Origin of the sequence: Veillonella montpellierensis DSM 17217, from assembly GCF_000426745.1 — a bacterium.
In the GTDB taxonomy this organism is placed as follows: domain Bacteria; phylum Bacillota; class Negativicutes; order Veillonellales; family Veillonellaceae; genus Veillonella; species Veillonella montpellierensis.
In genome coordinates this window covers 1-115,343 of the sequence record NZ_AUFY01000006.1, presented here as the reverse complement: position 1 = coordinate 115,343, position 115,343 = coordinate 1, and the positions used below count along the sequence as shown (strand labels likewise).

120 protein-coding genes, 2 pseudogenes and 1 riboswitch (1 of these 123 running past the window's edge) are annotated in these 115,343 nt (G+C 34.8%); of the genes and pseudogenes, 82 read left to right on the top strand and 40 right to left on the bottom strand.

Translation table 11 applies throughout. The annotated features are described in order from the left end of the window. The 30 genes from K357_RS08665 to K357_RS0102845 all read left to right on the top strand — a co-directional run. On the top strand, positions 1-1,228 hold the 3' portion of the coding sequence (locus tag K357_RS08665; protein WP_038113499.1) for a hypothetical protein. 170 nt of this gene lie to the left of the window's left edge; the window shows 1,228 of its 1,398 coding nt (coding positions 171-1,398); the start codon falls outside the window, past its left edge; its stop codon occupies positions 1,226-1,228. 106 nt (positions 1,229-1,334) lie between these two features. Next, positions 1,335-1,613 (top strand): YdbC family protein, encoded by a 279-nt coding sequence (locus K357_RS0102990; protein ID WP_028257393.1) that lies wholly within the window; start codon positions 1,335-1,337, stop codon positions 1,611-1,613. Between the two features lie 107 nt (positions 1,614-1,720). Further along, positions 1,721-1,918: a 50S ribosomal protein L31 gene (rpmE, locus tag K357_RS0102985; RefSeq protein ID WP_028257392.1), complete on the top strand. Its 198-nt coding sequence runs from the start codon at positions 1,721-1,723 to the stop codon at positions 1,916-1,918. A gap of 94 nt (positions 1,919-2,012) precedes the next feature. Then, a complete protein-coding gene (locus K357_RS0102980) occupies positions 2,013-2,888 on the top strand; it encodes a DUF1385 domain-containing protein (protein ID WP_038113498.1) in 876 nt (291 codons plus the stop codon). A gap of 20 nt (positions 2,889-2,908) precedes the next feature. Next, a complete protein-coding gene (gene prfA / locus K357_RS0102975) occupies positions 2,909-3,994 on the top strand; it encodes a peptide chain release factor 1 (RefSeq protein ID WP_051212035.1) in 1,086 nt (361 codons plus the stop codon). Then, a complete protein-coding gene (gene prmC / locus K357_RS0102970) occupies positions 3,987-4,850 on the top strand; it encodes a peptide chain release factor N(5)-glutamine methyltransferase (RefSeq protein WP_028257389.1) in 864 nt (287 codons plus the stop codon). The genes prfA and prmC overlap by 8 nt, the downstream gene beginning before the upstream one ends. A gap of 101 nt (positions 4,851-4,951) precedes the next feature. After that, complete coding sequence (locus K357_RS0102965) at positions 4,952-5,998, top strand: L-threonylcarbamoyladenylate synthase (protein ID WP_028257388.1); 1,047 nt, start codon at positions 4,952-4,954, stop codon at positions 5,996-5,998. A 219-nt stretch (positions 5,999-6,217) separates the two neighbouring features. Further along, positions 6,218-6,664: an arsenate reductase/protein-tyrosine-phosphatase family protein gene (locus tag K357_RS08660; protein ID WP_051212031.1), complete on the top strand. Its 447-nt coding sequence runs from the start codon at positions 6,218-6,220 to the stop codon at positions 6,662-6,664. A gap of 28 nt (positions 6,665-6,692) precedes the next feature. Beyond that, positions 6,693-7,139 carry a ribose 5-phosphate isomerase B gene (gene rpiB, locus K357_RS0102955; protein WP_028257387.1) on the top strand — a complete coding sequence of 149 codons (447 nt, stop codon included), beginning with the start codon at positions 6,693-6,695 and terminating at the stop codon, positions 7,137-7,139. 131 nt (positions 7,140-7,270) lie between these two features. After that, the gene (gene glyA, locus K357_RS0102950) at positions 7,271-8,503 is read left to right on the top strand and encodes a serine hydroxymethyltransferase (protein WP_028257386.1); all 1,233 of its coding nucleotides are present in this window, start codon (positions 7,271-7,273) and stop codon (positions 8,501-8,503) included. Positions 8,504-8,536: 33 nt separating this feature from the next. Next, entirely contained in the window at positions 8,537-9,163 is a 627-nt protein-coding gene (gene upp, locus K357_RS0102945; RefSeq protein ID WP_028257385.1) for a uracil phosphoribosyltransferase, read from the top strand. 260 nt (positions 9,164-9,423) lie between these two features. After that, positions 9,424-10,023 carry a ferric reductase-like transmembrane domain-containing protein gene (locus K357_RS0102940; protein ID WP_028257384.1) on the top strand — a complete coding sequence of 200 codons (600 nt, stop codon included), beginning with the start codon at positions 9,424-9,426 and terminating at the stop codon, positions 10,021-10,023. 415 nt (positions 10,024-10,438) lie between these two features. Then, positions 10,439-10,588, top strand: a complete 150-nt coding sequence (locus tag K357_RS09710) for a hypothetical protein (protein ID WP_156004875.1) — start codon at positions 10,439-10,441, stop codon at positions 10,586-10,588. Between the two features lie 279 nt (positions 10,589-10,867). Continuing rightward, entirely contained in the window at positions 10,868-15,820 is a 4,953-nt protein-coding gene (locus K357_RS0102925) for a TonB-dependent receptor plug domain-containing protein (protein ID WP_028257382.1), read from the top strand. A 402-nt stretch (positions 15,821-16,222) separates the two neighbouring features. Beyond that, positions 16,223-17,098: a glycine--tRNA ligase subunit alpha gene (gene glyQ / locus K357_RS0102920; protein ID WP_028257381.1), complete on the top strand. Its 876-nt coding sequence runs from the start codon at positions 16,223-16,225 to the stop codon at positions 17,096-17,098. A gap of 1 nt (position 17,099) precedes the next feature. Then, positions 17,100-19,151 (top strand): glycine--tRNA ligase subunit beta, encoded by a 2,052-nt coding sequence (glyS, locus tag K357_RS0102915; RefSeq protein ID WP_028257380.1) that lies wholly within the window; start codon positions 17,100-17,102, stop codon positions 19,149-19,151. A gap of 243 nt (positions 19,152-19,394) precedes the next feature. Next, positions 19,395-19,736 (top strand): 50S ribosomal protein L19, encoded by a 342-nt coding sequence (rplS, locus tag K357_RS0102910; RefSeq protein WP_028257379.1) that lies wholly within the window; start codon positions 19,395-19,397, stop codon positions 19,734-19,736. A gap of 220 nt (positions 19,737-19,956) precedes the next feature. After that, a complete protein-coding gene (gene ylqF / locus K357_RS0102905) occupies positions 19,957-20,856 on the top strand; it encodes a ribosome biogenesis GTPase YlqF (protein WP_028257378.1) in 900 nt (299 codons plus the stop codon). Beyond that, a complete protein-coding gene (locus K357_RS0102900; protein ID WP_028257377.1) occupies positions 20,843-21,634 on the top strand; it encodes a ribonuclease HII in 792 nt (263 codons plus the stop codon). The genes ylqF and K357_RS0102900 overlap by 14 nt, the downstream gene beginning before the upstream one ends. Before the next feature lie 176 nt (positions 21,635-21,810). Next, a complete protein-coding gene (locus K357_RS0102895; protein WP_028257376.1) occupies positions 21,811-22,179 on the top strand; it encodes a YraN family protein in 369 nt (122 codons plus the stop codon). Between the two features lie 23 nt (positions 22,180-22,202). After that, positions 22,203-23,759, top strand: a complete 1,557-nt coding sequence (locus K357_RS0102890) for a YifB family Mg chelatase-like AAA ATPase (protein WP_028257375.1) — start codon at positions 22,203-22,205, stop codon at positions 23,757-23,759. Beyond that, entirely contained in the window at positions 23,759-24,937 is a 1,179-nt protein-coding gene (dprA, locus tag K357_RS0102885) for a DNA-processing protein DprA (protein ID WP_051212029.1), read from the top strand. Before K357_RS0102890 ends, dprA begins: the two co-directional genes overlap by 1 nt. Next, on the top strand, positions 24,927-27,254 hold the full coding sequence (gene topA / locus K357_RS0102880) for a type I DNA topoisomerase (protein ID WP_028257373.1): 2,328 nt from the start codon (positions 24,927-24,929) through the stop codon (positions 27,252-27,254). Before dprA ends, topA begins: the two co-directional genes overlap by 11 nt. Positions 27,255-27,326: 72 nt before the next feature. After that, entirely contained in the window at positions 27,327-28,640 is a 1,314-nt protein-coding gene (gene trmFO, locus K357_RS0102875; protein ID WP_028257372.1) for a methylenetetrahydrofolate--tRNA-(uracil(54)-C(5))-methyltransferase (FADH(2)-oxidizing) TrmFO, read from the top strand. After that, entirely contained in the window at positions 28,637-29,176 is a 540-nt protein-coding gene (hslV, locus tag K357_RS0102870) for an ATP-dependent protease subunit HslV (protein WP_038113458.1), read from the top strand. The genes trmFO and hslV overlap by 4 nt, the downstream gene beginning before the upstream one ends. 178 nt (positions 29,177-29,354) lie before the next feature. Next, a complete protein-coding gene (gene hslU, locus K357_RS0102865; RefSeq protein WP_028257370.1) occupies positions 29,355-30,761 on the top strand; it encodes an ATP-dependent protease ATPase subunit HslU in 1,407 nt (468 codons plus the stop codon). A 676-nt stretch (positions 30,762-31,437) separates the two neighbouring features. Then, a complete protein-coding gene (locus K357_RS0102860; RefSeq protein WP_211218937.1) occupies positions 31,438-32,214 on the top strand; it encodes an energy-coupling factor ABC transporter permease in 777 nt (258 codons plus the stop codon). Continuing rightward, positions 32,214-32,525, top strand: coding sequence for an energy-coupling factor ABC transporter substrate-binding protein (locus K357_RS0102855; RefSeq protein WP_028257368.1), 312 nt, complete (start codon positions 32,214-32,216; stop codon positions 32,523-32,525). The genes K357_RS0102860 and K357_RS0102855 overlap by 1 nt, the downstream gene beginning before the upstream one ends. Before the next feature lie 70 nt (positions 32,526-32,595). After that, on the top strand, positions 32,596-33,399 hold the full coding sequence (cbiQ, locus tag K357_RS0102850) for a cobalt ECF transporter T component CbiQ (RefSeq protein WP_028257367.1): 804 nt from the start codon (positions 32,596-32,598) through the stop codon (positions 33,397-33,399). 26 nt (positions 33,400-33,425) lie between these two features. After that, positions 33,426-34,253, top strand: a complete 828-nt coding sequence (locus tag K357_RS0102845) for an energy-coupling factor ABC transporter ATP-binding protein (protein ID WP_028257366.1) — start codon at positions 33,426-33,428, stop codon at positions 34,251-34,253. Positions 34,254-34,435: 182 nt separating this feature from the next. Here the strand turns inward: K357_RS0102845 and lgt are convergent, their stop codons facing one another. Beyond that, complete coding sequence (lgt, locus tag K357_RS0102840) at positions 34,436-35,269, bottom strand: prolipoprotein diacylglyceryl transferase (RefSeq protein ID WP_028257365.1); 834 nt, start codon at positions 35,267-35,269, stop codon at positions 34,436-34,438. Between the two features lie 254 nt (positions 35,270-35,523). Here lgt and K357_RS09325 point away from each other — a divergent pair, with 254 nt between their 5' ends. The 4 genes from K357_RS09325 to K357_RS0102820 all read left to right on the top strand — a co-directional run bounded on the left by K357_RS09325 (position 35,524) and on the right by K357_RS0102820 (position 42,231). After that, positions 35,524-37,413, top strand: a complete 1,890-nt coding sequence (locus K357_RS09325) for a glycosyl hydrolase family 18 protein (protein WP_051212027.1) — start codon at positions 35,524-35,526, stop codon at positions 37,411-37,413. Between the two features lie 213 nt (positions 37,414-37,626). Next, the gene (gene leuS, locus K357_RS0102830; protein ID WP_028257364.1) at positions 37,627-40,101 is read left to right on the top strand and encodes a leucine--tRNA ligase; all 2,475 of its coding nucleotides are present in this window, start codon (positions 37,627-37,629) and stop codon (positions 40,099-40,101) included. A 55-nt stretch (positions 40,102-40,156) separates the two neighbouring features. Beyond that, complete coding sequence (locus K357_RS0102825; RefSeq protein ID WP_028257363.1) at positions 40,157-40,672, top strand: transcription repressor NadR; 516 nt, start codon at positions 40,157-40,159, stop codon at positions 40,670-40,672. 239 nt (positions 40,673-40,911) lie between these two features. Continuing rightward, positions 40,912-42,231, top strand: a complete 1,320-nt coding sequence (locus K357_RS0102820; RefSeq protein WP_028257362.1) for an MFS transporter — start codon at positions 40,912-40,914, stop codon at positions 42,229-42,231. Positions 42,232-42,816: 585 nt separating this feature from the next. Here the strand turns inward: K357_RS0102820 and K357_RS0102815 are convergent. The 3 genes from K357_RS0102815 to K357_RS0102805 all read right to left on the bottom strand — a co-directional run bounded on the left by K357_RS0102815 (position 42,817) and on the right by K357_RS0102805 (position 44,880). Continuing rightward, positions 42,817-43,869 (bottom strand): site-specific integrase, encoded by a 1,053-nt coding sequence (locus tag K357_RS0102815; protein WP_028257361.1) that lies wholly within the window; start codon positions 43,867-43,869, stop codon positions 42,817-42,819. 62 nt (positions 43,870-43,931) lie between these two features. Then, complete coding sequence (locus K357_RS0102810) at positions 43,932-44,372, bottom strand: ImmA/IrrE family metallo-endopeptidase (protein WP_038113455.1); 441 nt, start codon at positions 44,370-44,372, stop codon at positions 43,932-43,934. Positions 44,373-44,427: 55 nt separating this feature from the next. After that, positions 44,428-44,880 carry a helix-turn-helix domain-containing protein gene (locus K357_RS0102805; protein WP_051212023.1) on the bottom strand — a complete coding sequence of 151 codons (453 nt, stop codon included), beginning with the start codon at positions 44,878-44,880 and terminating at the stop codon, positions 44,428-44,430. A 172-nt stretch (positions 44,881-45,052) separates the two neighbouring features. Between K357_RS0102805 and K357_RS0102800 the strand changes: the two genes are divergently transcribed. The 45 genes and pseudogenes from K357_RS0102800 to K357_RS09305 all read left to right on the top strand — a co-directional run bounded on the left by K357_RS0102800 (position 45,053) and on the right by K357_RS09305 (position 78,143). Then, a complete protein-coding gene (locus K357_RS0102800; RefSeq protein WP_081658386.1) occupies positions 45,053-45,241 on the top strand; it encodes a helix-turn-helix transcriptional regulator in 189 nt (62 codons plus the stop codon). 36 nt (positions 45,242-45,277) lie between these two features. Continuing rightward, positions 45,278-45,583, top strand: coding sequence for a helix-turn-helix domain-containing protein (locus K357_RS0102795; protein WP_028257357.1), 306 nt, complete (start codon positions 45,278-45,280; stop codon positions 45,581-45,583). A 33-nt stretch (positions 45,584-45,616) separates the two neighbouring features. Then, a complete protein-coding gene (locus K357_RS0102790) occupies positions 45,617-46,087 on the top strand; it encodes a helix-turn-helix domain-containing protein (protein WP_028257356.1) in 471 nt (156 codons plus the stop codon). An 85-nt stretch (positions 46,088-46,172) separates the two neighbouring features. Further along, the gene (locus tag K357_RS09765) at positions 46,173-46,379 is read left to right on the top strand and encodes a LysM peptidoglycan-binding domain-containing protein (protein WP_162138910.1); all 207 of its coding nucleotides are present in this window, start codon (positions 46,173-46,175) and stop codon (positions 46,377-46,379) included. A gap of 63 nt (positions 46,380-46,442) precedes the next feature. Further along, positions 46,443-46,931, top strand: coding sequence for a hypothetical protein (locus K357_RS09320; RefSeq protein WP_028257355.1), 489 nt, complete (start codon positions 46,443-46,445; stop codon positions 46,929-46,931). A gap of 15 nt (positions 46,932-46,946) precedes the next feature. Beyond that, positions 46,947-47,240, top strand: coding sequence for a hypothetical protein (locus tag K357_RS0102775; protein WP_028257354.1), 294 nt, complete (start codon positions 46,947-46,949; stop codon positions 47,238-47,240). Between the two features lie 13 nt (positions 47,241-47,253). Continuing rightward, complete coding sequence (locus tag K357_RS0102770) at positions 47,254-48,882, top strand: PcfJ domain-containing protein (protein ID WP_038113450.1); 1,629 nt, start codon at positions 47,254-47,256, stop codon at positions 48,880-48,882. A gap of 12 nt (positions 48,883-48,894) precedes the next feature. After that, positions 48,895-50,796: an AAA family ATPase gene (locus K357_RS0102765; protein WP_028257352.1), complete on the top strand. Its 1,902-nt coding sequence runs from the start codon at positions 48,895-48,897 to the stop codon at positions 50,794-50,796. Positions 50,797-50,807: 11 nt separating this feature from the next. Further along, the gene (locus K357_RS08640) at positions 50,808-51,524 is read left to right on the top strand and encodes a hypothetical protein (protein ID WP_051212021.1); all 717 of its coding nucleotides are present in this window, start codon (positions 50,808-50,810) and stop codon (positions 51,522-51,524) included. Continuing rightward, the gene (locus tag K357_RS0102755; protein ID WP_028257351.1) at positions 51,517-52,236 is read left to right on the top strand and encodes an MBL fold metallo-hydrolase; all 720 of its coding nucleotides are present in this window, start codon (positions 51,517-51,519) and stop codon (positions 52,234-52,236) included. Before K357_RS08640 ends, K357_RS0102755 begins: the two co-directional genes overlap by 8 nt. Further along, the gene (locus tag K357_RS0102750) at positions 52,236-53,105 is read left to right on the top strand and encodes a Lin1244/Lin1753 domain-containing protein (protein WP_028257350.1); all 870 of its coding nucleotides are present in this window, start codon (positions 52,236-52,238) and stop codon (positions 53,103-53,105) included. The genes K357_RS0102755 and K357_RS0102750 overlap by 1 nt, the downstream gene beginning before the upstream one ends. Next, positions 53,008-53,730 carry an ATP-binding protein gene (locus K357_RS0102745; protein WP_244869366.1) on the top strand — a complete coding sequence of 241 codons (723 nt, stop codon included), beginning with the start codon at positions 53,008-53,010 and terminating at the stop codon, positions 53,728-53,730. The genes K357_RS0102750 and K357_RS0102745 overlap by 98 nt, the downstream gene beginning before the upstream one ends. Before the next feature lie 157 nt (positions 53,731-53,887). Continuing rightward, positions 53,888-54,274, top strand: a complete 387-nt coding sequence (locus K357_RS08635; RefSeq protein ID WP_051212018.1) for a RusA family crossover junction endodeoxyribonuclease — start codon at positions 53,888-53,890, stop codon at positions 54,272-54,274. 5 nt (positions 54,275-54,279) lie between these two features. Next, on the top strand, positions 54,280-54,708 hold the full coding sequence (locus K357_RS0102735; RefSeq protein WP_028257348.1) for a hypothetical protein: 429 nt from the start codon (positions 54,280-54,282) through the stop codon (positions 54,706-54,708). Positions 54,709-54,813: 105 nt separating this feature from the next. Continuing rightward, the gene (locus K357_RS0102725) at positions 54,814-55,161 is read left to right on the top strand and encodes a hypothetical protein (protein WP_028257347.1); all 348 of its coding nucleotides are present in this window, start codon (positions 54,814-54,816) and stop codon (positions 55,159-55,161) included. Beyond that, positions 55,125-55,601 (top strand): hypothetical protein, encoded by a 477-nt coding sequence (locus K357_RS0102720; protein WP_028257346.1) that lies wholly within the window; start codon positions 55,125-55,127, stop codon positions 55,599-55,601. Before K357_RS0102725 ends, K357_RS0102720 begins: the two co-directional genes overlap by 37 nt. Before the next feature lie 282 nt (positions 55,602-55,883). Beyond that, positions 55,884-56,414 carry a ParB N-terminal domain-containing protein gene (locus K357_RS08630; RefSeq protein WP_071838028.1) on the top strand — a complete coding sequence of 177 codons (531 nt, stop codon included), beginning with the start codon at positions 55,884-55,886 and terminating at the stop codon, positions 56,412-56,414. A gap of 1 nt (position 56,415) precedes the next feature. Then, positions 56,416-56,787 carry a hypothetical protein gene (locus K357_RS0102710; RefSeq protein ID WP_028257345.1) on the top strand — a complete coding sequence of 124 codons (372 nt, stop codon included), beginning with the start codon at positions 56,416-56,418 and terminating at the stop codon, positions 56,785-56,787. Further along, positions 56,744-57,616, top strand: a complete 873-nt coding sequence (locus K357_RS0102705; RefSeq protein WP_162138909.1) for a hypothetical protein — start codon at positions 56,744-56,746, stop codon at positions 57,614-57,616. Before K357_RS0102710 ends, K357_RS0102705 begins: the two co-directional genes overlap by 44 nt. A 10-nt stretch (positions 57,617-57,626) precedes the next feature. Next, on the top strand, positions 57,627-57,965 hold the full coding sequence (gene queD / locus K357_RS0102700) for a 6-carboxytetrahydropterin synthase QueD (RefSeq protein WP_028257343.1): 339 nt from the start codon (positions 57,627-57,629) through the stop codon (positions 57,963-57,965). Next, positions 57,952-58,587 (top strand): radical SAM protein, encoded by a 636-nt coding sequence (locus K357_RS0102695; protein ID WP_038113447.1) that lies wholly within the window; start codon positions 57,952-57,954, stop codon positions 58,585-58,587. The genes queD and K357_RS0102695 overlap by 14 nt, the downstream gene beginning before the upstream one ends. Positions 58,588-58,594: 7 nt before the next feature. Continuing rightward, positions 58,595-59,158 (top strand): GTP cyclohydrolase I, encoded by a 564-nt coding sequence (gene folE, locus K357_RS0102690; protein WP_028257341.1) that lies wholly within the window; start codon positions 58,595-58,597, stop codon positions 59,156-59,158. Between the two features lie 36 nt (positions 59,159-59,194). Then, the gene (gene terS, locus K357_RS09760) at positions 59,195-59,908 is read left to right on the top strand and encodes a phage terminase small subunit (protein WP_028257340.1); all 714 of its coding nucleotides are present in this window, start codon (positions 59,195-59,197) and stop codon (positions 59,906-59,908) included. Beyond that, positions 59,898-60,749 carry a PBSX family phage terminase large subunit gene (locus K357_RS08625; RefSeq protein WP_081658383.1) on the top strand — a complete coding sequence of 284 codons (852 nt, stop codon included), beginning with the start codon at positions 59,898-59,900 and terminating at the stop codon, positions 60,747-60,749. Before terS ends, K357_RS08625 begins: the two co-directional genes overlap by 11 nt. A gap of 102 nt (positions 60,750-60,851) precedes the next feature. Further along, positions 60,852-61,484: a GIY-YIG nuclease family protein gene (locus tag K357_RS0102675; RefSeq protein WP_028257339.1), complete on the top strand. Its 633-nt coding sequence runs from the start codon at positions 60,852-60,854 to the stop codon at positions 61,482-61,484. Positions 61,485-61,689: 205 nt separating this feature from the next. After that, positions 61,690-62,127 (top strand): annotated as a pseudogene (locus tag K357_RS0102670) (terminase large subunit); the annotation flags it as partial. Between the two features lie 13 nt (positions 62,128-62,140). Continuing rightward, positions 62,141-63,592 carry a phage portal protein gene (locus tag K357_RS0102665; RefSeq protein ID WP_028257337.1) on the top strand — a complete coding sequence of 484 codons (1,452 nt, stop codon included), beginning with the start codon at positions 62,141-62,143 and terminating at the stop codon, positions 63,590-63,592. Positions 63,593-63,652: 60 nt separating this feature from the next. Beyond that, positions 63,653-64,285, top strand: coding sequence for a phage scaffolding protein (locus K357_RS0102660; RefSeq protein WP_028257336.1), 633 nt, complete (start codon positions 63,653-63,655; stop codon positions 64,283-64,285). Positions 64,286-64,300: 15 nt separating this feature from the next. Further along, complete coding sequence (locus K357_RS0102655) at positions 64,301-65,269, top strand: major capsid protein (RefSeq protein WP_028257335.1); 969 nt, start codon at positions 64,301-64,303, stop codon at positions 65,267-65,269. Between the two features lie 4 nt (positions 65,270-65,273). Further along, positions 65,274-66,989 (top strand): phage head morphogenesis protein, encoded by a 1,716-nt coding sequence (locus tag K357_RS09315; RefSeq protein ID WP_051212013.1) that lies wholly within the window; start codon positions 65,274-65,276, stop codon positions 66,987-66,989. A 1-nt stretch (position 66,990) separates the two neighbouring features. Continuing rightward, positions 66,991-67,260, top strand: coding sequence for a hypothetical protein (locus tag K357_RS0102645; protein WP_028257334.1), 270 nt, complete (start codon positions 66,991-66,993; stop codon positions 67,258-67,260). Between the two features lie 33 nt (positions 67,261-67,293). Further along, positions 67,294-67,692: a head-tail connector protein gene (locus tag K357_RS0102640; RefSeq protein WP_028257333.1), complete on the top strand. Its 399-nt coding sequence runs from the start codon at positions 67,294-67,296 to the stop codon at positions 67,690-67,692. Beyond that, positions 67,685-68,047 carry a hypothetical protein gene (locus tag K357_RS0102635; RefSeq protein WP_028257332.1) on the top strand — a complete coding sequence of 121 codons (363 nt, stop codon included), beginning with the start codon at positions 67,685-67,687 and terminating at the stop codon, positions 68,045-68,047. Before K357_RS0102640 ends, K357_RS0102635 begins: the two co-directional genes overlap by 8 nt. A 3-nt stretch (positions 68,048-68,050) precedes the next feature. Then, complete coding sequence (locus K357_RS0102630; RefSeq protein ID WP_051212011.1) at positions 68,051-68,416, top strand: HK97 gp10 family phage protein; 366 nt, start codon at positions 68,051-68,053, stop codon at positions 68,414-68,416. Next, a complete protein-coding gene (locus K357_RS0102625) occupies positions 68,409-68,885 on the top strand; it encodes a phage tail terminator family protein (protein ID WP_028257330.1) in 477 nt (158 codons plus the stop codon). Before K357_RS0102630 ends, K357_RS0102625 begins: the two co-directional genes overlap by 8 nt. Then, the gene (locus K357_RS0102620; protein ID WP_028257329.1) at positions 68,878-70,008 is read left to right on the top strand and encodes a phage tail sheath C-terminal domain-containing protein; all 1,131 of its coding nucleotides are present in this window, start codon (positions 68,878-68,880) and stop codon (positions 70,006-70,008) included. The genes K357_RS0102625 and K357_RS0102620 overlap by 8 nt, the downstream gene beginning before the upstream one ends. An 18-nt stretch (positions 70,009-70,026) precedes the next feature. Beyond that, complete coding sequence (locus K357_RS08615; RefSeq protein WP_051212009.1) at positions 70,027-70,518, top strand: phage tail tube protein; 492 nt, start codon at positions 70,027-70,029, stop codon at positions 70,516-70,518. 19 nt (positions 70,519-70,537) lie between these two features. Beyond that, on the top strand, positions 70,538-70,900 hold the full coding sequence (locus K357_RS0102610; protein WP_028257328.1) for a phage tail assembly chaperone: 363 nt from the start codon (positions 70,538-70,540) through the stop codon (positions 70,898-70,900). Positions 70,901-71,071: 171 nt separating this feature from the next. Beyond that, positions 71,072-73,870 (top strand): phage tail tape measure protein, encoded by a 2,799-nt coding sequence (locus tag K357_RS09865; protein ID WP_051212007.1) that lies wholly within the window; start codon positions 71,072-71,074, stop codon positions 73,868-73,870. A gap of 2 nt (positions 73,871-73,872) precedes the next feature. Beyond that, positions 73,873-74,580 (top strand): hypothetical protein, encoded by a 708-nt coding sequence (locus K357_RS0102600; protein WP_038113445.1) that lies wholly within the window; start codon positions 73,873-73,875, stop codon positions 74,578-74,580. Position 74,581: 1 nt separating this feature from the next. Then, on the top strand, positions 74,582-75,616 hold the full coding sequence (locus K357_RS08605) for an XkdQ/YqbQ family protein (RefSeq protein WP_211218936.1): 1,035 nt from the start codon (positions 74,582-74,584) through the stop codon (positions 75,614-75,616). Positions 75,617-75,633: 17 nt separating this feature from the next. Beyond that, the gene (locus K357_RS0102590) at positions 75,634-76,056 is read left to right on the top strand and encodes a DUF2577 family protein (protein ID WP_028257326.1); all 423 of its coding nucleotides are present in this window, start codon (positions 75,634-75,636) and stop codon (positions 76,054-76,056) included. Next, the gene (locus K357_RS0102585; RefSeq protein WP_028257325.1) at positions 76,053-76,481 is read left to right on the top strand and encodes a DUF2634 domain-containing protein; all 429 of its coding nucleotides are present in this window, start codon (positions 76,053-76,055) and stop codon (positions 76,479-76,481) included. The genes K357_RS0102590 and K357_RS0102585 overlap by 4 nt, the downstream gene beginning before the upstream one ends. Next, positions 76,474-77,508 carry a baseplate J/gp47 family protein gene (locus tag K357_RS0102580; protein ID WP_028257324.1) on the top strand — a complete coding sequence of 345 codons (1,035 nt, stop codon included), beginning with the start codon at positions 76,474-76,476 and terminating at the stop codon, positions 77,506-77,508. The genes K357_RS0102585 and K357_RS0102580 overlap by 8 nt, the downstream gene beginning before the upstream one ends. Next, positions 77,508-78,143 (top strand): putative phage tail protein, encoded by a 636-nt coding sequence (locus tag K357_RS09305; RefSeq protein ID WP_028257323.1) that lies wholly within the window; start codon positions 77,508-77,510, stop codon positions 78,141-78,143. Before K357_RS0102580 ends, K357_RS09305 begins: the two co-directional genes overlap by 1 nt. Before the next feature lie 1,139 nt (positions 78,144-79,282). On the opposite strand, the gene K357_RS10065 is transcribed toward K357_RS09305, so the two are convergent. The 26 genes and pseudogenes from K357_RS10065 to K357_RS0102445 all read right to left on the bottom strand — a co-directional run bounded on the left by K357_RS10065 (position 79,283) and on the right by K357_RS0102445 (position 107,872). Beyond that, a complete protein-coding gene (locus K357_RS10065; protein ID WP_162138908.1) occupies positions 79,283-79,459 on the bottom strand; it encodes a CdiA C-terminal domain-containing protein in 177 nt (58 codons plus the stop codon). A 102-nt stretch (positions 79,460-79,561) separates the two neighbouring features. Further along, positions 79,562-79,948, bottom strand: a complete 387-nt coding sequence (locus K357_RS0102565; RefSeq protein ID WP_028257321.1) for a hypothetical protein — start codon at positions 79,946-79,948, stop codon at positions 79,562-79,564. 302 nt (positions 79,949-80,250) lie between these two features. Next, positions 80,251-80,505 (bottom strand): hypothetical protein, encoded by a 255-nt coding sequence (locus K357_RS09940; protein WP_028257320.1) that lies wholly within the window; start codon positions 80,503-80,505, stop codon positions 80,251-80,253. A gap of 57 nt (positions 80,506-80,562) precedes the next feature. Then, positions 80,563-80,835 (bottom strand): annotated as a pseudogene (locus K357_RS10060) (hypothetical protein); the annotation flags it as partial. Positions 80,836-80,873: 38 nt separating this feature from the next. Continuing rightward, entirely contained in the window at positions 80,874-81,149 is a 276-nt protein-coding gene (locus tag K357_RS0102550; protein ID WP_028257319.1) for a hypothetical protein, read from the bottom strand. A gap of 549 nt (positions 81,150-81,698) precedes the next feature. Continuing rightward, a complete protein-coding gene (locus tag K357_RS0102540; RefSeq protein WP_028257318.1) occupies positions 81,699-82,199 on the bottom strand; it encodes a hypothetical protein in 501 nt (166 codons plus the stop codon). Continuing rightward, positions 82,139-82,378, bottom strand: a complete 240-nt coding sequence (locus tag K357_RS09700) for a hypothetical protein (RefSeq protein ID WP_156004871.1) — start codon at positions 82,376-82,378, stop codon at positions 82,139-82,141. The genes K357_RS0102540 and K357_RS09700 overlap by 61 nt, the downstream gene beginning before the upstream one ends. Positions 82,379-83,184: 806 nt before the next feature. Next, positions 83,185-84,468, bottom strand: coding sequence for a phosphopyruvate hydratase (eno, locus tag K357_RS0102535; RefSeq protein ID WP_028257317.1), 1,284 nt, complete (start codon positions 84,466-84,468; stop codon positions 83,185-83,187). 193 nt (positions 84,469-84,661) lie between these two features. Next, positions 84,662-86,197, bottom strand: a complete 1,536-nt coding sequence (gene gpmI / locus K357_RS0102530) for a 2,3-bisphosphoglycerate-independent phosphoglycerate mutase (RefSeq protein WP_028257316.1) — start codon at positions 86,195-86,197, stop codon at positions 84,662-84,664. 15 nt (positions 86,198-86,212) lie between these two features. Next, positions 86,213-86,974, bottom strand: coding sequence for a triose-phosphate isomerase (tpiA, locus tag K357_RS0102525; protein WP_028257315.1), 762 nt, complete (start codon positions 86,972-86,974; stop codon positions 86,213-86,215). 1 nt (position 86,975) lies between these two features. Next, the gene (locus K357_RS0102520) at positions 86,976-88,154 is read right to left on the bottom strand and encodes a phosphoglycerate kinase (RefSeq protein WP_028257314.1); all 1,179 of its coding nucleotides are present in this window, start codon (positions 88,152-88,154) and stop codon (positions 86,976-86,978) included. Between the two features lie 80 nt (positions 88,155-88,234). After that, positions 88,235-89,245: a type I glyceraldehyde-3-phosphate dehydrogenase gene (gene gap / locus K357_RS0102515; RefSeq protein ID WP_028257313.1), complete on the bottom strand. Its 1,011-nt coding sequence runs from the start codon at positions 89,243-89,245 to the stop codon at positions 88,235-88,237. A gap of 67 nt (positions 89,246-89,312) precedes the next feature. Further along, positions 89,313-90,338: a sugar-binding transcriptional regulator gene (locus K357_RS0102510; protein WP_028257312.1), complete on the bottom strand. Its 1,026-nt coding sequence runs from the start codon at positions 90,336-90,338 to the stop codon at positions 89,313-89,315. 136 nt (positions 90,339-90,474) lie between these two features. After that, positions 90,475-91,773, bottom strand: coding sequence for an amidohydrolase (locus K357_RS0102505; RefSeq protein WP_028257311.1), 1,299 nt, complete (start codon positions 91,771-91,773; stop codon positions 90,475-90,477). A gap of 121 nt (positions 91,774-91,894) precedes the next feature. Beyond that, entirely contained in the window at positions 91,895-93,139 is a 1,245-nt protein-coding gene (locus K357_RS0102500) for an adenosylhomocysteinase (protein ID WP_028257310.1), read from the bottom strand. Between the two features lie 137 nt (positions 93,140-93,276). Then, positions 93,277-94,326 (bottom strand): S-methyl-5-thioribose-1-phosphate isomerase, encoded by a 1,050-nt coding sequence (mtnA, locus tag K357_RS0102495; RefSeq protein WP_028257309.1) that lies wholly within the window; start codon positions 94,324-94,326, stop codon positions 93,277-93,279. Between the two features lie 13 nt (positions 94,327-94,339). Beyond that, on the bottom strand, positions 94,340-95,134 hold the full coding sequence (gene mtnP / locus K357_RS0102490; protein ID WP_028257308.1) for an S-methyl-5'-thioadenosine phosphorylase: 795 nt from the start codon (positions 95,132-95,134) through the stop codon (positions 94,340-94,342). 343 nt (positions 95,135-95,477) lie between these two features. Further along, complete coding sequence (hslO, locus tag K357_RS0102485; protein ID WP_028257307.1) at positions 95,478-96,347, bottom strand: Hsp33 family molecular chaperone HslO; 870 nt, start codon at positions 96,345-96,347, stop codon at positions 95,478-95,480. Positions 96,348-96,479: 132 nt separating this feature from the next. After that, positions 96,480-96,941 (bottom strand): 6,7-dimethyl-8-ribityllumazine synthase, encoded by a 462-nt coding sequence (gene ribH, locus K357_RS0102480; RefSeq protein WP_028257306.1) that lies wholly within the window; start codon positions 96,939-96,941, stop codon positions 96,480-96,482. A 50-nt stretch (positions 96,942-96,991) separates the two neighbouring features. Then, positions 96,992-98,197, bottom strand: a complete 1,206-nt coding sequence (locus tag K357_RS0102475; RefSeq protein WP_028257305.1) for a bifunctional 3,4-dihydroxy-2-butanone-4-phosphate synthase/GTP cyclohydrolase II — start codon at positions 98,195-98,197, stop codon at positions 96,992-96,994. A gap of 19 nt (positions 98,198-98,216) precedes the next feature. Beyond that, a complete protein-coding gene (locus tag K357_RS0102470; RefSeq protein ID WP_028257304.1) occupies positions 98,217-98,870 on the bottom strand; it encodes a riboflavin synthase in 654 nt (217 codons plus the stop codon). After that, complete coding sequence (gene ribD / locus K357_RS0102465; RefSeq protein ID WP_028257303.1) at positions 98,843-99,979, bottom strand: bifunctional diaminohydroxyphosphoribosylaminopyrimidine deaminase/5-amino-6-(5-phosphoribosylamino)uracil reductase RibD; 1,137 nt, start codon at positions 99,977-99,979, stop codon at positions 98,843-98,845. Before ribD ends, K357_RS0102470 begins: the two co-directional genes overlap by 28 nt. Before the next feature lie 74 nt (positions 99,980-100,053). After that, positions 100,054-100,183, bottom strand: a riboswitch (FMN riboswitch). Positions 100,184-100,234: 51 nt separating this feature from the next. Further along, positions 100,235-103,897, bottom strand: coding sequence for a PolC-type DNA polymerase III (locus K357_RS0102460; protein WP_028257302.1), 3,663 nt, complete (start codon positions 103,895-103,897; stop codon positions 100,235-100,237). Between the two features lie 28 nt (positions 103,898-103,925). Then, positions 103,926-104,906 carry a DNA polymerase III subunit delta gene (gene holA / locus K357_RS0102455; RefSeq protein WP_028257301.1) on the bottom strand — a complete coding sequence of 327 codons (981 nt, stop codon included), beginning with the start codon at positions 104,904-104,906 and terminating at the stop codon, positions 103,926-103,928. A 21-nt stretch (positions 104,907-104,927) separates the two neighbouring features. Beyond that, the gene (locus tag K357_RS0102450; RefSeq protein ID WP_028257300.1) at positions 104,928-107,288 is read right to left on the bottom strand and encodes a ComEC/Rec2 family competence protein; all 2,361 of its coding nucleotides are present in this window, start codon (positions 107,286-107,288) and stop codon (positions 104,928-104,930) included. An 8-nt stretch (positions 107,289-107,296) separates the two neighbouring features. After that, positions 107,297-107,872: a ComEA family DNA-binding protein gene (locus tag K357_RS0102445; protein WP_051212005.1), complete on the bottom strand. Its 576-nt coding sequence runs from the start codon at positions 107,870-107,872 to the stop codon at positions 107,297-107,299. An 80-nt stretch (positions 107,873-107,952) separates the two neighbouring features. Between K357_RS0102445 and K357_RS0102440 the strand changes: the two genes are divergently transcribed. Beyond that, positions 107,953-109,182: an aminopeptidase gene (locus K357_RS0102440; RefSeq protein WP_028257298.1), complete on the top strand. Its 1,230-nt coding sequence runs from the start codon at positions 107,953-107,955 to the stop codon at positions 109,180-109,182. A gap of 300 nt (positions 109,183-109,482) precedes the next feature. Here the strand turns inward: K357_RS0102440 and K357_RS0102435 are convergent, their stop codons facing one another. From K357_RS0102435 to K357_RS0102385, 9 genes are all read right to left on the bottom strand, one after another. Further along, on the bottom strand, positions 109,483-109,962 hold the full coding sequence (locus K357_RS0102435; protein WP_028257297.1) for a deoxycytidylate deaminase: 480 nt from the start codon (positions 109,960-109,962) through the stop codon (positions 109,483-109,485). Positions 109,963-110,184: 222 nt separating this feature from the next. Then, positions 110,185-110,490, bottom strand: coding sequence for a hypothetical protein (locus tag K357_RS0102430; RefSeq protein WP_028257296.1), 306 nt, complete (start codon positions 110,488-110,490; stop codon positions 110,185-110,187). Then, entirely contained in the window at positions 110,483-110,692 is a 210-nt protein-coding gene (locus tag K357_RS0102425) for a helix-turn-helix domain-containing protein (RefSeq protein WP_028257295.1), read from the bottom strand. Before K357_RS0102425 ends, K357_RS0102430 begins: the two co-directional genes overlap by 8 nt. Positions 110,693-111,058: 366 nt before the next feature. Further along, entirely contained in the window at positions 111,059-111,547 is a 489-nt protein-coding gene (locus K357_RS0102415) for a hypothetical protein (protein WP_028257294.1), read from the bottom strand. Positions 111,548-111,868: 321 nt separating this feature from the next. Continuing rightward, positions 111,869-112,492, bottom strand: coding sequence for a GH25 family lysozyme (locus K357_RS08595; RefSeq protein ID WP_051212003.1), 624 nt, complete (start codon positions 112,490-112,492; stop codon positions 111,869-111,871). Positions 112,493-112,507: 15 nt separating this feature from the next. Beyond that, positions 112,508-112,837, bottom strand: coding sequence for a hypothetical protein (locus K357_RS0102400; protein ID WP_028257293.1), 330 nt, complete (start codon positions 112,835-112,837; stop codon positions 112,508-112,510). Next, positions 112,812-113,141: a hypothetical protein gene (locus K357_RS0102395; protein WP_028257292.1), complete on the bottom strand. Its 330-nt coding sequence runs from the start codon at positions 113,139-113,141 to the stop codon at positions 112,812-112,814. The genes K357_RS0102400 and K357_RS0102395 overlap by 26 nt, the downstream gene beginning before the upstream one ends. A 14-nt stretch (positions 113,142-113,155) precedes the next feature. Next, on the bottom strand, positions 113,156-113,284 hold the full coding sequence (locus K357_RS10025) for a hypothetical protein (protein ID WP_280451323.1): 129 nt from the start codon (positions 113,282-113,284) through the stop codon (positions 113,156-113,158). A 4-nt stretch (positions 113,285-113,288) separates the two neighbouring features. Then, positions 113,289-113,693 (bottom strand): hypothetical protein, encoded by a 405-nt coding sequence (locus tag K357_RS0102385; RefSeq protein ID WP_028257291.1) that lies wholly within the window; start codon positions 113,691-113,693, stop codon positions 113,289-113,291. Between the two features lie 35 nt (positions 113,694-113,728). Between K357_RS0102385 and K357_RS0102380 the strand changes: the two genes are divergently transcribed. Further along, positions 113,729-114,655 carry a tyrosine-type recombinase/integrase gene (locus K357_RS0102380; protein ID WP_028257290.1) on the top strand — a complete coding sequence of 309 codons (927 nt, stop codon included), beginning with the start codon at positions 113,729-113,731 and terminating at the stop codon, positions 114,653-114,655. After that, positions 114,652-114,897: a gp53-like domain-containing protein gene (locus K357_RS10055; protein ID WP_425314969.1), complete on the top strand. Its 246-nt coding sequence runs from the start codon at positions 114,652-114,654 to the stop codon at positions 114,895-114,897. Before K357_RS0102380 ends, K357_RS10055 begins: the two co-directional genes overlap by 4 nt. A gap of 214 nt (positions 114,898-115,111) precedes the next feature. Here K357_RS10055 and K357_RS09750 read toward each other — a convergent pair. Continuing rightward, positions 115,112-115,343, bottom strand: a 232-nt coding sequence (locus K357_RS09750; RefSeq protein WP_038113439.1) for a gp53-like domain-containing protein, incomplete at its 5' end; no start/stop codon positions are given.

The following is a 115,343-nucleotide window of genomic DNA, read 5'->3' as shown; positions in this document are numbered from 1 at the left end:
TGAGGCTACAGTACAATCATTTGGGGAGATTTCCTATGCAATCGATACATTTGAAAAACTATATGGCCCCTCTTTTTCTGTAGATGTGATGGATTTTATTAGTGATACGGGCATTATAGAGGGCATGAATGCAGGCTATCAATGGAAAACTCCATTAATGGCATATATTAATCAGTATAAGGCGGAATCCAATACTACTATTTTATTTGCTTATGTAGAAGAATATACGAGCCTAATAGAGGATATTTTACAAGCCTTTGGTAAAAAGCGAGTTGTTTTATATACTGCTTCAGAAGTGTGTTACAGTGTGTTGAGTCGATTATATCCGTTGGCAACAATTGTAAATGAATGGCCAAGTGCCACCTATTTTGATCACATAGTAACTGCTACAGTTGGCATGTATCAGGATTCAGAACATATCATGGAAGAAGTGGCCAATGGTATGAATAATCTTTCTAAATATGGAACGGCTCATTTATTTTTGCCGTTGACAGCAATTCAAAATCAAACTGGTCTTAATAGAATGGCGTTACAGTTCTTTTTAGGACAAAAAAAACTAGAGCGAGTTCGGGAATGGACGCCTATTGGAACTTATGAATTTGTATTTGGCCCTAGTGAAGTCAAAAAAATGAAAGCAGAAATCTGTGAAATCATAGATGACACGTATCGAACAACGCCTTTTATTGCCTTACCCCATGAGGTATTTTCAGAATTAGAAGTATTCTCGTTAGTCGGATATGGTTTATCCTTATGTTCTGTTATTTTACCGGGCACATCGAATGACCTAGCCATGGGGCAAGAAGGATTGTACTGTCGCGATGCTCGTTTGCCAGAACGTATTATAGATCATCTCGTAGAAGAAGACGCATGGTACTTGACCTGCGAACGTAATGGGTTATCTATTAACTTTGGATTAACTGATGAAAAGCCAGAAGATGTATCATTTTGGATGTTCCCTAGTCAAGCAATCGCTTATATGTGGTTTGCTTATTTCACATGTGATCGGGGACGTGACATAGCGGGGCGATTGGCAGAGATGGTTTTATCAGAAGATGCTTTTTGCCAGTTAATTAGCAGTTGCCGTCGTCGTAGAGTTAGTGATACAGAAAAAAATGATATTATTGAGACCCTTGATACAGCAGAAAAAAGATATGCAGATACTCTTAGAAAAGCAGAAACTAATTATGATCAGATCTTAGAGCAATTAGGCGAACATATACTGCCTTAATCTTCTTTTATAGTAGTATTATATAAATTGAGTATACTTACTATGTGGTAATTATGGCATAGATAGTGTATTATAATAGAGGTTGTGTAAAAATGGAGGAATATATATGGCTGTTGTAAATTTTGAAATTTATAAAGTATTAGGGACTTTATCAGAAGATAAAGACGGAAAAAGCAAACAATTAACTTGTATTAGTTGGGGACGCTATAACCCTAAATTTGATTTGCGGTCTTGGAATAGTGATTATACGACTATGACTAAGGGAATTACCTTGTCGTTAGAAGAAGCGTTGGCACTGAAAGATTTATTAAATAAAGTGGATTTAGAACAAGCGTATAATGAATCAATAGCAGAACGTCAAGCCGCTAAAGCTGCAGAAAAATAGAATTAAACATAGATAATACAAGATGTTGTAATAAAAATTTGCAATTACCCCACTATTATGATACAATTTGTAAGAATAATAATAGTCACTGAAAAGAGGTGTATATAATGAAACAAGGTATTCATCCAGATTACCAAGAATGCACTGTAAGTTGTGCATGTGGTAATACATTTACAACTGGATCTGTTAAAGGTAATCTTCGTGTTGACGTATGCTCTAAATGTCATCCGTTCTTCACAGGGCAACAACGTGCGGCACAAGCTCGTGGTCGTATTGAACAATTTAACAAACGTTACGGTAAATAATTTACTGAAATGTTACTATACAAATGACATGGCAGAGCTGGGGCTCTGCCTATATTTGTTTAGAGAGAGGAGTTATCCTTTGAAATCTAAAAAAATGAAAAAATTTGTTGGTGGTCAGGCAGTCATTGAAGGTGTCATGATGCGTGGCCCTGGATATACAGCAACAGCAGTAAGAGAGCCAAGTGGTAGTATTGTTATTGATAAATATGCGACTACATCGATTAGTGATCGATATTCTATTCTACAAAAACCATTACTTCGTGGATGTGTTGCCCTTGTAGAATCATTGGTTATTGGTATGCGTGCTTTGGCATTCTCTGCTAAAGCAGCTGGTGAAGCAAATGAAGAAATGTCCAATAAAGAGATTGCTATGACTATGATTGTTTCAAGTGTTATTGCGATTATTTTTTTCTTAGCCTTACCTACATTTGTTGCCAAATATGTTCCCGGCGTGGGAAACAATCATGTGCTATTAAATTTAGTAGAGGGAGTTATACGATTAGCTCTATTTTTGTTATATATATGGGGTATTGGCTTAACGCCAGATATTAAACGTGTATTTCAATATCATGGGGCAGAGCATAAGACAATTCATACATATGAAGCTGATGAAGAGTTAAATGTGGAAAATGTAAAACGCCACTCTCGTTTACATCCTAGATGTGGCACTAACTTTTTACTGATTGTTATGATTGTGAGTATCTTTATATTTGCTTTTTTAGGATGGCCCAATTTAATTGAACGTATTGTATCACGGGTGCTTTTAATGCCTGTGGTAGCTGGTGTTTCTTATGAAATAATTCGTTTAGCCGGGAAAAGTACAAATTCATTGATACAAACAATTATTACTCCTGGGTTATGGTTACAATATATGACGACTCGAGAACCAGAAGATGATCAAATTGAAGTCGCTATTCGTGCATTACAGGAAGTTAGACCACCTGAGTCAGAGGCATATGAAACAAATTAATGATGAAGGAGATATACTAAATGGCTTTGGTAGATAAATTACAAGTAATTGAAGATAAATTCATGGATTTAGAACAACGAATCAGTGATCCAGCTGTGATTGCACAACAGCAGGAATGGCAAAAATTGACACGGCAGCACGCATCACTGGTAGATACGGTAGATACTTTTAGAGATTATAAAAAAGTACTCCATGAATTAGATGAAGCATTAGAAGTAGTAGAAGATAAAACCTTGGATGAAGAATTTCGTGAAATGGCACAAGAGGAACTTAAGTCGTTAAAAGAAAGACGAGAAGTGCTGGAAGAAAAATTACATATCTTGTTATTACCGAAAGATCCAAATGATGATAAAAATATTATCATTGAAATTCGTGGTGGCGCTGGTGGCGACGAAGCGGCATTATTTGCAGGGGATTTGTTCCGCATGTATACAAAATATGCAGAATCACAAGGCTGGAAATGCAGTATTTTAGATGCTAATGAACCAGAATTAGGTGGTTTTAAAGAAGTTGTATTCTCTGTGGATGGAGATAGTGTATATTCTAAGATGAAATTTGAATCAGGGGTACATCGTGTGCAACGTGTACCAGATACTGAATCGCAAGGAAGAATTCATACATCGACAGTTACAGTAGCAGTATTGCCAGAAGTAGAAGAAGTAGATATTCAAATTAATCCAGCAGATTTAAAAATTGATACGTATTGTGCGAGTGGTGCTGGTGGACAACATGTAAACCGTACTGAGTCAGCAGTACGGATCACACATGTACCAACTGGAGTAGTAGTAGCGTGTCAAGATGAACGATCTCAATTAAAGAATAAAGATAAAGCTATGAAAGTATTAGCGGCAAAACTTCAAGACATGGCGGATCAAGAAGCCGCTTCTACTGTAGCTGCGGATCGAAAAAGTCAAGTTGGCACGGGGGATCGTAGTGAACGTATTCGCACATACAATTATCCACAAGGGCGTGTAACGGATCATCGTATTAATTTAACATTATATAAGTTAGATGCCATATTAAATGGTGATTTAAATGAAGTTATTCAAGCACTGATTGCAGCTGACCAGGCGGCTAAAATGCAAGGAGCTAATGTAAATGAATAAGGAGATTTGGACGATCGGTCGAATTCTTCAATGGACAGAGCAGTATTTTCATAACAAGGAGTTGGATACACCACGACTTGATGGGGAGGTACTGCTTTCTCATGTGTTGGGGAAAGATAGAATTTATTTATATATTCATTATGATCAACCCTTAACAACAGAAGAATTAAGTGCGTATAAAGCACTTGTACTTAAACGCGTCAATGGATATAGTGTGGCCTCTATTGTGGGACATAAGGAATTTATGGGCCTATCATTTATGGTAAATGAAGAGGTATTAATTCCACGGCCTGATACAGAAACATTAGTAGAATACACAATTGAGTCATGTAAACAAAAAACTGATCTATCTGTGTTAGATGTATGTACTGGTCCAGGAACAATTTTGTTGAGTCTATTACACTATTTGCCGCAAGCAACTGGCATTGGATTAGACCTATCAGAAAAAGCATTAGATGTGGCTAAACAAAATAGAAAGGCTTTGCAATTAGAAGAACGAGCTACGTTGATACAATCTAATATGTTTACTTCCTTAAAGAAAGAGAAGCTATTTGATATTATTGTTTCCAATCCACCCTATATTCGTACAGGTGAGATGGATACATTGCCAAGCGAAGTACTCCATGAACCACATATGGCACTGGATGGAGGCGAAGATGGACTCGATTTTTATCGCATTTTAGTAAGTGAAAGTCATCATTACTTACAACAGGGCAGTCTTCTTATTATAGAAATCGGTATTCATCAAGAAGAGGCTATTATTCAGTTATTTGCATCTGCACCACAATATAAGTGTATAGATACAGTGCGAGATTTGGCGAATGTAATTCGTGTATTAGTATTTCAAAAGGTATGAGAATATATGCAATCATTTACGTGCAACGTATATGATGTGTCAATGCTGCTTCATTTTATAGGAAGGAGTATAGTGATATAAAGTGGCTATCACTAAGTACAATGGAAACAAAGATATATAAATATCCTACAGAGAAAGAGATTGAATGTATAGGTAAAATGTTGAGGGATGGCTGTGTGGTTGCATTGCCAACCGAAACAGTATATGGACTAGGTGCCAATGGCCTTGATGAAAGAGCGATGGATAAAATTTATCAGGCGAAAGGGAGACCTTCAGATAATCCACTAATTTTACATGTACCATCTATGGAGGCGGTTACACCGTTAGTCCGAGAAATTTCAGAAACTGCCCATCGTTTAATGGAAACATTTTGGCCTGGTCCATTAACGATTACATTACCCAAATCTGATCTAGTTCCTTATCGTGCGACGGGGGGATTAGATCGAGTTGCATTGCGCTGTCCTAACCATGAATTATGTCGCTCCATTTTGCAGGCTGCTGGTGTACCTATTGCGGCACCAAGTGCCAATATATCTGGTAGGCCGAGTCCTACTTCAGCAGAAGCAGTACTACATGATATGAAAGGCCGAATCGATGCTATTGTTGATGCAGGAAATTGTCAAATCGGCGTAGAATCAACAGTAGTAGAAGTTAATGACAACAAAGTAACCATTTTACGCCCTGGTGGGATCACAAAAGATATGTTAGAAAAAGTAGTAGATACTGTAGTATATGATACACATATGGTAACTGGCAACGGAGTACCCAAGGCGCCTGGTATGAAATATAAACATTATGCACCAGATGGAGAAATGACAACATTGGTAGGCAATCCTCTAGCGGTTGCTCGTGAGATGGCTCGTATGATGACAACATTATCAGGACCTATTGGTCTATTAATTAGCCAAGAAGCATATGAATTTTTACATACGATGGTTGATGTATCTAAGGTGCATTGTATTATTTATGGTCATCATCAAGATGATACTTCACTGGCAAATAAGCTATATGCATCATTATTAGAGTTTAACAAACAAGGGGTAACACATATACTCGCAGAAGGTGTAAAATCTGAGGGAATGGGTGTGGCGATTATGAATCGCATGGAAAAATCAAGTGATCATCGTATTGTTATAGTAAAGAAGTAATGCTCATTGTGTCGGAAATGGTGTTGACAGCTTGATATACAGATTTTCTTCTTCTACTGTAGTAACAAAAGTATGATTTCTATAAATAAGTATTGGAATATTTCTAATACTTTGCTATAATAGTTTATGTTGGTTGGACTAATGTGTTTTTGTAAAAGACAAAATTCTAGTCAGGACTAACTTATTCGGTGAGTAGAATAAGTAATGAGGTTATAGGTGATGAATATTTTATTTGTATGCTCGGATAATACGTATCAAAGTCCTATAGCAGCAGCCATAACGGAATCAATTCTTACAGAATCATCTATAGATTTAGTGGTTGATTCAGCTGGTTTATTTTGTGCGAATGGTGCTAAAGTTAAGGGAAAAGTCATAGAGTTGATGCAATCTATGGGATTTGATCTTTCAACACATCGCTCAAAACCGCTTAGCGTCGGGCTAATGAATGAGGCCGATTTAGTAATTGCTATGACAGAAACTGATAAACGTGTATTATTGCGACAATTTATCTTCATGGCAAATAAGATTAAGACTATTTGTGAATGGGCAGATACAGAGAATGCTGAGGCGTGTATACTATCCATAGACAGAGTGGCTAAAAAAGATATAGAAACACTTCAAAAGTTAATTGCTAAGGCTATTACGAATATGAAACCGTTAAGATAGTGATACAGATAGATAAGGAGTTGATAGTATGAAGGTTGCCATTGGATGTGATCATGGTGGATTTCATTTAAAACAAGTCATTATGACTTTTTTAGAGTCAAAAGGCATCCCTTTTTATGATTTTGGGGGCTATTCAGAAGCGTCTATTGACTATCCGGATATAGCTAATCTAGTAGCTAACGCAGTGGCATCTGGTGAGTATGATCGCGGAATTTTAATTTGTGGTACTGGTATTGGAATTGGCATAGCCGCTAATAAAGTAAAAGGTATTCGTGCTGCTTTATGTCATGATACATTTTCAGCACATGCATCAAGAGAACACAATGATGCTAATATTTTAACTATGGGTGAGCGTATTATTGGACCAGGCTTGGCAGTAGATATTGTTGATGTTTGGCTTACTACTGAGTTTGAAGGTGGTAGGCATTTACGGCGAGTAGAAAAGATTATGGCCCTTGAGGAACATGAGTCATAATTGCATGAAATTCTATTATATAAGTAGAGTAGATAATGGATTGATTTTATAAGATTCTTTTATAAATTATATTGCCATAATTGACGTATATAAGGTAATATACATAGAGAGAAGAAAGTAGAGGCTATCATATGAGTATGTTAAGAACACAAGATCCAGAAATTGCTAAGATTATTGACTTAGAATTACATCGTCAACGTCATAAATTAGAAATGATTGCATCAGAGAATTTTGTAAGTGAAGCAGTCATGGAGGCACAAGGTAGCGTACTGACCAATAAATATGCGGAAGGATATCCAGGAAAACGATATTATGGCGGCTGCGAATATGTAGACATGGTTGAAACATTAGCGATTGAACGAGCTAAGAAACTGTTTGGTGCAGAGCATGTAAATGTACAGCCACACTCAGGTTCACAAGCAAACTTTGGCGTATATTTTGCATTGCTACAACCAGGTGATACGATTATGGGCATGAATTTGTCGCATGGAGGACATTTAACTCATGGATCTCCCGTTAATGTATCTGGTTCCTATTTTAATGTGGTAGATTATCAGGTGGATGCGACTACACAACGAATTGATTATGATGCAGTGGCTAAGAAGGCAGAAGAATGTAAGCCTAAATTAATTATCGCTGGCGGTAGTGCCTATTCGCGGATTATTGATTTTAAACGATTTGCAGATATTGCACATACAGTCGGTGCTATTTTCATGGTAGATATGGCTCATTTTGCTGGTCTTGTAGCAGCAGGATTGCATCCAAATCCAGTAGACTATGCAGATGTGGTAACAACAACAACACATAAAACATTACGTGGCCCTCGTGGTGGGTTGATTATGTGTAAAGAGAAATATGCAAAAGCTATTGATAAAGCTATTTTCCCTGGCATCCAAGGGGGACCATTAATGCATGTTATTGCAGCTAAAGCTGTTGCCTTTGGTGAAGCCTTAGAGCCAACTTTCAAAGAATATGCTACACAAGTTGTAAAAAATGCACAGGCCTTGGCGAATCAATTAATTGATAATGGTTTAACCATTGTCTCTGGGGGTACAGATACTCATGTTATGTTAGTCGATGTGCGCAATACAGGTTTGACTGGTAAAGAAGCGGAACATATATTAGATGAAGTAAATATTACTTGCAACAAAAATACAATTCCTTTTGATCCAGCAAGTCCGTTTGTCACAAGCGGTATCCGATTGGGTACGCCCGCATTAACTTCTCGTGGTTTACAAGAAATGGATATGAAAGAAATAGCTAATATTATAGCTATGGTATTACAACATCCAGAAGACACTGAAAAACAAGAAGAAGCTAAACGTCGCGTATCTAACCTTTGTGAAAGATACCCTTTATATTAATTTTATAAGTGCTATATAGGAGGCAAATTAGTTATGAATGTAAATGTAATGACACATCCATTAATTCAGCATAAAGTAACGCTTATGCGATCTGTGGAAACAGGTTCTAAAGATTTTAGACAGCTTTTAGATGAAATTACATTGTTAATGGGATATGAAATTACACGAGATTTGCCATTGGAAGATGTAGATGTACAAACTCCACTTGTAAAAATGGTAGGTAAGCGAATCGCTGGCAAAAAATTAGGTATTGTGCCAATACTTCGTGCCGGACTTGGTATGGTTCATGGTATGTTAGACTTGATTCCTACTGCTAAAGTTGGGCATATTGGTCTATATCGAGATCCAGAAACATTGAAACCAGTTGAATATTACTGTAAATTACCAAGTGATATAGCAGAACGTACTTTTATTGTTACAGACCCTATGCTAGCCACTGGAGGAAGTGCATCTGCAGCGATCACGTTATTAAAAGAAAAAGGTGCTAAACATATTCAATTGATGTGTTTAGTAGCAGCTCCAGAAGGTGTTGAAGTAGTCAATAAAAATCATCCAGATGTGACTATTTTTGTAGCAGCTCTTGATGAATCTTTAAATGAGCATGGATATATTTTGCCAGGATTAGGCGATGCAGGAGATCGTATTTTTGGCACTAAATAAAGAATAGGATTAATACTAGGAAATGGCAGTATATAGAACCCGTTGGGAACTATATACTGTCATTTTTAGCATGTATAGTTAGCGTATGGGATGACTAGAGTTTATACTTTCTATATGTGTTATTGTAAAAGTCTAGCGTTAATCGTTATAATTTTATAATTTAACATATAGATAATAATTATCCTTTACAATAAAAATGAAAATTGCTATAATTTTTATGGTTTTATAAGTTGTTTTTAGCATAATAAGGAGAGAAAATTTTGGTTACTACAAGACAATACAAGAGTCAATATCATATTTTGCTTTGGATAGGAGTACTATCGGCTATTTTTATTGGCATGATGGAATATGGGTATGCATTACAAGGTAAGCTTGATTGCCATTGGAAAATCTATTTGGGGCTTATACCATATGTAACGTGGATTGTTATGACATATTTGGCGACAAAACCTAAATGGTTTATACAACGTTATAATGTAAAAGAGATGTATAATGTACATCGTATTCTTGGTATTATATGCACCTTGTTGATTGCCGCTCATTGGTACTTATATTTTGGTAAAGCTGCTAAATCCGTACTAGGTTGGTGGGGTGGCTATACAGCATTAGTTGCCATGTTTATTGCATTTGTTGTAGGTGTTATCTATTTGTCACCATGGGTTAAAAAATTAGCTACTTCTATGTCACATAAGAAGGTGATTTGGCTTCATCGTTTGAATGTAGTGGCCTTGATTGCAGCTAATATCCATGTTCATGGATTTAAACGGTTAGTGGCAATGGTACCATTTTTACAAGTTTATGATATTATTACCTATGCATTAGTGATATATTATCTATATTGGATGTATAAGAATAAATAATACAATTGTATCCTATAGCATGGTATAGATATATAGGCATAGTTATTATTTTATTATAAAGTATATAGAATTATAGAAACTAGAGGAACATTGACAATTGTCATGCTCCTCTAGTTTTTTTATCAATAATTAAACTACCTAAGTACTCTTTTGTCGATATTTTTGGAGTGTTTCGTGTATATTTTATATCTTTTTGGCTTGAATCGTATATTTCTTAGAATTTCTATATTTACAACGCTTATATCTTAGTATACTATATGTATTAATAATAATTATTGTTTTCATTAATTGTGTATTTAGAGAGATTTTGTATGAAAATACAATAAGTAATGTATCGATGGCTATAACGTCTTGGTTAATTGGTTTGTATGTATGTTAACCTGTATATGGAGCTTCACGATTACAAGATGTGCAGGTGAAAGCTGATCGTAATATAGAAAAAGCGAAATGGAGTCCTCAAAAAGTTACTAGTATTTCTCAGAAAGATATACAAGATAAACCAGCTAAATCTGAAGGAGATATTATTTTTAATCAGACAGGACTTTCATGCACGGTCATTTTCTAGTAATTGTTCGTTATACTACTAAGTATACACATACATATAGGGAATCTACATATCACTTTATTATGATGATAAATAATAAAATTATCGTCGTATATGATTGTAAAATTAAAAAATTAGGGGTAATTTTGGGGAAATATACATACCTTACTATACATTTTTGGATTAAAATGCATGTATTTATTATCTTTTTGGAGTTATTCTGGATTTTGATATTTACAAAGAAATAGTGATACTATACTATAACATTAATGAAAATTATTATCGATTTTGGAGGTGCTTATGCATAAAAGAAAAGTGATATTATCACTAGGTATATTATGTTGGATGTCATCATGTTGCGTAACGTGTAATGTATCTGCAGCCACTACACTTAATGCAGTTACTGTACGTGCTAATAAAGCAGTTGAGGAAGCTAAATGGAATTCGCAACAAGTTAGTATTATTACTCAAAAGGATATACAAGATAAACAAGCTAAATCTGTGGAAGATATTATTTTTAATCAGACAGGTGTTTCTCGAACTGTTGATGCCATGGGGCGTGTTGGTGTATCAATTCGTGGTGCAGAGCCACGACATACATTAATCTTGGTAGATGGACAACAAGTCATGGGAGATTTATCAAAATATTCAGGTGCTGCTGATGAGTTACTAAGGTTAGGAACTGAAAATGTAGAGCGCATTGAAGTGATTCAAGGCGCAGCCAGTGCTAAATATGGTTCGGATGCTGTAGGTGGTGTTATTAATGTTATTACTAAAAAAGCTAATGTAGCACCAGAAATAGCCTTTAACATGGAGAGTTTGAGAGGTAAAGGTGATAGAGGATTTGTTCCACATAGCAATTATTATGTGCGTGCAGATTCTGGGCGAATGGGTAATGCTACTATTGGTATATTTGGGAGTAAAAGAGATATTATGCCCGTGTATGCCACTGAAAAGCGGCGACATGTTTGGGGAGAAAATGAATCATTTCAAGAAAATTTTCAAACCAATGAATTAAGATATAGCGGTAATGCTATCCAATTAGGCGCTGTTGGCTCGTATGAGTTTTCTAAAAATAACAAGATGGATTTTAATATAGGCCATTATACAGAAGACTTATCGAGACATGTTAAACATACTGATGCAGAAGTAGAGCCACAACAAATTTATAAACGCAAGTCAGAACGAGATAATTATACTTTTAATTGGTCAGATAAAAAAGGGCATACAGCATGGACTATTGAGTCTAATTATACAAAAATGAAAGAAGATGATGTGGCACTTACTAATTATAGTGGTCGATCACGTTATGAAGGAAAAAATGAATTAAAATATATAGATAATGTTGATCATCGCCAGAAAACGATACAAGCAAATTTTATGACAGATCTTAACGATCAACATGTATTGAGTTATGGATTTGGACAATCTATCGAAACAGGAGAGGGTAGTCGTTTGAAGGCATCTCCTCATAGAAAAACGATGAAAGTGAATCCGTGGGACTATGATAAAAATTTAATGGTAGATAGCGTTGATAATATTGAAGGTCTATCAAACACAGCAGCTAATAATAGAAAATTATTATGGTCTCATATTCATGATTATGCATTTAATGAAAATAATGTGTGGCAACAAAATTATGAATATTATGGGTTAAAAGATAATAGTAAACCTTTGGTGTCGTATAATGACTATGTTAAATATGGCTTAGAAAAAGGCGAAATTTCTATGTCAAAATATACAGGGAGCATTTCTGGTAATAGTGGTTATGATACGCCGTCAAAATCGTGGTTTTTAAATAATTATCAACCTTTTAAAGAAGCATTAGAACGAGAAAACCCAACATTAGCAAATACATCATATACTAATATAGTAGGTAAGTATTTTTCTGAAGGTGTCTCTCATGATCCACGAATTAATAAGACAGCACCTATTTATAATGGTAAAAAGTTTATGGGTGAGTATCGTGAACGTAATAATCAAATCACTGTAGGTAGTGGAGAGATAAAAAAACGACATATTTATATTGGTGATACTTGGCAAGTGTCAGATGACACGATTTTTACACCAATTATTCGTGCTGATTGGAGCAGCTTATTTGGACTTAATATATCTGGAAACCTTGGCATAACGCACATGGTTCATGGGAATCCACATCGTCGATTAAAAACTAATATTGGTACAGGATATACAGAACCAGGAATGGGTGAGCTGTGGTATAACTGGGAAATGTTTGGTAGTACACCAATTGCTATGGGATATGCTCGTATGGGTTGGTGGTGGGATGGAAATCCTAATTTAAAACCAGAAAAATCCGTTAATTATGATATTAGTTTAGAAGGAGAGAATAAAAAAACAACTTGGCGAGTAGGTATATTTCATAACCAGATTAAAAACTATATGACTACTTACTTTACAGGTAAAGTTAAGGATTTTGCACCTTATTTGAGTTTTACTGAAAAATGGAAAGTGGCACCTGATCTTATTTATAGTTTTAAAAATATAGGGAAGGCTGATATTACAGGACTTGAGTTTGAAGTTACACAAAAGCTTGGTCATTACTGGTCTACTAAATTAGGTTATACTTGGCTTCATGCGATTAATAAATCAGACCCTACTATGCCACATCAATTATTAGACAAACCAGTACATAAATTTGATATTAATATTAACTATACGAATAAAAAATCTGGTTGGAATGGTTCTTTATGGAGTAATTATTATATTAATATGTTAGACTCTAATTCTTTGGCAAATTCATCCAATTATTGGAGTATGGAGGGATTAGACAAACAAGCTAGTCAAATTTATGCACATCGTTCAGATTATAAAAAGAAAACATTTGGTATTTGGAATTTTATATTGCAAAAACAAATCGGTAAAGATTCATTGGCATATATAGGAGTTAATAATATATTCAATCACCATGATGATGATCGAGCTATACAGTCACGAGTATATCGTTTTGGTATTAACATGAAATTTGGCAGTGGTGATATAACTAGTGATGGCAATTTTGAAAGTCCTTTTATCTTATCTAAGTTATCATTGGATGATTTTGTAGCATCATCGTTTGATAGCAATAAACAACGTGGAGTTACTTTAATTGGTGACTATCGTGCAAGGTGGAATGCACATGGTGGATCTAATCGTGCAGGTGTTATATTCCGTACAGATACGAGTGTGGCGACAGGAAGCAAAAATATGTATGATGCAGATGGTCACTCATTTGGACAACGTCTTCGATTAGGAATTGATGCTAGAATGAATGATACATTGCATGTAAAAGTAGTAGGCAGTGCATCTAGTACATCTAATATAGATACGAAGCTTGATTTAGATAAGAATAAATCACTTAACAAACAGAGAATTGATAAACTAGATGTTACAAAACATGTAAATCATTGGGACTTTTCAATTGGCCGATTAACAGAATCTATGGGCGTAACTGGCTACTGGTTTGGTAAAGAATTTGATGGAGTTCGTGCTATTTGGACGGGCCAGAATTCCCAAATTCGTATAGGCTATGGGTCTTTAAAAGGTAGTACTGGTATTATTGATTCTCCATATACTCATATTTTGTATGAAAAGTTCAAACGACCAGTTACTGTGAATGAACTACTTGGAATTAAGCCTGATGCTACTGGTACTAATTATGATTCTTCATATAAACCATTAGAACCATCAGATGTCATAAAAGGAGCAGATAAAAATATTAATTTTTATAAACAATTGAGAGATTCTGTTGATGCTAATGAACCATTAGAAAAACGAGCTGACATATTACGCAGATTAGTAACAATAGTAAATAAAGCTTATGGAAAGGAAATGAATAAGATTCGTATTCCATTAGCTCTTTATGGAGATAATAAAATTGAACCTGTATATAAAATAATTAATAAAAAAACAAAAAAAGAACTCATGGTAAGAGGGCTAGACCTTAATTTTTCAACACAGATTACAAGTAATACAACAGATGAAGACTTGAAATTTATTGAAAAATATGGTGATGCATTAAGTATTAAAGGTTCGGAAATTAGTGCATTAGAAACGAATAAAGATGGTAAAGTGGGATGGAATTATCTACAATCAGCAAATAAAAAGGCTTCTATTATTTCTGCATATAATGAACTTGCAAAACATGAGATCCGTAAATTATGGAAAATCTATGATACTGATGAATATCGTAATGAAATGATTACGCGAGCTGTTGAAAAAACTGCTGATGGAACATGGAAGCCTATTACGGTCAATGAAACATGGGGAGATTATGAGTTGCCTAAAACTGTGACAATTGCTGATTTAGAAGAGTCAATCATACCACCAGATGATTGGGCCGCAGGTCCATATAAACCTATCAATAGTGACAGATTAATTGAATCTATCTATGAATCTAGCTTTACAGGTGAAGGTTCACCGCAAGGTTTAACTATTTATGGATCTGAAGGACGTCTCCCTCAAGTATTTTTATCATATCTTTATAATTTAACTAAAGTATTATATTCTGCTGAAGATGGAAGTAAACAACCACGAGCCGGATTAGGGGATGCAATCGGTTTAATTGTTAAAACTGAAGGATCTGTTATGGAGCAAGATGTGATACCTTCCATTCATCAAACTGTATTTTTACAAGTTAAGCACAGGTTGAATCATAATTTAGGTTTCAATGCTTGGTATTTGCAATCCATTAATGATGACACATATACTATTGGTGCAGCTAATGGCAAGAACAATGATATGTCAAAATTTAATCACTTAGCTAATGTGTGGGGCATAGGGGCTAAATGGCAATTTGGTAGAAGTGCTATTCTATCCTTTGACTATGGACGTAATCAAACTAATTTTGGACGATATATGAATGGTCATTCCGTAGGGTATCAAGAGGCTGACTCTGGGGATTATCAAGCTAAAGGACATGTTGATGGTGGCACTCCTTATTTTTGGACTGCACGATTAGATATTGGTAAAGCAGATATCAATGTCCCTCGTAGCTGGAATATGTTTGTAGATTATAAATATTTCCAACACGGTTCATTCTTTGGTGGCAACGGGACTGAATCCTTACCAGATCGCTATTTAGATGGTATACGTAGCTTTACTATAGGTACTGGATATGTGCCAACGAAGAATGTTCTTTGGGAAATGTTCTATACTTTTGATGCAAAAGGCACTAATAAACGAGATACATTATTTGGTCCTGAAAATTTCTCATTAGGTGATTATGCAAGAGTACAAGCTACTTATAAATTCTAAAGTAGAAGTAAAGTTATTTAGTTATTTCCAATGGTATAATATAGTATTAGTTATACTAGTAAATTTTATATAGAGTAAAATACATTTACCATATTTCTCAATATAAACACATATTTATATTGACACCGTAACATCTAACTTGTACAATTATGATAATAGCTAAGAAACAGAGTAGTAGTCTCGTATCAGCGAGTGAGGATAGTGTAAGCTCACAATTGAGTCGAAGGCGCTGTGGAGCTTTGACAGGAACGCCAATTGGTTAGTAAAGGTCGATTAAAAAAGAGGGCATATTGCCAAGTAGGGTGGAACCGCGGGTTATTCTCGTCCCTGTAGCGAATTTCGTTGCAGGGACGTTTTATTTTGTTCAATTACCATCGATTATGAGTATGTGGAGGATTGATTATGACATTTCAAGAGATCATACTAAATTTGCAAAAATTCTGGGGCGAACATGGCTGTGTATTGCAAAATCCTTATGACGTAGAAAAAGGTGCGGGCACCATGAACCCAGCAACATTTCTTCGTGCCATAGGACCAGAGCCTTGGTCTGTTTGTTATGTAGAACCATCACGTCGTCCGGCAGACGGTCGCTACGGAGATAATCCAAATCGTTTATATCAACATCATCAGTTTCAAGTGATTATTAAACCATCGCCAGATACGATACAAGAATTATATTTAGAGAGTTTGGCGGTCTTAGGAATTCATGCGGAAGAACACGATATTCGATTCGTAGAAGACAATTGGGAATCTCCTACATTGGGAGCGTGGGGCCTCGGTTGGGAAGTCTGGCTTGATGGAATGGAAGTAACACAATTTACCTACTTTCAACAAGTTGGCAGCATAGACGTAAAGCCAGTTTCTGTAGAGATTACCTATGGCTTAGAACGATTGGCCATGTACATTCAAGGGGTAGAAAATGTGTACGACTTGAAATGGAATGATACGGTTACCTATGGAGACGTGTGGCATGCCAACGAAGTGGAACAATCTACCTATAATTTTGAATTAGCCAATACAGATATGTTATTTACCTTATTCGACATGTATGAATCGGAAGCAAAACGCATTTGTGAATTAGGCTATGTGCTACCAGCCTATGATTATGTATTAAAATGTTCGCATACATTTAATTTGCTTGATTCTCGCGGGGCTATCAGTATTAGTGAAAGAACGGCGTTTATTGGTCGTGTACGTGCATTAGCTCGTATATGTGCAAAAGCACAATTAAAAAAACGAGAAGAATTAGGATTCCCACTTTTGAAAGGAGATAAATAAGATGGCAAAGGATTTTTTATTTGAAATTGGCTGTGAAGAAATTCCAGCGGGCTTTATGAATCAAGTTCTTGCTCAGCTAAAAGAATTAGCTGTACAACAATTAAGAGACCATCATCTCTCTTTTGAAAGCATTGCTACAAAAGGTACACCACGAAGACTCGCATTACAAATTTTTGGACTCGATGAAAAGTCTGCCGATATGCATGAGGAACATAAGGGGCCTTCTGTGTCGATTGCTTATGACAAGGATCATCAACCTACAAAAGCGGCAATTGGCTTTGCACGAGGAAAAGGTATTGATGTATCTAAGTTAGTAGAAAAAGATGGATATATCTATGCGGTTACTATGACACAGGGCGTGAAAGCAGAAACCATTTTAAAAGATATACTACCAGAATTGGTTCATGGCTTGAGTTTCCCTAAATCCATGCATTGGGGCAGTTTAGATGACAAGTTTGTTCGACCTGTTCGGTGGTTAGTGGCATTACTTGATGATACAGTGATTCCTGTAGAATTTGCTAGGATACAATCAGGTAATGTATCGCGAGGACATCGCTTTTTAAGTAACGGGGACTTTACCATTTTGAATGCAAAAAGTTATGAAAAGGCTTGTGAAGAAAATTTTGTCATGGTCGACCAAGATAAACGTCGTTCTTTGATTAAGAAACAATTATTTGACTTAGCGGAGCAAAAGAATGCTCATATTGTTTGGGATGATGAATTACTAGAAGAAATTAATTATTTAGTAGAATGGCCTACGGCTCTATGTGGGGAATTTGACGAATCCTATTTAGAATTGCCAGATGCTGCTATTGTTACACCTATGAAAGATCATCAACGCTATTTTCCATTGATGACAAAAGAGGGAAAGCTATTACCTATGTTTTTGACGGTTCGTAATGGATCTGATCATTCCTTAGAAACAGTACAGCATGGTAATGAACGTGTATTACGAGCTCGCTTAGATGATGCAAAATTTTTCTTTAAAGAAGATAGAAAAACAGCATTGGCGGATCGTAGTGAAGGATTGACTCGAATTGTATTCCAAGAGGGTCTAGGAAATTTAAGTGATAAAACAAAGCGCTTATTAGAATTAGGTGCAGTATTAGGGGAAGCAGTTAATTTAGAAGAATCAGAATTAGTTATTTTAGAACGGGCTATACAATTAGCAAAGACTGATTTAACGACAGGTATGGTTACAGAATTTACTGAGTTACAAGGTGTCATGGGGAAAGAATATGCCTTGCTAGATGGAGAATCACCTGAAGTGGCAGAAGCTATTTATGAACAGTATTTACCACGTTTCGCAGGTGATGTACTGCCAACAACAAGCACTGGTAAAGTATTATCTATTATCGATAAAATCGATAATATTGTAGCTACTTTTAGCCGTGGGTTAATTCCAACTGGCTCACAAGACCCTTATGCATTACGCCGGCAAACAATTGGTATACTAAATATATTGATGGACTCTGAATGGAATGTAAGCTTAGTTCCAATTTTCACGAAAGCTATGGAATTATTACAAGTACCTGAAGAAGAACAGCGTGAATTAATGAAACAGGTAACAACGTTCTTTACATTGCGGTTGAAACATATTTTCTTGGATCGCCAATTACCTCATACAGTGATAGAATTAATACTTTCTAATGATAGTACTACTGTAGCCGATGCAGAGGGATTAGCTCAAGCTATTATGAATAATCGCATTGATGAACAGGAAGAACTAGTACAAGCTTTCACACGTATGTATAATTTGGTGAAAGATATTTCTTATAGTGGTGTTGATGAAAGTGCCTTACAAGAGCAGGCTGAAATTACTTTATTTAAAAAGGCATTAGAAGCCTATAACCTAAGTCAAAGCGCATGGGAACAGGAAGCATATGCGAAAGTGGTGGCCGTGCCAGCTACATTAATCGATTCGATTAATGAGTTTTTCGAAGCAGTTATGGTTATGGATAAAGATGAAGCTATTAAGAATAATCGATTACAATTGCTTCGATTAGCCTATGAATCTATGGCAATTATCGGTGATATTAGTGCATTAAAATAATATAGGCTGATAGATTTAAGAACATGGCAATACATTTTTGTTTACTATATTGATGAGGAGATAGAATCCTTGTTAACATCTACGAAAGGTATGTATTAGAGTAGTGCATTTCACAATGTATAGTGTATGATGTAAAAAAACTTGCTATTTTTCTATCAGTTGTGATAAAATTGTAGTGTTAATTTGAGATAGTCCGCTGCTCATGAGGTGTGAGTAAGAATGTCTACAATAGGAGGAAATAAAATGAATATTATTAATGTGCTTGAACAAGAACAACTTCGTGCAGACATTCCTGCGTTCCGTGCTGGAGATACAGTACGTGTTCATGTAAAGGTAGTCGAAGGCAGCCGCGAACGTATTCAGATGTTTGAAGGCCTTGTTATTAAACGCCAAAACGGTGGCATTCGTGAAACTTTTACAGTTCGTCGTATTGCATCTGGCGTTGGTGTAGAAAGAACATTCCCTTTACACAGCCCACGTCTTGCTAAAATCGAAGTTCTTCGTCATGGTATCGTTCGTCGTGCTAAATTGTACTACTTACGTAATCTTACCGGTAAAGCTGCACGTATTCGTGAAAAACGCTAATTATTTAATAAAGGGTTGCCAAAGGCAGCCCTTTATTTTTATAGAATTACCTATATATGACAGTATTAATACAATAAAGCGATACGATGGATAGAATTCTATTGCATTGCATCATAGAACTAGAACATATAGTTATGTATATACATTGGCGTTTTATATACTTGAGAGAAAAATTTCATGTCCTTATGGCAATCTAGCATATATGATAGTGGGAGGATATATGGCGAATCAAAATAAAGAATTATTTCCTGTAGTGCATTGGTTTCCAGGTCATATGGCGAAAGCGACGCGTATGATTCAAGAACATATAAAAAAGGTTGATGTGGTCATTGAATTATTGGATGCTCGTATACCACGAAGTAGTGCTAATCCTGTTATGATTGATACCATTGGTAATAAACCACATATAATTATTTTAAATAAAGCTGACTTGGCGGATCCGATGATAACCAAGCAATGGATTGAATTTTTCAAATCTAAGCAGTTGTCTGTGTTGGCGATGGATTCTAAAGTGGGCAATGGGAAAAAGCAATTAATTAAGTTGGTAGAAACATTGAGCCAACCAATTATGAATCGATGGGTACAGAAAGGGATTCGTCCGAGATCGGTACGAACCATTATTCTAGGTATACCAAATGTAGGAAAATCTACGTTGATCAATCAATTAGCTGGCTCTGGAGCAACGAGAACTGCTAATAAACCAGGCCATACAAGAGGGCAGCAATGGGTGAAAATTGGGAAGAATTTAGAGCTTTTAGATACACCAGGGGTTTTGTGGCCTAAACTAGAGGATCAGCGGGCTGCAGCTAGGCTTGCGATGACTGGATCGATTTCTGATGATGTGTACGATTTAGAGTCCGTCATACAGCAATTGATAGAGACGATACTCACCATACATCCACAGAGTTTGATAGAGCGATATAAACTAAAAGAAGAACAATTGATAGATGCACCTTCTATTATTGAACATATTGGACGACGTCGTGGGTGCTTAGTCAGTGGCGGTATAGTAGATATTGATAAAGCTCGTCGTATTATTTTGACAGATTATCGTAGTGGGAAATTAGGTGCTATGACGTTAGATCGTGTCGATGAGGAACGGTATTATGTTGAAGACTGAATTTGAAAAGTTAACAGTATCATCAATTAAAGAATTATTAGTTGATGAAGTAGCACTAGACTATCTATTATGGGCACAGGAAGATAGGAGAAGTTCTGTTAGACAATTAGCACAGTCATATATTAATAAACAGAAAAAATTAGTAAAAGAACGGCAAAGAATCGATGGCATGTATGCATTTGAAGAAGTGTTTTATAACCAAGGTATGTACCATGTAGCTGGAGTTGACGAGGTAGGAAGAGGGCCTATTGCTGGACCAGTAACGGTGGCAGCTGTCATATTGCCACCTCATACATGTATACTTGGTTTAAATGATTCTAAAAAATTGTCTGAACAGAAACGAGAAGCTTTATATGAAGAGATACAGGAAAAAGCAATAGCTATTTCTTGTGTTTCGTATGGCCCAGAAATCATTGATTCTCTTAATATTTATGAAGCTACAAGAAAGGCTATGTATGAAGCTGTTAGTACTTTATCAGTAGCACCTGAGGCAGTACTCGTTGATGCGATGAAATTACCTAATTTAACGATGCCTGTAGAATCTATTATTAAAGGGGATAGCAAGAGTGCTACGATTGCAGCTGCGTCTATTATTGCTAAAGTGACGCGTGATCGATATATGAAGTCATTAGAAGGAGAGTATCCTGGGTATGGTTTTTCTATTCATAAGGGGTACTATACAGAATTACATCGAGAAGCATTAGAAAATCAAGGCGTTACTCCGATTCACAGGCGTAGTTTTGAACCGATTAAAACACTTACAGGATTTGCGAAATAGAAAATTACATATCTCTTTTACTAGAAGAATTTATATAAAATTGATGAGGCAGTCACACCAGTGGTGTGACTGCCTTTCTTTACGTGTGGGTTTTATAGTTTGTATGATAAATATATAACTATCATGATAATACTAGATAGTGATACTAGGAATGAAAGATAAATGGCGAGGTATGTATGGATTCTAAGTTATTTAACAAACGGTGGTTAGGGCGACATGGTGAAGAAAAAGCAGTTTCATATTTAATAAAGAAAGGATATCACATTCTTTCAACAAATTATACGTGTCCTTTTGGGGAAATTGATATTATTGCAATGATCGATGAGATGATTGTGTTTGTAGAGGTGAAAACGAGAACGTCTATACGATATGGTATACCGATTGAGGCGGTCAATTGGAAAAAACGGCAACATATAAAAAAAACAGCATTCCATTATATAGAGCAAGAGGGATTATACGATAGGAATATACGATTTGATGTCATAGCTATTATGGTGCACGATGATGATTCTTATGATATAGAGCATTATGAAATGTGTTTTTGAGACAGAAAGTAAGGAGAGATGTTATGTATGCAAAAGTATATGGCGCTTCTATACAAGGTATAGAGGGGCAATTAATTACGGTAGAAATTGATATAGCGCAAGGAATGCCTACATTTGAAATAGTAGGGTTACCTGCCGCATCGGTAAAAGAGGCACGTGAACGTGTGCGTGCAGCGTTAAAAAATACTGGCTATGAATTTCCGATGCGTCGCATTATTGTCAATTTGGCGCCAGCTGATTTGCGTAAAGATGGAGCAGCTTTAGATTTAGCAATTGCTATCGGAATTATTGTGGCAACAGGACAGTTGAAATTACCCAAAAAAGAGAAAGAAAAATTTTGTAGTAGTACTGTGTTTATTGGTGAATTATCCTTAGAGGGCGATATCAGACCTGTGACAGGCGTATTAGCCATGACACTTGGTGTTTTGTCTGATACGATACAGACTGTATATACGAGTGTTGATAACGCAAAAGAAGCGAATTATATAGGTGGGAATTGTGCGGTGGGCGCAGGCACACTAAAAGAGATTATGTCTATTATCGAAAAACAACAAGACGTGGCGCCTAGATTCATTACAGAAATAGATAGTGCTATGGATACGTTACAGATGAAAGATATGGACTGTGATTTTTCTGATGTGCGGGGACAGTTTTTGGCGAAACGAGGATTAGAGATTGCTGCTGCAGGGTTTCATAACAGCATGATGATAGGTCCACCTGGTTCTGGTAAAACAATGTTAGCTGAAAGGCTCATGACAATTCTTCCAAGAATGACAAAAGAAGAAGTATTAGAAGTTAGTAAAATTTATAGTATTGCAGGGTTATTGCCGAGTGGAAACTTACAATTACATCGGCCTTTTAGAAAGCCGCATCATACAGTTACATTAAAAGGCATGGCGGGAGGAGGTATACCTCCGAAACCTGGAGAAATTACATTAGCACATAAAGGTATTTTATTTCTAGATGAAGCTGCTGAATTTAAACGTGAAATATTAGAGGTATTACGACAACCCATAGAAACTCGAGTTATTCAAGTCTCTAGGGCAGGTATATGTTATGAATATCCATCAGATTTTTTATTAATTATATCAATGAATCCATGTCCATGTGGATTTTATGGGGATCATGAGCATCCATGTATATGTAAAAGAAATGATATAAAGCGCTATCGAAATAAATTATCAGGTCCCTTATTAGATCGTATTGATATTTCTATGGATGTACAGAGGCCTAAGTATGAAGATTTACTTTCTACGAAAGAAAATAGTGAATCGTCACAGGATATAGTAAACAGAGTACAGTTGGCTAGGAATCGGCAATATGAACGGTTTTTAACTACATCGTATCAGTTTAATTCACATATGACGCATAGAGATATAGAGTATTTTTGCTCTCTATCAAAGGAAGCACAGACGATATTAGAGGAATATTTTAGGACCTATCATATTAGCGCTAGAGCATACGATAAGATTATTAAAGTAGCACAAACAATTGCTGATTTATCTGATTCTGATGTAATTGATGTGGAACACATTGCAGAATCTATTACATATAGAAGTTCATGGGAGGGAATACAATAATGGTAACATATAGAGACAATTATGAAGAAAAAACATATACTGAGAGAGAATGTATTGCAGGTTTTCAGTCGATACCAGGTGTGGGTGGTACAACAATTCGTGAAATTATCAATACCTATGGTAATGCTAATGTGGCATGGCAAGCATTGCAAGTGAATGAAAATATAGATTCGTTACAGGGGATTAGTCAAAAGCAAAAATCGGCTATTAAAGGATATGTTGTTGACTCGCATATTGATGAATTATTGGTTTCTTTACAACAGCATGGTATTGAATTTGTAACATATCAAGAAGCTATTTTTCCTACCTGTTTGAGTAATATTTATAATCCTCCAGCAGTATTGTTTTTAAAGGGGAATGCTCAATTGCTGACTATGCTAGAAAAATCGATTGCTATGGTAGGCGCTAGAGAATGTAGTATTTACGGTCGCAATGTGGCACATCATTTTGCTAAAAAGTTGGCAGAAAATGGTGTTATTATTGTGAGTGGTGGTGCTAGAGGGATTGATTCATTTTGTCATGAAGGTGCTTTGTATGGAAAAGGAGCAACCATAGCAGTTATGGGTTGTGGATTAGATCAAGTCTATCCACCAGAAAATAAATATTTATTTGATAAAATTATAGAAAATGGAGGCCTATTGGTTTCTGAATTTCCACCTCACGTGCCACCACATGGAAAGAACTTTCCATCAAGAAATCGTATTATTAGTGGCTTAGCAAGAGCCGTAGTAGTGGTAGAAGCTAAGGCAAGCAGTGGGTCTTTGATTACAGCAGATATGGCTATTAATGATGGAAGAGATGTATTTGCTATTCCCGGTAATGTATTGGATCATTATGCAGAGGGGAATCATTGGTTATTGCGCCAAGGAGCCTCTGTATTAACAGATCCAATGGATATTTTAGAAGAGTATCAATGGGATATATCAAAATTGCCATCAAAATCTAGTGGCGATAATAAGTCGAGTATGGTAAGCTTTACTATGGAAGAGCGTAAAGTTTTAGCAACTTTACAAACTGATATACCGATGCATATCGATGATATTGTCATAAAAACAGAGTTAGCATTGTCTGTAGTTCAATCTATATTGTTAACGTTAGAAATGAAACATTATATAGAAAAAGTTGATACACGAGGATATATAATCAGTGTACTTGGGAGTGGTGTAGTTGTCCATTAAGCGTTCCATTGTTATTGGCGAAGTATTATCGTCAAATCATGTAGAAAAAGAAATAATTGACCAGAAAGATAAGGAGAGTAAGAATAAAGTTTCTCGTAAATCTTCAATCATTAGAGGATCCATTCAAGATAAATCGATTATTAAGCCGATTGGAATGGTAGCAGAGTTACATAAACCTAGAGAGTTTAAAAAAGATGGGAAAATATTGGTGATAGTGGAATCGCCAGCTAAATCAAAAACAATTGAAAAATTTTTAGGATCTGATTATATAGTAAAAGCTAGTATGGGGCATTTGCGCGATTTACCTAAAAGTAATTTAGGTATTAACATTGAAGATGGCTTTGTTCCTAACTATACTAACTTAGTCACTAGAAAAAAGTTGATTAAAGAGTTACAAGCATGTGCCGATGAAAGCCGTGCCATTTTATTAGCCACTGACCCTGATCGTGAGGGAGAAGCAATTTCATGGCATTTGGCATATATTTTAAACTTAGATGATACATCTACTTGTCGTATCACATTTAATGAAATTACAAAAAGTGCAGTAGATAAAGCGATTGCACATCCAAGAACTATTGATATGAATATGGTAGACGCTCAACAAGCACGCCGTATTCTTGATCGATTGGTAGGCTATAAATTAAGTCCATTATTATGGAAAAAAATATGTAAAGGACTTAGTGCTGGTCGTGTTCAATCGGTGGCAGTTCGTTTAATATGTGAAAGAGAACGAGAAATTCAAGCCTTTGTTCCTGAAGAATATTGGTCAATTGAAGCTAACTATAGCACTTCAGATGGTGAAGAATTTACGGCAGAGTTATCACATATTCGTGGAGAAAAAGCGAAAATTGTAAATGAATCGATGGCGTTGCTAATTAAATCTCATATAGAGCATCAATCTGCTACTGTTTCATCTGTCGTAAAAAGAAAGCGACTACAAAAAGCGCAACCACCATTTACTACATCTACTTTGCAACAAGATGGAGTTCGTAAATTAGGATTTGGGGCTAAACGAACTATGATGATAGCACAACATTTGTATGAAGGGTTAGAGATAGGTGGATATGGACATGTGGGATTAATTACTTATATGCGTACTGATTCCACTCGTATCTCTAAAGATATGCAAGAAGCTGCTAAGGAATATATCATTAAGACATATGGTAATGCGTATTATCCTTCTAAGCCTAATGTGTATGGATCAAAAGAAAATGCGCAAGATGCTCATGAAGCAATCAGACCGACGACACTAGAATTAACACCAGAAGTTGTAAGGCCATTTTTAAATCGTGATGAACTTAAGTTGTATACATTAATTTGGAATCGTTTTATGGCAAGTCAGATGAGCCAACAACAAACGGAATCCTTATCTATACAATTAGAATGTGGTGAGTATACACTTAAAGCATCGGGAAGTAAGGTTATCTTTAAAGGGTTTAGTGAAGTATATGATGATAGCAAGAAACGTGATGGTGGAAATAAACAAGTACCATTATTGCAAAAAGACACTGTCGTTACGAATTCCTCTGTACTACCTAATCAGCATTTTACACAACCACCAGCACGTTATTCGGAAGCTAGTTTAATAAAAACGTTAGAAGAAAAAGGAATTGGTCGGCCAAGTACATATGCACCTATTATTGATACAATTCTTGGAAGAAATTATGTAGAAAAGCAAGATAAACAATTTATTCCTACTGAACTAGGCTTTATAGTGGTGGACTTCTTAGTGGCTCATTTTAGTGCTATTATCAACACTGATTTTACTGCACATTTAGAAGATGACCTTGATAAAATTGCTAGTGGTCAAGATACCTATCGTGATGTATTAGATAGATTTTATTCTGTTTTTTTACAGGAATTATCGATTGCTAATAATGTGGAGAAAGTTAAAATTTCTACTGAAGAAAGTGGAGAAGTTTGTGAGCTTTGCGGAAAACCGATGGTGTATAAATTCGGACGATTTGGTCGATTCTTGGCATGTTCAAATTTTCCAGAATGTACTAATACAAAGCCTATTACTATTAGCACAGGTATAGAGTGTCCTAAATGTAAAAAGGGTATGATTGTAGAACGAAAGTCTAAACGAGGGCGGGTTTTTTATGGTTGTGATACATATCCAACCTGTGATTTTATGACTTGGAATAAACCAATTAATGAATTTTGCGAAACCTGTGGTAGTATTATGACAGAAAAAGAATATAAAAATGGTACGGTTAAGAAATTCTGTTCTAACTCAGAATGTCCAACACAACCACCAAAGCGAGCTAGAAAAAAGAAGAAAGATGATACACGGGCAACGGATGATAAGAAATGATATTAGTAAAGTGTCATACTATAGTAAGTTGCTAGAAGACTAAAGAATGAATAAAAGGAGATAGATAGAGTCGTGAATACAGATAGTGTAACTGTTATTGGCGCTGGATTAGCTGGATCTGAAGCAACTTGGCAATTAGCACAACAAGGCATAGCCGTTCGTTTATATGAAATGCGGCCAGTACAACAATCCCCAGCACATCATACAGATCAATTTGCTGAGTTAGTATGTAGTAACTCTTTACGTGCTGGAAATATTGAAAATGCTGTAGGCTTATTAAAAGAAGAAATGAGACAGTTACATTCGATTATTATGGAATGTGCTGATGCTACATCAGTACCAGCTGGCGGTGCTTTAGCAGTGGATCGTCATTTATTTAGCCAGATGGTAACCGAGAAAGTTTCTAATCATCCGTTGATTACTGTTGTTCGTGAGGAAGTAACAACTATTCCTAAGGATGGTATTGTAATTATTGCAACAGGACCATTGACGGCACAACCACTAGGTGAAGAAATTAGAAATTTAACAGGACATAAAGATTTTTATTTTTATGATGCAGCGGCACCTATTGTATCTGCAGAGTCTTTGGATTATGAAAAAGTTTTTTCTGCTTCTCGCTATGACAAAGGAGAAGCAGATTATTTAAATTGTCCTATGGATGAAGGACAGTACAAAGAATTTTTACAAGCTTTATTAAGCGCAGAGGTAGTCAGACCGAAAGAGTTTGAAAAAGAAATTTATTTCGAAGGATGTATGCCTGTAGAAATTATGGCATCTCGTGGATGCGATACATTACGATATGGACCATTAAAGCCAGTGGGATTAGTTGATAAACGAACTAATCGTGAATCATATGCTGTGGTTCAGTTGCGAAAAGAAGATAGAGCAGGTACATTATATAATTTAGTAGGCTTTCAAACACATTTGAAATGGGGCGAACAAAAACGAGTCTTTTCTATGATTCCCGGTTTGGAGAATGCTGAGTTTATTAGATATGGAGTTATGCATAGAAATACATATATTAATTCACCAGAACTATTAAATCATGCATTTCAGTTACAAAAAGATAAACGATTATTTTTTGCTGGGCAAATGACAGGTGTAGAAGGATATGTTGAGTCGGCAGCATCTGGTTTAATGGTGGGCTTGCAGGTAAGTCGATATGTTGCAAAAAAAGAATTTATACGATTCCCGCGTACTACTGCTTGTGGTGCACTTGCTAATTATATTAGTGCCTATGAAGGAAGCAATTTCCAACCTATGAATGTTAATTTTGGCATTATTGACCCTTGGCCAGAACGGATAAAAAAACGAGAAAAAAATCCTAAAATTGCACAACGAGCATTGGATGATTTAAAAATTTTGAAAGAAAGGGAAAAACTATGATACCTGAATTTCACGCGACGACTATATGTGCTGTGCAGCGAAATGGGGCAACAGCTATTGCTGGAGATGGACAAGTAACATTAGGACAATCTGTAGTTATGAAAAATACAGCACAAAAAGTACGACGCTTATATAATGGCAAAATTATTGCTGGCTTTGCAGGATCTGTAGCTGATGCATTTACTTTATTTGATAAATTTGAACATAAATTAAATCAATATAATGGGAATTTAATACGAAGTGCAGTAGAATTAGCAAAGGAATGGCGTAGTGATAAAATACTAAGAAATTTAGAAGCATTACTGTTAGTGACAGATGGAACGAATATATTACTTGTATCAGGTAATGGTGAAGTTATTGAGCCAGATGATGGAATCTGTGCAATTGGCTCTGGTGGAAATTATGCATTAGCTGCAGCTAGGGCATTACAATTAAATACACAATTAACGGCCAAAGAGATTGCAGAAAAATCATTACATATCGCCGCTGATATTTGTGTGTTTACAAATCATAATATTATTGTCGAAGAATTGTGATACTAGATATAGATTTGAATATTGAAAAACCATAATAGAATATTTTCGTAGACAGGTTTATGGGTGATTATTAATATACACACCTTAGTTAGATGTGTTTAGGTAAGCAGATTGATTAAAAAATAATAATTAGGGTGTTACGTTTACATATAGAGTTAAAATTGATATGAGGTATAACATGGATATGAGTCAATATACGCCTCGACAGATTGTAGAGGAATTAGACAAATATATTGTAGGACAAGGGGAAGCAAAAAAGATGGTTGCTATCGCATTACGTAATCGATGGAGAGCGAAACAACTACCAGATGATGTACGAGACGAATATGTACCTAAAAATATTTTATTAATTGGCTCTACAGGCGTGGGAAAGACAGAAATTGCTCGTCGTTTGGCAAAATTAATAAAAGCTCCTTTTGTTAAAGTAGAAGCAACTAAATTTACAGAAGTTGGCTATGTTGGTCGCGATGTAGATCAAATGGTTCGTGATTTAGTAGAAAATTCTGTTCGCATGATAAAAGCCAAAATGCTTGAGGAACAAAAAAATAAAGCAGAAGAATTAGCTAATCGGCGATTGTTTGCTATTTTATATCCACATCTAGTTAATGAACCTAATGATACAAGAAAAACAACCAGTAGTGTCTCGGTAGAATCTAAGGAAGAACTAGCAGATTCAGAAAAGACTAGTCGTACACCTGAGATACAAGAGTTAGACAAAGATAAATTATATGATGAATTAGTCAATGGTTTGTTGGATGATCGTGATATAGAGATTGATGTAGAAGAATCACCAAAATCATTTACAGGTATTCTAGCAGGTAGCAATGTAGAGGAACTTAGTAATAATGTGCAAGATATGATTAATTCTATTATTCCTATGCGAAAGAAGAAAAGACATACTACAGTTGCTAAAGCAAGAACTATTTTTTGTGAAGAAGAAGCACAAAAATTATTAGATATGGATACTATCATAGAACATGCTATTGAGGCGGCAGAACAAGATGGTATTATATTTATTGATGAATTTGATAAGATAGCTAGCCATAGTCATCAAAGTTCGCCAGAAGTATCTCGTGAGGGAGTACAACGTGATATTTTACCTATTGTAGAAGGGGCTACCGTTACTACAAAGTATGGACCAATCAAGACAGAACATATTTTATTTATTGCAGCAGGCGCCTTTCATGTGTCAAAGCCGTCTGACTTGATTCCTGAATTACAAGGACGCTTTCCTATTAGAGTGGAATTAAATAGTTTAACACAAGAAGATTTTAAATCTATTTTAACGACCCCACAACAGGCACTCATTAAACAATATTATTTATTATTACAGGCAGATAATGTAACAATTCGTTTCACGGAAGAGGCTATTGATAAAGTGGCAGAGTTTGCTTATCGTGTTAACAATGAAACAGAAGATATTGGTGCCAGACGATTACATACTATTTTAGAAAAACTATTGCAAGATATTTCCTTTAATGCACCACCTTCTGAACTAATCGAAATTACTATTACCAAAGAAATGGTTGAAGATCGGCTAAGTGGTATTGTTGAAGATATAGATATATCTAATTATATTTTATAGGGATTGTATTGTGTGTACATAGAATATATTGATTATCAGGTCGATTTAGTATAAATGATAGATAGAAAGAATATAGTGCAAGTATATGACTCGATTATTTCTAATAGATTCAGTATGATGAAGCATATATAGGATAAAAAATAATGATATACATGAATTTATATGCTGCACTATACATATTTATTTACCACCATATAATTTTATAATTACATTTATCAGTTTTATTTATATAGAAAGCTCTTTTATATGCTTTTTGTAGTTTTACAATAAGCCTATGAAGGAGTTTTTTATTATGAATATATGAATATATAATACAATATATTTTGATAATATATTAATTATATTTATTTTGGCACTCATAAAAAAATAATAACTTAGAAATTTATATTTATCAACATATAACTTATGGTTATATTTAAATGAAAAATATTTATTTTATTTATTCTCAATTAGAATGTATATTACCCTGTGTAGTCTTTTTACAAGCGTATTCTTGATTTAGTTAATTATCATTAATGAAAATTCAATCTGGTATTTTTCTGTTTTTGATGGTAAATAATTAGGGAAAAGATTATCAATGTAAAGACTTTTACAGTATTTAAATAATGCATTTTGTTATTAAGAAAAGTTATATATCGAATGAAGATATATGGCTTTGGTAGGAGGTTATGAATATATGCAAGAAAAAACTGTAAAGAAATTTCGTATTAATTCATTGATGGTAATGAAAACTGTTGCCACAGTTATTGCCTTGTTTGGCATTATTCCATCTGCTAATGCTATGCATATCATGGAAGGCTACTTGCCACCACAATATTGTATAGCTTGGGGAGCCATTTGTATCCCATTTTTAATTGCTGGGTATCTTTCAATTAGAAAAACATTACAACATAATCGTCGTGCGATTACATTGTTAGCAATGGCAGGCGCATTTGTATTCGTTATTTCATCTTTGAAAATTCCATCTGTTACAGGTAGTTGCTCACATATGACTGGTACAGGATTAGGTGCTATTTTATTTGGACCAGCAGCAATGAGTATCTTAGGTATTATTGTTTTATTATTCCAAGCAATCTTATTAGCTCATGGTGGATTAACATCATTGGGTGCTAATACTTTCTCTATGGCAATTGCAGGCCCATTTATTTCCTATGCGATTTATAAAATTGCTAGCAAACTTGGCTTAGGTCGTTTAGTATCTGTATTTTTAGCTGCTTCATTAGGCGATTTAATTACTTACTGTGTTACTAGCTTCCAATTAGCTCTTGCTTATCCATCAGAAGTTGGCGGATTGATGGCATCTTTTGAAAAATTCCTAACTATATTTGCTGTTACGCAAGTGCCATTGGCTATTATTGAAGGTTTAATTACCGTTATTATTGTAATTGGTATTGAAACATATGCTAAACCAGAATTAGAAGCTATTGGTTTTATTAATAAGGAGGGAAAATAATGAACGGGAATAAGAAAACTGTTATCAGTCTTATTGTATTAATTATCTTTTTAGCAATTGCTCCGTTGTTATTTATTAAAGATGCTGAATTTAGTGGTTCTGATGACGCTGCTAGTAATGCAGTAACAGAAATTACTGGTACAGAATATGAACCTTGGTTTGAACCTGTAGCTGAAACTTTAATTGGTGGTGAACTACCAGGAGAAGTAGAAAGTTTATTGTTCTGTGTACAAACAGGTATTGGTGTTGGCGTATTTGCTTTCTTAATGGGCCGCTTAGTAGAACGTAAAAAATGGGATCACGTAAAATAAACGCATGATAGAGTAATTATTTATGGAATGCATAGTCTTTTATCTAATCAATAGGGAGCATTTATAGAATATGAGTCATAACAAGAAATATAAACATAAAAAACATGCTTTTTCTATAGATATGTATGCATATCATTCGAATATTAATTGTTGGAATCCAGGATTAAAGTTACTATTAGCTACATGTATGATTTGTTCTTGCATTGTATTAGATAATCTATATGTATCTATGAGTATTATACTTATTAGTATGTTTATTACTGTAGTGATTGGTAAGATGAATTTTCGTGAATATTTGATTATTTTATCCGTTCCTATTACCTTTTTGATCGTTGGAAGTCTTGTTATTGCATTTAACATAGATTCTGTAGAACGAGGATTATTTGGTATGTGGACACCACTTGGGTATATATTTGCTAGTCATGAAAGTTTGAATACGGTGTTACATTTGTGGGGAAAAGCATTTGGTGGTATGAGTGCCATGTTTATGTTGTCATTATCAACCCCATCGAATGAAATATTTTCAGTCCTTCGTAAATTATATGTTCCAACATTAGTGATTGAATTGATGAATATGGTATATCGATTTGTATTCGTTATGATAGAAACCTTTCTGCATATGCATGAGTCAGCAGAATCAAGATTAGGATTTGTTAATTACCGTACTTCACTAAAGACATTTGGCTGTATTGCCAGCAATTTGTTCATCGTATCTATGAAAAAAGGAGATAGATACTATGATGCTATGGAAGCACGTTGCTATGATGGTAATTTAGTATTTTTAGAAACTGAAAAAGATATAACAGTTATACAAAGTGTAACGGTATTGGTTAGCATGATAATAATTCTAGGTATATGGATCATGACAAAATAGAAGACGTGTTGGGAAGGGGATAAGATATGAGTCATCCTATTATTAGTGTAAAAGATTTGCGATACTCCTATGGCATGGGGCAAGAAATTTTAAAAGGTGTTTCCCTTGATATTATGAAAGGTGAAAAAATCGCTGTTATAGGTACAAATGGAGCTGGTAAATCCACTTTCTTTTTAAATCTTAATGGTGTATTAACACCTGATAGTGGCGAAATTCATTTTCATGGACGCAAGATGGAACAATCTAAAGAAGATTTGATGGAACTTCGTCGAGGTATAGGTATCGTCTTTCAAGATGCGGATAATCAAATTATTGCTACTACAGTTATGGGAGAAGTTAGCTTTGGACCTATGAATTTAGGATTACCTAAAGCGGAAGTCAAAAATCGTGTGCTAGAAGCTTTATCATATATGAATATAGCAGATTTTAAAGAACGAGCACCTCATTATTTATCTGGTGGCGAGAAAAAACGTGTGACTATTGCAGATATTATTGCTATGCACTCAGAGGTCATTGTTTTTGATGAACCAACAGCAGCATTAGATCCAGTTAATGTATGTGCGTTAGAAACAGTTCTTCACAAGTTATCGAATGAGGGTAAAACTTTGTTGATTTCAACACATGATTTAGATTTTGCATATCGTTGGGCCAACCGCATTATAGTGTTTTCTAATGGACAGGTTATTGCTGATGGAATACCAGAAGATGTATTTCAACAAGAGGATATCTTAGTAAAAGCTAATTTAAAGACACCTACATTGTTATCAATGCGAAATATTTTATTGAAACATGGTGTATTGTTAGATACAGAGACATATCCTAAAACAGTAGAAGATTTTGATATACTTCTATAAATAATTTACAACAAGAAGTTTTCACATAAAAAACGATTACTAATATGAAATAACCCCTAAAATATTTATGATTTTAGGGGTTATTTTAGTATTCGATATGCATTATTTTAGAATTAAAGTGACACAAGTATTAGTAGTTGCTAATGTTTCTATACGGATGATTACTATATAGCTCAGAGCTTTTATTTTTTTCTTTTTTTAGTTGGATAGGAGTTCTTGTTTTCTATAGTAGTTAAATTTTTGTGGTTGGTCCCTGCGACTTGTAAATAAGTAAATACAATTATACTGAGTAATATGACAATCAGACTTGTTGTTTGTGCTGATGTAAATGTTAAAAAAGCAGGTTGTGCATAATCACCACGGAGAAATTCTAAACAGAAACGAGCTAATGAATATAGAAATGCATATAAGCAAAATACTTGCCCTTTTTTATGAGTAAAAGAACTAAATAGTAATAAAATTACAAATATTAGAATATCAATTTGTCCTTCCCAGACTTCAGCAGGCCATAATGGTTGATTGCCATACGTATGATAGGCTAATGTGGTTTCTGGATATAAAATACCAAAGTTGCTTCCTGTTGGCGTTCCAAAGGCATCTCCATTCATCAAGTTAGCCATTCGGCCAATTGATTGAGCTAAGATAAGTGCTGGTGCAAATAAGTCCGCAAACGCCCATGTGTCAATATGGTGCTTTTTTGTATACCAGATACCTACTAATGTGCCTAATACAACACCACCCTGAATAGCCATACCGCCTTGCCAAACAAAAGGAATCTCTAATAAATGATTATGATAATAGGCCCAATCAAAGAATAGCACATCCCATAATCGTGCTCCAATAAGACCTGCTATGCCTACATAGATAGAAAAGTCGACGATATGTACATGCCAACCTCGGCCATCTTTTTTGGTTAAATAATAGGCAACACAGGCACCAGAAATAATGGCTATAGCTAATAATGTGCCATAGGCGCGTATAGGAAAATTTCCTATAAAAAATAAGTATTGATGCAAAACAATCAGTCCTTTCTCTTATGTTAATTGAATCTATGAAGTAGTATATACCAATTTTATAGAAAAGGTATAGTAATTTTATCATAGAGTGATAGTAATATGGGATAATACTATACTAGTATATGTGTGTAACGATATTTGATAGTATTTAGGGCAATTAACTGTATGTGATATAATAAATAAATATATAGATTATGTTCTTATCTATAATATTGTAACTGCATTATTGTAGTATATGTTATAAGGTGATATGGATGATAAAAAAAATAATTACTGCCACTTTTATTTTAACTGTAGTTACAGTTAATTGTTTAGCAAATGATGAGCCAATAATTAATGATATAGAAAATTATTCTCATACATCAGTGAATTTTCAACGTATGAATGAGGGGAAAGTAGCTAATACTTTTACTAGTGATTATGGAAAGTTAATCACCAAGGAAGAGTCTTATACCCCGTCTGAAATGGAAAAGCGACGCATTAAGGGGAGTAAGAAAGAAGCTTTATATGAGCACATTACTATAATGCCTAGAAAATCACTTGCTAGAGATAAGATGGAGTATTATAAAAAAAGCAGACAACAGACTGATAAAATGACGATCCATATAGATAGTACTAGACCGTATAAAAATAGTATGATGGATAAGGATGCTCTGTTAGTTAAAAATATAGATAAATTGAATGAATCTACTACAGAACATAGCACGAAGATGAAGAAAATCAATTCATCTGTAGTGTGTGATTCTCATGTTGATAGCAAACCAATTTATGTCACCACAAGTTTATTGCAGCTGACTAATAAAGCATATAAAAAGCTTGGGCAGGGACTCATTCGTAATTCTCAAGTATTAATTCCTTTAGATGTGTACTTACAAATTACTACATTGGAGAAAGTGCATGCTATAGAGAGTGCAACTGATAAAATAATGATGTTAGTGCCTAGATTAGATTTACAAGATACATATGTTAGATTTTCACAAGATAGGACTAGAACAAAAATCGAAGTGCCATTAATTACTATTGATAATATAAAGTATATTAATGGCACCATTGGTAATGGCATTTTAGGTGTTATCGTAGAAGAAGGAAAGAATGGTATTTATATTAAACCATCTTATCAGAGCTGGAAACTTCGTGAAAAAAACATGTTGCACACACCAATATCATGGGCCTTTGATCCATATCCAAGTAAACCATATAAGAAAAGCTTGACCGCAAATCAACAGTCTGTTATTTCTCCAAGTTGGTTTGAATTAGGAGTAGATGGTATTATACCTAATAAAGGTATGAATATTGATTACGTCATGAGTTATGGAGTACAAAAGTATCAAGTTTGGCCACTAATTACGAATCAATTTGATCCAGATATAACACATACTATTTTACATTCACCGAGAGCATGGAAAATTTATGCACAACAATTAATACAGTATGCGCTAATCTATGGATTTAGTGGCTATAATTTTGATTTTGAAAATATTTATCTTAAGGATAAAGAACAGCTTGTAGATTTTGTGGCATATTTAAATGAAGAGTTACATAAGTATAATTTATACACTTCTATTGATGTAACAGGATATTCTGATAGTCCTAATTGGTCATTAGTATATGATAGGTATCAATTGTCTAAGAATGTAGATTATGTAGTGCTAATGGCCTATGATGAAACGTGGGCTACTAGTCCTAAACCAGGACCAGTAGCAAGCTATCCATGGGTTAAACGAAATGTGACCGATATATTGCAGGAAGTACCAGCTAATAAATTGGTATTGGGTATTCCTTTTTACACACGTATATGGACTACTACTAATAATATTACAAAAGGTAGGACATTAACCATTAAGGATAGTATGGATTACCTATCTAAGTATAAAGATTCTATTTGGTGGGATGATATACTCAAGACACATCGGTTAGAAATCTATGATGGTAAGACGATGAGTGGTAATGAAAAGCATGTTAACTCACTACAAAGGGAAACAGTAAAAAAGAGAAGTAAGATAGTAGAATCAATATGGTTTGAAGATGTAGACTCTTTACAGTATAAATTAGAGTTAATTAAGAATTTATCATTAGCTGGCTTTGCAGCGTGGCGAAAAGATTTTGAAACGGAAGATATCTTAGATTTTATCTATCATTATTAGAGGTTCTAGAATTGACGATATTTGTTGATTAGTACTATAATAGACTGAAAGTGTTAATTTATACTAACATGTATAGTTATTTATTATATCTATATGTGTTAGGTCCTATATGTCATTATATAATTATGGTTACGTAGAGAGATTAGGATATATAATACACCAATATATACAATAATGACATGTGTTATGCTGTATTGTGGAGGAGGAGAGGGCATGAACGAAAAATATGTAGCCCAAGATATTGAAAAAAAATGGCAAGATTATTGGTCTGAGCATAAAACTTGCAAAACAGAATATGATGAAAGTAAAGAAAAATATTATGTACTAGAAATGTTCCCCTATCCATCAGGAAATTTACATATGGGTCATGTACGAAATTACTCAATTGGCGATGTGGTAGCACGATTTAAGAAAATGAAAGGCTTTAATGTATTACATCCAATGGGGTGGGATTCATTTGGCATGCCTGCGGAAAATGCAGCTATTAAGCATGGTATCGCTCCTAAAACATGGACGTTGGATAATATTGAAAACATGAAAAAGCAACAAAAAGCATTAGGCTTATCTTATGATTGGGACCGCGAAGTTGCTACATGTAAAGAAGATTATTATAAATGGACGCAGTGGCTATTCCAACAATTTTATAAAAAAGGATTGGCTTATAAAAAGGAAGCTAAAGTTAATTGGTGCGATGATTGTCATACTGTATTAGCTAATGAACAAGTTATTGATGGTCTATGCTGGCGTTGTGATAATCCAGTGCATAAGAAAGATTTAAGTCAATGGTTTTTGAAAATCACTGATTATGCAGATCGATTATTACAGGATTTAGATACACTTGATAATTGGCCATCACGAGTTAAAGCTATGCAGAAAAATTGGATTGGTCGTAGTGAAGGCACAGAATTTCAATTTTCTATTCCAGAAATTAATAAACAAGTGTCTGTGTATACAACGCGTGTGGATACTATTTATGGTGTAAGTTATATTGTGTTAGCACCAGAACATCCGTATGTGGAAGAGTTAATTGCTAATCGTTCAAATGAAAGTGAATTAAAAGCTTTTATTGAACGCATGCGCAATATGAGTGATATTGATCGTACGTCTACAGACGTAGAAAAAGAGGGAATGTTTACAGGGGCTTATGCAAAGCATCCTTTCACTGGACAAGATATTCCTATTTGGATTGCTAATTATGTGCTTGTTGATTATGGTACAGGTGCAGTTATGGGATCTCCTGCACATGATGAACGGGACTTTATATTTGCTAAAAAATATAATTTACCGATTCAAGTAGTGATTCAAAATCAAGAAGGAACAGTAGAAACAGATCCTAATAAAATGACAGCAGTTAATCATGAAGATGGAATTCTCGTTAACTCTGGCGAATTTAATGGCTTAACATCTGAAGAAGCAAGAAAGGCGATTACCAATCGTCTTGAAGAAATGCATATAGGTGAAGGAAAAGTTAATTTTAGATTACGAGATTGGTTAATTTCTCGTCAACGCTATTGGGGCGTACCGATTCCAGTTGTGTATTGTGAACACTGTGGAGAACAACTTGTACCGGAAGAAGAATTACCAGTATTATTACCAGAAGATGTAAAATTTGGGGCAGGAACCACATCTCCATTAGCCACATCAGAGCATTTTTCACATTGTACATGTCCTAAATGCGGTGGTCCTGCTCGTCGCGAATTAGATACAATGGATACATTTATTGACTCATCATGGTATTTTTTACGATATACTGATGCACGTAATGATAAAGAAGCGTTTAATAAAAAAATTGCTGATTATTGGATGAATGTGGATCAATATATTGGTGGCATTGAACATGCTATTTTGCATTTATTATATTCTCGATTTTTTGTAAAAGTTTTGCATGACTTAGGACTTATTGAAGCTAACGAGCCTTTTAAAGGACTTTTAACACAGGGGATGGTTCTTAAAGAAGGCAGTAAAATGTCTAAGTCAAAGGGAAATGTCGTATCGCCGGAAGAAATAATTAATACATATGGGGCAGATACAGCTCGTTTATTTATTTTGTTTGCCGCACCAGTTGATCGTGATCTTGATTGGAGTGATAAGGGTGTAGAAGGTTCTTATCGTTTCTTAGGTCGCGTATGGCGCATAGTTGATACATACTATCAAATTGCACAACAAGGTAATGATGGTGATTTGACAAAAGAAGAAGTGGCATTGCGTCGTGAATTACATAGAACTATAAAAAAAGTCACTGAAGATTTAGATGGTAGATTTAACTTTAATACGGCGATTAGTACTATTATGGAATTAGTGAATGCTATGTATCAATATAAAGATACAGTGAAAAATATGAATGGCGGATTAGCTAATGAACTTGTAAAAAACTTACTCCTATTATTAGCTCCATTTACGCCTCATATTACAGAAGAACTCTGGCATAGTGCAGGGTTTGACGGTAGTATTCATGAAGCAGAATGGCCTATGTATGAAGATAATGCATTGGTTGTTGACGAAGTAGAAATTGCTATTCAAGTAAATGGTAAAGTTCGAGATAAATTGACAGTTCCTGTGAATGCTAATAAAGAAGAATTAGAAGCGTTAGCATTCGCATCTTCTCGTGTTAAAGAATTTACAGAGGGCAAAACAGTAGTTAAATGTATTGTTATCCCAGCCAAAATAGTTAATATTGTTGTAAAATAATTAATCAGGGTAAGTAGTAGAATTATATAGCTTTTATTACGATAGGATAAGAAATATGGGGAAAAAAGAAATTCGACGCACACAATTGTTACAGATATTAGAATCTACCGAACAACCTATTTCAGGAACCATATTAGCTGAACAGTTTAACGTAACACGTCAGATTATAGTAGGTGATATGGCGGCATTGCGTAGTCAGAGATATCCTATTGTGTCTACTGCTAGAGGCTATCAATTATTGCAAAATGTTAAATCGATGGTAAAACGGGAAATTGTATGTAAGCACGATGCTAGTGAAGTTTCCTTAGAGCTATCTACTATTGTTAAATTAGGTGGAATCGTACATGATGTAACAATTGAACATGATGTATATGGCTCTATACGAGTTTCTTTGTATTTACGATCGTTACAAGATGTAGAAAATTACTTAATCAAGCAAAAAGAATCCTATAGTGGACTATTATCTTCTTTAAGTGCAGGTATCCATATGCATACGATTGAGGCGGATAGTATAGAAACTATGGAAATGATTATAAAAAAGTTAGAAGAGCTGGGTATCATTTATCATTAAATATAATCTAGTGATAGCTTCTTTACATTATGTATAATTATAGCTCTTATCATAACATATAGTAGTATTGGTAATTATAGATTTTTTATAATATTAAAGCACTGATATATAATTTTATTATATATCAGTGCTTTTCTTATGTATGTATTGACTTTTCTTAGCTCTCGTATGTATACTAAAAACTATACATATGGTTACGTGTATAGTTTTTAGTATACATACGAGGAGAGATAGGAAGAATGATATTAGATACGTTAAACTCGATGAAAATTTGCAGATTTCATTATCGACTATTAGTATTGGCAGGTATTGGTTGGGCGTTTGATGCCATGGATACAGGGATTATTTCTTTTATCATCCCTATGCTTGTAAAAGAATGGCACATATCTAGTAGTGCAATAGGACTCTTAGGGAGTATTGGCCTATTTGGAATGGCGATTGGTGCTATTTTGGGAGGGACCTTAGCTGATCATTATGGTAGAACTAAGATTTTTACATGGTCAATGATTGTATATGGTGTAGCTACAGCTTTATCTGCCATAGCGCCTAATTATGAATTATTATTGTTTTTTAGATTGTTAGTCGGATTAGGATTGGGCGCAGAATTACCTGTTGCAGCTACATTACTTACAGAATATTCGCCACAAGCATATCGAGGACGTTTTATGGTAGCTCTAGAAAGTTTTTGGGCTGTTGGTTGGCTAGCTGCCGCATTAGTGGCGTATGCGATCATACCTATATATGGGTGGCGTTTTGGTTTGTTGGTAGGGGCTATACCAGCTTTGTATACAGGTATTATTAGAAGACATATACCAGAATCGCTTAGATATTTACTTAAAACAGGACAACTTTTAGAAGCTAATAAGGTTGTTCAATACTTAGAATCAGAGACTAAGCAACCTTTGGGAAGTGTTACTCATGATGATAGTCAGGTGTATACTAATTCGTTAGTGACTCATTTGAATGTAAAAGACTTATTAAATAGAGACTATCGAGTTCGTACTATTATGTTATGGCTTTTATGGTTTGGAATTATTTTTAGTTATTATGGCATATTCTTGTGGCTACCTACACTAGTATATCAGCAAGGATTTACAGTGGTAAAAACTTTTGAATACATTTTGCTAATGACATTGGCGCAATTGCCAGGATATTATTGTGCGGCCATGTTAGTAGATTGGCTCGGTAGACGATATACATTAGCAATTTTTTTACTAGGTAGTGGTATCGCTAGTTATTTTTTTGGTCATGCAGAAACAGAAACGATTTTGCTTATGTGGGGTGCTTTGATGTCATTCTTTAATTTAGGAGCTTGGGGTGTACTATATACATACACACCAGAATTATATCCCACTCGTATTAGAGGGCTTGGTTCAGGTTGGGCTGCAGGTATAGGTAGAATTGGTGGTATTATCGCACCATTATTAGTAGGCACATTATTGTCATATAAAATATCTGTAGACAGCATATTCTTTATGTTTGCAACTGTTTTTGTCATTATAGCAATTGTTGTAATATTATTAGGCATAGAAAAGAAAAATACGTCCTTAGAAGAATAATCATAGATGTATTTGATTGTATCTATGAATAGGTATGTGAATAGATACAATAATACATTTAGTGATTAGTAAACGTATAATTATAATATATAACAAAATTATCTTCTGTGATATTGTTATACAACATTTGTATCATGCATATGCAGTGGATTTGTAAATAAAATGAATGAATCATTTTATTAAGTGTTGAGTTTATACCATTTACATAACAATTGGTTTAACAGAGCTTATTTTATATCGAACTTTTAGCATACAGATGTATAATGCAGTTTATCGATTTTGGTAATAGCAATCGCATCATAGTCAATGAAAAATGAATTGCAAATAAGTAACACAATATATGAAAATCAGTGATATGTAATAAATTTATATTCCATACCTTGGTATGTATTAGTAGTGAGCATGAAAGTATTTAGCAAGGTTAGTAGTATTTTATTTAACACATACATACACAGCAATTTATTTAATAAATATTGCGACTCTTATAAAATCGTATATAATATATATATGTTAATATAGGAAAATAACCGCTATATAACAATGTTTTTTTAGTATTCGGCAGAGAAACGGCAAAAATTAATTAATTTAGTCAAAAATTCTTTGGATATCTTTTTTTGCGTTCTGTCTCATTTCATCAGAATAATGTATATATGTATTAATAACAGTAGTTACAGTATCACCGAGTAGTGCAGCTACTGTTTTAACGTCCATTCCACTCGCTAATAATTTAGTTGCGTAGGTATGTCTAAAATCATGTGGGGCATGGTTGTTGATGTATTTTTTTATGTGACCCCTTAAAGCGTTTGTGGATTTATATGGAATAATTCTATCTGTTGTGCATGTGCTTGTATATTCTGATAATATAACAGCTAATGATTTAGGAATTGGGATTGTTCTATAACTGTTTTTTGTTTTTAATGGTCCAATCCCATTTTTATTTTTACCTACTGTAACGAATTGTTTATTAATTGATATGGTCATTTCTTTATAGTCGATATCATCTTGTGTTAATGCGAATAACTCACCGATTCTAATTCCTGTGTATTGTAATATTTTTATGGCAACATAGATCTGATTAGATGTATTGACTGTATTGTAATATAGATCGAGTTCTTCATTTGTTATAACTCTGATAGGTTTATTTATTTTTTCTGAAGGCACTGCAGCTGTAACAGGATTTTTTGGCAACAAATTATATTCTTTTATAGCATGCGAGAAAATTCTTTTTAAAATGCTTACAATAAATTTTTTAGATGTGGTTGATGATGTAATATTTTTAAGTGTTGTATTAATGATAAGCGGAGTAATTTCAATTAATCGCAAGTTATAAATAGGTGATACATATTTAATTAAGTTTTGATAAGTTATTAATGAGTTGGCACGCAAGGTATCTTTTACATCATTAAAATATATCTTTGAAAATTCGAGGAATGTTATATTTGCTAGTTCTTCATTATTTGTTAGCAATAAATTTTCTTTTATTTCTTTAACAATAATATCTCCGTAGTCCTTGGCAGTTCGTTTAGTCAAAAATCCTTGCTTGCTTTTTTGTCGCCATCTGCCGTATCTATCTTTGTAGCTGACGATAACTTGCCAGTTTTTATCTTTTTGTCGTGTTGATATCGAATAGCTTGCCATTGTTGCTCCTTTTAGTAAAACATATGTTCTTATAAACGGTAAAAAATATATAGCCTGTTCGGCTAAAATTGTTTTAAATGAATAAAATTAATCGGCACTCCATATTCTGTAGATAATGATGTAAAGGTAACACATTTATTAAAGTTTATTTCATTGTCTGGAACAAGTAACTCAACAGCAAAGGTATTAGCTTCACGTTCTATCCTTCCGATATTAGCATAGGTATAATGATGTAAATAAGGGATATTTCTATCAGGATGTAAGAAGATGTGGCCAAGCTCGTGAGCAACAATAAACGGTATATATTCTTTGGGAGCTGATGAGTTTACGCAAATACAGCGGATACGGTTACTGTAAAAGCAATAACCACCTATGTTGCCCAATTCATTATAAATAACATGTATATCTAATTCTCTAGTCAGTTGAATTGGATCACGTGTATTATATTGAGCGACTAGTTTTTTTATTTTAGATTTAATCAATGATATAGATTTGGCATTCATTGAAATAGACCTCATTTAACAATTTAATAAGTACATGATAGACGATAGCTATATGTTATCGTCTATATTTTTTGGGTGTAAATTTCTCTTTAGCTTTTAATTTAGTGATACGTAACGATGATTCAAGCGAAGCACGCAGCAGCTCTCTAGTTTCATCGTCGATTTCTTCATCACCATTATAAAATGCTAATCCCGTTTCTGAATCTAAATCATTCATTAATCGTTCTAACCGCTTTTGAATGTCTAACTCATCACGATTTGATAGAGTAGGTTTGAATGGTTTTTCTTGTTTGTTATGTGTGGAATCTTCTATTAATTCTTGAAGTGTTATTCCTAGTATAGTTGCTATAGATTGTAATTTATCCATTCTTGGCATACGTGCTGCATTTAACCAGTGCGACACACTAGCATCACTAACTTTTAATGAGTTAGCTAAATCACGTTGACTTATATTATTTAGCCACATATAGTGCTTTAAATTTTTGGCAAATATTGCTTTATTAGTCATAAGATACCTCTTAATAAATTAGTTATATATTTTATAGTATCAGTATTTTTTTAGTTAGTAAATACTAAAAGTAAAATATTTTTACCATCTAAAAAAGTAAAATATTTTTACAAATTGTATTGATTTTTAACTTAAAGTATATTAAAATACATATAACAGAGGAGGTGATATAGTGAAAATTTCATTAAAAGCAGCAAGAATAAATGCTAATTTAACACAGGTTGATGTTGCATGTAAGTTAGGTAAAAGCAAACAAACACTGATTAATTGGGAGCTTGGGAAAAGTAAAATCGATAAAGGCAATTTAAAGTTGTTATCGGATATTTATAAAATTCCAATAGATAATATTTTTTTGCCTTAGTGTTTAACTTTAAGTTAAAAATAGAAGAGGTGAAATATGAAAATGACATATACATCAGAAGAAGTAATGAGCATTTTACATTGCTCAAAAAGTACTCTGATGAATTACAAAAATCGTGGAGTTTTGCAACCCATTAAGGGAGTAAAACCTATGTTGTATAGCGTTAGTACTGTACAAGCGTTTATTGATGGTGATGAAGAATATTCGCCGTTACAATATAACGCTTTAAAGAGAGAGTTTAAGCGTTTGCAAGAAGAGAACCGGCGTTTAAAAGCTAAGTTCTTGAAAGTGCAAAACGTAATCACAGTTGAGGTAGGTGATTTAATAGAAAACTTACCTTAATTACAAGATAGCACATAGAGAGGTGGTGGTGCTATGAAGAAAGTTGCACGGAGTGAATTTGATTCGGCACTCCGTTGCGTAGATAAGAATCAAAACAAAATAGCTGAGGATCTAAATGTAAGTATCCGAAGCTTGAGTAATTATTTAAGTGGTAAACAACAACCGCCTTGTGATGTAGTAGCACAAGCGGTAAAAGAGTATGGGCTGCATAGGTTAGCAGTAGCTCAATTATCAAGTTGTTGTCCGATTGGAAAATTGTATTTACCTGATATAGAGTTGGTAACTCTAGAAATGGCTGTATTGAAGTTTCAAACACAGTTAAACGGCATTAATGAAATAATGCACGAGTTGATACAAACTGCGTGCGGAAAGCCAAGTACAGACGAGGAAATAAACTTCATGCAATCAAAAATAAAAGAGTTAACCGGTGCATGTATTGTTGTAAATGTATCTTTAGAAAGGAGAAAACATGAGATACGCACAGAGAACGATAACCATGCGTAAAGCTCCATGGTATAGGGTTTTACGGTGGGATAGAGTAGCCATAATATGTGCTGTAGTAGGTAGCATATCTATAGGGGTATATCAAATGATACCTACAGAACAGCCAACTACAACATATGAATATGTAGTGCAACCAGGGGATACCTTGTGGAGTATCGCCTATAAAAATGTAGGCGAACAAAAAGATGTTCGCCGAGAAATATACGATATCAAATTTGACAACAATATCAACGAACATGTGCGAGATATACATCCCGGTGATGTTCTGATATTAAAAAAGCCTATCAACTAACCGCGACATTAGTTAATAGGCAAACAAAACTGTTCGTTTTTATTTTAACACATGGAGGCAATTATGCAATTAACAATTGAATTTAATGAATTAAGCGAATTAAAAGAACAACTAGAAAAATGGAATGAAGTATTCCAAGAAAAACCATGTTGTAAATGTAAATCAGTAGCAGAAGAAACTGAAGATACTGCCACAACAAAAAGAAAAAGAAGAGCAAAAACAGAAGAAAAGCCAAAAGTAGAAGAAAAACCAACTGAAGAGGTTAAAGCTGCACCTGTAGCCGAGGAAGTTCCTACAGCTGAGGAAATTCCTGTAGTTGATTTTACAGAAGAAAAACAGCAAGAAAAAGTGGATGCACCAGCTGAAGAAATCGACGTTACCCCATTTGACCCTAAAGCGTTTTGGGTCGAGTTATTAACGTGGATGGGCAAAGATGGCCAACGTGCGACAAATGCGTTGAAAATCTTTAGAGCTCATGGCATAGAAAAACCATCATCAAGTCAATTGACTGATGATATTGTAAATGAATTAAAAGCTTTGATGGCTGCATAAAAGGAGTAAGAGAGAATGGCAAAATATGCACAATACGAAAGAGTATTAGATGAAGTAACACCTCAGATAGAGGTGTTACAAAAGGCAATTGAATTAGATCCTACAAACACAATTGAATATCAAAGGGCTATCGATTTTTGCCAAACCAATATTGCTGTAACGTCGGCGATTATACAAGCTATAAAGCTTGTTAATAAAGAAGAGAATAAAGAAAAGCAAAAAGAGGCGAAAAAAAAGAAAAAAGCTCCTGAAGTTAAGACAGAAGACAATACAGAAGATGACGCATTAAGCTTGTTCGGTGGCGAATAAGTAGGAGGTAATTATGGCTGGAGAGTGGCTAGCATGGACAAGCATTCGCAAAATGTTTGATTCCATCATTTTAGAACCGGATTATACTTGCAATTACACAACTATATACCATTTTGATTGTGGACACACATTCGGTGGAGCGTGGAAGAAAAAATATCATAGTTATAGTGGATATTCTACTGAATCAAAATATTATAATTGTCCAGAATGTGGAACGCATTCTAATCCATGGAAAGATAAGATACATATATCACGCAATCCCGATGAGATATATCCTATCTCAATGGAGATAAAAGTAATCAATTATAAAAATTTTTTAGATTTGAGAGTTGATTATCGAGGCATTCAGCTTTTTACTGATGGAACAAGAAGTAAAGAACGAGGATACACGGAACAACTTCGATTTGATTTTAAAAAGAAAAGTGCATTTTTAATTGATAGAAATAGAATGCACCATAAAATAACACCACGTTATTTTAATGAAGCGGAGAGCGTGTTACCTGTACTTAAATATATAGGTACTTCATATGCAGTGTGCGGAAACAGAAAAACAGAATTAAACAAGATATTTAAAACTTTACGGCTTACATTTGAATGTAGGTTAAAAGAAACATATGGATTTTCTGTTAAAAAGATATATATACCACCTAAGATTTGTGAGTATGGCGGATATCACAATACTATGTTAGCGAATATGGCACTTAAAATATCAGCTCCTGATATGCCACCAATTACAGAAATATCTAAAAGTACAAAATGGTGGAGTGGGGATCGTAGCTATCGAAAAATAGTAGTTAATATCGACGATACAGTTCTTGATGAAACAAAAAAAGGTGTTGGATTTATCGACGCATTAATTAAAAGTTTTAATGCACCTAATTCGAAAGCCTTGCGTAAAGCAATGGCAACAGATGTCATGGTAGTTACTACAGCTAATATTTTAAATTTGTTTAATGATGAGAATGTTAGACGTAGGCTATTATCACATAATACAAAGGAAACAGGGTATTACAGAATAACAACACGAACTATTTGCGAATCAATGAGAGTTGAAAATCAACTCATTCGTGATATGTGGTTGCAGCTAATCAAGCGACATGGTGAAAGTACAATTTTAAATTATTTGTTATCGAATGATAGGCATGATATTAGGGACGTTTCTATCATGTATGAAAAGTTGAATAAAGAATATCGTAAATCGGTATGGGATAGAAAATGCAAATTGAAAGAATTTCATGATTTAATCGTGAAAATCTATAACCAACAAGAATATGGAGATGTAAATTTACCAGCTATACCAGCATTAAATAAAGATGTGAACGGTATGCATTTTATAGTGCCAAAAACCGCTGCAGATTTAATGACGGTAGGCAAACAATTAAAAAATTGTGTTGGTTCATATAAAGATAGAGTATTAAGGGGGTATACAGCCATTGTTGTTGTAACCAATGAAAACATGAAACCTATTGCATGTTTAGAGTTAGAAAGATGTGATGGTACATTTTCAAAATTAGTACAAGCTAAATTATTCGCGAATAAACGTGTAGCAAAAGATGAGTGCATTAATGCCACTGTCTTGAAGTGGGCAGACCAATTGAAAATTACACCTACTACTATTGATGTTACAGCCCGAGCTAGTTAAGAGAGGTACGTTATGAAACTGAAAAAATTAAATATAAAAAACTTCAAAGGGATCAAAAAAAATACATTCGAATTTAATGGAGATAATGTTGTTATTCGTGGCGATAATGCAACGGGAAAGACGACTGTATTCGATAGCATGTGCTGGTTATTGTTTGGCAAAGATAGTCTAGATAGAGCTGACTTTGAAATAAAGACAATAGAAAACGGAACTCCAGTTCATAAAGTTAATCATGAAGTAGAGGGAGAATTTATCAATGATGATGGTACATCTTTCACATTAAGACGTGTATATCGTGAGAAATATAGTAATCCTAGAGGGGGAGAAGTAAAGCTCACGGGGCATACTACAGATTATTTTATTGATGAAGTACCAGTGAAAGAAAAAGAATATAAAGCGTACATCAACAACATTATCAATGAAGATGTATTCAAGTTAATTACAAATCCGCTCTATTTTAACGAGCAGTATAGCTGGCAAAATAGGCGTAAGTTACTACTTGAAATGTGCGGAAATGTAGATGATGAAAGCGTTATTCATTGTCATGGAGAATTGAGAAAGTTAGCATCAATTCTAAATGGTCGTACTGTTGAAGAATATAAAAAAATCGTTGCATCTAAAAAAGCAGCCATCAACAAAGAATTGGATATGATACCAGTTCGGATTGATGAAGCAATTGAAAATAAGCCTGAGATAGTAACTAATAAAGAAGTATTAAAAGAAAATATCGAAACGCTTAATAATGACATTAAAAAGCTTGAAGAAGAGAAAGCGTTATTAAGTAATGGATTGAGCGCAGTAGAGAATCAGCTAAAAATTAAAGATATACAACAAAAAAGCGAGGCAAGAAAAGCCGAGATACTTTCTATGTATCGTATGGATAAAAAACGCTTGCAGAGCGAATATAAGTTGTTGTTGAAAGAGGTAAAGTCGTTACAAGAAGAATGGCAAAAGCTTATAAATCAAAGCTATGATGTAGAACAAAACATCAAGCGTGAAGACGAACACAGTAAGGCTCTACAAGATGAATTTAATGAGTTAAACACCAAACAATTTGATGGCATAATTTGTCCGACATGTGGCCAACTATATCCGAGTGATCAACGTGAAGCATTAGAACAGCAATTTAATAAACAAAAGGCTGATAACCTTGATAAATTGCAAAGCTTAATAAATCGAGCTGTTGAAAGTAAAAAAACATATAGCGAAGAACAGGAACTACTTGCTGTTAAAGTTGATAGTTTAACAAATCAATTAACAGATAAAGAGAATGCATGTAAAGCAAGCAAAGAAATGTTTGAATCGTTACAAGAGCCTGATGTAAATAGTGATGATGAATATGCCCGCTTGCAAGGTGAATTATTCTTACTTGAATCGTCAAGCAATGAAGATAATGAAGAAGAAATTGAGAGGAAAAGTGCTGAAATTTGTACATTAAAAGCAAAACTGGATATATTCGAACATGAGTTAAATAAATACAAGCTAGTTGATGATATCGATAAAAGAATCGCAGAGCTTGAACACAAGCAAGAGCAACTCGCAAATGATAAGAATGAGCTGGATGAAGCTATGTTCTTGATGGATGAGTTTATAAAAGCAAAGGTCGATATGCTAGAGCAGTCGATTAATAGTCATTTTAAATATGCACGATTTAAGATGTTCAACGTATTAGTGAATGGCAACATTGATGAGTGCTGCGAAACGACATATAAAGATGTGCCATATCGGAGCATGAATAATGCAGCACGTATCAATGTGGGGCTAGATATTATCAATGCATTAACCAATTATTACAAAGTAACTGCACCGGTATTTATTGATAATGCTGAAGCGGTAACTGAATTTATTGATGTGAATAGTCAAACGATAGAGCTTATCGTTGATGTAACTTGTAAAACATTAAAAATAGCGTAGGAGGAATACAAATGGCAAACGAAGTGGCAACAAGAAATAGTAATTTACCAGGTTTTCAATCAGCAGAGGGATTTGAATTATTACAACGGCAAGCAAAGATGTTTACCCATTCAACGCTTGTGCCTCCGCAGTTTCAAGGAGAACAGAATTTAGGTAATACAATTATTGCATTAGAAATGGCACAGAGAATGGAAGCAAGTCCACTAATGGTAATGCAGAATTTATATGTTGTGCATGGAAACCCAGGGTGGTCGTCAAAATTCTTGATTGCTACATTCAATCAATGTGGGCGATTTGAAGCAATTAAATATAGACCCACTGGAACAAAAGGGACAGATAGTCAAGGTATTATTGCTTACACAAAAGAAAAAGGCAGTGATGAGATTATAGCAGGTCCCGAAGTAACCATTGCTCTTGCAAAACAAGAAGGCTGGTACGAAAAGAAAGGGTCAAAATGGAAAACAATGCCTGACCAAATGTTGCGATATCGTGCAGCTGCATGGTTGATTAGAACAACTGCACCCGAGATTTCAATGGGATTACAAACTACTGATGAAATTATTGATGTAGAGGGCAAAGTAAGTGATGTCATTGATGATGTAGCCACCACTATTGAGCATAATGCTAATAGCGAAGTAATTGATGTACCTATTAAAGATGAACCTACATTTGTTGATAGTGAAACGGGTGAAATTCTAAATACAGAAAAGATGTTTAGTAATGATTAATATTGAAGCGTTCGGTAGCAGTTCAAAAGGTAACTGCTATCGAATTAAATCAAGCGTAAATGGTGATGAATTGTTGTTAGATGTAGGTTTACCTTTTAAAGATGTTCAACGAGCTTGTAGGTACAATTTCATTAATTTATTAGGTGCTGTAGTAACACATCAACATGGAGACCATTCAAAGGCGGTGGTTGATATGTTGAAGTTGGGACATAAGATATACATGTTACGAGATACAGCACAAGCATTACATGTGCTTGATGAACGTACATGGATTGAAATAATGCCGAAACAGTCGATAAAAATAGGCGTATTTACTGTGTTACCGTTCGAATTAGAACATGATGTGCCTAATGTCGGATATTTAATAACTGATGGAGAGGAAAAACTCTTATATATTACTGATACATATTATTGTAAATACACATTTAAAGGTGTACATCACATTCTAGTTGAGTGTAACCATTCTTATGAAATATTAAACAAAAAAGTGACGGATGGTGTATTGCTTAAACATAGAATGGAACGGTTAATTCAATCACATTTTGCGTTAGAGAATGTAATTAAATTTCTACAATCTATGGATTTAACTGTATGCAAATCAATTCATTTGATTCATTTATCAAATGAAAATTCGAATGAGAAAGAGTTTAAACAAGCTGTACAGGTGGCAACCGGTAAGCTGGTAATCGTACATAAAGAAAAGGAGCAATGATGGCAAAGGATACATATTATTTTAGCCACGATGTTAATGCCAGTAATGACCCTAAAATCATTGTTATGAAAGAATTGTGCGGTGTTATATCGTATGCCTGGTGGTGGATCTTAATTGAGCAATTAGCAGCACAAGAAGAATACAAACTTCCTATGGATAAAATTACCTTTACTGGACTCGGAATAGCATTTGGAATGAAGCAAAATGAAGCAATTGCTTCAAGCAACGAAGCAAAATTAAGCACCGCGAACCAAGCTGAAGCATATGTGAATTTGCTTATTAATGAGTGTGAACTGCTTGAAACAGATGGTGAATTTTTTTGGTCGCCATCACTACTTAGACGAAATTTGCTTCGTAAAAAAAAGCAAGAAGAAATATCTAAGAAACGCAGTGAGGCTGGGCGTTTAGGCGGTCTTAAGAGTGGCAAAGCTCGAAGCAAAACGAAGCAATTGCTTGAAGCAAACGAAGCAAACGAAGCAAACGAAGCTATAAGAAAGGAAAGGAAAGGAAAGAATATATATTCATATTCATATGAAGAAGACGCCCGCGAAAAAGAAATGCCAAATGATCCATATAAAAACGTATTTAAAATTTACATGAATGATGTTGGTGAAATCTCACCAATTACAAAAGAGAAGTTAGAATACTTAGTTGATGATTTTGGTGAAGATGAAGTCATTACAGCGATTAGTAAAGCTAGTAAAGAGGGAAAAGCAAGTACTGCATACATTACAGCGATTTTAAATAACAAAATAAGAGAGGAGGCAGCAAATGGAGCAGCTAAACGTAACAGCAGAAATAGAACGAATACGAAAGATGAGCCAGTTGACTGGCAAGCCGAATATGAAAGAGTGCACGGCAAACAATGAATTCTTTTATCCTGTGTATGATGAACCCATCATTATGCAATTGAATACAAATGCTAATTATTCAGCTGTTGGCATACCAAAGCGATATTATGACATGAGTTTTGAATGGTTGCGTAAGCATGGTAAATTCCCAAAAGAAAATGCGGGAGCATATGCAGTTGTTAAGCAGTATACAGACAATTTAGAAAAGAATATTAGTGCCGGTAAAGGCCTCATTTTAAGAGGTCCAGCCGGTACTGGTAAAACATCTATAGCGGTTAGTGTGCTGAAGAAAGTGATTGCATTACGAAAAGGCTGCATGATGATTTCGATGCCAAGCTTGCTAGACACTATGCTGACATTGTCAAAAGGCGATAGAGTAGCATTTCTACAATATGAGCAAAAGCTTAGAAGCATACCGTTATTGCTGTTAGATGACTTCGGAGCGGAATATTTAAAGTCGGATTGGGTTAATAACAAAGTAGAAAGCGTTATTATTGACCGCTGCCACGCAATGAAAGCGGTTATATTGACAACAAACTACAATGAGGATCAGACGAAAAAGCATTATAGTGAACGAGTGATTGATAGATTAAGAGGAAGTGATTATGAAGAAGCCGTATTTTTAGGTCCGTCACATCGATAGAAAAATATTTGAAAATGCAAAATGCTTAAATTTAAGCTGTAAGGGCGGTAAAAATAATGTAATGTATATTTTATTAAGAAATACAAAAACCGAGCAAATAGGTATGAAATTTTTAGTTTTTTAAGTATGTATAACAAAAAGAAAGGGTCATGAAAATATGACTGATGAAATAATGAGCATTACATTAGATTGTCAATATCCGACGTTGAACGAGTATATCAACGTTGAAAGATATAATCGGTATAGTGCGAATAGTCAGAAACAAAAGTATACAAATATCACTAAAATGTTGGCAAAACATTGTAATAAAGTTACTGAAAAAGCGGATATGCTGTTTGAGTGGCACGTAGCGACAAAACATGATCATGACAATATAGCGTTTGCAAAAAAGTTTATTCTTGACGGGTTTAAACAAGCAGGAGTGATTAAAGATGATAAGCAAGCGTACATCGGACATTTATATGATGAATTTTACAAAGATACACGGTCATATGTAATTGTTCATGTTTTAAAACATCAAAGTAATGGAAGATTGAAAGGGTGATAATGATGAATGAGATAGAGTTAAGAAAAGAGATTTTACAAAGATTGTACGGTAAATGTTATAGATACATTACAAAAGATTCATGGGGGCAAACACATGCTCACACGAGAAAACCAAGAAAGTTAGAAATGGGATGGAATAGTAATAACGATGAAATAAATTTATTTTTATTCAATGATTTATTTGAAGATGTAACATTTGAAGACAAAGAGCCACTCTGCATTATCGAGTGGTCAACGATACCAAAAGATACCAAAGTTTTAGTATCGAACAATGGCGAGAAATGGGAACGGCGATACTTCAAAGAGTATCAAGAAAATTCAGAAAAACCATTTATTGTATATCTTTGCGGTGCAACATCATGGTCAGCAACTGGCGAACATGTTATGTATTGTAAACATTGCAAGCTAGCAGAAAGCGAGGAAGAACAATGAGAGCATATATGATAAAAAAAGCATGTAAATTGATGAACAATTATTATGTGCGACATAGAATGGATTGGATAACGTTATACGAATGGCTACATGGAGATGACGAACATGCAAAGAAAGTGTCATAGGTGCGGTAAATTATTTACACCGGGAAGTGCTGATAAAATTTGTAATCAGTGCATATATGAAATACAACATGGACAACTAATGTGCGATAAACACACAGATAGAAAAGTAATCACAAATTATGAGAAAAAAGAGGAAAAACTAACTAAAAAATACAAGAAAATATGCGTTATTTGTTGTAACGAATTTTCTACAAATAGAAAAGATAAAAAGACGTGTGGCGTTGCTTGTGCACATGAATATAACAAAAAAATAAGCGAGAAATATATAATAAGAAAGGGACTAATCGATAAGTGGCAGAGTTATCAAAAGAGGAAAAAAGACGATTAACAAGAGAACATATTACCAGAATTAATGATTACTACATTGAAGAAATGGCATTAAAACAACAATTAAATTTATTAATTGAAAGAATGGGTCCGGCAGAGCTACCGAGTGGTAATTCTGATAGAATTTCTAAAAATAGCGATCTAGATATCATGCAGCAATTCAAGCAGCTGACAAAATTAAAAGATGAAATTGAAAATCTAAAAGAGAAAGCTGTTGAGTGCGAGCTTACTGTAATTAGAGAAATATACAATATCAATGAGCCTAAGTACCGGGCGATACTCATTGAAAGATATATGAACAGAAGAGATATATACGCAATATCAGTGGTATATAGAGAGTTAGGTATGCAAAATAACTCAACGAATTATATTAAGAGAGTACTTAGAAGAGCTGAAGAATTGTTTTATGAAAAAAATTTAAAAAATAGGGGGTGCACCTAACGTGACTATAACTATTCAGTGTTGGAGCGGGTTCATGAGGGGTGGGGTGTACCTAAATGCACCTAATGTTACACTAAGTGTTCAAAAAATACACTAAGTGCACCTAAAATGCTATTGATTGCACCCCCTTGACAGTGATATGATGTATATGTCGAAGAAAGGCAATAAACAATCTTCATGTGTGCACTATCTCTCTTAACAGCATAATTACCAAAGAACAAAAAAGCATCTCTATAGTGGGGTGCTTTTTTTGTATGCAAAATATAGAAAGGAGAAAAAAGTATGAAAGTTGTACAAATTTCAACGGATGCATTAATTCCTTATGATAACAATCCACGTAACAATACAGAAGCAGTAGAATATGTAGCTAATTCAATTAAAGAGTTTGGCTTTAAAGTACCTATTGTAGTAGATAGTAATAACATTGTCATTTGTGGTCATACTAGATTACTTGCTGCTAAACAATTAAACATGAAAGAAGTTCCATGTATTATTGCAGATGATCTTACAGATGAACAGATTAAGGCGTTTAGATTGGCAGACAACAAAGTCGGTGAAATTGCTACCTGGGATTTAAGTGTTTTAGTTGATGAGCTAAAAGATATTAATTTTATCGACATGGAAGAGTTCGGCTTTTTAAATGCAGACGAGTTAAGAACAGATTTCTTTGATGAAGAAGAAACAAATCAAGATAAAGACGATAAATCAATACAAAAAGATAATGGAAAAGTCATTAAGGTTATATGTGATGATAGAAATTATCAACAGCTTATCGACTATTTAGACGCCAATTTATTTGTGTATGAGGTGTAATATGGATAGTTTTATTGTTTGCAACGTAACGATAGAGGGCTTTCATTACTGGGAAAATGCACCTGTTATATATGGGTATTTAAGAAATAATCATAGACATATGTTTAATATTGAATTACATATCCCGGTTAGAGAGCTTGACCGTGAAATTGAGTTTATTGAGGAACAACGTATTATTAAAGAGCGTATTTTAGCGAAGTTTGGAGATCGTTTAGGTTATGCACAATTTGAAGGCATGTCATGTGAACATATTGCAAAATGGCTTATGGAGGAATATCCAACGGCAACCTACTGCAAAGTAATTGAAGATACAAACGGAGGGGCTATTCTTGTTCGGAAACAACATCAAAATCCATTTTGCTGGCTCGGATAATGTCCTTAATAGTATCGTTGGGTTAAAGTTGGCAGATGTGAATTATCGTTTATATACTTGTTATCCATTTATTGTCAATAAAAAAATAACCGACGATTTTACATTAAAATCTAATGCTCCGCTGATGAGAAAAGACTTGCAATTTAAGCATGTAATTCAGGATAGTGGCTTATTTACTTTGATGTTTGGTGCTGCAAAAGATAAACGACTTACATATGATGATTTAGTTGACTGGCAAGATAAATTGATTAAGTTTACTAATAGCAATGATTTACAGCAGACATGCGTTGAAGTAGATTGTCAAAAGGTTTTATCTCCGGAAGATGCGTGGAAACTGCGGTACAGGATGCGTGATAAGTTAAAGAATAGACAAATTAACGTATTTCACAAAGAGGATGGCCGCAAAGGATTAGACCGTTTAATTGAATTTGCTGATTATATTGCTATTAGTGTTCCTGAGTTGCGTATCACTAACCGCAAATCATTTAGAGAAGATACGCATAGGCTTGCATGGTACATCAAGAATAAAAAGCCTGAGATTGATATTCACTTATTAGGCTGCACAGACATTAAAATGTTAAAGCAGAATAGGTTTTGCACATCAGCGGATAGTACATCATGGCTAGCACCTTTGCAGTTTGGTATTAACCGAACATCAAAAGGGAATATGCATATCAACTATCACAATAAAGAAATTAAACAACAATATATGGAACAAGCTCGGCTGTTTGGGGTAAAAGAAAAGTCGTTACCTAGAACGGCCGATTGTGCTATATCGGCATTATTAAATAAATTAGACTATCAAAGTGTAGCAGGTAGTCAAGATTAGGAGGAAGTAAATGTATTATGTATCAAAACGAATGGAGATTGCAGGTAGCCATAAACTAAATTTAGACTATGAAAGCAAATGCCAAAACCTACATGGCCACAACTGGATAGTAACTGTATTTATGAAAAGCGAAAAACTAAACCACAACGGAATGATTATGGACTTCACTCATATTAAACGTTCTATTCATGATAGATTGGACCATGCTCATATTAATGATGTAGTAGTGGATATTAACCCTACAGCTGAAAACATGGCTAAATGGATATGTGATCAACTAGGTGAGTGCTGCTATAAAGTGTCGGTACAAGAGAGCGAGGGGAATATTGCAATATATGAACGTGATTGAAATATTTAACAGTATTGAGGGAGAGGGCATTCGAGCTGGTGAATTGTGTACATTTATTCGACTAGCAGAATGCAATTTGCGTTGCTCGTATTGTGATACTCAATACAGCTTTACTGGCGGCAAAAAAATGACTATTGGAGAAATTGTAAAAATTGTCGATAGGTATGGCAATTACAATGTAACAATTACAGGCGGAGAGCCATTATTGCACGATATATCAGCATTACTTGATAAGTTGTCTAATTACTATATCAACATAGAGACTAATGGCAGTATTGATCCAATTCCAAAATATAAAAAGTATAACAATGTTATGTTTACAGTGGATTATAAATGCCCCTCGTCAGGGCAAGAAAAATTTATGAAAAATGGGGCGGCATTACAACAATTAAGACGTCATGATGTAATTAAATTTGTTGTAGGAAGTTTAGAAGATTTAAATCGTATGCGGCAATTAATACAAGAAAATAAGTTTAGGGCTCAAATTTATGTGTCACCGGTATTTGGAAAAATTGAACCCAGAGATATTGTTGATTACATGAAGACGTATAATTTACAAGGGGTTAAATTACAGTTACAGATACATAAATTTATTTGGCCGCCTGATATGAAAGGGGTGTAACTATATAATGAACGAAACTATGATTAGAAAAGGCATTAACCTTCTTTTACAGGGGTTTGGTGAAAATTTAGCACGTGAAGGTATTTCAGAAACACCTAGCCGTGCCACTAAAATGTACATTGAACTATTAGAGGGCATGAATTATACAAATAAAGAAATTGCTGAAAAGTTCGGCAAATCGTTTAAAGTTGATACTACTCAAATGGTTGTAGTCAAAGACATTGAAGCGTTTTCTATGTGTGAACATCACCTCGCGTTAATGTATGATATGAATATTGCAGTAGGCTATATTCCTAATGGCAAAGTAATTGGATTGTCTAAAATACCTCGCATTGCTGAAATGTGTTGTAAGCGATTACAACTGCAAGAAAAAATTGGCGAAGATATCGCTGAAGTTATCTCTATTGCTACAGGTAGTGAAGATGTAATTGTTCACATCACAGCGAAGCATAGCTGCGTTACAGCCCGAGGTATTAAATCAAGAAATTCAAATACAGTTACAATTACCAAAAAAGGTATTTTTAAAGAAAGTTATGATATAACAAGAGAATTTATAAATAATGTTCAATAGTAATTATTGAATGCAGAGGGGGTGAGGTTTTAGAATGTGAAGAATTATGAAGCAGCCGAGAAAGATTATAAAAAGTTTATCACGTATAAAGAGATAGCTAAGAAATACGGCGTATCAATCGAAACGGTTAAATCTTGGCGTAAGCGGCATGGCTGGAAACGCTCTAAAACTAAACCAAAACCAAAGAAAAAAATAGGAGCTCCTTTTGGTAATAACAATGCATTAGGCAATAAAGGCGGGCCACCGATTGGAAGTCAAAATGCATTAAAACATGGCTTATTTGCTAAATATTTGCCGCTTGATATGATTAGCGTAATTGAAGAAATTGAAACAATATCCCCTATAGAAATTCTATGGGGGAATATTTGTATTAAGTATGCTGCGATTATACGGGCACAAAAAATAATGTTCATTGAAAATGAAAGTGCAGACAAACAGATTGAAAGCGTTACTCAAACAGTTGAAGAAAGCGACAAATTTGGCAACACTAAACGAATTGAAAAGCATGTAGATACAATAACTGCGGATATTCGTATGGAGAAGTTTCTTAAAGCACAATCAAGAGCAATGGATACACTTACTAAGATGATTAAGCAGTATGACGAATTATGCAGAAGTGAATTAGCAACCGAAGAGCAAAAAGCACGCATTGATAAACTTAAAAATGAAGTTACTGTTATTAAGCAACAAAACGAACATAATAAAATGCTCGTTCCTATTATTGTAGGCGGTGATTTGATTGAAGACTGATCGCGAGAAAATATATCTACCTGACATAGTAGGTAAGGGATATGGGGCATTTTGGAGATTTAAAGGCCGCTATAAAGTTGTTAAAGGCAGTCGTGCAAGCAAGAAATCATCAACTCAATCATTGAAAGTTATTACTGAAATTATTGAAAATCCAAACATAAACTGGTTAGTAGTCCGAAAAGTTGAACGCACATTACGTGATAGTTGTTATGCACAATTAAAATGGGCTATCCATCGATTGAAAGCGGATGACTTTTTTAAGTGCAGCACGTCGCCGTTGGAAATTACATATAAACACACAGGACAAAAAATATTGTTCCGTGGTCTTGATGATCCACTAAAAGTAACCTCTATTACAGTAGATGTAGGGAGTCTGTGTAGACTGTGGATAGAGGAAGCTTATGAGGTTATGAGTGAGGAAGCATTTGATAGATTAGACGAATCAATTCGTGGCCAGCTACCTGAGGGAATGTATCACCAAGTAGTACTCACTTTCAATCCTTGGTCTGATAGGCACTGGCTTAAAAAACGATTTTTTGACGAGCCTAGTAATAATGTACTGGCGATGACAACAAATTATATGTGCAATGAATTTTTATCCAGTTCTGATTTGGTACTTTTTGAAGAAATGAAAAAGAATCCTCGTCGCTATAGAACTGCTGGGCTTGGTGAGTGGGGTATCGTTGAAGGGCTAGTTTTTGAGAATTGGGAAGAAAAGGTATTTGATGTACATGAAATATCAATAAGATCAAATGTGAAATCCGCATTCGGAATGGACTTTGGGTTAATTATTAAGCCTCCTTATACAGTGATGTATATTGAAAATCTAGTGAACTTGTAAATACAAGGTGTGCGTATAAATACGTGCTAACGGTGAAAATCTAAATATTATTGGATATACAAAAGACCCTAAATAATATATAATAATCATGAGGTGATGTACATGATTATTTATAGAATTAAAAATTTAATAAACGGTAAAGTCTATATAGGACAGACAGTTCGCACTTTAGATGAAAGGATGAAGGAGCATTTAAAAAAGAGCTCTATTAGCCCTGTTGGTAAAGATATAAACAGTAATGGATTAGAAAACTTTGAAATTAGTGTTGTTGAAGTTTGTAAAACACAATCAGAATTAGACGAAGCAGAAAAATATTGGATAAAAAAAGAAAATTGCTTAATTCCTTATGGATACAACCAATGTGAAGGCGGCTTTTTAAATACAACAGGATACCATCATACAGATGAAGCTAAGTCTAAAATGAGTAATACAAAAAAAAATAATTATCAAGGTAAGGGAAATCCATTCTTTGGCAAACATCATTCAGAAGAGCAACGTTTGAAGTGGAGCGTGTCGAGAAAAGGCATGAAACATGTGAGTAGTGAAAAAATACAAAACATCAGAAATTCTCATTATACTTGCAAGGTTTTATGTGTTGAGACTAATGAAATTTTTAATTCAATAAAAGAAGCAAGCGATAAATATGGATTAAAAGCAACCCATATAACAAGAGTTTGCAAAGGGAAAAGAAAAAGGACTGGTGGTTATCACTGGAAATATATCGATAATACATGACAATACCGTGCTAAGCTCAAAAAGGATTACAAGTTTGTAATCCTTTTTTTGAAAGTGTAACGACTATTCCGTAAGGAAGTAGGGATGATGTGAAACTCCTCATCCCGAAGTGCTAGACACCTCGTGCTACGAGGTGAAGAGATAGTCTACTCCCTAAAGCAAATATCTGGAAACAGAGGGTATATAGGATGTAAACGACCCTAGTACATTATTTTGTGGACTGGTTGATACTGTAGCCCGTGAAATATATGTATTTGATGAGATGTATGAAAAGGGTATGAGTAATGAAGATATCCTTAATAAAGTAATAGAGATGGGCTATGCAAAAGAACGGATTAAGGCAGATAACGCTGAACCTAAAACGATTGCGTATTTACGTAAGGCTGGACTTAGTAGAATTAGGGCAGCAAAAAAAGGACCTGACTCAATTCGTGCTGGCATTGCTATTATTCAAGACTATAAAATTATTATTCACCCTAGGTGCGTTAATTTTATTACAGAGATTAGCAATTATACGTGGGATAAAGACAAGTTCGATAATACGATAAATAAACCGATTGATGATTTTAACCATTTGATGGATGCCATGAGGTATGCTATGGAAGAATTTGATGGGCGAAAAGGTGTTCGTATATTGAAATAAGGAAGGTGATAGATTGGATATTGAATTAATTAAGAAATTAATAAAAAAGCATATACCTGGACATAGCAACGTTATTTCACAAACAAGGGTATCTGAACGCTATTATAATGTAGACAATGATATTAATTACTTAAAAGAAAAACCTAAAAATCAGGAAGAAGCAAGACAAAAAGGCGACACGTTTAATCCCATGCATCAAGCAGATAATCGTATCGCCTATTCTTTTTATCCATTGTTAGTAGATCAAAAAACAGCATACATGTTTACAGCACCACCTATATTTGACGTTAAAAATGACACATTAAACAAGGCAATCCTTGACGATTTGGGGGATGCTTATGAGAAGAAGTGCAAAGATTTATCTGTTAAAGCGACAAACGGCGGCATAGCATGGGTTCATTATTGGATAGATGAAGATAATAAATTTCAATGGGTTACTGTTTCAGCAACTCAAATAGTCCCAATATGGAATAATCATATTAATACTAAATTAGAGGGCGTATTTAGAGTGTATGAAGATACAAACGAAGTGGGCGAAAATATAACAGTCTATGAATTTTGGAACGATAAGGAGGTACAAGCCTTTTCTATCCGAAGTTGGGATATAGTAGACCGAATTCAACCTTATTTAGCATTTACAATGATTGATCCTACTGGTGCAATGGCAAAAGTAGATACTATGCCTCACAATATGGGAGCCGTCCCGTTTATCCCATTTGCTAACAATGCTACATATACGCCAGATTTAAACCGTATTAAGAAACTTATTGATGTATATGATAAAACTTATAGCGGATTCTTGAATGATTTAGAAGATGTGCAAGAAGTTATATTCGTACTGACTAACTATGGTGGTGAAGATTTGGCAGAGTTCTTGAATGGGATGAAAAAATATAAGGCGATTCAAATGGATTCTACAGGGCCAGATGATAGAAGCGGTATTTCAACATTAACAATAGATATTCCGATTGAGGCACGTAAGGAACTTCTCAATATTACTCGTAAAGCTATTTTTGACATGGGGCAAGGCGTGGATCCACAGCAACAGGGATTAGATGGCACAAGTGGTGAAGCTATGAAATTCTTGTACACGTTACTTGAATTAAAAGCGGGCATGATGGAAACGGAGTTTCAATTGGGGTTTAATCAGCTTATTCGTGCTATTTGTAGATTCCACGGTAATGATAAGGTAACCGTCACACAAACATGGACTCGTACATCAGTTAAGAACGATAGTGATTTAGTTAATATGTGCTCACAATCCATGGGGGTTATATCTAAACGCAGCATTCTTGCACATCATCCGTTTGTTGAAGATGTCAACGAGGAACTTAAACAAATTAAAGCCGAAGAGGCAGAATCTAACAATGATATTTATGATGATTGGCAACATGAACATCATGACGATGGCTCTATAAACGACCATGACAATGATGAAGAAAAAGACCAATCGTCATATATATAAATTAAATCTCTAGTAACTCGTGGCAGGTGAACCACGGTAAAAACCGGAAGGAGAAAACATATGACATTCAAGGAACTATTAGAAAAATTGGGTATCGCAGAGGATAAAATTGACGAAGCGACAAAACAATTTAAAGAATTTCTCGATGGTGAATATGTACCGAAGTCGCGTTTTAATGAGGTAAACGCGGAAAAGAAAAACCTTGAAAATGCTGTTGCAGATCGTGATAAACAGCTGAAAACATTAAAGGATAGTGAAGGTGATATTACAGCACTAAAAGAAAAAATCACTGAATTGCAAGCCGAAAATAAAGCGAATGCTTTACAAGCGGAGCAAGATTTGAAGAATTTAAAAATATCAACCGCTGTTCAACTAGCAATCGGAGATACGGCTCAGGACGCTGAACTCGTAGCTAATTTGATTGATAAGTCTAAGCTTATTCTTGGTGAAGATGGCAAAGTAACTGGTTTACAAGAACAATTAAAAGAATTAAAGACGTCTAAATCGTTCTTGTTTAAACCTGAAGGTGATCCTAAATTTAAATATGACCCTAATAAGGGTAGCGGTACACACACAAACAATCCATTCTCTAAAGAACATTACAATCTAACGCAACAAGCTAAATTATTCTCAAAAGACCCTGTAAAGGCTAAACAATTAGCAAGTGAAGCAGGCGTTGAAATTAACTTTTAATTCAGGAGGTAACTTATGGGAACAACGTTACAAGATATTATTAATCCTACACCGTTTTTTACAGATTATGTGGTAAATCGTACAGAGGAATTATCCTCTATTTTTCAATCTGGCATTCTTACTCGCGACTCTCAATTTGACCAGTTAGCAAGTGAACCAGCACAAGTACATAACATGCCATTCTTTAATGATTTAACAGGCGATTCTGAAGATATAATTGAAGGGCAAGACCTTACGGCTGATAAAATTACATCTAATCAAGATACATCCACTACAATTCGCCGTGCTAAAATGTGGAGTTCTACAGATTTAGCAGCTCAATTATCTGGTACTGACCCTATGAAAGCTATTGGCGATTTAACTGCGGGGTTTTGGGCTCGTGATCATCAAAAAGAATTATTAAATATTCTTGATGGGGTATTTTCATCCGCTAGTATGACAGGGCATGTACTAAATATTACAGATGGAGTAGGTAAAGCGGCTAACTTTTCAGGAGAGGCTTTTATCGATGCAATGCAATTGATGGGGGATGCTCGAAATTCTTTAACCGCAGTTGTTATGCATTCTGCAACTAGATCCTACTTAGATAAATTGAACTTAATACAAACAATTCGCCAGTCTGATGCTGTATCATTTGATACATATATGGGCCGTCGTGTCATTGTAGATGATGGTTGCCCTGTAGATACAGATAAGTATACAACGTACTTATTTGGTGAAGGTGCTATCGCATATGGTGTGGGTAATCCAGTAGGATTAAAACAAGCAGCAGTTGATCGCGATGAAAAGAAAGGGTCTGGTATTGATTATTTAATTATGCGAAAAGCATTTATTTTGCATCCACGTGGGGTGGCATGGCAAAATAAAACGCGCGCACATGTTGAGTCTGTATCTCGTGACGAGTTAAAAGACAGCAAAAACTGGAAACGTGTATATGATCCTAAGAAAATTCGAATCGTTAAATTTGTACATAAATTAGGATAGAATTATGGGGGCTGATTCATATTGGGCAAGGCGTAGTATCGAACGAGAGGAAGAATGGAACAAAAAGAGCCGTGAAACAATCGAAAAAGAGCTAGCCGCTCATTATGAACGGTCAGCTCAACGCATTCAAGCTAACATCGAACAACTTTATGGGAAGTTTGCTGATGATAATGGAATATCTATTATTAAAGCAAAGAAGCTGATCAATGGTCCTGAGTTTAGAACATGGAAAAAAGACATTGAAGAATACATGAAAGAGTATAAAGAAACTGGTAATCATAAAACATTACTGGAATTAAATACTCTTTCTATGCGTTCTCGTATATCAAGACTTGATAAGCTGTATGGAGATACGCTCATTGAGATTGATAAGCTAGGTCAAAAGACAAATGCATCGATTACAGGATTTCTAAAGTCTGCATATAAAGATAATCGCTTGCATTCTGCATATGAACTAGGTAAACGAGGTAAGGGACCATTGCAAGTAGCTATAGATAATGCACATATGGAAGATATACTACGGACTCCTTGGAGCGGTAAAAATTATAGTGAACGGATATGGAAGAATGCTGATAAGCTCACCAAAACAATACAGGATACTATTTTGAATGGTGTACATAGAGGAGTATCTGTTAATAATCTAGCTAAAGAAGTGCAGCAACGAATGGGAGTAGGCAAAAATGATGCCGTTCGATTAGTTCGCACGGAACTTAATTATATTCATAATCAAGCTACATTAGACTCTTTGAAGTCTGCTAATATGGAGTACTTTCAATTTATAGCAACACTCGATAAACGAACATCTTCGACTTGCCGTCAACATGATAACAATATATATCCTGTTGCAGATGCTGAAGTTGGAACGAATGTTCCGCCTCTGCATCCGCGATGTAGATCCACAATAGCAGGTACGCTAGATAAGAAAGCGACTAGTGGTTCTCGTATTGGTAAGATTGAAAAAGTTAATAAGAGAGAACCTGTGCGATATGAGAAAGTACCTCGCAATATGGACTATGACGATTGGAAAGCTGTGTATGTAGATAAATCTAAGACGTTTGATGAGTGGAAGAGAGAAAATAGACCAATTCACTTCAAAGATAATGGCAAATTAATTACACTTCGCATGCCTGATGATTTAGAAAAAGTTTCTATTGGAGAAAATCGAGTTAAAGCCGCCATTCGATATTTTGATCAACCTACGTATACGGATCAAGAACGAATGGAGAAAAACCTTAAGCATTTATCTGATAACTTTATTAAAATGGTGCTTGTGAAGGAAGTGAATGAGTACCGATTAGCTAAACATGTGGTAGATAATAAAAAGCTTGAAGACTTTAAACCGCTAGAGTATACTATAGGTAAAGATAAGATTAATCGATGGTTTACAGATGAGGGGCTGCCTTTGTATCCACCAAATAATGGAGCTGTAGGCGAATTGTGGGATAGTAAGCTACCAATCGGATATTGTGTATCTCGATATGGAGGTGTAGCAGGAAGTTATGTCGCTCCATTAGAAACAGAATTCTCATATCGAGGAATGCCTTATGATGAGGAAACACATATTAAAAATAAGCATATATATCGTGTACTAAAGCCTTTGCCGGTTAAGGTAGGCATTGTTGCACCCGCATTTAATCAAGTAGGTGGTGGAATGCAGTATAAAGTTGATAAACCAATTTTGCACTATCTAAACTCTGGATATTTAGAAGAGGTATTTTGATATGAATATCAAGGAATTACAAAAGTTTTTGCCAAGAATTGGCATTTCTAAAACTTCATATAATATAGAGGCTGATGGGTCAGAGGTTAGTTCTGGGGGAGTTGTACTAGAAAGCACTCCGAAAGGAATTTGTGTATATTATACAGAGCGATATGTAGATTATGAAGTGAAATATTTTAAAGAAGAAGAGGCAGCTGTCAAATATTTTCTTTATTTATTAGAAGGACTTAGTAACGATTATAAAAGCTATAAAATTAAGCACTCTACATAGGGTGCTTTTTTAATACCTAAAAGGAGGTGGGATATGGCCAATGTGAAGTATATAAGTTATGAAGAGGCGGTACAGTGTATTGCAGATACAGCTAAACGAATGTTGTTTATGCTTGATACGACCATGGACAAAAAGAACCTAGAGCCTATTTCTTTCTTTGTTGAAAAGTTCGTACTAGATTGTATGGATTATTGCCATAGAACAGACTTCCCTCGTTCGTTGGTCTATACTGGTGCGGAATTAGCTGTAAAGTATAGCAAGGACACATTGAACCAATCACAAGGCCCGTTAAAGTCATTAAAAGAAAATGATGTTGAGTTTACATGGGCCATATCGGATATGTCGCCAATTGGATGCATTAGTGAACAAGATTTTGATTCTATCAAGTCTAAACTAAATTTATATCGTAAGGTGGTATGGTCTAATGGGTAATACATATAGTGCACTACTTGCCCAGTACATGTATAAAGATGTGTGTACTATTGCAAGGCAAGTAGAAACAACCGATGATATAGGGGCTGATGTGTACGAGATGAAAGATATATACACAGACATTCCTTGTAAGCTAGGACAGATGAGACAAGCCAGTATGAATGGCCAACCTACAGATGGGGCGTTTTTGATCAAAAATTGTTTACGCCTATCGTTGCCTATTGAGTATGATGTAAAAGAGAATGACATCATTACTATTCACCATAAAGGACAGACCTTTGTTATGAGATCTGATACGTCATTTAAGTATATGTCACATCAAGAGATAGCATTATTTAGAATGAGTGAGGCGTAATATATGGGTGTAAGGATTAATGGATTTGATATGCTCAATGCTAAATGGAAAAAAATAGTAGCAGAATATCCTGAACATAGAGATACATTATTAACACAACAAGCAGAATTGCTTATTAATGATGTAAAAATGAAAACACCTGTAGATACTGGTACACTTCGTAATGCGTGGAAGCACACCGCTGTTAATAGCGGGGTTATCGAGATATACAATAATACAGAGTATGCTAATCATGTAGAGTATGGGCATAGAACTTCGAAAGGTGGATTTGTGAAAGGTAGAAAGATGTTACATCGTTCTATAGTAGGGTTTAAAAGTAAATTTTTACGGAACACCCGAACGATTATGAGGAACTTATTAGATGATTAAATTAAGACATATACAGAAAGCTCTAATAGATATTTTAAAAGGTAGATATCCAACATATAAGGTATATTTTGACAATGTAGAAAAGTCGAATGTGCCTTATTTTTATGTAGAAATGTTTGTACATAATGGGATAGGTGATGATACCTATTTTAATAGAGTAATACAGATAGATATTACTTTTAGGACTATGGAGGATACACAGGGTCGAATTAAACGAGCCGAATTATACGATATGTCAGATAGTTTAGAGTGTATGTTTAGACCAGGAATCAAAGTTGATGATAGATATATAACCATCAATAATTTTGAACATACATTTATAGATGAAGTATTACACTTTATATTTAATTTAGAATTTGAAGATGCATTTACGGATAAAGAAGTAGGATTTATTCAAAATGAAGTTATTGAAACTCTTACTCTTAGCCTTAATGGTGTTCATTTAATTGAGGAGGTAACTAATGGCTAACGAAACCGAAAAATTTGGATTGCCACAAGTCTTAATTGACTTTAAAACAAAAGGGATTACAGCGATTAAACGTTCTGCACGTGGCGTGGTTGTATTGATTTTAAAATGCGAAAGCACGGATACATCTAATAAATATAAGATTTCTGATGTGTCTGATATTCCTGATAGCGTATTTGATGAAGCTTGTACAGATCTTATTAAGAAATGTCTTGATGGCACTCCTTTACGTGTTTTGGTATACACATTACCTAAGGCAAGTGTGCAAGCGGCTAAAAATACACAAGCTACATTATTGAAGCAGTTGAAACATATTCGATACAACTATATTGCAGCACCTACTGGCACGCTACAAGAGCAACAAGATTTGGCATCGTATATTAAAGCTGAATGCAATAACAGCCGTAAGACTGTAAAAGCAGTCGTTGGAGGTGTGGCATCTGACCATGAGAGGGTAGTTAACTTCTGTACGGAAGATATAAAAGTGGCTACCGGACAAAATTCTAAAGGCCAAACACAATATAAAACGTACACTCCAATCGAATATACGGCTCGCATTGCGGGTATCTTAGCCGGATTGGCATTAGACCGCTCGGCTACATATTACAAATTAACCGAAGTTGAGTCTGTTAAAGTATATGAAGACTTAAATGATCGCATTGATAAAGGCGAATTGCATTTATTTGATGAAGAAGATGGTGAGGGTGTTAAAATTGCTCGTGCTTGCAATTCCTTGCAAACATTCACAACTGATAAAGGCGAAGAGTTCCGAAAGATTAAAATCATGGAAGGTGTTGACATGGTTACGGATGATATTCGTGATACATTTAAAAAGTACTATGTTGGTAAATACATCAACGATTACAATCATAAAATGTTATTCATTGGGGCTATCTTAGTATATTTTGGTCAATTGGCTGGTAATGTGCTTGATAGTCGAGCAGGCAATACAGTAGATATCGACGTTCAATTCCAAAAAGATTATGCCATTATTAAAGGTGAAGATGTATCGCAAATGACTGAAATGCAAATTCGCGAATACAATACTGGCTCTCAAATTGGTTTGTCAGGCAAAGTTAAATTTGTAGATGCTATGGAAGATTTAAAGATTACTTTCACAATGTAATAGAAAGGAACTATACGCATGAATAAAGATACGTTTACATTTGATTTACAAACATTCGCTCGTGCTGCTGAAGATGTACAATATCGTGGCCGCCGTCGTTGGAACGGCTCTCATGGTAAGTTGTGGCTTGATGGTGAGTTGGTATTCGAAATTGAAAGTTTTGAGGCTAGTGTTGAGTCTCAACGAGAAGATGTAATTATTGGCAACTCTGTTGACAGTAAGGTAACAGCATTGAAAGGAGAGGGCACAATTAAAATTAAAAATGTTATCAATCGAAATCATCGTAAGTTGTTAGAGGAATGGAGTGCAGGCCATGACCCTAGAACCGTTCTTACTGGCTTACTTGATGATCCGGATGCAGTGGATGGACAAAAAGAACGTATTACGATTGATAATGTTTGGTTCACTAAAATTCCTCTTATGAATTTTGAAAAAGGTAAAGTTGTTGAAACTGAATTACCTTTCGGCTTTACGCCTGAAGATGCTCAATTTATTGAATCTATTGACTAATTGAAAGGAATAAAAAATTATGGCTATTTCTATTAACGAATTAATTACTAAACGAGAAGAAATTATTAATCGTAAAGCTCAAAAATTAACTATTGAAACTTCTATCGGTGAAATTGTAGCAAAGAAGCCTACTGCTTCCATTATGTCAGAAGCTCTTGGCTTAGAAAGTAATAATGATCAATATTTGGTGTATAACTGTATTATTGAACCAGATTTAAAAGATAAAGAATTACAGCAGGCTTATGAATGTATCGAACCAATGGATATTGTCGATAAAGTATTTGATGTTGGCGAAGTGAAAGCGATTAGTACCGTTTTAGTTGAATCTGTAGGGGGTGGCAAGAAGCTTAGCCATGCTATTGCTGATGAAGTAAAAAAGTAATAGAAGAAGACTGGGAGGCGGCTATTGCCGCCTACTTAGTTTTAAAAGGACATACGTTTGAATATTTCTTTACTTTAACTACAATGGAAAAAATTATGTGCCGTGTAGCCATGGATAAAGAGAGAAGAGAACGCATTGAAATTACTAAAATTGCTCTAAAGGAGGTACTAGGTGGCTGATACTGAAAAATTAGGCGTTGAACTCTCTCTTAATGATAGAGGTTTTATAGCAGGCATAGAAAAAGCTCAACAATCAACGCAGAAGCTTGCACATTCAACAGCGATACTTGCCCCTGCGGTATCTTCTGTAGAAAAGAGTATGAGTACCGCCACTAGTGCAGTACAAGGTATAGCAAAGACCACAAAAACGGCTGAAAGTGAACTATTTAAATTAAAGCGTGTTGGTAGTAATATCAAAGTTAAAATTGCGGCTAAAGATAGTGCTACGGCTAAAGTGAAACAAATTAAAAGTCAACTCAATGGAATTAAAGGTAAAGTATATACAGCGACTGTAAATGTTAAGCAGAACATGTCTGGAGCCGTATCAAATGTTGGAAATAAACTTAGTGGCGCTATGCTTGGAACAACTATGCAAATGGCTGGTATGGCAGGGATTGGATTCGGTATATTCGATGCTGTAAAAGGATATGCAGATTTCGAAGAAGAAATGTCTGCGGTTAAAGCGATTTCAGGTGCTAGTGGTGAAGAATTCGAACGCTTGAACGAAAAGGCAATTCAAATGGGCGCGGATACTAAATTTAGTGCGTTAGAATCTGCACAAGCATTTAAGTATATGGGTATGGCTGGTTGGAAGACTAGCGATATGATTAACGGTATTGCGGGGATTATGGATTTAGCGGCCGCTTCTGGTGAAGACCTTGCTATGACTTCTGATATTGTTACCGATAGCTTATCTGCCTTTGGATTACAAGCTAAAGATTCTGCTATGTTCGCTGATGTGTTAGCGGCAGCCGCTACTAATTCAAACACTAATGTTGCTATGATGGGGCAAACATTTAAATATGCAGCTCCAGTAGCCGGGGCATTAGGTTTTAGCATTCAAGATACTGCTATTGCCATAGGTCTTATGGCTAATCAAGGTATCAAAGGATCTGAAGCTGGTACATCACTTCGTGCTATGATGACTAGAATTGTTAAGCCTACAAAAGAGTTGGGAGAGGCTATGAAAATGTTAGGCGTTAACATTTTAAATGCTAATGGCAAAATGAAATCTTTTAGAGAAATTATAAAAGATATTCGTAATGGAATGTCTAAATTAACGCCAGAAAGTAAAGCGGCGGTGGCGGGCATGCTTGCAGGTCAAGAAGCTATGTCAGGGTTATTGGCATTAGTTAATTCATCAGATGGTGATTTTGATAAGTTAGCAGGTTCTATCGATAATTCATCAGGTGCTGCAAAGAAAATGGCTAACATTCGCATGGATAATTTAAAAGGGGATTTAGAACAATTGTCAGGTGACTGGGACGCATTTACCACTAAGTTAATGAGTGGTAAAATTGGCGGACTTAGAGAGATTGTACAAGGTGTTGATAGTTGGTTTACTGGATTTTCTGAAAGCATTGAAAAAAATGGTTTTACAATAAAGTCAATTATTGATGGGATTACATCGGCTATCAAAGGACTGGTTAAACAAACCGCTAAAATGGACGGATTGCCATCTATTTTATCGACAGCTGCATTGGCCACTCTTGGTATTGGTGCTTTTAAAATTGGTAAGAAATTTTGGAATACTGGTAAAGGTATTGCAGGTATGTTAGGTAAAGGCGGAGGTATTACTGATAATATTATGGGCGATAATACCTCGATTCATTGTGCTAATGTTTATGTGTATGGTAAAAACATTTATGATGGTGGTTATAGTCTAGGTAGTGGAGATAAAAGAGGTAATGTTGGCGGTGTTCCGACTAAAACTTCTGCAGGCGGTAAATTCGGCCGATTAGGTAGGGGTGTTTCTAAAGGGTTTGGCATTCTTGGTAGAGGTGCTAGTAAATTAGGAGGCTTATTATCTAAGGCTGGCGGTAAAGCATTTTTACCACTTACTCTGGCCATGGGGGCATATGATATGGCCAACTCTAATAATAAAGGGAAAACCGCTGCAGGTATTGGCGGTAGCCTTGCCGGTGGTTTGGCTGGTGCAAAATTAGGTGCTATGGGTGGTGCTGCGATTGGCAGTATTATTCCAGGTGCAGGAACGGCCGTTGGCGGTGCTATTGGCGGTGCATTAGGTGGTATTGGTGGTGCAATTTTTGGCGAACAGTTTGGACAAGATATCTATGATGGAATCACTAATAATTTAGATGGTATATCTGGATGGTTCGCTGAAAAGTGGAATAGTATTGTCGATAGTTGCACTCCTGTTGTAAATACAATAGTCGGATTATACGGATTTCTTTGGGATGGAATTGTAGCACTATTTAGCCCTGTTGCTAGTTGGTTTAATGATGAGGTATGGCAACCAATATATTATTTTGCAAGCGGAGCTATTGACAGCGTTGTCGACGTATTTAGTGGCGCATGGGAAAGTATTACAAGCGTGTGGAGTGCGGCAGCCGGTTGGTTTGATACCAATGTATGGCAACCATTAAAAGCGAAAGCTAGTGAGGTATTAGGGGGGTTAGGTAGTACATTAAGTTCTTTACAACAACGAGGTGCAAAAATTACAGGATTAACAGGCCATGCAACTGGGACAACTTACTTTGACGGTGGATGGACTGAAATCAATGAACGTGGTGGTGAGATTGTAGATTTACCTAGCGGATCTAGAATTTACCCTCATGCGACTACTGAAAAGATGTTAGCCAAAGAATTTAGCGGTGCCGGGGGCGGTGGTAATAATTACACTGTTACAGGTAATACGTTTGTTGTCAGAGAAGAAGCTGATATTGATCGCATTGCACATTCCTTATTCTCGATGTTTGGAGCGGCTGAAACAAATTATGGAGGTGTATAGGTATGTCAAAATTCGTTAGCGGTATAGGGCGTGCCTTATCGCTCTTATCGTTTGCATTTGGTAACAACGCAAGGGAATTACCAACTATTATTATTTCACAAGATGAGGAAAGGCTTGTATTGCCTGTTACTCCTGTTAAATATGAAGTTGGTAACGAACAAGACAATAAAACTGTCGATATTACTCAAATTGGTGAGGTTCTATTATTCGGGAACTCTAAGCTCAAAACATTGTCATTTGAAGGCTTTTTACCAGCAAAAAAATATCCGTTTATTGTAGGGGATAATCGAAAACCTATTGAGATTATTAATCTTATAGAAAAGTGGAAACTATCAAAGAAACCTGTTAGGGTCATCATAAGTGATGGCCCTATTAATTTGATGATGGGAATTCAGTCATTCCCCTACAAGAAACAGGAAAATACAGGAGATATGTATTACACACTAACATTTAAAGAGTACAAAGACCTTAATACATCTGCTACTGATGATAATAAACCAGTTGACGATATTACAGGTCTAAAAGATAGACCTACAGTCACGCATAAACTTAAAACAGCAACGTTATTTAGTAAAGGTTCTGATGTATTAGATGCAGCCAAAAAAGCATATGGTAATTATCGTCATTATGAACGCATTATCCAATCGAACGACTTAAAGAGCTTAGCTATTAATAATCTTAGCCAGCTTAGAAAGTTGAAGGTGAAATAATATGATTATCAAACACATTGGCACTAAAACAGTAAAAGATAAAAAGACTGGCCAAAAAACGGAAGTACCTATTGAAAATGATATTACGCATTTAGTTGAGCGTATTACCTGGTCTGGTTCTCGTATTCAAGCAGCTAGAAAACTTGAATTTGTATTAGTGCAGGAACCACGAGATCCAAACTGGTCCATCTATGCGGTGAGTATTGGTGAAACAATTAAAGGGTACTCAGAAGATGGTGATGTACAATTTGTTGGCAATATATATACCACCGAACGCAAAACATCGGCATCACGAATTACAGTAACATGTTATGACAACATGTTCATATTGAGTAAATCAAAGACTACTCGTAAATTCACCAATATGACAGCAGAGGATATCGCAAAGGCTGTATGCAAGGAAATGGGTATTAAAGTAGGTAAACTTGCTGAAACCAAAGAAAAAATTACTTTTATTGCTAACAACAAGTCAGGGTATCAAATCATACTTATAGCTTATACAGAAGCAGCTAAAAAGACCAACAAAAAATATCAAGCTATGATGGAGGGCGACGAGCTCGATGTCATAGAGAAAGGTTCATTGATTGAGGGGCTAGTAATAGACCAATATAGGAATATTACCGACTCATCATTTAAAGAATCTATTGAAAATATGATTAATAAAGTCATGATTGTTGATGACAAAGGCAATTTTGTTAGATATGAAAGTAAAGACGACCAAATTCAACGATATTCTATGATACAAGCTGTTTACAAGGAAAGTAAAAACAAAAATACGGCTGAAGAAGTAAATAGTATATTTAAAGTGCCAGAAAGGACAGGCGTGATTGATTGTTTAGGCGATTATGCTGCTTTATCCTCGTATTCTGTTGAAATTAGAGATGTGATTACAGAGTTAAGTGGCAAGTTCTGGATCAAGAGTGATACTCATGATTTTAAAAATGGGCAACATACCATGAAACTCGAGATTGAATTTGAAAATCTTATGAGTAAAGAAAAGGTCGATAATTCTTCGGAAGAAAAGAGAGCGCAATAAGAAAGGTAGAAATTTATATGTTAAATGATATCCCTAGTGCAGCACATTCGATGGCGAAAATGGTGGATACAATCCATGGTATCGCCAAAGGTGAACAACCTATGGGTATGCGAATTGGTGTAGTAACATCACCATTTCCTGATTTAGTTATTCGCGTTGATAATATTGATATTACCAATGAACAGATATATTTGAACGATTATTGGAAACCAGGTCATCATCGTGAAGCTAAAGGCCATATTATAAGCGAAACGCAACCTCGTTCTGGTGGTGGTGGATATGCAGAGTTTGCTAGTCATACTCATGCTATCCACAATGATTACACAGATACAATTAATATGACAGATACCTTGCGAGTGGGTGATGAAGTAACCGTATTCCCAGTATATGGACAAGGAGAACAACTTTATTACATCGATCAAAAGGTGGTGAAACTATGAGCGAAGAATATCCTTTTGCAGGGTTAACTCGTACAGTCGAGGCTAGTAAGAGTGATTTACCATTATTCCGTGAATATGAATGGGACTTTAAAAATGATACATTTAAATATAATTCAGGTGGCAATCGAATTATATTAGAGGGAGATGCCGCATTAAAAGTTTGGGTGTACAAAGCACTTAAAACTGAACGGAACCAGTATCTGGCCTATTCAGCTCGTTATGGTATTGAGTTAAAGCCGTTTATAGGTAAAGTTATGAGCGTAGGTGAACGCTATTCGGAACTTAAACGGGTGATTATAGAGTGCCTTATGGTAAATCCATATATAAAGTCGATTGATAGTATCGAGTTTACTGCGAATGGAGATAAAGTTGATTGTCAAATTGAATTAACTACGATATATGGAGGTATTAATATTAATGTTTAATATTCCAACATCAGATGAAATTTTAAAAAGCCTCCAGTTGCAATCGCAATTACCTATGAGTAAGTTTGAGGGTACATTTGAGTATGATGTATTCTCATCTAATGCAATTGAGTTTATGAAAACATATGTCGAATTAGGAGAATTATACAAAGTTGCATTTGCTGATACGTCATATGGTGATTTTTTAACTATGCGCGCTAAAGAGGCAGGTATAGTACGAAAGAAAGCAACGCATGCAGCTGGAGTTGTAACAGTTAAAGGGCATGGTGTATTACCACAGGGAAGTCAATTCTCTACGGCTGATGGGGTGCTATTTGAAACACTTGAAACCGTAACGATTAATAGTAGTCAAGATGTTACTGTGCAAGCTGTTGAAACCGGCAATATTGGCAATGTAGCGCCCAATACAATTAATACAATTCCTATGTCAATTCCCGGTATTAATAGCGTTACTAACAAAAAACCAATAAAAGATGGGTTTGAAGAAGAAAATGATGATAATTTACGTGAACGATATTTGTTGCATGTTCGGTATCCGGGTACATCAGGTAATAAGATGCACTATTATGAGTGGGCTATGTCTGTTCCTGGTGTTGGTGGTGCAAAAATTATACCCACGTGGAATGGTCCCGGTACAGTCAAGGTTATTATTATCAATTCTGAATTTAAACAAGCTTCTACAGAACTTATTAGATTAGTGCGAGATTACATTGAAAGCGTTCGTCCTATGGGGGCTATGGTAACTGTAGTTAGCGCAGTACCTAAAGTAATTAATGTAACCGCTACTATAGAGGGTAAAAATTTTGCTTTAGACAAATTTAAAAAGATGATGGCCAACTATTTAATAGATCTTGAAAAATCAGTTATTAATGATAGTGCAAGTAGTAAATTATCGATTGCAAAAGTGGGTAGTTTTATTATTGACGCAGGAGCTATCGACTATCAGAATTTGCGAATTAATAATAATGATAAAAGTATTGTTATTAATAATGAAGATTTGCCGACATTGGGCGAGGTGAATATGTAATGATATTTGAATTATTGAGAACGTATAAAATTGATGTTCTCCGTTATTTGCCTAAGTTCTTAAAAAATGATGGTTCTTTTAAAGGCATTGAAGATACTTTAAGTGAAGAACACGAGAAGCAAAGGCTTTTGATTATCGATATATGTAAACAGTTATTTGTCGAAAGTGCTACGTGGGGGCTTGATGATTGGGAGCGTGTGTACGGAGTTACTACCAATAAGTATTTAACAATAAGACAACGTAGGGCAAATCTTCTTACTAAAATTCGAGGTACTAAAACAATTACTGTCAAACAGTTAGAAGCAATCATTAATGAATCAGTGCCAGTGTGTGGGGCTCATGTATTAGAAAATACGAAACCTAATGAATTTAAAATTACATTAGATGTAGCTGTTTATATCGAAAAAATACGAGAGCTAGTAGAACAATATAAGCCAGCTCATTTGACGTATGTTGTAGCGGAACTGTATCAAGGTTGTACTGATATATATATAGGCGGCATTGTTACCGTTCTTGAAAAACAAAAAATACAATATGCGAAGAATGATAACACTATTACATGTTCTGATCACATTAATGTTGGTATGACAGTGATTAATTATGACAAAATTAAAATATATGGAGGCAATCGATGAGTGATTATGGAAAAATCATAACGACTAATAGCGGTCGCAACATGCTATTAGAATCAATTAAAACAAAAACACCAGTTATATTTACAAAAATTTCTATCGGAGACGGGGTATTGAGTAATGAATCGATAGAAACATTAACACAGTTAAAGCACTCACTGCTAGATGGCGGTGTACCACAAGTGAATACATTAGGAAATGGTGAGATTGAAGCCATATCTACAATTGATAATAGCAATGTAACAATTGGTTTTTTTGCACGGGAATTAGGGTTGTTTGCAAAACTCGGTGACGAAGGCAAAGAACAACTATTTGCATATACTAATGCAGGCTCTAATGCAAGTTATATTCCGCCAAACACCAGTATTGACGAGAAAATGATGGGAATTCAATTAGCCGTAGGTGATGCAAATGTTACGGTAAATGCTAAAAGCCATATGTACATTACTAATGAACAACTAGAATCAGAAATTACTAAGCACAACACAGACACAAGCGCTCATGATAATCGTTTCAAAGCACTAGAGCAAACGACACAATCACTCACTAGCAAAGTGAACGGTACGCTTGATAAAAAGTACGATAAGACGGGTGGTGTGTTGAGTGGTGATATTATACTAACTGGCGAAAGTGGAATTAAAAGAGATAATAATAGTTATTATTTATCTATATCAAGCAGTAACAGAGATGACGGAGCTAATATCGGTTTAGTAAGTGGCGAATTTTCAGATGAAGATAAAGCAGGAGCGTTTCTTATCGAAGCTAAAAATAATAGCACATCTAAATCCCTAGTGGGCAAGCCAGACGGCACATTAAAATGGGACGACGACGAAATCATCAGACAAAGCATGCTTGCGAAAACAGACACTACAAGTTCATTATCACAAGCACCGACGTTACAACTAGTTAAATCACTATTGAGCGGATTGAATATCAAAAGTGGTCAAGATGTGCTACAGGCGTTAGGAACTGAAACATTACAAAGCTTGGGCGTAAAATATGATTTTAGTAATGAGAAAGCTTGGTATATATGCCTTGGCAAATTATTCGGTGGACTAATTATACAAGGGGGAATTTTTTCTGGTGCTATACCGTTCCCACATACAAGAAGCTTTACGAAGCTTTGGGAGTGCTATAGCTCTTTATTTTTTTATTGTTTTGATATCATTCCATTTCAAAACAATAATAGCTTCTACAAATTTCGTGTATTTAGACCGAAATATATTGTTGATTTGTCTGTCTATTTCTAAATTATCTAGAGGTGTTTGATCCAAATATAATATAAAATGATTTGCTTGTCCTTTTCCATCTCTTATCATATCAAAAATAGTCGACTTTCTGCACCTGTTGATGTTTTTAAATCATAAGGAATTTTGTTGATATAAAAATCTGGTTTTCTAACGTTCTGCGGAATAACACCCCTAGGAACTAATTCTACTATCGCATTCAGTTCTTTTGAAAATATCAGAAACTCTTTTCTCTTTAACAATATGATCAAGAAATACGTGGTTTCCATCAACTCTATATACAAAGCCGTCAACAGTTACTTCATTTAATTCAACAGCTTTTGGCACTTTTATTCTACTTTCAAACGTTTTAGTATTATACCCTCTAGCCTTAGCAGTCCAACTTTTCCCCGTTTCTACTGCTTTACCACCATGCACGCCGAGCAATCGTTCACGCTTATGATTAGTCGTGCCATTTAAATATTCTAGCCCCCCTTCTTCAATGCGTTCTTTAGGTACTTCTCTTTTGTTTACCTTCTTGTAATTAAAATTCTCGTTACGCTTAATTTTCGTGAGCCACACCTCACGTTACAGTCTTGTTCTTTTTCGCCTGCAATACTAAAAAGGCAATATAAAAAGCCCTGCACTAGGTACAAAGCTTTGTTATTAAATTATGTATCATAGAAAATATATAGAATCAAACACGCAATAATTATAAATATGATGATTCCCACTATAATCATTGGCAACCATAAAAACCACAATGGCAGCTGCAACTCATATATCCTATTAATGATTAAAAATAATATCTGTAGCAATAGTAGCTTCATATAACTTACTCCTAAATGTGTATAAAAAAACCACCTACCTAAGTAAGTGATTAATTAATGTTTTTCATGTAAAGGCCTTACATATAAATTTCTATCTGGTTTCGGTAATCCTTTTTCTTGCGCCATTTTACAATATAATTCAAATTCTTCTTCTGTCTTTCTTATATTTGGAACATGTCTTAAATAAGAAAAAATTTTTCCTTTTTCACTTTTTGTTATATTTTCACCATTATTTGCTCTTGAAATTAAATCTCTAAAGGCTTCTTTTGACTTTATATATTTTTCTTTCAATATTTCATTTTCATTCATTTTCAACACCTCCAAACTAATTTTACCTTTTCCCATTTTTTCTATTTTATACTTAACTTTATTCGACAATAGTAATTCATATTCATTAACAATATAATTACCGTCTTTATAATCCGTATTACTACCGACATACAAAGCTTTTGAATTTTTAGGGACTTTTATTTCTAATAAAACACCCTTATGCCCATCTTCATCATATTCTATAACATCATCAGCGAATACTTTAACTTGTTCATAATCTAAACTTGTTGAATAAAAAACTTTCCCCTCAAATACATCTCCAACTTTATAAGTTTTATAATATTTCTCATTTGTTCCTCTATATGTTATTATATCGTCTTTTAATATAAATTTGTTTATTGCATCATTTACCCCCTTTTCATAAAAGATTTTTCTTCTGCAGCTAAACTACTATTTATTGGTATGTATCCGCCTTGAGTAACTTCTCTTTCTTTTTTATTCAATTTGTTATAAACTTCATCACTTTGTCTTTGAAGCTCTTTTACTTTTTCAGCATCAGCAATCTTATAATCTTTTTCTTTTATTTTACCATTTTTTATTCTACTTTCAAAAGTTTTAGTGTTATACCCTCTAGCTTTTTGTGTCCAAGATACTCCATCCTCTACAGCTTTAGCCCCATGCACACCAAGTAATCGTTTACGCTTATGATTAGTAGTGCATTTAAATATTCTAGACCGCCTTCTTCAATTCGTTCTTTAGGAACTTCTTTTTTATTTACCTCCTTGTAATTAAAATTCTCGTTACGCTTAATTTTCGTGAGCCACACCTCACGTTACAGTCTTGTTCTTTTTCGCCTGCAATACTAAAAAGGCAATATAAAAAGCCCTGCACTAGGTACAAGGCTTTGTTATTAAATTAATCATAGAAAATATATAGAATCAAATATGCAATAAATATAAATATGATGATTCCCGCTATAATCATCGTTAAGCACCACCCCCACGATGGCATTTGCAACTCAGATGAATGGTTAGTACTTAACAATAACGTCTGTAGTAATAGTAGCTTCATAACACTTACTCCTAAATGTGTGCATAAAAAAACCACCTACCTAAGTAAGTGGTTTTCATGCTTCTCGGTGGGTGTCGCTTACCCCACATCTCAATCCTATTTCTAGTTGTGTAGATGCCACAAATTTTCTACCTCGAGAAGCCTTTGTGTATATATGCATATTATACATCACTTTCCTCCTTTTTGTAAATAAATTGCCTTGACTTTTTGTATCTTTTATACCTTTTTTCATTAATTCTATTTAATGTAATTATTGAATTTTGAAATTCATCGCTCATACCTTCATCTTTTAACCTTATAACCACTTGATACATATGTCCTTTACTATTCCTCGTCATATATACTAAAGTATGCAGTTTATTACCTATCATAATAGAATCTGGGGATCTCACCATGTTTGATATATCTTTTATTGCATCTTCATAATCATTAGGATGTCTTTCTTTGATATGGATAATACTCTTATCTATCAACACAAGATTTTTAGTTAAAAGTTTAAAATCGCTATTCTTGAGTAAAGTTTCATCTATTTGTGCTATATCAATAGCATTATTCCTCTTAACCTTAACACCTTTCACGTCCTCTTTCAATTGTTTGTAATTTATTTTAGGCATCCGTGTCTCAAAATTCCCATTATTCCACTCTCTAGCTTTTTTGTCCATGATACCCCTTCCTCTACTGATTTAGCCCCATGCACTCCAAGCAATCGTTCACGCTTATGATTAGTAGTGCCATTTAAATATTCTAGACCGCCTTCTTCAATACGTTCTTTCGGTACTTCTTTTTTATTTACCTCCTTATAATTAAAATTCTCGTTACGCTTACTTTTCGTGAGCCACACCTCACGTTAGAGTCTTGTTCTTTTCGCCTGCAATACTAAAAATGTAATATAAAAAGCCTGCACTGGGTACAAGGCTTTGTTATTAAATTATTTACCACACAAAATATATAGAATCAAACACACAATAAGTATAAATATGATGATTCCCACTATAATCATTGGCAACCATAAAAACCACAATGGCAGCTGCAACTCAAATATCCTGTTAATAATTAAAAATAATACTTGTAGAAATAGCAACTTCATAGCACTTAGTCCTATTGAAAAAATAAAAAAAATAAGATATAGTTTAAGTACTAAAAGAGCACTTGGCCTTTTCCCTGTTGAAGGTTTCCTTCTGGAAGAGGTGCAAGTGTTCTTTTCTATTTCCGTATTTTTATTTCAATGATTTTAGCAGCTTTCATTATAATTACCATATATAGATGCCTTGATGATGCTTTCCATTGATACGCTACTATGTCATCATCATTATATGTGCCTATAAATTCCTCATATAAAATACGTAATTTTTTCTTTTGATTGTATCACAAATAATATTCTTACATTGCTACTAAACTTTTTAATTCAAACATTCATATATAAAATCTAAAAGTTGTAATGTAAAAGGATTAATTGTGCTACTGTATTCTAACGTTTCGCTCTATACAGTAAAAGAACCACCTTATTAGGCGGTTCTTTTACTTATTAGTTCACTACATAGTTTAATAGAAAATTTATATCGTATTCTTGTATCTCTATATAGAATATCTAATGACTACCTGCTATTACTAATTCTTCTAGAAATATCATAGTTGTGTAATAATAAATTATTTATTTATATTATAGAAAACATCCGTTCCATGATATTCAGCTGTTTCTGCTAGCATATCTTCAATGCGAAGTAATTGATTATATTTAGCCACTCGTTCACTTCGAGCTGGCGCACCAGTTTTAATTTGACCAGCATTAACTGCTACGGCAATATCTGCAATAATAGAATCTTCCGTTTCTCCAGAACGATGAGAAATAATACATGTATATCCAGCACGTTTAGCCATTTCAATCGCATTAAATGCTTCGGTTAATGTTCCGATCTGGTTAACTTTTACTAAAATAGCATTAGCTGCACCTAATGCAATACCTTTAGCAAGTCGCTCAGTATTAGTAACAAATAAATCATCACCCACCAATTGAACTGTATCTCCAATTCGTTCAGTAAGTCGTTTCCAACCTTCCCAGTCTTCTTCAGCTAAACCATCTTCAATAGAAATAATAGGGTATTTCTTGCAAAGTGATTCATACATATCAATCATTTCATCTGAAGTTTTAATAACGCCTTCACCAGCTAAATTATAAGTGCCATTTTCATAGAACTCAGAAGACGCAGCATCAATGGCTAACATAAAGTCCTTACCTGGTTCAAATCCTGCTTGCCTGATCGCTTCACAAATAATTTGTAAAGCTTCTTCATTAGATGATAAATTAGGTGCAAATCCCCCTTCGTCACCAACTGACGTAGCTAAGTTCTTTGATTTTAATACTGCCTTTAATGTATGATACACTTCTGCACAATTACATAGGCAATCAGAAAATGATGCTGCACCGACAGGCATAATCATAAATTCTTGAATATCTACATTATTATCTGCATGAGCACCACCATTCAAAATATTCATCATAGGTACAGGAAGCTCTTTTGCATTAGGTCCTCCCATATATTGAAATAATGGTAAATCATACGATTCTGCAGCAGCACGAGCTACTGCCATAGAAACGCCTAAAATTGCATTGGCTCCAAGATTTGCTTTATTAGGTGTACCATCTAATTCGCACATAATCTTATCAATAGCCACTTGTTCAGATGCATCATAGCCTTCAATGGCAGGAGCGATAATTTCATTTACATTAGCGACCGCTTTTAGCACACCTTTACCATTATAACGTGTGCCACCGTCACGTAATTCAACAGCTTCAAACATACCGGTGGATGCCCCAGATGGGACTGCTGCTCGTCCAATAGTGCCATCTTCTAAATACACTTCAACTTCTACAGTAGGGTTTCCTCTAGAATCCATAATTTCTCTTGCGTATACATCAATAATAGCTGCCATTGATAATACCTCCATTAATTATACGAAATCATAAAGCTAATATAACAATGTATTGTCTGTCTAACCAATACATTATAGCAATTGACAATTATAAAAATTATTCATGCACTCTAATAAAACAGATAGTGTCATCTATTTAGTAAAAACTATAATGCCTATGTATCTATTATACAAAATATGCGTAGCTCCATCATCATTTATCTTGAACAAGTAAACTAGTTCCTGTCATATCAGAAGGTTGTTGAATCCCTGCTAATTCAAGAATTGTTGGAGCAATATCGCATAATGCACCTCTATGTAATGTACAAGATGCATGTTTATCACTTACTAATATAAATGGAACTAAGTTAGTAGTGTGTGCTGTATTAGGGCCACCCGTATTGTGATCAACCATAACTTCAGCATTACCGTGGTCAGCAGTAATTAATAAATCACCATCTATAGTTTGAATCGCCTTAGCAATTCGTCCTAAACAAGTATCGACTGCCGTAATTGCTTGTTTAGCGGCTTCAAAAACACCTGTATGTCCAACCATGTCTGGATTAGCAAAATTCAGGATAATTACATCATACAAATTTTTATTAATAGCCTCTATAACTCTATCGCAAACCTCATAGGCACTCATTTCTGGTTTCATATCGTAGGTAGCAACTTTTGGTGAATTAACCAATATTCTGTCTTCAAATTCCCAAGGTTCTTCTTTACCACCATTGAAGAAATACGTTACATGTGCATATTTTTCTGTTTCTGCAATGCGTAATTGATGACATCCATGATGACTTAACACTTCACCTAATGTATTTTTTAACACACTCTTTGTATATACAATTTCTACAGGCAACGAATCTTCATATTTTGTCATGGTAGCCATGAAAATATGCTTTTGTCCACCTATTCTAGAAAAATCATCAAATGTATCTACTGTTAACGCCTTAGTAAGTTGTCTAGCACGATCAGGTCTAAAATTACAAAATAAAACGGTATCTCCATCGTTTATGGTGCCAGCATTATCAATAACAGTAGGAATTATAAATTCATCAGTAATGTTATTGTCATAAGAAGATTCTATAGCGTGTATAGCTGAAGTATCAGAATCTCCAATGCCATTCACCATTGCCTTATATGCCTTTTCGATGCGTTCCCAACGATTATCACGGTCCATCCCATAATAACGCCCCCCAATGGTAGCAATCGATCCTAGACCTATAACACTCATAAAAGATTCTAAATCTTTTATATACGTACTAGCACTTTTAGGTGCCACATCACGCCCATCTAGCAACGCATGCACATATAGCTGTGTAACGCCTGCCTGCTTAGCCCCTTTAATAACAGCTTTCACATGCTCCAATGAACAATGTACATTACCATTAGAAATCAATCCAATAATATGTAATCTCCCCGTTTTTGCCTGTTCATATAATTTTTTGATAACTGGTTTATCATAAAACTCACCAGTTTCTGCATCGTTAGTAATACGAGTTAAATCTTGATATACAACACGCCCTGAACCAATATTTAAATGACCTACTTCAGAATTTCCCATTTGTCCTTGTGGTAATCCAACGACTAAGCCAGAAGCATCTAACATAGTATGAGGATAGGCATTCCAAAATGATGTGAAATATTTTGGTTTTGCTTGTACAACAGCATTTGTTAAATCATTAGCATCACCAATCCCAAATCCATCCAAAATCGCTAGCATTACAGTCCGTTTTTCTTTTCTCATTTGATAGCCTCATCATTATATTGATAAAATAATATTCATAAATTCATCTGCATCTAATGACGCGCCACCAACGAGTGCCCCATCAATATTAGGCTTATGTAATAATGCCTTAGCATTATCACCTTTCACGCTACCACCATATTGAATACGCACAGAAGAAGCGACTTCATCATTAAACATAGTTTTTATCATATTTCTAATAGAGGAACATACCTCTTCTGCCTGTTCTGCTGTTGCAGTCATACCTGTACCAATAGCCCAAATCGGTTCATAGGCAATGATCATTTTAGATACTTCTTCACTTGATAACTCTTTTAATGCTGAAGTTAATTGATTCTTAATCCATGACAACGTTACATTCTTTTCTCGTTGCTCTAAACTCTCTCCTACACACAAAATAGGTGTCATTCCATAATGAAAAGCCGCCTTAATTTTTGCGTGAATATCGCTGTCACTTTCTTGAGCATATTCCCGTCTTTCAGAATGACCAATAATAACATAAGTACATCCTAATTCTGTCAACATAGGGGGAGAGATTTCACCAGTAAACGCTCCTTTATCAATAGCATGCATATTTTGAGCACCTAGTTGTATAGATGATCCATCTAGTAAATCACTGACTGTACTCATAGCCGTAAAAGGAGGACATACCACAATATCACAACTTAGCTTATCCTTTTGTGAAGATATAGCTTTTTTTATAGCCTCGACTAATATAGTACTTTCTGTCACGGTACCATTCATTTTCCAATTACCAGCAATAATTTTTTTTCGCATCTTATACCTCTGCTAATGCGGCGATACCAGGAAGTTCTAATCCTTCTAAAAATTCCAAAGAAGCACCACCACCGGTAGAAATATGAGAAATTTTATCGGCCAACCCAGATTTCTTTATAGCCGATACAGAATCGCCTCCGCCAACAATTGTTGTACCGCTGGTTTCTGCTACCGCTTTTGCTACTTCATTAGTACCAGTAGCAAAGTTATCCATTTCGAAAACGCCCATTGGCCCATTCCATACAATTGTTTTCATCTGTTGGATAACCTCCGCATACATCTTGCATGTCTTAGGACCTATATCAAGAATCATCCAACCATCTTCCACATCTTCTACAGATACTATTTTACGATTAGCATCATTAGAAAACGCATCCGCCACTACCACATCTACAGGTAACAACAACTTAGCGCAGTTATTATGTGCCTCCATACATAAATCACGTGCCACCTCATATTTATCAGTTTCAACTAATGAATTTCCTACAGGATTGCCACAGGCCCCAAGAAAAGTATTAGCCATACCACCACCTATAATCATATAGTCAACTTTAGGTAATAAATTAGAGATAACAGAAATTTTATCACTCACTTTAGCACCGCCAATAATCGCAGCAAATGGTTTTTCTGGTCGCATTGTAGCTTTGCTTAAAAACATAATTTCTTTTTTTAATAATAACCCTGCTACCACAGGAATATACTTTGCGATACCGGCTACAGATGCATGTGCCCGATGGGATACACCAAAAGCATCATTAACTGCAAGATCCGCAAGACTTGCTAGTTCTTTTGCAAATGTAGGGTCATTTTTTTCTTCCCCTGCATGGTATCGTAAATTTTCTAATAAAACGATATCACCTTCATGCATAGCAGAAACAGTATCTTGCACCTTTTTACCAATACATTCATTAATAAATAGTACTGGTTTATTAAGTAATTCACCCAATCGTTTGGCACAAGGTGCTAATGTAAATTCTGGCTTACATTCTCCTTTGGGACGGCCCAAATGAGACGCTAATACAATTTTACATCCTTTATCAATTAAAAATTGTATAGTTGGTATTGTAGCAGTGATACGTGTATCATCTGAAATACACCCATCTTGCAAAGGTACATTAAAATCAACTCGAACTAATACAGTTTTATGCCGTAAATCAATGTCTTCTATCGTTTGTTTCATATATATATCACCTTTATTATCATATACCCAAAAATAGTAGTTACTCATCCATCATATTTCTCGATAAATATAGCCGTTATTTATTCTAAACCAACACGTGCTATATAAGCGGCTAAATCTACTAAACGCAATGAATAGCCCCATTCATTATCATACCAAGCCACTACTTTAACTAAGTTATCGCCAATAACCATTGTTAAATCAGTATCAACGATAGAGCTTCTAGGATCACCATTAAAATCAGTGGATACCAATGGAATGTCAGATACACCTAAAATTCCCTTTAATTCGCCTTCTGCTGCTTTACGGAACGCATCATTAATTTCTTCTTTCGTAACATTTTTATTTAGTTCTACTGTCAAATCTGTAGCAGATACATTAGGTGTTGGTACACGTAGTGCAAATCCATCAAATTTACCTTTTAGTTCAGGCAAAACAAGCGCAACTGCTTTAGCCGCACCAGTAGTAGTAGGGATAATTGACAAGGCAGCAGCTCTGGCACGTCGTAAATCTTTATGACGTCCATCTAAAATACGTTGGTCATTTGTATAAGAATGTACAGTGGTCATCATACCACGTTTAATGCCAAAAGTATCACTCAAAACTTTTGCAAATGGTGCTAGGCAATTCGTAGTGCAGCTCGCATTGGAAATGACATGATGTTTCGATGGAATATAGTTTTTCTCATTCACACCCATAACAATAGTAATATCTTCATTTTTAGCTGGTGCAGAAATCAAAACTTTTTTAACAGTTCCACCAATATGAGCTTTAGCCTCTTCTGCTTTTCTAAACTTACCAGTACATTCAAGAACAATCTCTACACCATATTTAGACCAATCTAGTTCATCAATATTTCTTGTATGAAACACATGAATTTGTTTGCCATCTACAAACAATTCATCGCCTTTAGCATAAATTTCATTAGGAAGATTGCCGTGTACAGAATCATATTTTAATTGAATCGCCGTACTTTCTGTAACACCAGTATCATTAATAGCAACTACTTCTACATCTGGATTTGTCATTGCTGCACGCATAGCACATTTACCAATACGACCAAAACCGTTAATACCAATTTTTACTGCCATTTTTATATCCTCCTAAATAATAACTATATAAAATACATATTATAAAATATGCTTATAGTAATCAATTCTATAAAATAGAAAGCAATTTAGCAATTTCTTCTGCTGCACTTTCATCAATAATAAGTGTTCCCTTCTTGCAGGCCCTCATAACGCCAATAATAGCGCGAGCTTTATGTTTTCCGCCTGCTACAGCAACTACATGATCAATAGTTTCTATATGCGATAAAGAGATTCCCACATTATTTGTGGCATATACAATTCTCCCATCGATAGCACAATATTGACCTAATGACTCACCAACAGCATGTTCTTCTTTCAATTTTTGTCGTTGTTCTAAAGAAATATGTCGTTGTTCTGCCATATGCATTGCTTCACCAATACCAAACATCATAATATTAGTTTGTTTCGATAACATAAGAATTTCTTTAATTTGTGGTTCCATTTCTGTCAATATCCGCAAGGACGCTTCTGAAAGTCCATCTGGCAAATGAAGCATTTTATAGGTACCATGAAATTTTTCTGCAATGACAGAAGAAATAACATTGGCCTGATATTCTACTCGCTCACCAATCCCACCTCTTGCGGGAATAATCGTAATAGGTAAATTCTTAGTAGGTAATGCTTCTGCTACCGCTGCCATAGTACTTCCGCCACTGACGGCCATTATTTGTCCCGGTTTAATAATTTCTTGTAAAACTTTAGAGGCACGATAGCCTAAATCTTTTAATATAGTTTCTCGCTCTTGGCCACTACTAGAAATGATAACACGGTCCAACTGTAATGCGTTACATATATTCTGCTCCAATTCACTGATTTTATTCAGTTCATGTAATGATGCAGATAATATTGGCAACAACTCCTCTCCTTCTTTAGAAAGTATCATCCCTTGTTGCGTAAATTCAATCAGTCCATTATCCTTCATAATTTCTACATGTGAACGTACTACACGTTCCGATAATTTACTCAACATAGCTAACATTCGTCTTCCAACAGGATGAGCGTACGAGATATGTGTCAGTAATAAATATCGTTCTTCAACGATTTTCATTAATTCTGGAGCTATTCGTTGATATATTTCTGATAAATCATTCACACTAAACCTCTATTCATACTTTAATTTCTTAAATGGACGTTTCACGTCCCGCAAAAAATAAAAAAAATAGAATATATCTCTAACCATATTGTACATGGCAGAGATATATTCTTCAAGTATATTTTAATATTATAGGTTAATGAGAAAAATATTCCTGTGCCTTTATGATTTCTGACCGTAATTTTTCTTCGTCAATGGTTAATAAACTTCTATCTTTCATAAGAATTTTTCCAGCTACAATAACAGTATTCGCATCTGATGAATTAGCCGCATATACTAATGAAGCCACATCGTTATAACGAGGTAACCAATGTGCACCAGATACATCATACAACACTATATCAGCTCTAAAACCTTCTTGTAATATGCCTAAGTCAGAATAATCAAGCGCCTTAGCACCATCAATGGTACCCATGTTCCATGCAACAGAGGCAGGAATCGCTTTTGGATTATATAAGCGAGCTTTATGAAGAGTAGCCGCTAATCTAACTTCTTCTAACATGTCTGCATTATTATTACTTGCTGATCCATCAGTGCCTAAACCTACTATGATTCCTTTGTCTTGCATTTCTGGTACAGGTGCAATGCCGCTTGCTAATTTTAAATTAGACTGAGGATTATGAGCCACACGTACACCTTTAGCGGCCATAATATCCATATCTTCTTCTGTTATATGTACACAGTGAGCTGCCAAGCACCCCATATCAAACAATCCTAACTCGTTCATATGTGCAATCGGTGTTTTACCTGTTTGTGAAATAACATTCTCTACTTCACCCTTAGTTTCACTCAAATGCATATGAATTTGTGCGCCAATTTCATGGCTGAGAGCAATTACTTTTTTCAAGTATTCATCTGGACAGGTATATGGTGCATGGGGCCCCAACATTACTTTTATACAATCATGATCATATCCATGCCAATCCATGAATAGTTGTTTATTCTCAACTAAAGCCGTTTCTGCTGTGGGAGCAACGCCCGCAAGTCCTCTTGACAGCACCGCTCTAATCCCCGTTTTAGCAACTTCTTGTGCCGTAGTATCCATGAAAAAATACATATCGCTAAAACAAGTTGTTCCGCTACGCAACATTTCTGCTATGCCTAATTGCGTACCCCATTTTACATAATGATCTGTTAATTTAGCTTCTGTTGGCCAAATTGCATTTTCTAACCAATCCATAAGCTCCAAATCATCAGCATAATTACGAAACAATCCCATAGCAATATGTGTATGTGTGTTGATTAGGCCTGGTGTTGCTAATTGTCCATGTCCATCTAACACATCATTAGCAATAGTGCGTTCCTTTTCTTTTTCTTGTATATCATCCGCTGTTAACAGGCGACTGATATACCCATTATCGATGACTAAGGCACCATCTTTAATAATTGTATGACCACTCAAAATATCAATATTATGAATATATAATTGTCCCATTTAATTCACCCAATGCTTTACTGATAATTTTTATTACTGTATCCCATATAGAACTAGCAATACCTCTGGTATAGATAATCACTGATGTTAACATCTATGAAAGATCAATCACAATTGATTATTAATTTACTTTTGTCAAATAATCAATTTGTTCCTGTGTCAATGTATCGATAGCATATCCTAATGCAGCTAATTTTATACTAGCAATACGAATATCTAATTCATGTGGTAATACATATACTTTATTTTCCAATGTAGTGCTATGATTCATAATGTATTCTGCTGCTAATGCTTGCATAGCAAATGACAAGTCCATCACTTCCGCTGCATGTCCATCACCGGCTGCCAAATTAACCAAACGACCTTCAGCTAATAAATATAATCGAACGCCATTTTTCATAGTATAGCATTCAATATTTTTTCTCACATTATGATGTTCCACCGCTAGTTCTTTTAACTCAACACCATTTACTTCGCAATCAAAGTGTCCTGCATTACACATAATGGCTCCATCTTTCATAGTTTCAAAATGATGCTTGCGAATGACATCTTTACATCCTGTGACAGTAATGAAAATATCACCAATTTTAGCCGCTTCATCCATTGGCAAAACTTTAAATCCATCAAAAATAGCTTCAATAGCTTTAATAGGATCTACTTCTGTAACATATACATGTGCGCCAAGGCCTTTAGCACGCATAGCCACACCTTTACCGCACCAACCATAACCGGCGACAACTACATTTTTCCCCGCTACAATTAAGTTAGTGGTTCTCATTATGCCATCCCACACAGATTGACCTGTACCATATCGATTATCAAATAAATATTTACAATACGAATCATTAACAGCAATCATAGGGAATGTCAATTGATTAGCATGTTCTAACGCATATAAACGATGAACGCCAGTCGTTGTTTCTTCTGCACCACCAATTAATCGTTCCTTTGCATCTTGTCGTGTAGTATGCAATAAGTTTACTAAATCGCCCCCATCATCAATGATAATATGTGGTTTATGATCTAACGCTTTATTGAGGAACATAAAGTATTCTTCTTCTGTGCAATCATGCCATGCATAAACAGTTAAGCCCATATCTACTAAACCTGCAGCTACATCATCTTGTGTAGATAACGGATTAGAACCAGTAACTATAACTTCAGCACCCGCTTTGGCAAACACAGTAGCTAAATACGCAGTCTTAGCTTCCAAATGAACACTAACTACAACGGTTTTCCCCTTAAATGTTTGATTCTTAGTAAATTCTTCTGCTAATTCATTTAAGGCAGGCATAAAATTAGCAACCCAATCAATTTTCTTTCTACCTTCAACAGCCAAGTTAATATCTTTAATTAGAGATTTCATAGTTACATTGCATAATACGGAAGAAAATATTGTATTATGCACTCCTTTCTTTTATAAATTACTATACTATCTATTACTGAATGGTACAAATAAATTTAATTAATAGTGTCTATCTAGTTAATTAATAATTATGTTGATTACATACATCCTTTTTGTAATGCACTAATAGACTCTCTATAATCAGGCTGCAATACGCCTTGTTCTGTAATAATAGCAGTTACTAATTCATGTGGTGTTACATCAAAGGCAGGGTTGATTACATCAACACCTAGGGGAGCTACATTTTTTCCATATAAAGATGTCACTTCTTCATCAGATCTCATTTCAATAGGAATTTGTGTACCATCTTGTAATGTAAAGTCAAATGTACTATACGGAGCGGCTACATAAAATGGGATATCATGCGCTTTTGCCAATACGGCTACACCATAAGTGCCAATTTTATTAGCCACATCTCCATTGGTAGTAATGCGATCTGCTCCTACAATAACGGCATCAATGAATCCTTGTTGCATAGCATAGGCCGCCATACTATCTGTTTGCAAGGTAATCGGAATGCCTTCTTCATATAATTCAAAACTAGTCAGTCGTGCTCCTTGTAAGAGAGGGCGAGTTTCATCAGCATATACGCGTTCTAATTGTCCATTTTTATGAAGTTTTCGAATAACTCCTAGTGCTGTACCTATACCGGCTGTCGCTAAGGCACCTGCATTACAATGCGTTAAAATTCTCACACCTCTCTTTCCTTCAAATAGAGTAAGCCCATTTTCTCCAATCGATTCATTTAACGCTTTATCTTCCTCTTCAATAACGATTGCTTCTTGCTCGATACTATTAATCACATCAGAAAATATTCCTACATGATTTTCAACTTTTTGTAATATACGTTCTATTGCCCATGCTAAATTAATAGCCGTAGGTCTAGACTCTTTCAGTATACATGCATTATGAATAAATGCTTCTAATTTATCTTTATAGGAACCTTCTTTAGTTTCTACTTCTCGCGCTACTAACACTAATGCATATGCAGCTGCTACTCCAATGGCTGGTGCGCCTCTAACACGCAACATTTTAATAGCTTCAACCACAGTTCTCCAATCAGTACAATGAATATATTCAACTGTATTAGGAAGTTTTGATTGATCAAGTAAAATAAGCTCCTTACCATTCCACGTAATAGGTTTCATGCTACAAATCCTCTTATAATTTAAAGCCACCATATTCACTCATGCGATGATGGCAATCATATACCACATTAGGATCTAATTGATCAATCACCTGCATAATAAGTTTTTTCAAATTCTCTGCTGATGCATCCATCATTTCTAACACTTCATGATGTGTTAAAACTGTTTTAGAAATACCTGCTGCATAATTAGTAATCATTGAAATCGTAGCATATGCAATTTCCGCTTCATTGGCTAAATTTACTTCCGGTACATTTGTCATTCCCACTGTATCGCCACCTAATAACGAAAACATCTTAATTTCTGCAGGTGTTTCAAAACGTGGTCCTTCTGTGCACACGTAGGTACCGCCATTATGCATTTGAAGTCCTAAAGCAAGTCCTTCTTTCATAATAATTTCTCTAAGTTCTGGACAATACGGATTCGTCACGTCCAAATGAGCTACACCACGTTCATTTCCATCATAAAATGTAGTGATACGAGATTTTGTAAAATCTAAAAATTGATCCGTTAACACAAAATCTCCTGGTTTAAATTCTTCAGTAAGTGAACCGACTGCCGTAGTAGATATGATAAAAGTAACTCCTAGTTTTTTCAATCCCCAAATATTAGCTCTATAATTGATTAAATGGGGCGGAATGGAATGTCCTTTTCCATGTCTAGCTAAAAAGATAATTGTTTTATCTCTATAAGTACCTTCTGTATAGTGAATATCACCATAAGGTGTTTTCAGCGACTTATCCTGAACACTAGTAAATATGGATGGGTCATACACACCTGTACCACCAATAATTGCAATCATACTCATACTATCACCTCAAACTAAATTAAATAAGTAATATCATCAAATATATACTTATTATACCGCGTTATCAACAATTACAATATACGCTATGCACTAAATTAGCTATATTATATTATTGCTATCTACATCTATATATTACTACATAAAGTATTTCAAAACTGATTCACTGCATATTCTTTCACAAATTCTTATGTCAAACACCAATATAATACTGCATAGCTTTACCAATTAATGACATTTATGTCTATTCCATGTCTCTATAACAACATACTATCTTCCTGATAAAGTTATACAGATTTTATAAATTCCTGTATCAACAAGCTTAGAATATGAATAGATATGTCTTCTATTCATTAAGCTTGAAAAGTTCTTTCAATTCATTCTGTGAGAAATGATATGTTTCATTGCAATAATGGCAAACTAATTCAGTAGTTGCATCCTCTAATAATGCCATTTTATCTGCTTGCGATAATGAAAGAAGGACTTTTTCAAATCGTTCCTTATTACACGTGCATTGAAAGGATACATCATGATGATAGACTTCGTGAAAATCCATAGGGGCTAAAATTTTTTCTACTAATCCCTCTCCATCTGGATATTCTTTTAAAAACGCAGAGATAGATCCAATTTGATTGATATGCTCTTCAATCACTGCTAACACTTCATCATTAGCATCTGGTAAGGCTTGCACTAAAAATCCGCCTGCAGCGATAGTATGTCCATCAGCATCGAGTAAGACTCCCAAATTGATAGTTGAAGGTATTTGTTCAGACACATATAAGTAATACGCTAAATCATCTGCTATCTCACCAGAGTGCAAAGGACTGCTAGAGGAATAATTTTGTTTTAATTTAGTAAATCGTGTTACTTTTACCTCGCCATCAGTACCAACCGCATGTCCTACATCTAATTTTCCTTTTCCTTGTAATGGCACTTCAATATGTGGATGATCCACGTAACCACGTACAGTATTGTCTGCGAAAGCATCCACATGAACAACACCTAACGGTCCCTTTCCATCTAATCGAATGCTTATATTCTCTCTATTTTTAAAGTCACTCGCCATTAATAAGGCCCCGGTCATAGTGCGACCTAATGCAGCTGTCGCCACTGGCCACAAATCATGTCTTTTTCTTGCTTCATCTACGGTATTGGTTGTCACTGCAACAGACAATCGCACGCCATCTGTCGTAGTATATCGTTTAATATAATCCATAGTATATCCTACTCCTATACTAATATGGGTTTTCACTAAATCCACTAACATAAAAGATATTATATAATAAGACACCTTATAATTGACAATCAGCACTAGCCTTTATCACATTATAAGGTGTTATATATTAATTTACCCAATTGTATCTAATAGATTTACCATTTCAATAGCCCCCATAGCACAATCGAATCCTTTATTTCCCGCTTTAGTACCGGCTCTTTCAATTGCTTGTTCAATATTTTCTGTTGTTAAGATGCCAAACATAACAGGCACTCCAGTATCTAAACTAATATGTGCGATTCCTTTGGATACTTCCGCACAAACATAATCATAATGAGTAGTAGCACCGCGAATAACAGCACCTACGCAAATAACTGCATCATACTTGCCACTTTCTGCTACTTTTTTAGCAATTAAAGGAATTTCAAATGCACCTGGTACCCAAATAGTTGTAATATCTTCCTCCGACACATCATGTCGTATTAAAGCATCCATAGCACCTGCAATTAATTTTGTAGTAATAAACTCATTAAACCGAGAGCCAATAATAGCAAATTTTTTATTTGTTCCTACTAAATTACCTGTTTGTAACATATATCCTCCTATATTTCCAGCAAATACAATTATAGTCCATACCTATTAATTTATATCTCTAATTGATGTCCCATTTTTTCTGTTTTTGTTTTTAAATATCCTGCATTAATATTATTAGCTTTAATAATCAATGGAATACGTTTAGATATCTTAATTCCCCAATGCTCAATTCCTTGGCGCTTAGTTGGATTATTTGTTAATAATTGAATGCTTTTGATACCAAAATAGCGAATAATTTGGGCTGCAATTGAATATTCACGCATATCTGCAGGAAACCCCAATTTTTCATTAGCTTCTACCGTATCATAACCTTGCTCTTGTAATGCATAGGCTTTAATTTTATTGGTTAACCCAATGCCTCTGCCTTCTTGTCTCATATACACTACAACACCTTGTCCGGCTTCATCAATTTTTCGTAACGCCCGTTCTAATTGCTCTCCACAATCACAACGTTTAGATCCAAAAACATCACCTGTTAAGCATTCAGAATGTACTCGCAATAATACATTTTCTTGACTAGTAACATCCCCCTTAACAATCGCCAAATGTTCTTTATTATCTAAGGCATTTTTAAATACATAAATATCAAAATCCCCAAACTTAGTAGGCAATTTAGACTTTGCCCCCAAAGAAATAATAGATTCATGCTGTTTTCTATATTCAATTAAGTCTGCCACACTACATATTTTCAAATTATGTTTCTTTGCAAACTGTAATAAATCATCAAGTCGTGCCATATGACCATCATCATTAGTAATTTCACAAATCGTCGTTGCTTCTTGTAACCCTGCTAATCGGCAAAGATCAACCGATGCTTCCGTATGACCTTGGCGAACTAACACACCACCCTCTTTATACTGTAAGGGAAATACATGGCCTGGCCGTCTAAAATCAGCAGGTTTCGCCTTTGGATTTAATAATTCACGAATTGTATACGCTCGTTCTGCTGGAGATACACCTGTTGTTGTGTCCACATGATCTACCGTTACAGTAAATGCTGTTTCATGATTATCCGTATTTTTTTCCACCATTGCACCAATACCAAGTGCTTCAAGTCGCTCTGCTCGCATTGGTGTACATACAATACCACGAGCTTCTTTAACCATAAAATTGATATTTTCTGTAGTAGCAAATTCAGCGGCAATAACGAGATCGCCTTCATTCTCTCTATTTTCATCATCTACTACAATAATTAAATGCCCTTGTCGTAATTCCTCTAATACTTCTGGAATTGTATTGAATACTTCTTTACCCATAGGTTTTCTCCTCATATATTTATATAAATCCATTTTCACACAATAGCGCTTTAGTAACAGTCGTCTTCGATGTATCTTTTTGAGTATCACTTCTTAGAAAATGTTTAATGTAACGCCCTACTATATCCGTTTCTAAATTAACAAATGTCCCCTTATGCATATTTGATAAAATAGTTTCTGAAATAGTATGAGGAATAATCGATACTTGAAAGAACGTATTTTCTTTCTTTGATACTGTTAAACTAGCCCCATCAATAGTAATTGACCCTTTATAAATAATATACTCCAAAATAGTTGGACTTGTTTTAATCGTAAAAATAAATGATTGATCTATTTGTTGAATGTCAACAATTTGTCCAGTCCCATCCACATGTCCAGCTACCATATGGCCCCCAAATCGGCCTGTAGCAGCCATAGCCCGTTCTAAGTTTACATTCATACCAGCTTTACATGTTGCCAGCGTAGTCATCTTGACAGATTCTGGCATCACATCCGCTACAAAATGCCTATTTTGAAAGCTTGTAACTGTTAAGCAAACACCATTAACAGCAATGGAGTCACCTACATGCAAATCCTCAAAAATACGGTTTCCAGAAATGGTAATTTGCAAAGACTTCGCACGTTTATATACTGATTCGATCTTACCTACTTCTTCAATGATTCCTGTAAACATAATCGTCCTCGTCTTTCCTTCTCATAAGCAATAATTTTTATATTATTTCCTAATAACATTACTTTCTCATATGCTAATGAAAGGGAATCTGACAAATGTACTAGATGACTACCACTAAATGCATTTAGGGCAAATTCATCTCCCATAATTTGATCACCTATATAAATAACAAATTTATTTATATACTGTTCTTGCATATAAGAACTAATGATTCTCGACCCGCCTTCAATTAATACAGACACATATTGACGCTTTCCCAATTCCTCTAGTATCTCTGCCCAGCATAATCCGTGAGTATCCTCTTGTACCATAACCACATCAGCTCCTATATCAATAAGTCGCTGCCTATCTGATAACTTAGAGTTTGCCCCAACAAAAATCAATATATTTCTAGATGTTTCTGTAAATATATTGGCATTACTCGGTGTTCGTCCACGACTATCAAGAATGATAACATCAGGCTGATGCGGCGTTTTTATCGTCTTAGAACGACAAGTTAACTGTGGGTTATCTGCCAAAATAGTTCCAATGCCGACTAGAATAGCGTCATGGTTAGCACGAAGTTCATGTGAGTCTATACGTGCCTCATCATTGGTTATCCATTTAGATTCTCCATATCTCGTAGCAATTTTGCCATCTAATGTCATAGCTGATTTAACAGTAATAAATGGCTTCCCTTTTTGTATATAATAAAAAAATGCTTCATTTAAATCAGCACATGCCTTAGCCATAACTCCCACATGTACTTCTGTACCAGCCTGTTCTAACAATTCCACCCCCTTACCGGATACCAACGGATTAGGATCAAGTGTACCAATGACGACTCGTCGTATGCCCGCTTCAATAACTCGTTTAGCACACGGAGGTGTTCTTCCATAATGCGAACAAGGTTCTAAGGTTACATATAATGTGGCATCTTTACTCTCTTTCCCTGCCTCATTAAGAGCATGAATTTCCGCATGAGGCGTACCAGCTTTATGATGATATCCTCGGCCTATAATTTGACCACCTTTTACAATAACCGCTCCCACTAAGGGATTAGGAGATGTATATCCTGTTGCTTTTTTTGCCAAATCAATAGCTATCTTCATATATTCTGTATCTATCATGACACATCATCTCCTATAAAAAAAAGAGGCTACTATATAATAGCCTCTTTAAAATTACACACGAATACATGCAATTGTGTCTTTTCTCATCCAGACTTTACTGTCGGTTACGGAATTGCACCGTATCGTGCCGTCACAGGCTTGCGGACTATCACCGCCGGTTAGGAATTGATATAACTATCTCACCTGACCTCAAAGACTATATATAACTATGACCCTATAATATCACTATCTCACAAAGAATGCAATGTATACTTAGAACAAACTCATCTGTTCATCGTCTGGTAATTCACCCGTACAGCCCATAGAAATCATAGTATCAAGAATTGTCTGTGACACCTTGCATCGACGTTGTATATCTTTAATGGATGTAAAAAATTTCTTTTCTCGTTCTTCTACAATAATATCTGCTACTTTTTCACCTAAACTATCAATAGCTAAAAATGGTGGTAATAGTTTCCCATCTTTAATGGAAAAACGTCGAGCTTGAGAATATCGTAAATCTACGTTAATAAATTCATATCCTCTCTGTCGCATTTCCATAGATACTTCTAAGGCACTCATCATATCTTTATCTTTTTGTGTAGCTTTATAATCCAGTGCTTTTAATCGCTTAAATTCAGCTAATTGAGCATCTACATCTTGTGTCATAATACGTAAATCAAATGCCTTAGCGCGAATAGAAAAATAGGCTGCATAAAACGCTAATGGATAATTAATTTTAAACCATGCAATTCTAAATGCCATCATAACATAAGCTACTGCATGGGCACGTGGGAATAGATAGGAGATTTTTTTACAAGAATCAATAAACCATTCGGGTATGCCTCCATCGCGCATTTCTTTTTCATATGCCGATTCTGGATTACCCAACTTATCTTTTTTATCAATACCTTTCCCTTTACGAACATTTTCCATAACTTTAAAACCGGTTAAGTCGGCAATTCCATGATTACGTAAATAGTTCATTACATCATCACGAGTAGAAATGGCTTCATTTAATTTACATGTGCCATTTTTAATTAAAGTTTGTGCATTATCTAACCACACATTGGTGCCATGAGAAAATCCAGAAATACGAACTAAGTCAGAAAAATGTTGTGGTTTAGAGTCTTCTAACATCTGACGCACAAAACTAGTTCCACATTCAGGCACCGCCAAGGAAGCGACCTTATCACCTTGCAATTGTTCTGGTGTCAAGCCTATTGCTTTTGTTGACGAAAACAAACTCAATGTTTCTGGATCATCAAAAGGAATTGTTTGTACGTCTATACCGGTCATATCTTCTAGCATACGAATAATAGTAGGATCATCATGACCCAGTATATCTAATTTCGTCATACGTCCTTCTATCGAGTGATAATCAAAATGTGTAGTAATAACACCACTCTCTTTTTTATTTGCTGGATATTGAACTGGTGTAAAATGATGTACATCCATATCTCGCGGACAAACCATAATACCACCAGGATGTTGTCCCGTTGTATTTTTTACCCCGGTAAATCCTTTTGCTAAATTTTCAAAATATCCATTGCGTGCTTGTATACCTCGAATTTCTGCATATTTTTTTACATAGCCAAATGCTGTTTTAGAGGCAATCGTACCAATTGTACCTGCTTTAAATACATTATCACGGCCGAATAATTCCTCTGTATACTTATGCGCTTTAGCTTGGTAATCACCGGAAAAATTTAAATCAATATCAGGTACTTTATCGCCATTAAATCCCATAAAAATAGCAAATGGAATATCGTGACCATTTGTATGTAAAGGTGTGCCGCATTTAGGACATTTTTTTCTTGGTAAGTCAAATCCCCCTGGATATTCGCCTTTCGTATAAAACTCACTCCATTTACAATGAGGACACACATAGTGTGGCGGTAATGGATTAACCTCTGTAATATCTGCCATAGTTGCAACAAAAGAAGAACCTACAGAACCTCGTGAACCCACTAAATATCCATCATCTAATGATTTTTTTACCAATTTATGCGCAATATAATATAATACGGCATACCCATGACCTACAATACGTTCCAATTCATAATCTAAGCGTTCTTGTACAACTTTTGGTAGTGGCTCACCGTAAATAGATTTCGCTTTTTTATAACACATATCTGTTAATGCTTTTTCAGAGCCTTCAATTTTAGGCGAATACGTACCATCTGGCACAGGTGTAAGTTCATCAATCATCTCATTAATGGCTCTAGAATTAGTAACTACTACTTCGTATGCTTTATCGGTCCCTAAGTAGTCAAATTCAGCTAACATTTCATCCGTCGTACGCAAGTGCAAATCTGGTTGATGGGCCGCGTCCATAAATCCACTGGCCGTCAACATAATTTCACGATAAATCTTATCTTCTGGATGTAAATAATGTACATCACAAGTTGCTACCACTCGTTTACCTAAAGCATCTCCTAATTCAACAATCGTTTTATTCATGTCAATCAAGGTTTCTCTATCAGGTACAATGCCTTGGCGTACCAAAAATTCATTATTACAAATTGGTTGAATTTCTAAATAATCATAGAAGCTGGCGATATCTAATAAACGCTCTTTAGACTCCCCCTTAACAATGGCTTGCATCAATTCTCCCGCTTCACACGCAGAACCAATAATAATGCCTTCTCTATGTTCTTCTATAACTGCACGTGGCAATCTAGGTCGCCGTTTATAATAATCCAAATGAGATATACTAATCATTTTATATAAATTCCGTAATCCAACTTGGTTCTTCGCTAATAGGATAATATGATAGCGTTTATCCGAATCAGGATTTTCAATTAAATAACCCTCTACGCCATATATAACCTTAACGCCTAAGCCCTTAGCAATTTGTTGTGCCTCTGGAAAAGCTTGTACCACACCATGATCAGTAATAGCTACCGCAGGATGCCCCCATTCTTTAATCGTTTGTAGTAATTCTTTTACCGATACAAGTGCATCTTTATCACTCATTTTAGTATGAAGATGTAATTCAACACGAGAGTCTTCGCGATTTTCTTTTCGTTTCACGGTGGTAGATATTTCTTCTATACTCTTTACCTGCAATATAAAATCACGTTCGAACTTATCATCAAAATCAACATCTCCTTGTACTCGTACAGAAGATACTTTTTTTAATTTTTTTACAACATCTTCCCCTTCCTCAACAGAATTAAAGAATTTTTTAAAGCGAATACTATTAGTCATATCAGCAATCGTGCCAATGACAATCGACTTATCTGTTTTAGTAACTCGTAACTCGCATTCCCCTACAATAACGCCTTCAAATACTAAGTTGCGACCACCATCATTAATATCCATAATATGTACCGCATCACCTTGAATATGAGGTCCCAATAGCATACCTTCTGCGGTTTCTTCATTTTTACGTCTACGGGATTTTCCAGAATAACTACTCCGCACTGTAGCCTCTTTCTTATGAGATACACTATCTGGTTTAGTAGTTACATAATCACACGCAACAGGTGCAGTATCAAAAAAATCAAGGCTTTCATCATCCTCCATAAATGGAGCAAAATCAATAGGCATCGGTCCGTCTTCAGAACAACTATATACTTCCCTATAGTCAGAACTTACTTCACAGTCTTTTTCTTGTTCACTGCGAATTGCTTCAATCTCTTCAATCAATTCACCAACGCCACAGCCTCCAGCGTAGTAATACGTATCCATTCCATCGCCTGTAATGGCATTAATGTTCCAAGAAAAGCAACATGTGGTATCACTATTCGATGGTATGGCTGAAAAACTAATTCCCTTTTCTTCATACCAAGCAACTAATTTATTTCGCAAATTCTCTAACGTAGTGAATGATGGTTCTCTTGTCTCTACCGTTACTTCTTGTTTTTCTAAATCCACATAATAATCTGTATTCTGTTTTTGTTTTGATACTATATGATACCGTACTTTCATATTCTATTCCACACAACCAATACCTAGACTAATTTGATTCTTTACAATAAGCTATACATAAATCTCTAAATTGCCACATATCACTTTTACCTTGACGACTATCAGTCATAATCGTATATAAACCTACTAATAGTTTCTCTAGGGCAGATATAGAAATCTCATGGGCTGCATTATAGGCCAATTTAATGGGATAGCTTTTTATAGAAGAGTTTTTCTCTTTACATAAATTTTCTATACTTTGTCGAGACATTCCTAGTGAACGGCATTCACTCACCATTAATTGCAGTCGTAATTGACCTTCTATATAAGACATGGCTCGATCAATTTCTTTATAACCTAACATAAACGGAAATAATTCTAATAATGTAGATACATTTTTTTGTAATAAAGCTTCTTTAAAAGCAAAAATATTTTTAGCACCATAATCACTACTATTTGTTTCCAAAAACTGTTGGTCAATTATCTTATGATTACCTAATTGCAAAAAATATCGATCCAGTTCTGTTCTCATAAATGAAACAGATACATCTTGCCATAGTTCCATTAAATGACGGATATATTCTATACCATCTGGTGTGATTTTAAAGCCATGATGTGTGCAATAATTACGTATCCATGCTAATAATTCACCGCCTTCTAGGCGTTTGCATTCTATTGACTCAACTTTATTCAATAGAGCCATATTTGTTTTAATCCGTTTATCAATTGTATCATGATATATAATAACAACTGGATTTTTCCCTTTATACTGTATGATACTGTTATATAAATTATTCCATGCTGAATCTTCTCGTTTACCACTCTTTTTAAAAACAGGTGGATCAATTAAAAGAAATAATCGTTCATCATCAAATAAAGAGTCTTCACACAAAGACTCGCTAATGCGAACGGGATCTATGGTATCACGCAATGTAGTAATCGGAATAGTTTTATAACGCTGTAAAATTTCTTGTTTTTTCTCTTCTATCAATTGTGGTTCATTGCCATAAATAATTGATACTTGAGCCATAACTAATCTCCTTACATACAATTAAAGTGTTACATCTGGAATATATCGATACTTAGCAGTATAAATATAGTCATTATCTATATCAACATCTACCTTTTTATAACCTATAGCGTAATAAATAACAGTAGAATTATTTACAATTTCACTGTCGATAATTTTAGGCGTATCTGTGATAAATACATTCACTTTATTGTTTAATTCTAGTGCTTTTTTATCTATTTGTCCATGAGTAAAATAATAATTGCCATGTGAATTACTTACATGAATTGCTAATAATTTATCATTACTTTTCTCTATCTCTAGCTGTCCTCCACCATATGGTTTCCAATCGCCTACTATATATAATTGATTCTGATTTGAACTATGGGTCACTCTATTATTCCTACTACTAGAAATTCTATATGCATCTTGTCTATAAAAAGATCTACTACTATCCATATCAATTGACCTATTGCATAACATTGTTAATTGCTCTCTATCATACTTTTCCACATGTTCTCCAATAATCATTGTGTACGATGAAAATCCTTGGCCTTGAATCGCTTTACGTAACATTCGTATATCTGCCATATCTATAGGATTATTTTTCATATCGATATACAACATGCGATTATGATATCCTTGTACAATAGTATATGCTATTCCTCGTTTTATCGGGATATAATGAAATCTAAGATGACTACTATAATAATTCATACCTAGTGCGAATATAAACGTGATACCAATAATACTAATCACATAAATCACATAATGATATATAACAACTGAAACCTCTGCTACATAATAATATAAAAACCTAATTCCCATATAATATATCATACTATATAATAACGGTAACATGCCTACCCAAATTACAGAAAATTGCCACTGTACTAAAGAATAATTAAAAAACAACGCTAATTGTAATATCCATTTAATTATATACCATAGTATAGGTACAGATATAACTATTGATAGTGCTAAGAGTAACAATAATAAAATAATTACTACATCTAATAAAGGTGTTACAATAACAGCTGTCACCACTGAGATGGGACTAAAAAAATGAAAATAATATAATTGTAGCGGCAAAATTATACTTTGAGCTGTTAACGAAAGAATAATTGGACCTTTTAGATAACTTGGTATACGTGGCAGTAATATATACATTGGCCTAAAAAATAAAATAATTCCTAACGTGGAAAGAAAAGAAAATTGAAAGCTTATATCGAGTGCTAATAATGGATTATATATTAATAAAACAATAGCTGTATTCAATAAAGCCTGTCGTGCGTTATATCTGCGCCCCATAATAACGCTCATGCCAATGATTACACCCATAATAGAGGATCTTACCGCTGGGGCATTAAATCCAAGCAGTATGCAATAACCGATAACAACTAATAAGGCGACATATACCGATTTTCGTTTAGGTACACGAAACAGAGCTAAGATCCCATACACAAAAGAAAATAACAATGCTATATGTGAACCTGACACAGATAAAATATGAATGAGTCCAGAGTAAGAGAATGTATCTATAATCACTGGTGATAAATCATGATAATTAGCACCTAATATAAGGGACTTACAAATAGTTCCTTCTTCTTCTGGCAGATAAGTATGTATATAGTCACTAATTCTATAACGGAAGTGACTTGTTATACGATAGATATTTCGTGCCATCCTATCTATAAATGATTCATGAAAGCCATAGGATGACAACATTTCCTCAGATATATATTGATAATCACCATTATAAATAGTAGCTACCGTTCCAGAAGAAATCGCTCTAGCCGTCAAGTCAATTGCCCCTACTTCTTTGATAGGTCGATATATAGTAGGAGTTCCTTTTACCATTATCAAACTGCCTGCTTGCATCAAGTTAGGATGTGTCTCATTTATTCTCATATCTTTTTTTGGTGTATTAGTCTCTATTTTACTATATGTATTAATCAGACCTTTTCCTACTATATGCCATTCTTTATGATTTTTTTCTGCTATTACTCCATATAATCTTCCTGTGATTTTTTGGTAAGCCCCATCTGAAAAAGAAACTAGCTCACTATCCTTAGTCGTAGCTATAACATACTGTCCTTCTTGTTTAGCATAAAATGGTTGTAATTCATAGTAATTCATCACACTATGTTCTGTAAGTATATAACCTAAACAACTACTACCCAAAATCAATATAGTGATGATTACCATTCGTTGCCATAAAAACTCTCTAGTCCGTAAAAAAATAATAATTTTACTAGCCACATATAACATAGAAAGTATAACAAGTAATTCCAATGGATAGGTAATATCAATCATTCGCATATATGCTATACCTATACCAGTAAGCATAGCCGCCAATATAATAGCACTAATATCTGTATATAAAATATATAATCTATGCATAATACTACCTATACAGTTACTTTATCTTGAATTTTGCGCAACAAAGCTTTTCCAATCCCCTTGACTTTTGTCATATCATTAACACTAGCAAAACTACCATGTTCCTTCCGATACTCATCAATTCGTTTTGCCATAGTTTCACCAATACCTGGCAAGCTTTTTAATTCTTCAATCGTCGCTGTATTAATATTTATCTTCTTCTTGCGTAATAATGCTTCTGGATTCCCATTAAAATTAAATGGAATATGAATATGTGTTCCCGGTTCAACTTTTTCTGCTAAATTAATAGAATCTGTTCCCGCATAAGGTAATAAGCCTCCAGCTAACGTAATTGCCTCATGTATAGTATATGATTTTTCTAAATTGTATAATCCTGGATTTTCTATAGCCCCTGTAATATAAATATGATACTCTCCATCATTTGAACTATTAGCATTCATAGATGATGAATAAGAATCTTGATTTTCTCCATTATTTATTTGTACTTCATTCTCTGTTATAATAGGCAGTAGAAAATAAATTATACATATAATGATTACGATGCCTATACTGCCATATATTATTTTTTTATCGTACTTTTTCATTTACATCACCTCTACTATAGAATTCTAAGTCAGTAACTAAATTCCTAGTAAATCTACTAGCAGTGATATAAGGAGATATTATGTTACATCAAAAATTAAGAGAATATGCTAAACTATTATTGACTTCTGGAGTCAATTTACAAAAAAATCAAACTCTATTTATTTCTGTGGATGTGGAAAGTAAAGAGTTTGCATATATTGTCACTGAAGAAGCTTATAAAATGGGTTGCTTTGAGGTAGTCGTAAATTGGCGGTCCATTCCTGTAGCTAAACAACGACTATTATACGCACGCGAAAATGCATTAATACGTCAACCTAATTGGCTATCAGCCTACTATAAAACCTATGTTGATCGTAAATCAGCCTTTCTATCATTGATCAGTGCCAATCCTAAAGCCTTTTCTGAAGTTCCACCTAAACGACTAGCCATGCAAGGAAAAAGCTTAAATGACGCATTATCATTTTATCACCAAGCCATTATGGGCTCTCAATTAACTTGGTGTGTTGCCTCAGTAGCTACGCTAGATTGGGCAGAAGCACTGAACTATACAGGAACTAATGATGAAAAAATATCCGCCTTATGGATGGATATTTTGCGTTTGTGTCGACTAGTCGATGTACCAGAAGAAGAATACATTACATCGCATTTAACTAACTTAAAAAAACGAACTGAAAGATTAAATGCATTAAACTTAGAAGCCTTACATTATACATGTTCTAACGGCACTAATTTAACAATTCACCTACCAGAAGGACATATTTGGCAAGGTGGCACGGAATTAGCGAATAATAAGATAGAATTTAATGCCAATATTCCTACAGAAGAAGTATATACAGCACCACAATTCAACGGTGTTAACGGTATAGTGTATGCTACAAAACCGTTAATCTATCAAGGAAATATGATTAAAAATTTTTATTTTAAAATTGAACGTGGAGATATCATTGAAATTCATGCTGAAAAAGGTCAAGAAATTCTTGAAGAACTTATCTCTACAGATTTTGGTTCCCACTTCTTAGGTGAAGTAGCACTTGTTGATCACTATAGTCCTATTAGTCAATCAAACAAGATTTTCTACGAAACTTTATACGATGAAAATGCTTCCTGTCATCTAGCCATTGGTGCTGCCTATCCTACCTGCATTGCTAATAACGAAGGTAAAAGTGCAGAGCAATTACGAGATCGAGGGATAAATTATTCTATGGTGCATGTTGATTTTATGATTGGCCACGAAGATATGAATATTGTAGGGATAAAAAAAGATAAAACTACGGTTCCCATTATGGAACATGGAAGATTATTGGTATAAAAATTATTCTACTAAATTTATCTTTCTTATTTGCCTAATATGATTAAATACTTCTAGGCGATATAAAAAATAATTTTCAACAATACATCTTTCCTCCAGCACATAAATAGCTACTTTCAAGATAGACTCAATGTTCTTAAACCATAATTATAAGGCCGCTAATCAAAGTAATATATCTTTGATTAGCGGCCTATTTATTACTATACTCTTATAAATGAGTATAACTAATATTTTTTTATGTCTTATATCGCTGTAGTCATAAAATGACTACTATTTCTATTTTTTATCATGCCGAACTGCCTATAGATGAATAGTTAAGACTCTACTTGTTGGTTCATATTGAATTAACTCAACACCTGCTGTTTGTAACATACGCTTTGATGCCATAACTTCTGGTGTATTTGCATACTTATCTTCCCAATAAATAACTGACTTTATACCACTTTGAATAATCGCTTTAGCACATTCATTACAAGGAAATAAAGTAACATAAATTTTACTATTTTCTAATGAACCACCTCTATAATTCAAAATAGCATTTAATTCACTATGCACTGCATAAAAATATTTATTATCATTATGTGTATCTCTGCTCCAACTAAAATCATCATCATGACAATGCAATGGCAGACCATTATAACCAATAGATAAAATTTTATTGTCATCACTAACAATGCAGGCACCTACTTGTGTATTAGGATCCTTTGAACGCTGTGCAGCTAATTTAGCCACTCCCATAAAATATTCGTCCCAACTTATATAATCATTGCGCTTACACATACTATATCCTCGTCTCTAATAAATTATTATATATATATTATATTTTACCGTAAAACTCAATTTTTTTAAAATGTAATAAAACTAAGTAAAATAACATGATGGCCAAAATTTCAATATATAAAATTTGTCTACTAACTATCAATAAAATATAATTAGTTTTTGCCGTTTTTTTGCCGTCAAAAAAAGGACTATCATATTCGATAGTCCTAATTTTCTATATTATTATTCTTCTTCTATGATATCAAAATCTCCATTTACTTCATCTAACGCTCTTTTAATATCATGTAAATTATCAGAAGAATGTATTAATGCTATATTATCTCCATCACAAATAATATAACTCTTTTCTGTTAATTCTTCATTCGGTTCTTCACCAACTACATCAAAATATACAGTTTTATCTGTACCACACCATACTAGATCAGTAGCATGGGTGTTTTTTTCTTCTTCTTCTATAAATTTATTCAACGCATCCCATGCGGTTGAATATGTTCCGATTGTTTTTCCATTTTTTGTTAATTTAAACATTTTTTTCTCCTAACTTTCCATACAACCGTTCCATGCCTTGGCGTGTTACAAGCCAAACGCCTGCTGACTTTTTACACTCGTCAGCCATAAATCGTGGAGGTAAGCCTTTTTGTCCAATACAACATTTTTTCAATGTATCTCGATGTATTCCCCATAAGTGGCTTGCTTCTGCCGTTGTAAAAACATGATCCAATATATTCATATATTTCACCTTGCCTATTCAATTCCCTTATGATATGCTTTTGATAGGGTAGGATGCAGTGGCAAGCCCTGCACCCTTTAGTTTTTTTTAATAGAAACACTACTATTTATTTAATAGTGTTTCTATTTTTTTTACTGCTTCTTCTTTAGTTGAAGCGTCTTTGATGATTTGAATTATCATCTCTAAAACAGTTTTAAATTGCTCATTTGTCATACCGTCCATAGCTACTCCTTTCTGCTGCTTGCCTGCTACTAGGGATATATCTCGTCCCTAACATTATAATATATCATTTTTAAGATAATGTCAATATAAAATAAAGCCTATCAACCTAGATATATTCTAAGTCGATAGGCTCTTTTATTACAATTAATTCTTTACAGCCAAATATATGACCGTTCCACCTAGTAAAATATTAAGTAGCTTACTTGTTCGACGGTCTTTGTTCGCTCGCTCTAGTTCTTTCTTTTGCTCGTTCAAGTATGCTTCTGCTTTCGCCAATGAGTTTTGCGTTGTCGCCAACGATTCTTGTTGCTTCTCTAAGTTCTGATTGGCTAGTTGTAATTGCTTGTTCTGTTCGTCGATTGTATTCTTCGCTGCTTGTAATTGCTTTGATTGCTCGCTCGTTGAGATCAATGCTATCTGTGATTGATTCTCTAGCATTTCTATTTTGTTCGATAGCTCTTGATTGTTCTTGTCTAACTGTAACAAGTTCTTGTTGAGCGTTCTGTATTCCTCTTGTGTCAATGTTATTTGAGTTTCGGTCGGTGTAGCACAATATACAAGCGACGATACACACGATAACGCAAATAGGAACAATAATATAGTAAACGTGCATAAGCTTTTTGATTGTATCATACATAGTTACCTCCTATAAAAAAAGCACCCTCTATGGGTGCAATATGTTATAATAATCTCGTTGCTTTCTCCAATCTGGCAACAGAAAGGAGGTGCAAGCATGATTGATATATGTAACTCATTCTTGGTATCTATCATAGCAAATATTGCCTGCCACTTTATTTGCAAATGGCTCGATAGATATATGTAAAGCAACGAGCATAAAAAAAGCAGGGCTGCCACCCTGCTTTTTTGTTTTGCGTGCAAACATGATCTATTAACTCATTCTTTTGCCTATCATCATTGTATACTGATTCAAAGGCATTGTAAAGTCGTTACGTATTATTCATACATATAATTTACATCTACTTCTTTATCGGCTACTGTTCTATCACAAGAATATTGCCATATCTTTACATTAGGATAATCACATTGTGAATCATATTGAGCAATCCACACTGGCACGCTCGGCATTTGACTATATGCATACGTTTCATCCCACAATAACGAATATCCGCTATATACCCCTACATTTTGAAATCCCGCTTGCCATAGTCTGTTTATAAATCGACTAATGCAGTTAGTCATTACTTGTTTAGTTAATGCTCCAACATTAATCATGTTGCGTAGTTGTCTATGTTCTTCATAGTCATACCAAATTCCAGCTTTCAAATGATAATTAGTGTAACCATAGCTATTGAGCGTATTAATAACCCACTCTGCCTCTTGTACAGCTGTTGCCTCGTCGTATGCATGACTAAAGTAATACACACCGACTTCAAGTCCTGCGTTTAATGCTGACGTGATATGTTCTGTAAAGAAATCATCAACACAATAATTCTCACCTAACTTTATGATGACAAACTCGTTTCCCTCTTCTTTAGCTTGCGACATTCGTTCATCATTAAAGTATGGCTGTCCGTTTTCATCTTCTTGCCACGCTGATATATCAAACCCTTTTTTCATTCTTATCGCCTCTCTTTATCTATCCTTATCCTCTAATTTATCAGGTATTCCGTCACCGTCTTTGTCGACCCACAGTGCAAGAAAGCCGACTAACGCAGTAAGTACACTAGGTATAAAGATATGGTCAATAATATTGATACCGACACTGATAAGCTTGTTCATGTCATCATTTACTTTACCTATTGCAAATGCTAACACGTATTCAATCACTATTAATAAAATAGGCACTAGCATTATAAATACTAGTACCCTTGTTGCCAATATTCCCGTCGGTTTAATCGTTGCTATGCGTATCGATTGATACGCTTGTTTTGACGTGTTAATGAGTTTTCGCAGTGTATTCATGAAAATCACCTCGTAACTCATCTACTCGTGTTTCTAGTCCGTCAACTCTGGCAGTCAATCTCACATGTTCTGCATACGATTTAGTGCGTTGTTCTCTTGATAGCTTAATTTCTGTTTTAAGCTCTAAGAGTGTTTCGTTCAACGCTCCCATGCGTTCAGTAAATATCAAATTATCCTGCATTCGTTCATCACTGATTCTTGTTAAAATCGGTAAAATCATTAGACGATAACTAGCACCACCTATGACTGCTACAATCGATAATGTAGTTAATATATCATCTAGCTGAAATTGCCATGTCCACATTGTTTCGCCCCTTTCTATTCATTCTCTTTCTTTTCTTCTTCGCACTCGGCTAATGCGTCTAACAGTACATTCCACACACAATCTACGTCTGGACAACGTCCTTTTTCATCTAATGTATTGCCACAGTATTCGCAAAATTCCATAGTCTCACGCTCCTTTGATTTCTGCTACCATTTTAGCCTTGTCTGCTCTATATAGCTCTTGCAACTTCTTGACTTGACTATCGTTATCATCAAGTCTTGCTCGTAGCAATGCGTTCTCATACGCAGTAAATTTATCATTGTACTTTGCTTTAATTTGTGCAATCTTCTGTTTCTTTTGCTCTAATAGAGATGGTTTTTCTTCTTCGATTTCAACAAATACACCATTTTTGTATGCTTTATTTTTTAAAAATTCGGATTGCATTGTATTATCACCGACAATGACTGTACAATTTTTATATTCATCACGTGCTAACTTTTCTAATTCTTCAAGCGTATCAGCATGTACGCCTAGTAATAACGACGTGATACGCACGCCCCTATCATCTAATACGAATACATATTCATTCATAGTATCTAGTCCTTTCTATAAAAGAGGTAAAAATAATGAAATTAATTGAGAAAATGAAAGGGGCGACTAAACGCCCCTATGTTGCATATAAAATTTTGGGTTATTACAGTACATACGATGAAGCCGTTGACGCATTGCAAAACGCAAGCAAAAAGTATACATTATATCAGCTATATACATCATGGTTATCAACTCATCGTAATAGCGTTACATCAACAACAATCAGTAATTATCATTCTGCTATTGCACATGCAACAAGCATTCACAACACATATATTGATGAGATTACATATATACAATTGCAGTCTATCATCGATACAATGTTACGTAATCATCTATCATACAGTTCTTGTAAGAAAGTTCGCTCGTTGCTATCTCAACTATTCGATTATGCAATCATCAATAATTTAATCAGTACTAATTATGCTCACTATATCAAGATAGGTACTAATACCCCCATACGACCACATAAACCTTTTACTACTCATCAAATCAATAAGCTATGGCGTTTATCATCTCCCTTGCGTGATATACCTTTAATTCTGCTTTACACTGGCATGCGTGCTAGTGAATTAATCAATCTCACATCTAAGAATGTAAATCGTAAGCAACGCACAATTAGAATTACATCAGCTAAAACTAAGGCTGGTATTCGTACAATTCCGATTCACGATAGAATTTATGACATAATCATAAATCGTCTTGATAATCAATACGTCATAGAAGAATGTAGAACGTATCAATCACTAGCACGTCAGTTCAATCAAGCCATGAAAGCTATCAATGCTAAGCACACAACGCACGATTGTCGTCACACATTCGCAACACGATTAGACGACGTGGGTGCTAACTATAACGCAAAACGCCTATTATTAGGTCATGCTAGTAGTAACGTAACAGACGGCGTGTATACTCATAAGTCGCTTATTCAATTAAGAAAAGCTATTCGTCTGCTCAAATGAACCGCTTAAATATACAAGGGGGAATGTATCGTTCAAACTACAATCAAGGAGTGAGAATAACATTCCCAATCGCATATAAATCTAAATGTTTATTTGTCATCAAAAATATATGTGGCAACGATTATAACGGTAATAATGTTTTATACAAAGAATGGGTTGTTTATAACGTAAATACAGCAAAGTTTGAAGTCAACGCTTCAAGTCCAGCTACTGATGTGTATTATCTAAGTGCTGGCTATTAAACAAGGGGGAATTAGTACATCTTACGACAAGCGAACACATGTCAATTTTGCAATTAGAGTAAACACAGTATTATCAGCACATGTAACATATATTACTAGTGAAACTCCTTATTCTTCAGAACAAGTCCATAGCGTTACAAACACTGGTATGTATATCGGAGATGATGATTGTCAAAAATATTACTTAATTATCGCAATCTAAATAGAATGATATTTAAAATCCGAACACTAAATAAAAGATTGGGGCGTTAGGACCGCCACCGTTTGAATCGTTAACAGCTGTCCCTTGTGTCAGCGATTTATTATAAAAATAAGGTACACAACTACCGTCTGTATCTCGTGGGTATATAGTAGTTACTTGTCCGTTTAGTACTTTTTGACTAAACGCAATAGGATATGTAATAGTAACAACATTACAATATGAGTTGGCAGTAATTCCCCCTTGT

Bases quoted from the DNA above. Each gene is read 5' to 3' on its own strand.
- K357_RS0102745 (WP_244869366.1), top strand. From the start codon at position 53,008: ATGGAGCAGCTAAACGTAACAGCAGAAATAGAACGAATACGAAAGATG.
- K357_RS09315 (WP_051212013.1), top strand. From the start codon at position 65,274: ATGGGGGCTGATTCATATTGGGCAAGGCGTAGTATCGAACGAGAGGAA.
- K357_RS0102640 (WP_028257333.1), top strand. From the start codon at position 67,294: ATGGCCAATGTGAAGTATATAAGTTATGAAGAGGCGGTACAGTGTATT.
- K357_RS0102980 (WP_038113498.1), top strand. From the start codon at position 2,013: ATGAAAAAATTTGTTGGTGGTCAGGCAGTCATTGAAGGTGTCATGATG.
- K357_RS08595 (WP_051212003.1), bottom strand. From the start codon at position 112,492: ATGAAAAAAGGGTTTGATATATCAGCGTGGCAAGAAGATGAAAACGGA.
- K357_RS0102750 (WP_028257350.1), top strand. From the start codon at position 52,236: ATGGCAAAGGATACATATTATTTTAGCCACGATGTTAATGCCAGTAAT.
- K357_RS0102895 (WP_028257376.1), top strand. From the start codon at position 21,811: ATGGATTCTAAGTTATTTAACAAACGGTGGTTAGGGCGACATGGTGAA.
- K357_RS0102505 (WP_028257311.1), bottom strand. From the start codon at position 91,773: ATGGGACAATTATATATTCATAATATTGATATTTTGAGTGGTCATACA.
- cbiQ (WP_028257367.1), top strand. From the start codon at position 32,596: ATGAGTCATAACAAGAAATATAAACATAAAAAACATGCTTTTTCTATA.
- mtnA (WP_028257309.1), bottom strand. From the start codon at position 94,326: ATGAAACCTATTACGTGGAATGGTAAGGAGCTTATTTTACTTGATCAA.
- holA (WP_028257301.1), bottom strand. From the start codon at position 104,906: ATGGCTCAAGTATCAATTATTTATGGCAATGAACCACAATTGATAGAA.
- K357_RS0102695 (WP_038113447.1), top strand. From the start codon at position 57,952: ATGAACGTGATTGAAATATTTAACAGTATTGAGGGAGAGGGCATTCGA.
- ribD (WP_028257303.1), bottom strand. From the start codon at position 99,979: ATGATAGATACAGAATATATGAAGATAGCTATTGATTTGGCAAAAAAA.
- K357_RS10065 (WP_162138908.1), bottom strand. From the start codon at position 79,459: ATGATAAGAGATGGAAAAGGACAAGCAAATCATTTTATATTATATTTG.
- K357_RS0102380 (WP_028257290.1), top strand. From the start codon at position 113,729: ATGAAATTAATTGAGAAAATGAAAGGGGCGACTAAACGCCCCTATGTT.
- rplS (WP_028257379.1), top strand. From the start codon at position 19,395: ATGAATATTATTAATGTGCTTGAACAAGAACAACTTCGTGCAGACATT.
- dprA (WP_051212029.1), top strand. From the start codon at position 23,759: ATGGTAACATATAGAGACAATTATGAAGAAAAAACATATACTGAGAGA.
- K357_RS0102770 (WP_038113450.1), top strand. From the start codon at position 47,254: ATGGCTGGAGAGTGGCTAGCATGGACAAGCATTCGCAAAATGTTTGAT.
- K357_RS0102435 (WP_028257297.1), bottom strand. From the start codon at position 109,962: ATGTGTAAGCGCAATGATTATATAAGTTGGGACGAATATTTTATGGGA.
- ylqF (WP_028257378.1), top strand. From the start codon at position 19,957: ATGGCGAATCAAAATAAAGAATTATTTCCTGTAGTGCATTGGTTTCCA.
- K357_RS0102765 (WP_028257352.1), top strand. From the start codon at position 48,895: ATGAAACTGAAAAAATTAAATATAAAAAACTTCAAAGGGATCAAAAAA.
- K357_RS0102660 (WP_028257336.1), top strand. From the start codon at position 63,653: ATGACATTCAAGGAACTATTAGAAAAATTGGGTATCGCAGAGGATAAA.
- K357_RS0102805 (WP_051212023.1), bottom strand. From the start codon at position 44,880: ATGACTAATAAAGCAATATTTGCCAAAAATTTAAAGCACTATATGTGG.
- tpiA (WP_028257315.1), bottom strand. From the start codon at position 86,974: ATGCGAAAAAAAATTATTGCTGGTAATTGGAAAATGAATGGTACCGTG.
- K357_RS0102775 (WP_028257354.1), top strand. From the start codon at position 46,947: ATGGCAAAATATGCACAATACGAAAGAGTATTAGATGAAGTAACACCT.
- K357_RS0102755 (WP_028257351.1), top strand. From the start codon at position 51,517: ATGATTAATATTGAAGCGTTCGGTAGCAGTTCAAAAGGTAACTGCTAT.
- glyS (WP_028257380.1), top strand. From the start codon at position 17,100: ATGGCAAAGGATTTTTTATTTGAAATTGGCTGTGAAGAAATTCCAGCG.
- K357_RS0102520 (WP_028257314.1), bottom strand. From the start codon at position 88,154: ATGAAACAAACGATAGAAGACATTGATTTACGGCATAAAACTGTATTA.
- K357_RS0102965 (WP_028257388.1), top strand. From the start codon at position 4,952: ATGGAAACAAAGATATATAAATATCCTACAGAGAAAGAGATTGAATGT.
- K357_RS0102610 (WP_028257328.1), top strand. From the start codon at position 70,538: ATGGCTATTTCTATTAACGAATTAATTACTAAACGAGAAGAAATTATT.
- glyA (WP_028257386.1), top strand. From the start codon at position 7,271: ATGAGTATGTTAAGAACACAAGATCCAGAAATTGCTAAGATTATTGAC.
- K357_RS08660 (WP_051212031.1), top strand. From the start codon at position 6,218: ATGAATATTTTATTTGTATGCTCGGATAATACGTATCAAAGTCCTATA.
- K357_RS0102815 (WP_028257361.1), bottom strand. From the start codon at position 43,869: ATGGCAAGCTATTCGATATCAACACGACAAAAAGATAAAAACTGGCAA.
- K357_RS10055 (WP_425314969.1), top strand. From the start codon at position 114,652: ATGAACCGCTTAAATATACAAGGGGGAATGTATCGTTCAAACTACAAT.
- glyQ (WP_028257381.1), top strand. From the start codon at position 16,223: ATGACATTTCAAGAGATCATACTAAATTTGCAAAAATTCTGGGGCGAA.
- K357_RS0102630 (WP_051212011.1), top strand. From the start codon at position 68,051: ATGGGTGTAAGGATTAATGGATTTGATATGCTCAATGCTAAATGGAAA.
- K357_RS08605 (WP_211218936.1), top strand. From the start codon at position 74,582: ATGATTATCAAACACATTGGCACTAAAACAGTAAAAGATAAAAAGACT.
- K357_RS0102425 (WP_028257295.1), bottom strand. From the start codon at position 110,692: ATGAATATATTGGATCATGTTTTTACAACGGCAGAAGCAAGCCACTTA.
- K357_RS09325 (WP_051212027.1), top strand. From the start codon at position 35,524: ATGATAAAAAAAATAATTACTGCCACTTTTATTTTAACTGTAGTTACA.
- K357_RS10025 (WP_280451323.1), bottom strand. From the start codon at position 113,284: ATGGAATTTTGCGAATACTGTGGCAATACATTAGATGAAAAAGGACGT.
- K357_RS0102415 (WP_028257294.1), bottom strand. From the start codon at position 111,547: ATGATACAATCAAAAAGCTTATGCACGTTTACTATATTATTGTTCCTA.
- K357_RS0102790 (WP_028257356.1), top strand. From the start codon at position 45,617: ATGAAGAAAGTTGCACGGAGTGAATTTGATTCGGCACTCCGTTGCGTA.
- queD (WP_028257343.1), top strand. From the start codon at position 57,627: ATGTATTATGTATCAAAACGAATGGAGATTGCAGGTAGCCATAAACTA.
- K357_RS0102385 (WP_028257291.1), bottom strand. From the start codon at position 113,693: ATGAATGAATATGTATTCGTATTAGATGATAGGGGCGTGCGTATCACG.
- K357_RS0102990 (WP_028257393.1), top strand. From the start codon at position 1,335: ATGGCTGTTGTAAATTTTGAAATTTATAAAGTATTAGGGACTTTATCA.
- K357_RS0102395 (WP_028257292.1), bottom strand. From the start codon at position 113,141: ATGTGGACATGGCAATTTCAGCTAGATGATATATTAACTACATTATCG.
- K357_RS09765 (WP_162138910.1), top strand. From the start codon at position 46,173: ATGATACCTACAGAACAGCCAACTACAACATATGAATATGTAGTGCAA.
- K357_RS0102675 (WP_028257339.1), top strand. From the start codon at position 60,852: ATGATTATTTATAGAATTAAAAATTTAATAAACGGTAAAGTCTATATA.
- K357_RS0102810 (WP_038113455.1), bottom strand. From the start codon at position 44,372: ATGAATGCCAAATCTATATCATTGATTAAATCTAAAATAAAAAAACTA.
- K357_RS0102585 (WP_028257325.1), top strand. From the start codon at position 76,053: ATGAGCGAAGAATATCCTTTTGCAGGGTTAACTCGTACAGTCGAGGCT.
- K357_RS08635 (WP_051212018.1), top strand. From the start codon at position 53,888: ATGACTGATGAAATAATGAGCATTACATTAGATTGTCAATATCCGACG.
- K357_RS0102450 (WP_028257300.1), bottom strand. From the start codon at position 107,288: ATGCATAGATTATATATTTTATATACAGATATTAGTGCTATTATATTG.
- hslO (WP_028257307.1), bottom strand. From the start codon at position 96,347: ATGGATTATATTAAACGATATACTACGACAGATGGCGTGCGATTGTCT.
- gap (WP_028257313.1), bottom strand. From the start codon at position 89,245: ATGGCAGTAAAAATTGGTATTAACGGTTTTGGTCGTATTGGTAAATGT.
- K357_RS0102735 (WP_028257348.1), top strand. From the start codon at position 54,280: ATGAATGAGATAGAGTTAAGAAAAGAGATTTTACAAAGATTGTACGGT.
- K357_RS0102635 (WP_028257332.1), top strand. From the start codon at position 67,685: ATGGGTAATACATATAGTGCACTACTTGCCCAGTACATGTATAAAGAT.
- hslV (WP_038113458.1), top strand. From the start codon at position 28,637: ATGATACCTGAATTTCACGCGACGACTATATGTGCTGTGCAGCGAAAT.
- K357_RS0102430 (WP_028257296.1), bottom strand. From the start codon at position 110,490: ATGTTTAAATTAACAAAAAATGGAAAAACAATCGGAACATATTCAACC.
- prmC (WP_028257389.1), top strand. From the start codon at position 3,987: ATGAATAAGGAGATTTGGACGATCGGTCGAATTCTTCAATGGACAGAG.
- K357_RS0102470 (WP_028257304.1), bottom strand. From the start codon at position 98,870: ATGTTTACAGGAATCATTGAAGAAGTAGGTAAGATCGAATCAGTATAT.
- K357_RS08640 (WP_051212021.1), top strand. From the start codon at position 50,808: ATGGCAAACGAAGTGGCAACAAGAAATAGTAATTTACCAGGTTTTCAA.
- K357_RS0102845 (WP_028257366.1), top strand. From the start codon at position 33,426: ATGAGTCATCCTATTATTAGTGTAAAAGATTTGCGATACTCCTATGGC.
- K357_RS0102890 (WP_028257375.1), top strand. From the start codon at position 22,203: ATGTATGCAAAAGTATATGGCGCTTCTATACAAGGTATAGAGGGGCAA.
- K357_RS09305 (WP_028257323.1), top strand. From the start codon at position 77,508: ATGATATTTGAATTATTGAGAACGTATAAAATTGATGTTCTCCGTTAT.
- K357_RS0102820 (WP_028257362.1), top strand. From the start codon at position 40,912: ATGATATTAGATACGTTAAACTCGATGAAAATTTGCAGATTTCATTAT.
- K357_RS0102475 (WP_028257305.1), bottom strand. From the start codon at position 98,197: ATGGGTAAAGAAGTATTCAATACAATTCCAGAAGTATTAGAGGAATTA.
- K357_RS0102725 (WP_028257347.1), top strand. From the start codon at position 54,814: ATGCAAAGAAAGTGTCATAGGTGCGGTAAATTATTTACACCGGGAAGT.
- prfA (WP_051212035.1), top strand. From the start codon at position 2,909: ATGGCTTTGGTAGATAAATTACAAGTAATTGAAGATAAATTCATGGAT.
- K357_RS0102900 (WP_028257377.1), top strand. From the start codon at position 20,843: ATGTTGAAGACTGAATTTGAAAAGTTAACAGTATCATCAATTAAAGAA.
- K357_RS0102440 (WP_028257298.1), top strand. From the start codon at position 107,953: ATGTTACATCAAAAATTAAGAGAATATGCTAAACTATTATTGACTTCT.
- upp (WP_028257385.1), top strand. From the start codon at position 8,537: ATGAATGTAAATGTAATGACACATCCATTAATTCAGCATAAAGTAACG.
- folE (WP_028257341.1), top strand. From the start codon at position 58,595: ATGAACGAAACTATGATTAGAAAAGGCATTAACCTTCTTTTACAGGGG.
- rpmE (WP_028257392.1), top strand. From the start codon at position 1,721: ATGAAACAAGGTATTCATCCAGATTACCAAGAATGCACTGTAAGTTGT.
- leuS (WP_028257364.1), top strand. From the start codon at position 37,627: ATGAACGAAAAATATGTAGCCCAAGATATTGAAAAAAAATGGCAAGAT.
- rpiB (WP_028257387.1), top strand. From the start codon at position 6,693: ATGAAGGTTGCCATTGGATGTGATCATGGTGGATTTCATTTAAAACAA.
- K357_RS0102655 (WP_028257335.1), top strand. From the start codon at position 64,301: ATGGGAACAACGTTACAAGATATTATTAATCCTACACCGTTTTTTACA.
- K357_RS0102645 (WP_028257334.1), top strand. From the start codon at position 66,991: ATGAATATCAAGGAATTACAAAAGTTTTTGCCAAGAATTGGCATTTCT.
- K357_RS0102825 (WP_028257363.1), top strand. From the start codon at position 40,157: ATGGGGAAAAAAGAAATTCGACGCACACAATTGTTACAGATATTAGAA.
- K357_RS0102500 (WP_028257310.1), bottom strand. From the start codon at position 93,139: ATGAAATCTCTAATTAAAGATATTAACTTGGCTGTTGAAGGTAGAAAG.
- K357_RS0102445 (WP_051212005.1), bottom strand. From the start codon at position 107,872: ATGAAAAAGTACGATAAAAAAATAATATATGGCAGTATAGGCATCGTA.
- K357_RS0102580 (WP_028257324.1), top strand. From the start codon at position 76,474: ATGTTTAATATTCCAACATCAGATGAAATTTTAAAAAGCCTCCAGTTG.
- K357_RS0102855 (WP_028257368.1), top strand. From the start codon at position 32,214: ATGAACGGGAATAAGAAAACTGTTATCAGTCTTATTGTATTAATTATC.
- K357_RS09320 (WP_028257355.1), top strand. From the start codon at position 46,443: ATGCAATTAACAATTGAATTTAATGAATTAAGCGAATTAAAAGAACAA.
- K357_RS0102620 (WP_028257329.1), top strand. From the start codon at position 68,878: ATGGCTAACGAAACCGAAAAATTTGGATTGCCACAAGTCTTAATTGAC.
- K357_RS0102400 (WP_028257293.1), bottom strand. From the start codon at position 112,837: ATGAATACACTGCGAAAACTCATTAACACGTCAAAACAAGCGTATCAA.
- K357_RS08615 (WP_051212009.1), top strand. From the start codon at position 70,027: ATGAATAAAGATACGTTTACATTTGATTTACAAACATTCGCTCGTGCT.
- K357_RS0102625 (WP_028257330.1), top strand. From the start codon at position 68,409: ATGATTAAATTAAGACATATACAGAAAGCTCTAATAGATATTTTAAAA.
- K357_RS0102710 (WP_028257345.1), top strand. From the start codon at position 56,416: ATGGATAGTTTTATTGTTTGCAACGTAACGATAGAGGGCTTTCATTAC.
- gpmI (WP_028257316.1), bottom strand. From the start codon at position 86,197: ATGAGAAAAGAAAAACGGACTGTAATGCTAGCGATTTTGGATGGATTT.
- hslU (WP_028257370.1), top strand. From the start codon at position 29,355: ATGGATATGAGTCAATATACGCCTCGACAGATTGTAGAGGAATTAGAC.
- K357_RS0102600 (WP_038113445.1), top strand. From the start codon at position 73,873: ATGTCAAAATTCGTTAGCGGTATAGGGCGTGCCTTATCGCTCTTATCG.
- K357_RS0102540 (WP_028257318.1), bottom strand. From the start codon at position 82,199: ATGGACAAAAAAGCTAGAGAGTGGAATAATGGGAATTTTGAGACACGG.
- K357_RS0102860 (WP_211218937.1), top strand. From the start codon at position 31,438: ATGCAAGAAAAAACTGTAAAGAAATTTCGTATTAATTCATTGATGGTA.
- K357_RS0102925 (WP_028257382.1), top strand. From the start codon at position 10,868: ATGCATAAAAGAAAAGTGATATTATCACTAGGTATATTATGTTGGATG.
- eno (WP_028257317.1), bottom strand. From the start codon at position 84,468: ATGGCAGCTATTATTGATGTATACGCAAGAGAAATTATGGATTCTAGA.
- K357_RS0102795 (WP_028257357.1), top strand. From the start codon at position 45,278: ATGAAAATGACATATACATCAGAAGAAGTAATGAGCATTTTACATTGC.
- K357_RS0102460 (WP_028257302.1), bottom strand. From the start codon at position 103,897: ATGAAAGTACGGTATCATATAGTATCAAAACAAAAACAGAATACAGAT.
- K357_RS0102590 (WP_028257326.1), top strand. From the start codon at position 75,634: ATGTTAAATGATATCCCTAGTGCAGCACATTCGATGGCGAAAATGGTG.
- ribH (WP_028257306.1), bottom strand. From the start codon at position 96,941: ATGTTACAAACAGGTAATTTAGTAGGAACAAATAAAAAATTTGCTATT.
- K357_RS08630 (WP_071838028.1), top strand. From the start codon at position 55,884: ATGAAAGTTGTACAAATTTCAACGGATGCATTAATTCCTTATGATAAC.
- mtnP (WP_028257308.1), bottom strand. From the start codon at position 95,134: ATGAGTATGATTGCAATTATTGGTGGTACAGGTGTGTATGACCCATCC.
- K357_RS09940 (WP_028257320.1), bottom strand. From the start codon at position 80,505: ATGAATGAAAATGAAATATTGAAAGAAAAATATATAAAGTCAAAAGAA.